Below are 115,343 nucleotides of genomic sequence, written 5' to 3'. Positions count from 1 at the left end.
GCCGGCGACGGCACCGCCGCACTGGGTGGCGGCCTGGGTGGCGCGCTGGGTAATGTGGTCGGCCAGAAAATGGGCGGCAGCACAGGTGCCGCGATCGGCGCCGGCGTTGCGGGCGCTGCCGGCAGCGCCATGGCGGCAGGCAAGGGCAGCCGCACCAAGGCGGCCATCGGCGGCGGCATCGGCGCCGCTGGCGGTTCAGTGATCGGCAACAGCCTCGGCGGCAAGAACGGCGCGACCATCGGCGCCGGCCTCGGCGGTGCCGCCGGTGGCGCAGTGGGCAGCAACCTGTCCAAGCACAAGCGTCACTGATCGCGACTGCAGATCAAAAGGCCCGGCTCGATGCCGGGCTTTTTTGTGCCTGAACGTTTTGCCCGAACATGCCTCCAACGTAATACGGCCCGTCATTCGATCACTATCGGGCGAACCGTCCCGTTTCGGGAACTGTGAGGTGTGTATGCGCTTGACATTATCCGCACTGGTTTTGGGGTTGTTGGTGGCTCAGGGCGCCATGGCGGCGGGCGACGGCTCGGCAGCGGTGGGGGGCGGTCTGGGCGGTGTGCTGGGCAACGTGGTCGGCGGCCAGCTCGGCGGCAGCACCGGAGCGGCGGTAGGTGCCGGCGTGGGTGGCGCAGCCGGTAGCGCTGTCGGTGCACGCAAAGGCAATCGTACCGAAGCGGCCATCGGCGGCGGCTTGGGCTCGGCCGGCGGTTCGGTCATCGGCAACAGCCTCGGAGGCTCGACCGGATCCGCCATCGGCGCCGGCCTGGGCGGCGCAGCAGGTGGCGCCGTGGGCAGCAGCCTGGGTGACGACGGCGGCAAATCCCACTCAGGCGGTGGCCATAAGCACAAACACAAAAACCGGCACCGGTGACCCTGTGCCGCGTCAGCGAAAACCCGGCGAGATGCCGGGTTTTTTGCTTCTGCAGGGCCGCGGGAGGAACATGGGGTTGCAGAGGCCTTCGAATTTCATGCGTGACTGAACAGGGTGAGGTGTGCCGTGGATACCGACCGAGATGACCGTGAAGGGCAGGAGCCTGAGGAACTACCGCTCATCAATGACCCGGGGAATGAGGATCCGGGGTCATTGATGGATGATGTGTTGGTGCCGCTTTGGGAGGAGGATGATGCGGTGGATGTTGACTATGACGAATATGAAGATGATCAGTGAAAGTGATTTTTATGAAAGTTCGGAGAGGTTGTTTTTAGCGGTTTGAGTGTTTGCATTGAAAATCGTTAGAGTGTTGTTGCTTTGAGACTCGCTAATACTGTTTTTATGTGGCTTTCGAGGTGCAGTGTGCATGTCTCCGACATCGGGACTCATCCTGTCACTGAGTCGCCGATGTTGAAGTGGCGAAGCTAACCCTCCGGTAACAGCGGATGCTTTGGCGTTGGGTTTGCTTGCGAAGAAGCCTGCTCAAGCGAAAAGCCTTCAGGTGGGCCAGAAGCTCGCATCTATTCGTTCTACGGAAACCTTGATGCATAGTCCGTTTAGATCAGGATGTTCGTAATGAATATCCTGATCCGAGAAATCGACAAAAGATCGGAAAACTGCCCCGTCAAGTCGTCCGCTGAGCTCACAAGAAAAGCCGCTCCCTTTCATTTCAATTTTTTTCTTCTCGCAATCTGCTGCCGACACGCCCCCCTCATCAGGTAGTACCATTTCTAACTCGACATCATAGGTTTGGCCCACTTCTAGAGCGATTGGGCAGGAACCCGCAAAACACCTAACCGTATATCCTTCAACAAAAATCAGAACTGCCTCTTCTACGACAGGATCGATTTCGATAATCACCGCTCTGTATTTTTCACTCATAAATAGGTCTCACCGTTTTATCTCCTGCGTCGCCATTGATTATGCGCCAAAATTCCTTGCCGCTTTTTGTGTGCAGTGTGGTGATCTCGTTGTTTCGGTTGCTGCCGACGAACGCAAACTTTGTCTCTCCCCTGCGGTTGTTTCCCATCAGTTGAAAATAACCTGATCGGACTTCTCCCTTGTATAAGTACTCAACAACAGTACCTTGGTCGACAACGTCGCGAGCTATTAGCAAGTATTCCTCTTTGCTCGTGGCCTTAAATTCAGCTCCATGTTTTTCATAATGTTCAGTGAGCTTTCCTTCACTGCCAAAATATCGAGGAGCTGATTTTGGAAGCTTAGGCACCCCCTCATCAACAACCGAATCACCCACCCCATCCGGCACCGCACAACCCGGCCCATTTGGCGTCGGGCAGTTGGAGCTCAACCCCAATGGATCAACCCACCCCGTCGGATTCGGCACGTACCGGTATTGGTTCAATCCGCCCGCCAGCTTCACCGGGTCCGGCGTCAGGTAGCGGCCTGTCTCCGGGTCGTAGTAGCGGTGGCGGTTGTAGTGCAGTCCGCTTTCCGCGTCGAAGTACTGCCCTTGGAAGCGCAGCGGTTGGTCGAGGCGTTCGTCGGGGCTATGGCTCAGGCGGGTGGTTTTGCCGTAGGCGTCGTATTTCGCCGACCAGACGATTTCGCCGCTGTAGTCGGTGAGTTCCTGCGGGGTGCCGAGGTGGTCGAGTTGGTAGTAGAACGGGCAGGCCCTTTTCGGGCCGGGGCCGTCGAGCAGTGCCAGCGGGCGGAAGCTGCCGGGTTCGTAGACGTAGCTGCGGTGGTGCGCCGGGCCGCTTTCGGCGACGAGGGTGTCGCCCTGCCAGAAGAACTCGGTGGTCTGGCCGTCGACGGTCTTGGCGATGCGCCGGCCGAAGGCGTCGTAGCGGTAGCTGGCGGTTTGGCCGTCGGGACGGGTGAGGCCGATCAGGCGGTGTTGGCTGTCGTAGCGGTACAGCGTGACGAGCGGCAGTCCCTGGCCGTGACGCTCGCGGATCAGGTTGCCGAACGCATCGTAGTCGTAGAGCCGGTCGCCGTCGCTGAGCAGGCGGTTGCCCTTGATGCTCGCGGGGCCGGGCCGGTTCTGCATCAGCAGGTTGCCGGCCGGATCGTGGGCGTAGCGCTCCGGCGCCTCGTCCCGGGAGTGGCGCACGCGGATCAGCCGGTCGAGGGCGTCGTACTGGTAGCTGCGTTGGCCGTGGCGCGTGTCGGCGATGTGGTCGAGGTTGCCGTTGGCGCTGTAGGCGTAGTCGCGCCGGTACAGCGGATGGTGCTGTTGGCCGATGGCATGGGCCTTCAGCCGGCCCTGTTCGTCGTAGGTGTATTCGCTCAGGAGCAAGCCTTGCTGGCGCTGTTGTTCGCGGCCTGAGCGATAGACATGGCGGGTCAGGGGAGCCCCGTTGAGGTCAATCCCCTCCAGCGCGCCGCCTTTGGCATGGCGGTAATCGAGCTTGCTGTTGTCCGGCAGGCGCATGCGCGTGAGCCGGCCGCAGGCGTCGTAGGCGTAGCGCAGCGTGCCCCAGCCCTGGTGCTCGACGGTCAGGCGATCCTGGGTGTCGTATTCGAACGCCAGCGGATGATCCTGGCTGTCGTCCACCCCGACCAGCCGGCCGAGCAGGTCGTAGCGGTAGCTGATCTCCACCCCGTCGGGCAGCGTCTTGCGCAGAAGGCGCCCGGCCGTATCCCGCCGGTAGAGGGTGACGAGCGTTGAGCCGTCGTCGCCGAACTCGGTCTTCTCCAGCAGATGACCGTTGCGGTCGTAGGCGTAGCCGGTGCGTCGGCCGTCGAAGCCGGTCTCCTGGCGGATCAGCCCGGTGGGCGTGTAGTCCAGCGAATACGTTTCGCCGGACTCGTTCTCGATCTCCGTCAGCAGCAGTTGCGCATGGTCGTACCGGTACTGCACCCGCGTGCCGTCGGGGTTGATCCGGCGGCTGACCCGGTGCAGGTCGTCGTCATACTCGTAGCGGGTAATGCGACCCAGTTCGTCGCGTTCGGCGGTGACCTGGCCGTAGGCGCTGTAGCTGTAGTCGCGGCTTGCGCCGCCGGGGTGCGTGACCTGCACCAACCTGCCCACCGGATCCCATTGCCGGCGGGTGACGGCGCCATGCTCGTTCCGGGCGCTGACCTGCCGCCCCAGGGCATCGTAGGCGTACTGCCGCACGCCGCCGTCGGGCAGGGCCTCCTCCAGCAATTGGCCGAGGTCGTTCCAGGTGAAGGTGTGGCGGCCATTGTCCGGATAGCGAACCGACAGCAGGCGGCCTTGCGGGTCGTAATGGCAGTGGGTGACCTGGCCGTCAGGATCGACTGCCTCGGTAACGTCGCCCTGGGCGTTGCGCCGGTAAGTCCAGACCGCCTCGCCCCGGCGTCGCCTGTGCAGGAAACCGTCGCGGTACTCGTAGGAGGTCGGGGCATCCTGGGGCGGAATCAGCGCCACCAACCGTCCGGCGTCGTCGTAGCGATACTCGGTGACGGCACCCAGCGCATCCTGCTCGGCGGTCAGGCGGCCGGCCCCGTCGTAGGTCATGAGTCGTTCGCCGCCGTCCGCCGCGACCTGGCGCACCAGCCGCGCGCGTTCGTCGTGGACGTAGGCTTCCTCGCGGCCATCGGCGTAGCGCACCGTCACCTGGCCTGCGTCGTCCCAGACGTAGCGGGTGTCCATTTGCGCGAACGAGGCCCAGTGGCGCACGCAGCGCGCCGCCTTGCCGACGCGCTCCCAGGCCCAATAGAAGCTGGCGCCGCCGGCCAACTGACGCTGGAGGATGACGTGGGCGTCGTCGTAGTCGTAGCGTTCGCTTTCGCCGGCGGCGTTGGTGGCTTCGGTGAGGCGGTGGCGGGCGTCGTAGCGGTAGCTGGCGAGGGTCTGTCCGGTGTGCCAGGCGTCGTCGCGGAACACCTGGTATTCGAGGGCCGTCACGTGCCGGCGCTCGTAGCGCAGCAGCAGGGAGCGTCCGGCGCCGTTGTCGAGGCGCCGGATCCGACCTGACGTGTCGCGCTGCACGCTCAGCCGGTTGCCGTAGGCATCGCTGATGGCGGTCAGGCACCCGTCCCGGAAGTGGTGGAACCGCACCGTTTCGCCCGCTGGCGCGACGATCAGTTCCTCCGGGTCTTCGCCGAGGTAGATCGCCGCCCGCGACAGGCTGTTGTGGATCGCCGGGCGCTCGCGGTCCGGCAGGGGAAAGCGGGTGCGTCGGTTTTCGTCGTCGATCCAGACGACCCCGTCGCCGTCGGGCTCCAGCCGGTGGGCCAGCGAATGACTCCAGCCGAACCCGAGGCCCAGGTCGATCTCGGCGGCGCTGTTGCGGTAGAGCCGGGTGAACGCAAACGGCAGCAGGCCGTCGAGGGTACCGTCGGTGAGGGTAAGCAGTTCTTCGCCGGTGACCATCGACACCGGGCAGCCGTTGGTGCAGGTGCGGGCGGCGCAGTCGGCGCTGTCGCCGTTGGGGTTCTTTGCCTGGTCCGGGGCGTCGTGGTGGGGTTCGTGCCGCTCCAGCAGCGTCATGTCCCGGGATTTGCCACGGGCCACCGCGGCCGGATTGGGCACCCTCAAGACCAGCGGGCCGGCCGTGCGGATTTCCAGTGGAACGGCAGGCGTCGGCTTCAGCGGCGCCGGTCGCGCGTTGACCATCAAAGGTTTCAGTGCGTTCGCGTGCCGGGCCAGACCGGGAGCCGCCGCCTGTTCGGACAGCCGCAAGGCCGCAGCCGCCAGCCATTGCCGGGCCCGGGGCGACTTGACCTTGTCCAGCACCTTGTCGCTCAACCGCAAGGGCAGGCCCACGCCGCCGGAGATGCTCGTCAGCAGGAAACCGACCAGCAGTTCGGCCCGAACCTCCGCCACCACTTCGGCCAGGCACTGCGGCGGCAGCATCTTCAGCCAACTGGTGAAGGCGGCGAGATGGATGAACAGCAAAGGCTCATCGCCGAGCACCAGCAAACCGTTGGCAATGGCCTCGGAGGAAGCCTTCAGCAAAGCCTCCAGTTCGACCTCGGTCAGATACTGCAGCAGTTTTTCGCTGTTGGCCTGCAGGTCGGCGAGCAGGCCGAACACCTGCTTGATGTCGTCCCAGACGCTTTGCAGCGCGCGCTCGAAGCCACGCCAGTCCGCCCGTTGCAGTTGGCCGTAGCGTTCACGGAAGCCGGCGTCGGAAAACTCCGTCCACAAGGGCTGGAACCCCGTCCATTCCTCACGCAGCCAGGCTTCCAGGCCGTTGACGACGTCCTGATAGGAGGCATGCAGCGCCTTGACATGGTCGGAGGAAACATCGGGAAAGAAGGTGATGCGATAACGCTGGCCCCGTTCGCAGTCGTCGACTTCCAGAATGCCGCTCGGACCGATGGTGCGGTGCAGCGGCTCGCCGTATGTCAGGACTCCGCCCTTGTCGGCCAGCACCGGTTCCAGCATGACCGGCGTGTCGCCGATCGGCACGAAGCGTGCGGCTTCGAACAGATGGACCAGGGTCAGCGGCCCGGTGGCCGGGCACATGACCACCGAGGAGCTGACGGGTTGGGTGGGGCTGACCGGCGCGCTGAGGCGCACGTCGTTGCCGACCTTGAACACCTGCCCGACATCCAGCGCGGTGCCGTCCCAGAACTGCTCGGCCCAGCTGTCGTAGTCGTTGAGGCACAGGCGGAACTCGGCGATCAGCGATTCGAAGTCGGGACGGTCGGGGTTCAGGGCGGCGACCACCAGCAGGCCGATGCTGTTGTTCAAGGCCAGGAGGCGGTCGGATGGAAGCATGGGCAGTCACTCGCGCAGATCAATGGATAGGCGCGGAACTTTGCTGGGGATCGAAAAGTAAATAAGCCGGGAAAGGAGGCAATGCTTGTAGGGCAATTCCTTAAATGTTCCGGGTGCCCGCAGACCGGCGGCGAGATTGCCCGTTGCCCAATCCGCGCGGCTCTCGTTATGCTGCTGAACCCTTTAATCAGATCCGAGCAGCGGCCCGTTCGAGCCGCCTGGGATGTCTTTGATAACGGATCCTGTGATGAATGCACCGATGAAGGCGTTCGGCCCGGTCAAGGCCGTGATTTTCGATATGGACGGTTTGCTGCTGGACACCGAGGGCATCTACACCGAGGTCACGTCCATCATCGCCGGGCGGTACGGGCGGACCTTCGACTGGAGCGTCAAGCAGAACATCATCGGCCGCGGGGCGGAGGATCTGGCGCGGTATGTGGTCGAGGCGCTGGACCTGCCGATCACCGCCGAGGAGTTCCTGGTCATCCGCGAGCCGCTGATGCGCGAGCGTTTCCCGACCGCCCAGGCCATGCCCGGCGCCGAGGAGCTGATCCGCCACCTCAAGGCGCACGATGTGCCGATCGCGGTGGGCACCAGTTCCTCGCGCCAGTCGTTCGGCCAGAAAACCACCCTGCACCGTGACTGGTTCGCGCTGTTCGATTTCATCGTCACCGCCGACGACCCGGAAGTCGGTGCGGCCAAACCTGCGCCGGACATTTTCCTCACCGCCGCCCGACGTCTGGGCGTGGCGCCCGAGGATTGCCTGGTGTTCGAGGACTCGCCGTTCGGCGTGACGGCGGCGAAGGCGGCCGGCATGACGGCCATCGCGATTCCCGACGCGGCCATGGCCGATGAGAAGTACGCCCATGCCGACGGGATTCTCCGTTCGTTGAAAGCGTTCACTCCGGGCGCCTGCGGTTTGCCGGCGCTGGACTGGGCCTGACCGGCCCGTAAAGCCCGGGCACGAAAAAACGCCGCCCCTCCTGGCCAGGAGGGGCGGCGTTTTTCGTTCTGGGCAGAAGAGGGCGGATCAGGCGCCGAAACCGCCGTCGATGGTCAGGCTGGCCCCGGTGATGTAACCGGCTTCGGGGCCTGCGAGGTAGGCGACGAAACTGGCGATCTCATCGGCGGTGCCGTAACGGCCGACGGCCATCAGCGGGATCAGGCTGTCTGCGAAGTCGCCGTGGGCCGGGTTCATGTCGGTGTCGACCGGGCCCGGCTGCACGTTGTTGACGGTGATGCCGCGGGGGCCAAGATCCCGTGCCAGGCCTTTGGTCAGGCCCACCAGCGCGGATTTGCTCATGGCGTACACACCGCCGCCGGCGAAGGGCATGCGGTCGGCGTTGGTGCTGCCGATGTTGATGACGCGGGCGCCTTCGCCCATGTGCCGGGCCGCTTCCTGGGTGGCGATGAACACGCTGCGCACGTTGATGGCCAGGGTCTGGTCGAAGTCTTCCAGTTTGAAGTCTTCCAGCGGGGCGACCGCGAGGACGCCGGCGTTGTTGACCAGGATGTCGAGGCGGCCAAAGGTTTCGACGGTGGCGCTCACCGCGTGGCGGATGGCATCGGCGTCGGCGCTGTCGGCCTTGATCGCCAGGGCTTTGCCGCCGGTGGCGGTGATGCTGTTCTGCAGTTCCTCGGCCTTGGCGGCGGAGCTGACGTAGGTGAAGGCCACGGCGGCGCCTTCGGCGGCCAGGCGTTTGACGATGGCGGCGCCGATGCCACGGGATCCGCCTTGAATCAGAGCGACTTTGCCGCTGAGGGTTTGAGTGGTCATGTTCGATCTCCGGAAAATTCAAGGCGGGATGCCTTGTTGTTGGAGCCGAGTATCGGCTTCGGGCCTAGAGCAGGGTAGACCATGGTTGCTATAGTCTGTGTAAACCAAAAGTTTATAGTGATGCCCATGGAAACCTTCAGCAGTATCGAATGCTTTGTCCGCAGCGCCGAGGTCGGCAGCTTCGCCGAGGCTGCCCGGCGCCTGAGCCTGACGCCGGCGGCGGTCGGCAAGAGTGTGGCGAAACTGGAAGCGCGCCTGGGGGTACGGCTGTTCCAGCGCAGCACCCGCAGCCTGACGCTGACCGAGGCGGGGCAGCTGTTCCTGAGTGAAGTCAGCGCCAGCCTCACCACCATCCAGAACGCCGTCGCCAACCTGGCCAGCGCCGGCGGGCAGCCGGCCGGCACGCTGAAGGTCAGCATGGGCACGGTGTTCGGGCGGCTGTACATCGTGCCGTTGCTGGGGGAATTCCTGCGGCGGTTTCCGGCGATCAGTCCGGACTGGCATTTCGATAACCGCCAGGTCGATCTGATCGGACAGGGGGTCGATGCGGCGATCGGCGGCGGCTTCGAGCTGCCGCAAGGTGTGGTCGCCCGCCGGTTGACCCCGGCGCACCGGGTGCTGGTGGCGGCGGAGGACTATCTGGACAGGCGCGCCATGATCCAAGGGCCGGAGGATCTGACGGACCACGACGGGATCCTGATCCGCTCGCCGCAGACCGGCCGGGTGCGCTCCTGGCAACTGACCCACCGCAACCGTCAGCACAGCCCGTTGACCCTCAAGGCACGCATGACCATGAGCGATTCCGAAGCGGCCTGCGCCACGGCGGTGCAGGGGTTGGGAATCGCCTTGGTGAGCATGCCGTTCGCCGTGCCTTACCTTGAGGCCGGCACGTTGCGGCGGGTACTGCCGGACTGGTACGTCGACGACGGCAACATCTCCATCTATTACGCCGAGCACAGGCTGCTGCCGGGCAAGACCCGGGCGTTCGTCGATTTCATCATCGAGCAGTTCGCCGGGCAGGGGCTGGCGCAGCGGTTCAGTGCGGTCTGAGTCTGGTTCGGAGGCGAGGCGCGGCCGATCGCCAGCAGGCTGGCTCCAACAGTGGTTGCCGACGGCCCGCAAGATTTCTGCCCATCACAAAACCTGTAGGAGCTTGCCTGCAAGCGATGAGGCCGGCACATCCAGCATCACCAGTGCCTGACCCACCGCCATCGCCAGCTGCTGGTTCCCACAGGGTGAGAGGCGATTCGAATGCGGGAGCCCGCCTGCCGGCGATGAACGATGACGCGGCCTAGCGGCCGAACCGCCCGCCCCAGCCGATGATGGTCTTCGGCCGCGGCGTCGCATAGGTGCGCACCTTGGACGTCGACAGCCCCAGCCGCACCAGCGATTCGGCGACTGTCACCGCGGCGGTCACGCCGTCCACCACCGGCACGCCGGTGCGCTGGCGGATCTGTTCGTCGAGCCCGGCCATGCCGCCGCAGCCCAGGCAGATGACTTCGGCCTTGTCCTGGGTCACCGCCAGCTCGGCCTGGCGGACAATGGCCTCCACTGCGCGCTGCGGCTCGTGCTCCAGCTCCAGCACCGCCAGGCCGCTGGCCCGCACCGAGGCGCAACGGTCCCACAGGCCCGACAGCTTGAGCCGGTCTTCGATCAGCGGCACGGTGCGGTCCAGGGTGGTGACCACCGAATAGGCGTGGCCCAGGTACATCGCGGTGCTGGCGGCGGCGTCGGTGATGTCCACCACCGGCACGTTGAGCAGCTCCTGCAGGCCTTCGCGGCCGTGCTCGCCGTAGCCGGCCTGGATCACGGCGTCGAACGGTTGGTCGTAGGCCATCACCCGGTCCATCACGGCGAGGGCGGCCAGGTAGCTTTCGAAATTGCCTTCGACCGAGTCGGCGCCGAAGTACGGGGTCAGGCCGACGATTTCGGTGCCGGGGGCCGCGACCGCCTGGGCGGAACGGGCGATGGCCTGGGTGATGGATTCGGTGGTGTTGACGTTGACCACGAGAATGCGCATGGAAAGTCCTTATTGCTGTGGGTGCTGCGGCCCGTCGGCGGGCCGCCGGAAGGTTCAGTGGCTGACGTTGTCGACGGCGATGGCCTCGCCGCTGACGTCGGCGTAGTGCGGCTGGCGCTGGGCGATGATCAGGTAGAGCAGTGCGGCGATGCCGGCGCCGGTCAGCCAGGAGAACGGCGAAACGCTGTGGAAGCCCGGCACCAGCGCCAGGACGATGGCGATCAGCGCCGCAGGAATGAACGCCGCCACGGCGCGCAGATTGACCCCGCGGCTGTAGTAATAGGCGCCGGCAGGGTGTTCGCTGTAGAGCTGCGGCACGTGGATCCGGCCTTTGCGGATCAGCCAGTAGTCGACCATGATCACCCCGTATAGCGGACCGAGCAGGGCGCCCAGGCCCGACAGGAAATACACGATCACCAACGGGCTGTTGTAGAGGTTCCACGGCAGGATCAGCACGGCGAGGGTGGCGCTGATCAGGCCGGCGCGGCGGAAGGTCAGGTATTTCGGTGCCAGGTTGCTGAGCACGAAGGCCGGGGCGACGAAGTTGGCCATGATGTTCACCGCCACGGTGACGATCAGGAACGCCAGGCAGCCGAGCACCAGAAAGAAGGTGTTCGGGATCGAGGCGATGATTTCGGTCGGGCTTTCGATGATCTTCCCGTTGATCTGGAACTGCGCGCCGCACAGCAGCACGGTGATGCCGGCGAACACCAGGATGTTCACCGGCAGCCCCCAGAAATTGCCGACCTTGATGGTCTTGCGGCACGGCGAGGAACGGGCGAAGTCACAGAAGTTGAGGATCAGCGTGCCGTAGATCGCCAGCCACAGCGCGCCGCCGGCGAAGATGTTGCGCCACATCTCGGCGCCGGTCAGCGGTTCGCGGATCGACCAGGCGATGGTCGCGTCGGCCTGGGTGTACATCCACGCGGCGAGGCAGGCGACGGTCAGCAGGATGACCGGGCCGGCGAAGGCTTCGTAGCGCCGCACCATTTCCATGCCGTAGGCCAGGATCGTCAGTTGCACCAGCCAGATCGCCACGAAACACACCCAGCCCAGGCTCGACAGGCCGAGGATCGAGTTGTGGTCGTAGTCGGCGAAGCCCGGATGGATCGCCGTGAGCAGCACGCGGAACACCACCGAGGCGAGGTAGGTCTGGATGCCGAACCAGGCGATGGCGATCACCGCCCGGATCAGGGCCGGAATCTGCGCTCCGTGGATGCCGAAGCTGATCCGGCTGATGACCGGGAACGGCACGCCGGTCTTCTGCCCCATATAGCCGGACAGGTTCATGAAGAAGTACACCAGCGTCGCGCCGATGCCCAGCGACAGCAGGATCTGCCAGCCGCCCAGGCCCATGGCGTACAGGCCGATGGCGAACGAGTAGTTGGCGATGTTGTGCACATCGTTGGTCCACAGGGCGAAGATGCTGTAGCGGCCCCAGCGCCGGCCTTCGGCCTTGGTCGGCGCGAGGTCGCGGTTGTGCAGGCGCGGGCTCAGTTGCAGCGGTTCAGCGGCATCGTCGCCGGTCACGGTTCGGTCGGGGGAAGCGGCGGGCAGATTCAGCGCGATGTTGTTGGAGAGACTTGTACGCATTCCGGCAGGCTCCTGATGTCCGGGCCGCGATGACTGTGCATGAGCGTTGGGGCTCGACAAATCTTCGTCGCGGCCAGTGAGGCATCACTGGTGATGGGGCGTCTGCAGCCTGTACGGGATAGGGCGCTTCAGGCGTGCGGATCGAAAGTGTGTGTATGTCTTGAATAGTTTTGTATACAAAACATGCATGCACTTAAGCCAGATGCGTGCCAGTCGGCGATCTATGGAAAGCGTCGCTCATTTCGAAAAGTTATCGATCTGCGATAAGTGACTGAAATGGAGACGATATAAATTGACCGGTTGAACAGGTATTTATTTTTCGCAGGGGATTTCGAGGGGGAATGAAAGAAGGGCGGGGGAGCGGCGGGTGTAACTTTTCAGGGCGCAGAAACGAAAAGTGCACACATAAATGGCACGGATGGTGACATTCCTGTGTACACATTTTTGAGACGGGTGAAATCTGTGTAGGAGCTTGCCTGCAAGCGATGAGGCCGGCACTGCCGACATCGATGTTGCGTGACGTAGCGTTATCGCCAGCCTGCTGGCGAAGGGCGTTACGCCTTGCTGATGATGTTCCCCGCGTGCAGCCCGCATTCCTTCTGGGTCGCTTCCTCCCACCACCAGCGGCCTTCGCGCTCGTGCTGGTTCGGCAGCACGGGGCGGGTGCAGGGCTCGCAGCCGATGCTGATGAAGCCGCGCTCGTGCAGGCTGTTGTAAGGCAGTTCCAGCATGCGGATGTAGCCCCAGATCTCTTCGCTGGTCATCTGCGCCAGCGGGTTGAACTTGTACAGGGTGCGCTCCGGTGTGGAGAACGCCGAGTCGATCTCCATGACCGCCACCGCGCTGCGGGTGCCGGGGCTCTGGTCGCGGCGCTGGCCGGTGGCCCAGGCCTTGACGTCGGACAGCTTGCGCCGCAGCGGCTCGATCTTGCGGATGCCGCAGCATTCGCCATGGCCGTCCTTGTAGAAGCTGAACAGGCCCTTTTCCTTCACGAACGGTTCCAGTTTCGTGTGGTCCGGCGAGACGATGTCGATGTCGATCTTGTAGAAGTCGCGCACCTGATCGATGAAGCGGTAGGTTTCCGGGTGCAGGCGGCCGGTGTCGAGGCTGAACACCTTGACGTTCTTGTTCAGCTTCCAGGCCATGTCCACCAGCACCACGTCCTCGGCGCCGCTGAAGGATATCCACAGGTCGTCGCCGAACTCGGCGAAGGCGAGCTTCAGGATGTCCTGCGGGGATTTGCTGGCATAGGTCGTGGCGAGTTCCACGATGTCGAACGTTGCACTCATCAGGGCGGCTTCCTACAGGTCGGTGGCGCTGGGCGCTCTATGTGGCGCCGATGGTAACAAAAAGCGCGGCCCGCCGGGGCGCCCTCTGCGTTGCGCGGCCGGGGGCGAGCGGCTAGAGTTCGGGCTCGCTCGGCCCGATAAACATTAAAAAACGGAGTGTCGTTGTGGAAATTGCCTGTCTTGATCTTGAAGGGGTGCTGGTGCCGGAAATCTGGATCGCCTTCGCCGAAAAAACCGGAATCGAATCGCTCAAGGCCACCACCCGGGACATTCCCGACTACGACGTGCTGATGAGACAGCGCCTGCGGATCCTCGACGAGCACGGCCTCAAGCTTTCGGACATCCAGGAAGTGATCGCCACCCTCAAGCCGCTGGACGGCGCGGCGGAATTCGTCGACTGGCTGCGCGAGCGCTTCCAGGTGGTGATCCTGTCGGACACCTTCTATGAGTTTTCCCAGCCGCTGATGCGTCAGTTGGGCTTCCCGACCTTGCTCTGCCACCGTCTGGTCACCGATGACAGCGGGCGGGTGACCGGCTACCAACTGCGTCAGAAAGATCCCAAGCGTCAGTCGGTCCTGTCCTTCAAGAGTTTGTATTACCGGGTGATCGCCGCCGGCGATTCCTACAACGACACCAGCATGCTGGGCGAGGCGGACGCCGGGATCCTGTTCCACGCGCCGGACAACGTGATCCGTGAGTTCCCGCAGTTCCCGGCGGTGCACAGCTTTGCCGAACTGAAGCAGGAGTTCCTCAAGGCGTCGAACCGGGACTTGAGCCTGTAAGGCTTGTTGTGGCGAGGGCCCCAGGGCCCTCGCCACACCGCTCAGAGGTTCTGCAAGGTCTCGAGCAGGACCTTCACCTTGGTGATCGATTCCTGGTATTCCGCCTGCCAGTCCGAGTCGGCGACGATCCCGCCCCCGCCCCAGCAGCACACCTGCCCGTCCTTGACCAACAGGCTGCGGATGGCGATGGAGCTGTCCATCTCGCCGCGCACGTCCAGATACAGCAACGAGCCGCAGTACAGGCCGCGCCGGGTCGGCTCCAGTTCGTCGATGATCTGCATCGAGCGGATCTTCGGCGCGCCGGTGATCGAACCGCCGGGGAAGCTGCCGGCGATCAGGTCCAGCGCGTCGCGGCCGTCCGCCAGTTCGCCGGTCACGCTGCTGACCAGGTGATGCACGTTCGGATAGCTTTCCAGGCTGAACAGCTCCGGCACCCGCACCGACCCGGTGCGGCAGGTGCGGCCCAGGTCGTTGCGCAGCAGGTCAACGATCATCAGGTTTTCCGCGCGGTCCTTGGGGCTGTCCAGCAGTTCGGCGGCGTTGGCGGCATCTTCGGCCGCCGTTGCGCCGCGGGGGCGGGTGCCCTTGATCGGCCGGGTCTCCACCTGGCGCCGGCTGACCTTGACGAAACGCTCCGGCGACAGGCTCAGCACCGCGCCGCCGTCGGGCAGGCGCTGGAAGCCGGAAAACGGCGTCGGGCAGGCTGCGCGCAACGCCTTGTACGCCAGCCATGGATCGCCTTCGCACGGGGCGCGGAAGCGCTGGGCGAAGTTGACCTGATAGCAGTCGCCGGCCTGAATGTACTGTTGGATGCGCTCGAAGGCCTGACGGTAGTCATCGGCCGAGAGGTCGGCCGCCATCGGCGACTTCAGGCCAAAAGGCGCGTCTGCCGCGTTCGCGGGCCGGCTGAACAGCTCGATCAGGCGCTGCCTTTCGTTGTCGTTCACTGACGGATGGAACACCAGCTGACTGGTGGCCGCCAGGTGATCGCTGATCAGGGCCCAGTCGTACAGGCCGAAGCGTGCGTCGGGCAATTGCAGGTCATCCATGGCCTGGCTCGGCAGGTTCTCCAGGTGCCGGCCGAAGTCGTAGCTCAGGTAGCCGATCAGGCCGCCGGCGAACGGCAGTTCGCTGCCGTCGGGCAGTGCGGCGTCGCCCAGGCGCGCCAGTTGGCTGCGCAGGCGTTGCAGGAAGCGCTCGCCGCTTTCGTCCGGCAACACCGCCAGTTGCTCCAGCGGCCAGGCGCTGAGCAGGTCGAAGCGGCCGCGGTCGGCGCTCGGGCGGCCGCTGTCGAGCAGCACGGCGCCGGGGGCGTGGCGGACAGCCGCGAAGTAGTCGGCGGGATCGGCGCGGTAGGGCAGCAGGTGTACGGAACAGGTCGGCATGGGCGGGGCAAATCGGCCATCGAGGCGGGGTGGGGATTGTAGTCCCCTCAGGGGTTCGCTCCTAGAGGGGATGTCGGGGATTGGCAGATCGGGGGCCGTTCTGCAGGGCGCGCCAATGCACATGAGCCCTGTGGGAGCGAGCCTGCTCGAAGGTCGCGACGCGGCGCCGGATCAGCCCTCGACCGTCGGGATGTGCCCGAACATTTCCTGGGTGAACGCCACGCGCTCCGCCGCCGTCTCGGTGATGCCCCGGGCCTTGAGCTGCTCCAGGTGCGCCTCGACCGCATGGGTGCGCGACGTCAGCCCGCAGTCGTTGGCGATCTGGATGTTCAGCCCCGGCCGGGCGTTGAGTTCGAGGATCAGCGGGCCCTTGTCCTGGTCCAGCACCATGTCCACGCCGATGTAGCCCAGGCCGCACAGTTCGTAGCAGCCGGCGGCCAGCTTCATGAAGCCGTCCCAGTAGGGCAGCTGTACGCCGTCCACCGCGTTGGTGGTGTCCGGGTGCTTGCTGATGAAGTTGTTCAGCCAGGTGCCGCGCAGGGTCAGGCCGGTGGCCAGGTCGACGCCGACGCCGATGGCGCCCTGGTGCAGGTTGGCCTTGCCGTTGGACTGGCGGGTCGGCAGGCGCAGCATGGCCATCACCGGGTAGCCCATCAGCACGATGATGCGGATGTCCGGCACGCCTTCGTAGCTGATGCTGCGGAAGATCTGGTCCGGGGTCACCCGGTACTCGATCAGCGCCCGGTCGCGGTGCCCGCCCAGGGAATACAGGCCGGTGAGGATGCTGGAGATGTGGTGCTCGATCTCCTCGTGGCTGATGATCTTGCCCGACACCGTGCGGTAGCGGCCCTCGAAGCGGTCGGCGACCACGATGATGCCGTCGCCGCCGGCACCCTGGGCCGGCTTGATCACGAAATCGTTGCGCCCGCCGATGATCTCGCCGAGCTTGTCGATTTCCTTCTCGGTGGAGATCACGCCATACAGTTCCGGCACATGGATGCCGGCCTGGAGCGCGCGCTCCTTGGTGATGATCTTGTCGTCGACGATCGGGTACAGGCTGCGCTTGTTGTACTTGAGCACGTAGTCCGCGTTGCGCCGGTTGATGCCCATGATGCCGCGGGCTTCCAGGGCCTTCCAGGTCTTCCAGAAACCGAACATCAGGCGTCAGCCTTCTTCAGGAAAGCCTTGAAGCGCACCAGTTCGGTCAGGCGGTAGCCGCGGTAGCGACCCATGGCCAGCATGAAGCCCACCAGGATCAGCAGCACCGCCGGGAAGGTGAACACGAAGTACACCAGCTCCGGCACGGTCATGATCAGGTGCGCCAGGGACGCGGCGAACAGCGTGCCGATGGCCACTTTCATCGCATGGCTGGCGCCGCGCTCTTCCCAGGTGATCGACAGGCGTTCGATGGTCATGGTCAGGATCACCATCGGGAACAGCGCCACCGACAGCCCGCGCTCAAGCCCCAGCTTGTGGCTGAACAGGCTGATGGCGGCGATCAGCACGACCACGAAGGTCAGCACCACCGACAGGCGCGGCAGCATCTGCAGCTTCAGGTGTTCCAGGTACGAGCGCAGCGAAAGGCCCAGCGCCGTGATCACGGTGAACAGCAAGATGCCGAAGCCCAGTTGCGTCTCGCGAAAGGCCAGGGCGATCAGCACCGGGGTGAACGTGCCCAGGGTCTGCAGGCCGATCAGGTTGCGCAGGATGAGGATCACCAGCACGCCGATCGGGATCATCACCATGATCATGAAGGTCTGCTGGGTCTGCAGCGGCAGGCCGTACAGCGAGTATTCGAGGAAGTTGGCGTCGGTGTTCTCGTCGGTCAGCTTGGCCAGGCGGATGGCGTTCATTTCGCTGTTGTTCAGGCTGAAGGTCACGTTGGCCTTCTTGCCGCCGTCGACGGTGATCAGGTTCTCGTCGCCGATCCACCACAGCAGACGGTCGGTCGGCAGGCCCTGTTCGCCGGTTTCCGGGTTGAAGTACAGCCAGTCGGTGCCGTTGAAGCTGCGCAGCCACAGTTCAGGCATCTGCGGCTGGTCGGCCACCAGGCGGATGGTGTGCACCTTTTCCACCGGCACGTGGGCGATGGACAGCAGCAGCTCGACGATCTTGGCCTTGTGCGCGGTGGACGGATCGCCCGCCAGCAGCAGTTTCACGTTGTCGTCGTTGACGTTATTGACCCGCTTGATCGCCTCGCCGATGAAGGTCTCGACGTCGGCCGAGTGCTGGCGGATCGGCGCGAGCAGGGCTTCGGCGGCGATCTTTTCGGGGCCTTCGATGGCCATGCTGTCGCGGAAGGTCGGGCCTTTGACCTTGGATTTCTCGGCGGTGTAGCGCTTGGTCAGCACCAGGCGGTAGTAGAGGGTCTGGTTGCCCTTGGCCCGACGCGCCGACCAGGTGACCTTGCGGTTGCCGTCGATGCGGTTGACCGCCACCCCGTAGTTGTTGGAGATGAAGCTCTCGTTGAGGCTGACGTAGTCGCGGCTCAGGGGCGGCACGAACATCTGGATCTTGACCGGGTCCTTGGTGCTGGCGACGAACTCGACCTTGGCGTCGATGTTCCACAGGTCGTCGGTGGCGTCTTCGGTGACCGGGATGCCGAGCACGAAAATCTGATAGGCCGTGACCGAGACGCCCAGCAGCACGAGGACGGCGATCAGGATTTTCAGGTGGAAGGTAAGAGAACGCATTGAAATTACTCGGCGGTATGAGCGGCGATGGCGCAGGCAGGCTTGCCGGCAGCGTATTTAAGACTGGGGTCGACCAGCGCATCGAAGCGCTTGAGCGCTTCGGAGCCGATCAGAAGCGGGTATTGGAACGCACTGCGGTCGGTCAGGTTCACTTCGATGCTGCGCATCGCCGCGCCCATGCAGATGTCGAGCTCGATCACCGGGCGGGCGGTGTACTGCTTGCCCTCTTCGGGGTCGTAGTCGCCGGCGCGGCGCTTGATCTTGCTGACCCGGGCCAGCGGCCGCTCGATCGGGTGCGAATGCGCCTTGTCGATGGCCAGGTAGAAGCGCACCCACGACTCACCGTTGCGCTTGAAGCGCTTGATGTCGCGGGCGCTCAGCGAGGCGGTCTTGGCGCCGGTGTCGAGCTTGGCCGCGACTTCCAGGTTGATGCCGTCCAGCGCCGCGTACTCGTTGAGGCCGTACACGGTCTTCTCCCCGGCGGCGGCAAGGGCGGGCAAGCAGAACAGCGCGAAGAATGTGGGGAAGGGCTTGAGTCTCATAAATCCTGGCGAGCAGCGTTCCGTTCTCGGTTCAGGGCCACGGCATCAGGAGGTCCTGTCTGCCCGTGTGCCTTCGTGTGCCTATCAGCTTTTTATGACAAGCCGTGCAAATGACCCGCAAATGCGGGCGGCATTCTAGCACGACGCATTTATGGCGCCAGCGCCGGGGGCGGTCTATAACCCATGGGGTTGGAATCGCGGGTTATTAGACGATTGTCGACAATGTCTATTTATCCTTTGACTGATGCGGGCTAATTGGCTAGTTTTTGCCGCATTGGAATTCAAGGTGTCGACAATATGCTGGATCAACTCGATCCTCCGGTCGCCAGCGGCGACGATTCGGAAACGCTCTCGGAAAACGTCTTCCGGCGCATCCAGGCCGCCATCGTCAAGGGGGAGATCGCCCCGGGCAGCAAGATCTCCGAACCTGAGCTGGCGCGCACCTACGGCATCAGCCGCGGCCCGCTGCGCGAGGCCATTCATCGCCTGGAAGGCCAGCGTCTGCTGGTGCGGGTGCCGCACGTCGGGGCGCGGGTGGTGTCGCTGAGCCACGCCGAACTGCTGGAGCTCTACGAGATCCGCGAATCCCTCGAAGGCATGGCGTGCCGCCTGGCGGCCGAACGCATGAGCAGCGAAGAAATCGACGAGCTGCGCCAGGTGCTGGAGACCCACGAGCGCGACGCGGCGTTCCAGGCCGGGCTCGGCTACTACCAGCAGGAAGGCGATTTCGACTTCCATTACCGGATCATCCAGGGCAGCGGCAACCGCACCCTGACCCAGATGCTCTGCGGCGAGCTCTACCAATTGGTGCGCATGTACCGCATCCAGTTCTCCACCACGCCCAACCGTCCGCGCCAGGCCTTTGCCGAACACCACCGGATCCTCGACGCCATCGCCGACCGTGACGGCGAACTGGCCGAACTTCTGATGCGCCGCCACATCGGCGCCTCCAAACGCAACATCGCCCGTCACTACCAGGACGGCGCCAACCCGACAGCCACTGAACGAGGTGAGTCATGAGTTCCAACCAGAACACTCCAGGCCAGCGTTTTCGCGACGCGGTCGCCAGCGAGCATCCGCTGCAAGTGGTCGGCGCGATCAACGCCAACCATGCGCTGCTGGCCAAGCGCGCCGGCTTCAAGGCGATCTACCTGTCCGGCGGCGGGGTGGCCGCCGGCTCCCTCGGCGTGCCGGACCTGGGCATCACCGGCCTGGATGACGTGCTGACCGACGTGCGCCGCATCACCGACGTCTGCGACCTGCCGCTGCTGGTGGACGTGGACACCGGCTTCGGCGCCTCGGCGTTCAACGTCGCGCGCACCGTCAAGTCGATGATCAAGTTCGGCGCCGCCGCCATCCACATCGAAGACCAGGTCGGCGCCAAGCGCTGCGGCCACCGTCCGAACAAAGAGATCGTCACCCAGCAGGAGATGGTCGACCGCATCAAGGCCGCCGTCGATGCCCGCACCGACGACAGCTTCGTGATCATGGCCCGCACCGACGCCTTGGCCGTCGAAGGCCTGGAGTCCGCCCTGGACCGCGCTGCGGCGTGCATCGAGGCCGGCGCCGACATGATCTTCCCGGAAGCCATCACCGAACTTGAGATGTACAAACTGTTCGCCAGCCGCGTGAAGGCGCCGATCCTGGCCAACATCACCGAATTCGGCTCGACGCCGCTCTACACCACCGAGCAACTGGCCGGCGCCGACGTGTCGTTGGTGCTGTACCCGCTGTCGGCGTTCCGCGCCATGAACAAGGCGGCCGAAAACGTCTACACGGCGATCCGCCGCGACGGCACCCAGCAGAACGTCATCGACACCATGCAGACGCGCATGGAGCTCTATGACCGCATCGACTACCACACCTTCGAGCAGAAGCTCGATGCGCTGTTCGCGCAGAAGAAAGGCTGAACCAGATCCTGTGGGACGGGCAGGCCCGCTCCCGCAAGTTTCCCAAACAAATTCAAGAAGATTGGAGACAGCAATGGCCGAAGCAAAAGTACTCAGCGGCGCCGGGCTCCGGGGCCAGGTCGCCGGGCAGACCGCCCTGTCCACCGTGGGCCAGGCCGGTGCCGGCCTGACCTACCGCGGCTACGACGTGCGCGAACTGGCGGCGGATGCGCAATTCGAAGAGGTGGCGTACCTGCTGCTCTACGGAGAACTGCCGACCCAGGCCCAGCTCGCCGCCTACCAAGGCAAGCTGAGCAAGCTGCGCGACCTGCCGCAGGCGCTCAAGGAAGTGTTGGAGCGCATTCCCGCCGACGCCCACCCGATGGACGTGATGCGCACCGGTTGCTCGTTCCTGGGCAACATCGAGCCGGAGAAGGACTTTTCCGAGCAGCGCGACAAGACCGACCGCCTGCTGGCCGCGTTCCCGGCGATCATGTGCTACTGGTACCGCTTCAGCCACGACGGCAAACGCATCGACTGCGTCAGCGACGAGCCGTCCATCGGCGGCCACTTCCTGCACCTGCTGCACGGCAAGAAGCCGAGCGAGCTGCACGTCAAGGTGATGAACGTCTCGCTGATCCTCTACGCCGAGCACGAGTTCAACGCCTCGACCTTCACCGCCCGCGTGTGCGCCTCGACCCTGTCGGATCTGTATTCCTGCGTGACGGCGGCCATCGGCTCGCTGCGCGGCCCGCTGCACGGCGGCGCCAACGAAGCGGCGATGGAAATGATCGAGCGTTTCTCGTCGCCGGAAGAGGCAATCAAAGGCACCCTCGGCATGCTTGAGCGCAAGGACAAGATCATGGGCTTCGGCCACGCGATCTATAAGGACAGCGACCCGCGCAACGAGGTGATCAAGGGCTGGTCGAAGAAGCTCGCCGACGAAGTGGGCGACAAGGTGCTGTTCCCGGTCTCCGAGGCCATCGACAAGACCATGTGGGAGCAGAAGAAGCTGTTCCCCAACGCCGACTTCTACCATGCCTCGGCGTACCACTTCATGGGCATCCCGACCAAGCTGTTCACCCCGATCTTCGTCTGCTCGCGCCTGACCGGCTGGGCGGCGCACGTGTTCGAGCAGCGCGCCAACAACCGCATCATCCGTCCGAGCGCCGAGTACACCGGCGTCGAACAGCGCAAGTTCGTGCCAATCGAACGTCGCTGAATGGTGGAGGTCAGGCACCGATACCGACGTTCACCGAAGTCCTTGTGGGAGCTGGCTTGCCAGCGATGACGGAGTCATATCCAGCATCGATGGCGGCTGACCCGCCGCAATCGCTGGCAAGCCAGCTCCCACAGGGTTCGTGTGAATTTCGAGGTTGATGCCAGGCCTCGCCCTTTGAAACTACCGTGCCCCGAGTCCTGACCGATGAACACACAATTTCGTAAACCGCTCCCCGGCACCGCCCTGGACTACTTCGATGTCCGCGCCGCGGTCGAGGCGATCCAGCCCGGCAGCTACGACACCCTGCCGTACACCTCCCGGGTGCTGGCGGAAAACCTGGTGCGCCGCTGCGACCCGGCCACGCTCACCGATTCGCTCAAGCAACTGATCGAGCGTAAGCGCGACCTCGACTTCCCGTGGTTCCCGGCCCGGGTGGTGTGCCACGACATCCTCGGCCAGACCGCGCTGGTGGACCTGGCCGGCCTGCGCGACGCGATCGCCCGGCAGGGCGGAGACCCGGCGCAGGTCAACCCGGTGGTGCCGACCCAACTGATCGTCGACCACTCGCTGGCGGTGGAGGCGGGCGGGTTCGATGCGCAGGCGTTCGAGAAGAACCGCGCCATCGAGGACCGTCGCAACGAGGACCGTTTCCATTTCATCAACTGGACCAAGAAAGCGTTCAAGAACGTCGACGTGATCCCGCCGGGCAACGGCATCATGCACCAGATCAACCTGGAGAAAATGTCCCCGGTGATTCAGGTGCGCCCCGATGAAAACGGAAAACGCGTGGCGTTCCCCGACACCTGCGTGGGCACCGACAGCCACACCCCGCACGTCGATGCGCTGGGCGTGATCGCCATCGGCGTCGGCGGCCTTGAGGCCGAAAGCGTGATGCTCGGCCGCGCCTCGTGGATGCGCCTGCCGGAAAGCGTCGGCGTCGAACTGACCGGCAAGCTGCAGCCGGGCATCACCGCCACCGACATGGTGCTGGCGCTGACCGAATACCTGCGCAAGCAGAAGGTCGTCGGCGCGTGGCTGGAGTTCTTCGGCGAGGGCGCCTCGGCCCTGACCCTGGGCGACCGCGCGACCATCTCCAACATGGCCCCGGAATACGGCGCCACGGCGGCGATGTTCTACATCGACCGGCAGACCATCGACTACCTCAAGCTCACCGGCCGCGACGACGAGCAGGTGCAGTTGGTCGAGAACTACGCCCGCACCACCGGCCTGTGGGCCGACAGCCTGACAGGCGCGCAGTACGAGCGCAGCCTGAGCTTCGACCTGTCCTCGGTGGTGCGCAACATGGCCGGCCCGAGCAACCCCCACGCCCGCGTGGCGGTGGCGGATCTGGCCGCCAAGGGCATCTCCGGACAGTGGGACGACGTGCCGGGGCAAATGCCCGACGGCGCGGTGATCATCGCCGCCATCACCAGTTGCACCAACACCAGCAACCCGCGCAACGTGATCGCCGCCGGCCTGCTGGCGCGCAACGCCAACAAGCTGGGGCTGACCCGCAAGCCGTGGGTCAAGTCGTCGCTGGCGCCGGGCTCCAAGACCGTGGCGCTGTACCTGGACGAAGCGGGGCTGGGCCAGGAGCTGGAGCAGCTCGGCTTCGGCGTCGTGGCGTTCGCCTGCACCACCTGCAACGGCATGTCCGGCGCGCTGGATCCGGTGATCCAGCAGGAAATCATCGACCGTGACCTGTACGCCACCGCCGTGCTCTCGGGCAACCGCAACTTCGACGGGCGGATCCACCCGTACGCCAAGCAGGCGTTCCTTGCTTCGCCGCCGCTGGTGGTCGCCTACGCCATCGCCGGCACCATCCGTTTCGACATCGAGAAAGACGTGCTGGGCGTGGCCGACGGCAAGGAAATCCGCCTGAAGGACATCTGGCCGAGCGACGAAGAGATCGAAGCGGTGGTCAAGGCGGCGGTGAAGCCTGAGCAGTTCCGCCAGGTCTACATCCCGATGTTCGCGATCCACGAAGACACCGGCCCCAAGGTCGCGCCGCTGTACGACTGGCGCGAGATGAGCACCTACATCCGCCGTCCGCCGTACTGGGAAGGCGCGCTGGCCGGGGCCCGTCCGCTCAAGGGCATGCGCCCGCTGGCGGTGCTGCCGGACAACATCACCACCGACCACCTGTCGCCGTCCAACGCGATCATGCTCGACAGCGCCGCCGGCGAATACCTGGCGAAAATGGGCCTGCCGGAGGAGGACTTCAACTCCTACGCGACCCACCGCGGCGACCACCTCACCGCCCAGCGCGCGACCTTCGCCAACCCGAAACTGTTCAACGAAATGGTGCAGGAGAACGGCAAGGTCAAGCAGGGCTCGCTGGCCCGGGTGGAGCCGGAAGGCAAGGTGATGCGCATGTGGGAAGCCATCGAGACCTACATGGACCGCAAGCAGCCGCTGATCATCATCGCCGGCGCCGACTACGGCCAGGGTTCGTCCCGTGACTGGGCGGCCAAGGGCGTGCGGCTGGCCGGGGTCGAGGCCATCGTCGCCGAAGGCTTCGAGCGCATCCACCGCACCAACCTCGTGGGCATGGGCGTGCTGCCGCTGGAGTTCAAGCCGGGCACCGACCGCAAGACCCTGGGCATCGACGGCAGCGAGACCTACGACGTGATCGGCGACCGCACGCCGCGCGCCGACCTGACGCTGGTGATCCACCGCAAGAACGGCGAACGCGTCGAGGTGCCGGTGACCTGCCGCCTCGACACCGCCGAAGAAGTGTCGATCTACGAGGCCGGCGGCGTGCTGCAGCGCTTTGCCCAGGACTTCCTCGAAGAGTCGGCGGCCGCCGTCTAATCCACGCTGTGCCGGCGCGGGCCTCAAGGTCCGCGCCGGCGATTAAGGAGCACCATGGCTCACGCACCACAGATCAAGATCCCCGCCACCTACATGCGCGGCGGCACCAGCAAGGGCGTGTTCTTCAGCCTGCAGGACCTGCCCGAAGCGGCGCAGGTGCCGGGCCCGGCCCGCGATGCGTTGCTGCTGCGGGTGATCGGCAGCCCCGACCCTTACGAGAAACAGATCGACGGCATGGGCGGCGCCACGTCCAGCACCAGCAAGACCGTGATCCTGTCCAAGAGCATCAAGGCCGACCACGACGTCGACTACCTGTTCGGCCAGGTCGCCATCGACAAGCCGTTCGTGGACTGGAGCGGCAACTGCGGCAACCTCTCGGCGGCGGTCGGTTCGTTCGCCGTCAGCAACGGCCTGGTCGACCCCGACCGCATTCCCCGCAACGGCGTGGCGGTGGTGCGGGTGTGGCAGGCCAACATCGGCAAGACCATCATCGCCCACGTGCCGATCACCAACGGCGAAGTCCAGGAGACCGGTGACTTCGAGCTCGACGGCGTGACCTTTCCGGCGGCCGAAGTGCAGCTGGAATTCATGGATCCGGCGGCGGAAGAAGAGGGCGGCGGCGGTTCGATGTTCCCCACCGGCAACCTGGTCGACGACCTGGAAGTGCCCGGCGTCGGCACCTTCAAGGCGACGATGATCAACGCCGGCATTCCGACGATCTTCGTCAACGCCGAGGACATCGGCTACAAGGGCACCGAGCTGCAAGGCGCGATCAACGGCGACCCGAAGGCGCTGGCGATGTTCGAGACCATCCGCGCCCACGGCGCGCTGCGCATGGGCCTGATTTCCCGTCTGGAAGAGGCGGCCCAGCGCCAGCACACGCCGAAGGTGGCGTTCGTCGCGCGGCCTGCGGATTACCTGGCCTCCAGCGGCAAGGCAGTGGCGGCCGAGGGCGTCGATCTGCTGGTGCGCGCCCTGTCCATGGGCAAGCTGCACCACGCGATGATGGGCACGGCGGCGGTGGCCATCGGCACGGCGGCGGCGATCTCCGGGACGCTGGTGAACCTGGCGGCCGGCGGCACCGAGCGCAATTCCGTGCGCTTCGGCCATCCGTCCGGGACGCTGCGGGTCGGCGCCGAGGCGAGCCTGGAGAACGGCGAGTGGGTCGTGAAGAAAGCCATCATGAGCCGCAGCGCGCGGGTGCTGATGGAAGGTTTCGTCCGGGTGCCCGGCGACGCTTTCTGACCTGACCGGAACACGGTGTGGGAGCCTGTCGGGCGGTGCTTTCGCTGGCGTCATCGCCAGCAGGCTGGCTCCCACCTTGTTTTGCGGCGACCGCGCAGGTTGCTCCACCCGAGATCCCTGTGGGAGCCAGCCTGCTGGCGATAGCGTCAGCCCAGACGCCACAGCAGAATCGATACAGCCGCATTTCCACAATAAGAAAGCGTTAGCCCTGAACCGAGGTCCCCTCAACGAACCACTTCACGGAGTGAATCGACCATGAGCGCCAACGTCGACCAGAACAACCGCCCCGACTACGACCGTGTCCTGCAGGACATCGCCGACTACGTCCTCACCTTCAAGACCGAATCCGCCGAGGCCCTCGACACCGCCCGCCACTGCCTGATGGACACCCTGGGCTGCGGCCTGCTGGCCTTGCGCTTTCCGGAGTGCACCAAGCATCTGGGCCCGCTCGTGGAGGGCACCGTCGTGCCGTTCGGTGCGCGGGTGCCGGGCACGCCTTACCGGCTCGATCCGGTGAAGGCCGCGTGGGACATCGGCTGCGCCGTGCGCTGGCTGGACTACAACGACACCTGGTTGGCCGCCGAGTGGGGGCATCCGTCCGACAACCTCGGCGCGATTTTGGCGGTGGCCGATCACCTGTCGCAGCAGCGCGTGGCCCGGGGCGAGACGCCGCTGGACATGCGTGCGGTGCTCGAAGCGATGATCATGGCCCATGAGATCCAGGGCGTGATCGCCCTGGAAAACTCGTTCAACCGCGTAGGGCTCGATCACGTCATCCTGGTGAAAGTCGCCTCCACCGCCGTCAGCGCCAAACTGATGGGCGCCAACCGCGAGCAATTGCTGTCGGCGCTGTCCCATGCCTTCGCCGACGGCCAGGCGCTGCGCACGTACCGCCATGCGCCGAACGCCGGCTCGCGCAAGTCTTGGGCGGCGGGGGACGCGTCGAGCCGGGGCGTCAGGCTGGCCGACATCGCGATGCGCGGCGAGATGGGCATCCCCGGCGTGCTGAGCGCCCGGCAGTGGGGCTTCTACGACGTGTCGTTCAGCCACACCAACAGCGATCTGGCGCTCAAGCCTGAAGACCGGCGCTCCTTCAGCCTCTCACGGCCGTTCGGCAGTTATGTGATGGAGAACGTGCTGTTCAAGGTCAGCTTCCCCGCCGAGTTCCATGCGCAGACCGCCTGCGAAGCCGCCGTGGCCCTGCATCCGCAGGTGCGCGACCGTCTGCGCGAGATCGACCGGATCGTCATCACCACCCACGAATCGGCGATCCGCATCATTTCCAAAGTCGGCCCTTTGGCCAATGCCGCCGACCGCGACCATTGCCTGCAATACATGACCGCCGTGCCGCTGGCGTTCGGCGACCTGGTGGCCGAGCACTACGAGGACGGCTTCCACGCGGCGCATCCGATCATCGATGAGCTGCGGGACAAGATGATCATCGTCGAGGATCCGCGCTTCACCCGCGAGTACCTGGAGGCGGACAAGCGTTCCATCGCCAATGCGGTGCAAGTGTTCTTCAAGGACGGCACCCACACCGACAATGTGCGGGTGGAGTACCCGATCGGCCACCGCCGGCGCCGGGCCGAGGGGATTCCCCTGCTGGAGGACAAGTTCAGGGCCAACCTGGCGACGCGTTTTGGCGGGCAGCGGTGCGGGGAGATCGTGGCGTTGTGCAGGGATCAGGCGCGGCTGGAGGGGACGGCGGTGAACCGGTTTGTCGATCTGTTCGTCATCTGAGCGACTGCGTCATCGTTCAATCGCGAGCAGGCTCGCTCCCACAATGTCGTGCGTGGCACAGAAACTGTGGGAGCGAGCCTGCTCGCGATGGCGCCGGTGCGGGCGCCGCAGTACTACTTGAAGCGCCGCTCGACGCCTTTCTCCACCAGGATCTTGGCCGAGATCTCTTCCACCGAGAAATGCGTGGAGTTGATGTGCGGGATGTTCTCGCGGCGGAACAGGTTCTCCACTTCGCGCACTTCGAACTCGCACTGGGCGTAGCTCGAATAGCGGCTGTTGGGCTTGCGTTCGTTGCGGATCGCGGTGAGGCGGTCCGGGTCGATGGTCAGGCCGAACAGCTTGTGCTGGTGGGCGCGCAGGGCGGCCGGCAACTGCAGGCGCTCCATGTCGTCTTCGGTCAGCGGATAGTTGGCGGCGCGGATGCCGAACTGCATGGCCATGTACAGACACGTCGGCGTCTTGCCGCAGCGCGACACGCCCACTAGGATCAGGTCCGCCTTGTCGTAATAATGCGTGCGGGCGCCGTCGTCGTTGTCCAGGGCGAAGTTCACCGCCTCGATGCGCTCCATGTAGTTGGAGTTGTGGCCGATGGAGTGGGACTTGCCGACGGTGTAGGAGGAATGCTCGGTCAGTTCCTGTTCGAGCGGCGCCAGGAAGGTCGAGAAGATGTCGATCATGAAACCATTGGACGTGGCCAGGATCTCACGGATGTCCTGGTTGACGATGGTGTCGAAGATGATCGGCCGCAGGCCGTCCGCTTCGGCGGCCTTGTTGATTTGCTGTACCATGGCCCGCGCCTTTTCGACGGTGTCGATGTAGGGCCGCGTGAGTTTGCTGAAGGTAATGTTCTCGAACTGCGCCAGAAGGCTTTGACCCAGGGTTTCGGCGGTGATGCCGGTGCCATCGGAGATGAAGAAAGCGGATCGTTTCATGTGCACCCTGGACCTTAAGTGAGTGTCCTGCGTCATTCGCCACACAGGACGCTTGATTCTTGGATATGATAGGCGCGGTTTGCCGGCCGCCATCGGCCCGCATTCTCACTTATTTTCCAGGTCCAGGCCATACAGCCGGCCGACGCTCCCCCGAGCCGCCGGTTTCTGAGCTTTTCCAACACAGTTAGTGGAGAGATCACCTTGGTAGAGTACGTAGTTTCCCTCGATAAGCTCGGCAAACACGATGTTGAGCATGTGGGGGGCAAGAACGCATCCCTGGGCGAGATGATCAGCAACCTGGCAGGCGCCGGCGTTTCCGTTCCCGGCGGCTTCGCCACCACCGCTCAGGCCTATCGCGATTTCCTGGAACTGAGCGGTCTGAACGACCGGATCCACGAAGCCCTCGACGCGCTCGACGTCGACGACGTCAATGCGCTGGCCAAGACCGGCGCCCAGATCCGCCAATGGATCATGGAAGCCGAATTCCCCGAAAAGCTGAACGCCGAAATCCGCACCGCGTTCGCCGCGTTGTCGGCCGGCAACCCTGACGTGGCCGTGGCCGTGCGTTCCTCCGCCACCGCCGAAGACCTGCCGGACGCTTCCTTCGCCGGCCAGCAGGAAACCTTCCTGAACATCCGTGGCGTGGACAACGTGATCCGCGCCGCCAAAGAGGTGTTCGCTTCGCTGTTCAACGACCGTGCGATCTCCTACCGCGTGCACCAGGGCTTCGACCACAAACTGGTCGCCCTGTCGGCCGGCGTGCAGCGCATGGTGCGTTCGGAGACCGGCACCGCCGGCGTGATGTTCACCCTCGACACCGAATCCGGTTTCCGTGACGTGGTGTTCATCACCGGCGCCTACGGCCTGGGCGAAACCGTCGTGCAGGGCGCGGTGAACCCGGACGAGTTCTACGTCCACAAGGGCACGCTCTCGGCCGGCCGTCCGGCGATCCTGCGCCGCAACCTGGGCAGCAAGGCGATCAAGATGATCTACGGCGACGAGGCCAAGGCCGGTCGTTCGGTCAAGACCGTCGATGTCGACAAGGCCGACCGCGCGCGTTTCTGCCTGACCGACGCCGAAGTCAGCGAACTGGCCAAGCAGGCGATGATCATCGAGAAGCACTACGGCTGCCCGATGGACATCGAGTGGGCCAAGGACGGTGACGACGGCAAGCTGTACATCGTGCAGGCCCGTCCGGAAACCGTGAAGAGCCGCACCCAGGCCAACGTCATGGAACGTTACCTGCTCAAGGAAACCGGCACCGTGCTGGTGGAAGGCCGCGCCATCGGCCAGCGCATCGGCGCCGGCAAGGTGCGGATCATCAAGGACGTGTCCGAGATGGACAAGGTTCAGGTCGGCGACGTGCTGGTCTCCGACATGACCGACCCGGACTGGGAACCGGTCATGAAGCGCGCCAGCGCCATCGTCACCAACCGTGGCGGCCGTACCTGCCACGCGGCGATCATCGCCCGTGAGCTGGGCATTCCGGCGGTGGTGGGCTGCGGCAACGCCACCCAGCTGCTCAAGGACGGCCAGGGCGTGACCGTGTCCTGCGCCGAAGGCGACACCGGCTACATCTTCGAAGGCGAGCTGGGCTTCGACGTCAAGAAGAACTCCGTGGACGCCATGCCGGAGCTGCCGTTCAAGATCATGATGAACGTCGGCAACCCGGACCGCGCCTTCGACTTCGCGCAGCTGCCGAACGCCGGCGTGGGCCTGGCCCGCCTGGAGTTCATCATCAACCGCATGATCGGCGTGCACCCCAAGGCGCTGCTGAACTACGACGGCCTGCCGCAGGACATCAAGGAAAGCGTCGACAAGCGCATCGCCGGCTACAGCGACCCGGTCGGCTTCTACGTCGAGAAACTGGTCGAGGGCATCAGCACCCTGGCCGCGGCGTTCTACCCGAAGAAGGTCATCGTGCGTCTGTCGGACTTCAAGTCCAACGAATACGCCAACCTGATCGGCGGCAAGCTGTACGAGCCGGAAGAAGAGAACCCGATGCTGGGCTTCCGCGGCGCCTCGCGCTACATCAGCGAATCGTTCCGCGACTGCTTCGAGCTCGAGTGCCGTGCGCTCAAGCGTGTGCGCAACGAGATGGGCCTGACCAACGTCGAGATCATGGTGCCGTTCGTGCGCACCCTGGGCGAAGCCTCTCAAGTCGTCGAGCTGTTGGCCGAAAACGGTCTGGCCCGCGGCGACAACGGCCTGCGCGTGATCATGATGTGCGAGCTGCCGTCCAACGCCATCCTGGCCGAAGAGTTCCTCGAATTCTTCGACGGCTTCTCGATCGGTTCCAACGACCTGACCCAGCTCACCCTGGGCCTGGACCGGGACTCGGGCATCATCGCCCACCTGTTCGACGAGCGTAACCCGGCGGTCAAGAAACTGCTGGCCAACGCCATTGCCGCATGCAACAAGGCCGGCAAGTACATCGGCATCTGCGGTCAGGGCCCGTCGGACCACCCGGACCTGGCCAAGTGGCTGATGGAGCAGGGCATCGAAAGCGTGTCGCTGAACCCGGACACCGTGCTGGAAACCTGGTTCTTCCTCGCCGAAGGCCAGGCTTGATAACGATGTGAACGGACCGCTCCCTCCGGGGGGCGGTCTTTCAGTGATTGAAACAGGGCGAGCGCCTTCGGATGCCGCCCTTTTTTGTGCAAGAGCATTATGCAAAGCAGCAGCAACCTGTTTCCCGTCGCCCTGATCAGCGCCGAGCGGCGCGGCGATCTGAGCGAAGACATCTACCGGCTGAAACCGGGCAACAGCCCGGACTCGACCGTCGAACTGGCCGTCACCCGCCTGGGCATGGCCGACGAACCGGCCGCGCGCGGCGTGCCGGTGATCCTGCTGCACGGCAGCTTTTCCAACCGGCGGTTCTGGTTCTCTCCCAAGGGGCTGGGGCTGGGCGCCTACCTGACGCGCCTGGGCTTCGACGTGTGGATACCGGAGATGCGCGGCCATGGCCTGTCCCGGCGCAACGAGGACTACCGCCGCAACCGCGTCGCCGACTACGCCCGCTACGACCTGCCGGCCATCGCCGCGTTCGTGCGTGAGCAGAGCGGGCAGGTCCCGCACTGGATCGGCCATTCCCTGGGCGGCATCACCTTGGCGGCGGCGCTGGGCGGCGAGTACCTCGGCGAACCGGCGGTGGCGTCGGCGGCGTTCTTCGGCACCCAGGTCAGCCGCACCTACTGGCCGCTGAAGATTCCGCCGGTGGAGTGGAGCGGGCGTTTCATCCTCAAGCGCTTTGCCCAGCTGTCCGGCTCGCGGCTCAAGCGCGGCCCGGAGGACGAGCCGATCGGCCTGGCCCTGGAAAGCATGCGCTGGTACGGCCTGTTCGGGCGTTTCGGCGACAAGGACAAGGACTGGTGGGCCGGCCTTGCCGACGTGAAGGTGCCGGTGTTGGCGGTGAGCGCGGCGGGGGACCATCAAGATCCGGCGTGGGCCTGCCGCAAGCTGTACGAGCAGATCGGTTCCGAAACCAAGCAATTCATCAATCTGGGGCGCGAGCAGGGCTTCAGCGAGAATTTCGGCCATGTCGAGATGCTGGTGAGCAAAGCCGCGCAGGCCGACGTGTGGCCGTTGGTGGCGCGTTGGCTGGCGGATCAGCAGACGCCGTTGCTGGGCGAGAAACCGGATCTGGCTGCGGCGGTATGAGCGCAAGGCTCTGACAAGGGCATTTCGTTCAGGGCCGCTTGCGGCTAAGATATGACGCATTGCGTGGTTCTGGTCACAAATGGTGACTGTTTAGCTATTACGTTTCAGCGTTTGTTCAGGTTCGGTCGGCGACCATGGCGCAAGCCAAGGTAAACGGCGGCCACCGGAACTCGTTTCAACAGCATGCGGCATCCCTGATCGTTTTCCTCTTTACAGGAGTTTTTCGATGATCCATTACCTCACCCCTGACCTGTGCGACGCCTACCCGGAGCTGGTGCAGGTGCTGGAGCCGATGTTCAGCAATTTCGGCGGCCGCGATTCGTTCGGCGGCGAAATCGTGACCATCAAGTGCTTCGAAGACAACTCGCTGGTCAAGGAGCAGGTCGAGCTCAAGGGCAACGGCAAGGTGCTGGTGGTCGATGGCGGCGGTTCCCTGCGCCGCGCGCTGCTGGGCGACATGCTGGCCGAGAAGGCGTCGAAGAACGGTTGGGAAGGGCTGGTGATCTACGGCTGCATCCGTGACGTCGACGTCATCGCCCAGACCGACCTGGGTGTCCAGGCGCTCGCCAGCCACCCGATGAAGACCGACAAGCGCGGCATCGGCGACCTCAACGTCGCGGTGACCTTCGCCGGCGTCACGTTCCATCCGGGCCAGTACATCTATGCGGACAACAACGGCGTGATCATCTCGCCGAGCCCGCTGAAGATGCCGGAATAAGTCGCCGTACGCACAGGGGTGAGGATGTTCGAGGAAGACAACGCGCAGTGGGGGCTGGTGCATGCCCTGGTGCTGGACGGCAAGGGCGGTGCGCGTTCGATAGCCCGGACGGACCTGGACGACCTGCAGCTGCAGGCCCATGAAAGCCTGTGGCTGCACTGGGACCGCAGCCATCCGCAGACCCAGACCTGGCTGCGCAAGTCCAGCGGACTCAACGAATTCGCCTGCGACCTGCTGCTGGAAGAGAACACCCGGCCCCGCCTGCTGCCGCTGGCGGATTCCGAATTGCTGCTGTTCCTGCGCGGGGTCAACCTCAACCCGGGGGCCGAACCCGAGGACATGGTGTCGGTGCGTATCTTCGCGTCGGCCCAGCGGGTGATCTCCCTGCGCCTGCGTCCGTTGCGCGCCACCGATGAACTGCTGGCGCAGTTGGCGGAAGGCAAGGGGCCGAAAACGTCTTCCGAGCTCATCCTCTACCTGGCGCAGTACCTCACCAACAAGGTGCAGGATCTGGTCACCTGCCTCTCGGAAATGGTCGATGACGAGGAAGAAAAGCTGGATGCCGACGAACGGTATACCCCCGAGCATGGCGCCAATCTGCACATCCGTCGACGCGCGGCGGGACTGAAGCGTTTTCTGGCCCCGCAGCGGGATATTTTCGGACAGTTGTCCCGGATAAGGCTGCCATGGTTCGTCGATGACGACGGCGATTACTGGAACGAACTGAACAACAGCCTGACCCGCTACCTCGAAGAGCTCGAATTGACCCGAGAGCGCGTGGGGCTTGTGCTGGAGGCCGAAGACCGGCGCCTGAGCGTGCGGATGAACCGCACCATGTACCGCTTCGGCATCATCACCGGGATCTTCCTGCCGATGAGTTTCCTCACCGGCCTGTTGGGGATCAACGTCGGCGGGATTCCGTTCTCCACCAGCCCCTACGGCTTCCTGATCGCCTGCCTGACCGTGGTCGCCGTGGCGCTCGGGCAGTGGTGGCTGTTCCGCCGTTTGCGCTGGGTGTGAACATGGCGCATGTGACCCGACCAAATTTGCCCGCGTCTTTCACAGACATCACGAGAGGTGCGTATGCACGATCCGTTTGAACAGTCTTTGCGCGACATGCTCAACGCCTCGCCGTCCAGCCGTGACGACGACGCCTGCCTTGGCCGCGTGCTCAAAACCGCCAACCGCCAGGTCGGCGCCGGCGACCTGTTCAGCCTGCTGGGCCGCTGGCTGCCCGCGCTGATGATCGCCCTGAACAACGGCTCGGCCCATGTCGCGCCGGTCTCCCGTCTTCGTAAACCCACCGCCCGCACCGCTGATAAGGCTGATTGAATATGGAACTTGACCTCTGGACCCAGAGCCTCGTCACTGCAATGACTGCGTTGTGGACAAAAGTCGCCAACTTCATCCCGAACCTGTTCGGCGCGCTCGTCGTGTTGCTGCTCGGTTTCGTAGTGGCCAAGCTGCTGGACACCTTGCTGTCCAAATTGCTGGCCAAACTGGGCCTGGATCGCCTGATGGCCGGCACCGGCCTGACCAAGCTGATGTCCCGCGCGGGGCTGCAAGTGCCGATCTCTACCCTGATCGGCAAGATCGTGTATTGGTTCGTCCTGCTGATTTTCCTGGTTTCTGCGGCAGAATCCCTTGGCCTTGAGCGGGTTTCGGCTACGCTGGACATGCTGGCGCTGTATGTGCCGAAGGTGTTCGGTGCAGCGCTGGTGCTGCTCGTCGGCGTCCTCTTGGCCCAACTGGCCAACGGATTGGTGCGCGGGGCGGCGGAAGGCGTCGGTCTGGACTACGCTTCAGGACTTGGACGCATCGCACAGGGGCTGGTGATCATCATCAGCATCTCGGTCGCGATCAGCCAGCTTGAGGTCAAGACCGACCTGCTGAACCATGTGATCGTCATCGTATTGATTACCGTTGGTCTGGCGGTTGCGCTGGCCATGGGCCTGGGAAGCCGGGAAATCGCCGGTCAGATCCTGGCGGGCATCTATGTGCGTGAGTTGTATCAGGTAGGGCAACAAGTGCGTGTTGGCGAGGTCGAAGGGCAGATCGAGGAGATCGGCACGGTTAAAACCACATTGCTGACCGATGAGGGTGAGCTAGTCTCTCTCTCCAATCGGATCCTTTTGGAGCAGCATGTGAGTAGCCGCTAACCCGGCAAACCCTGCTAATGTATGCCGCCGCAAAATGCCAGCCGTCGCTGGCGGCGGTGGACATTGACCTGACTGTCGGCCCGACCTGTTTTGAATAAAGCCCAAACGCTATCCACGCGCTACGACCCCCGCGAGCTCTCTGACGAGGAGTTGGTCGCGCGCTCGCACACCGAGCTGTTTCACGTGACGCGCGCGTATGAAGAACTGATGCGGCGTTACCAGCGGACATTATTTAACGTTTGTGCGCGGTATCTCGGGAACGATCGCGACGCAGACGATGTCTGTCAGGAAGTGATGCTCAAGGTGCTGTACGGCCTGAAGAATTTCGAGGGCAAGTCGAAGTTCAAGACATGGCTATACAGCATCACCTACAACGAATGCATCACGCAGTATCGCAAGGAACGGCGAAAGCGTCGCTTGATGGACGCACTGAGTCTTGACCCCCTCGAAGAAGCGTCGGAAGAGAAGGCGCCGAAACCCGAGGAGAAGGGTGGACTGGATCGCTGGCTGGTGTATGTGAACCCGATCGACCGTGAAATCCTGGTGCTACGATTTGTCGCAGAGCTGGAGTTTCAGGAGATCGCAGACATCATGCACATGGGCCTGAGCGCGACCAAAATGCGGTACAAGCGCGCTCTTGATAAATTGCGTGAGAAATTTGCAGGCATTGCTGAAACTTAGTTCGGCGCAAATATCTCTTACGTGTAGGCAAGTTCTGATAGACTTGCCGCCGAGTTGTCCCCCGGTTTGCGGGACTGCTTCACAATCACCAGATGGGGATTTAACGGATGAAACTGAAAAACACCTTGGGCTTGGCCATTGGTTCTTTGATTGCCGCCACTTCGTTCGGCGCTCTGGCACAAGGCCAAGGCGCAGTTGAAATCGAAGGCTTCGCAAAGAAAGAGCAATTCGACAGCGCTCGTGACTACAAGAACAACGGCAACCTGTTCGGCGGTTCCGTTGGTTACTTCCTGACCGACGACGTTGAGCTGCGTCTGGCCTACGACGAAGTGCACAACGTGCGTTCCGACGACGGTCGTAACATCAAGGGCGCAAACACCGCCCTGGACGCTCTGTACCACTTCAACAACCCGGGCGACATGCTGCGTCCGTACGTATCGGCTGGCTTCTCCGACCAGAGCATCGGTCAGAACGGCACCGGCGGTCGTGACCGCTCCACCTTCGCCAACGTTGGCGGCGGCGCCAAGCTGTACTTCACTGACAACTTCTACGCCCGTGCCGGCGTTGAAGCTCAGTACAACATCGACAAAGGCGACACCGAGTGGGCTCCAAGCATCGGTATCGGCGTGAACTTCGGTGGCGGCTCCAAGCCAGCAGCCGCTCCGGTTCCAGCTCCTGCTGAAGTCTGCTCCGACAGCGACAACGACGGCGTTTGCGACAACGTCGACAAGTGCCCGGACACCCCAGCCAACGTAACCGTTGACGCTGATGGCTGCCCAGCAGTTGCTGAAGTCGTACGTGTTGAGCTGGACGTGAAGTTCGACTTCGACAAGTCGGTTGTTAAGCCAAACAGCTACGGCGACATCAAGAACCTGGCTGACTTCATGAAGCAGTACCCTTCGACCACCACCACCGTTGAAGGTCACACTGACTCCGTAGGTCCAGACGCTTACAACCAAAAACTGTCCGAGCGTCGTGCAAACGCCGTTAAGCAAGTTCTGGTTAACCAGTACGGCGTTGGCGCTAACCGCGTTCAGTCCGTTGGCTACGGCGAATCCCGCCCAGTGGCTGACAACAAAACCGAAGCTGGCCGCGCCGTTAACCGTCGCGTAGAAGCTCAGGTTGAAGCCCAAGCTAAGTAATTAGCTCGCCGCTTTGAGAAAAGCCCGGCTCAGGCCGGGCTTTTCTTTGCCTGCGATTTGCTGAGGCGGGGCGCCTCAGGCTGACTGATGCGCCGCCGCTGCCGGCGAACCGCGCTCCCACACGAGTTGGGCCGAATGGCCGGCCACCGCGCCAATCACCAGGATCGCAGGGCTTTTCAGCCCGAACGCCCGGGCCGCTTCCTCCATGGCCGCCAGATCGCTGCAGCATTCCCGCTGCTGCGCCAAGGAGGCGTTCTCGATCATGGCCACCGGTGTATCCGCCGCCATGCCGCCTGCCAGCAGCTGTTCCCGAATCTCGCCGAGTTTGGCCACCCCCATGTAGATCACCAGGGTCGTCCCGCCCTGCGCCAGAGCCTGCCAGTTCAGTCGGCTGTCGTCCTGGGTGTGCGCCGTGACCAACGTCACGCCCCGCGCCACGCCGCGCAGCGTCAGCGGTATGTCGCAGCGCGTCGCCCCGGCCAGCCCGGCGGTGATGCCATTGACCAGTTCCACCTCGACGCCGCGCTCACGCAGCCACTGCGCCTCCTCGCCGCCGCGCCCGAATATGCACGGATCGCCGCCCTTGAGCCGCACCGTGCATTTGCCTTGGCGGGCGTAGCGCAGCATCAGCCGGTGGATGAAGGCCTGGGGCGTGGAACGGCAACCGCCGCGCTTGCCCACGGCGATGACCCGCGCGGCGGGGCAATGCTCCAGCACCGCCGGATTGACCAGGTCGTCGATCAGCACAACGGCCGCTTCACGCAGGGCGCGGACGGCCTTGAGGGTCAGCAGTTCCGGGTCGCCGGGGCCGGCACCCACCAGCCAGACTTTTGCGTTCATGGTGTTTTCCTCATCAGATGACCGCGACCGGCTGGCTGCGGGAAGCCAGCAGGCGCTTGATTTCAGGGACGCAGGAGCCGCATTGCGTGCCGCAGCCCAGCTCTTTTTTCAACCCCGGCAGATCCAGCCCTTGATCGATGCCGGCGCAGACCGCGCTGTGGCTGACGTTCTTGCAGTTGCACAGGGTCTTGTCTTGCGTGGCGTGCGCCGGGGCGCTGCCCGGCGGCGCGCTCATCGGCGCCAGCAGCCAACGGCGCAGCTGTTCGTCCGTGCGGCCCTCCAACCACAGCCCCTTTAGCCAATGCTGAGCGAGCGTCTCGCCGGCCAGGCGGATCGCGGTGATCCGGCCGTGTTCGATGCGCACCCGTTTGCCGATGGCGCGGCGCGGGTCGTCATAGGCCAGCACGGGGCCCTCGATCAGGGCCAGGCACACGTCGATTTCACGCAGCAAGCGTGGATCCGGTGCGCCGGAACTGGCGGCACGGATCAGCAATGCCGGACGTTCGCGTCCGATCAAGCTGAAACTTGCGTAGGAAAATGCCTCACAAAGGGAGCGCAGCGCATCGAAATGTCGCTGTACATCGCCTTCGATGAGTGCGAACAGTTGCCACGGCAGTTCCACCGGTTCCAGGCGTACGCCGCTGTGCTTGAGTTCCGGCTGCTTGGACAGGGGATCGAAGGCGGGCAGGGTCAGGCTGTTAACGCCGCCCTTGAGGAAACGGTCGCCCCAGTGCATCGGCAGAAAGGCCTGGCCGGGCCGCACGCTGTCGTCGCTCTCGACGGCGACGATCACCGCACCCCGGCGGCTTTTCAGGTTGACCAGGCTCCCCGGTTGCAGGCGGTGCCGACGCAGTTCGTCCGGGTGCAGGCTCAGAACGGCCTCGCCGACATGGCCGAACAGCTGCGCAGCGGTGCCGGTGCGGCTCATGCCGTGCCATTGGTCACGCAGGCGCCCGGTGATCAGGGTCAGGGGGAAGCGTGCGTCGCGCTGTTCCTTGGCGGCGCGGTACGGATCGGCCACGAACTGCGCCCGGCCGCTGGCGGTAGGAAAAATGCCGTCTTCGTACAGCCGGGGTGTGCCCTGGCGGGCGTCGGCGGGGAAGGGCCATTGCTGCGGGCCGATCCGGTCGATCAGCGCGTGGCTGATGCCGGACAGATCCAGGTCGCGGCCACGGGTCAGTTGTTTGTATTCGTCGAACAACTGGGCCGGCTGCTCGAAGGCAAACAGGCTCGGTTGCCGAGGGCGCAGACGTTTCTCCAGGCGTTGTGCGAAATCCACGGTGATCGCCCAGTCCGGGCGCGCTTCGCCGGGTGCGGAAATGGCTTTGCGCACGTGGGAAATCCGCCGCTCGGAGTTGGTCACCGAGCCTTCCTTCTCACCCCAACTGGCCGCCGGCAGCAGCAAGTCGGCAAAGGCGGCGGTTTCCGTGGTGCGAAAGGCTTCCTGCAACACCACGAACGGACACGCCTCCAGCGCCGTCCGGACAGCTTTCTGGTCGGGCATCGACTGTGCGGGGTTGGTGCAGGCGATCCACAGCGCCTTGATCTTGCCGCTGCGCACCTGCTCGAACAGTTCGACGGCGCTCAGGCCGGGGGCGTCCGGCAGGCGCTCCACCCCCCAGTATTCGGCGACCTGGGCGCGGTGTTGCGCATTGGCCGCGTCCCGGTGGCCGGGCAGCAGGTTGGACAGGCTGCCGGTTTCCCGCCCGCCCATGGCATTCGGCTGACCGGTCAGGGAGAAAGGGCCTGCACCGGGACGGCCGATCTGCCCGGTGGCCAGGTGCAGGTTGATCAATGCGCTGTTCTTGGCGCTGCCGGCGGTGGATTGGTTCAGACCCATGCACCACAGCGACAGGAAGCTGGGCGACGTGCCGATCCATTGAGCACATTGCTGCAATTGCTCGACGCTGATGCCGCACAGTTGCGACACCATCGCCGGGGTGTAGTCGCGCACCAGGCTTTTCAGTTCGGCGAGGCCGTCGGTGTGGGCCTGGATGAAGTCCCGGTCGATCCAGTCTTCCCACACCAGCAGGTGCAAAATCCCATGGAACAAGGCGACGTCGGTGCCCGGCAGGATCGCCAGATGCAGGTCCGCCAGGTCGCAGGTGTCGGTGCGCCGGGGGTCGATGACGATGACTTTCATCTGCGGGCGGCGGGATTTGGCGTCTTCCAGGCGACGAAACAGCACCGGGTGGGCGTAGGCCATGTTGCTGCCGACGATCATCACGCAATCGCTCAGCTCCAGATCCTCATAGCTGCACGGCGGCGCGTCGGCGCCGAGGCTGCGCTTGTAGCCCACCACCGCCGACGACATGCACAGCCGCGAGTTGCTGTCGATGTTGTTGGTGCCGACCAGCGCTCGCGCCAGTTTGTTGAAGGCGTAGTAGTCCTCGGTGAGCAATTGCCCGGAGATGTAGAACGCCACGCTGTCGGGGCCGTGTTCGGCGACGGTGTCGGCGAACACGTTGGCGGCGTGTTCCAGCGCGGTGTCCCAGTCGCAGCGGCTGCGCGCCAGGCCTTTGCCCAGGCGCAGTTCCGGGTGCAGCGCCCGTGCCGCGAGGTCGCCGGTCAGGTGCAGGGTCGAGCCCTTGCTGCACAGCTTGCCGAAGTTGGCCGGATGCGCCGGATCGCCGCTGACGCCGAGGATCCGCTCGCCGTCATGCTCGATCAGCACGCCGCAGCCGACCCCGCAGTAGCAGCAGGTCGAGGCGGTCGTCTGGCGGTCCATCAGACGGCGTCCCGCAGGGCCAGCAGCACCCGACCGTTCTCGACCCGGGCCGGATGGTGGTGGGCGCAACCGACGTCCGGGGCCAGGGCCTCGCCGGACTCAAGGTCGATCTGCCAGTTGTGCAGCGGGCAGGCCACGCGCTTGCCGTAGATCAACCCTTGGGACAGCGGCCCGCCCTTGTGCGGGCAGCGGTCGTCGAGGGCGAACACGTCATCGTCGCTGGTGCGGAAGATCGCGATGTCGCCTTTGGGCCCGGCGATGATCCGCGAACCGAGGGCGTTGATCTCTTCCAGGGCACAGATATCGAGCCAGTTCATGCCGGCACCTCCAGGTTTTTCACGGGGATCACGTCGAATTCTTTCTTCAGCTGCGGCTGCGCCAGGCGTTCCTTCCACGGATCCTGTTCGAACGACAGGGAGAACTGCAGGCGCTCGTTCAACGCCCTGCGGCGTTCCGGATCCTCCAGCACGGCCTTCTTGATGTGCTCCATGCCGACCCGTTGCAGGTAATGCACGGTGCGTTCGAGGTAGAAGGCCTCTTCCCGGTACAGCTGCAGGAACGCGCCGTTGTATTCGCGCACTTCCTCGGCGGTCTTGAGCTTGACGAAGAACTCGGCGACTTCGGTCTTGATCCCGCCGTTGCCGCCGATGTACATCTCCCAGCCGGAATCGACGCCGATGATGCCGACGTCCTTGATCCCCGCTTCCGAACAGTTGCGCGGGCAGCCGGAGACCGCCAGCTTCACCTTGTGCGGCGACCACATGTTGAACAGGTCGTGTTCGAGGTCGATGCCCAGTTGCGTCGAGTTCTGGGTGCCGAAGCGGCAGAACTCGCTGCCGACGCAGGTCTTCACGGTGCGGATGGACTTGCCGTAGGCGTGGCCGGACGGCATGTCGAGGTCTTTCCACACCCCCGGCAGATCCTGTTTCCTGATCCCCAGCAGGTCGATGCGCTGGCCGCCGGTGACCTTGACCATCGGCACGTTGTACTTGTCGGCCACGTCGGCGATCCGGCGCAGTTCCGACGGGTTGGTCACGCCGCCCCACATCCGCGGCACCACCGAGTAGGTGCCGTCCTTCTGGATGTTGGCGTGGGCCCGCTCGTTGATCAGGCGCGACTGCGGATCGTCCTTGGCTTCGCCGGGCCAGGTGGAGATCAGGTAATAGTTGAGGGCCGGGCGGCAGGTGGCGCAGCCGTTGGGGGTGCGCCAGTTGAGGTAGCTCATGGTGCCGGCGATGGTCAGCAGGTGCTCCTGGCGGATGGCCTGGCGGATCTGGCCGTGGTTGAGGTCGCTGCAGCCGCAGATGGCCTTTTCGCTTTTCGGCTTGACGTCCGCCGCGCCGCCGACGGTGTTGATCAGGATCTGCTCCACTAGGCCGGCGCAGGAGCCACAGGAACTGGCGGCCTTGGTGTGCTTCTTCACCTCATCGACGCTGAACAGCCCGTGCTCCTGGATCGCCTTGACGATGGTGCCTTTGCACACGCCGTTGCAGCCGCAGACTTCGGCGTTGTCGGCCATGCTCATGGCTTTGTCCTGGCCTTGGTGTCCTACGTCGCCGAGGGCGTTTTCGCCGAACATCAGGTGGTCGCGGATCTCGCCGATGGCATGGTTCTCACGAATCTGCCGGAAATACCAACCGCCATCTGCCGTATCGCCGTACAGACAGGCCCCGACCAGCACGTCATCCTTGATCACCAGTTTCTTGTACACCCCGCCGATCGGGTCGGAGAGGGTGATGGTCTCGGTGCCTTCGCCGCCCATGAAGTCGCCGGCGGAAAACAGGTCGATGCCGGTGACCTTCAGTTTGGTGGACGTGACCGAACCCTGATAGCGGGCAAAACCCAGTTGCGCCAGGTGGTTGGCGCACACCTTGGCCTGTTCGAACAGCGGCGCGACCAGGCCGTAGGCGATGCCTCGGTGGCTGGCGCACTCGCCGATGGCATAGATGCGCGGGTCGTAGGTCTGCAGGGTGTCGTTGACCAGGATGCCGCGGTTGCACGGGATGCCGGCCTTTTCCGCCAGTTCGGTGTTGGGGCGGATGCCGGCGGCCATCACCACCAGGTCGGCGGGGATGATGTCGCCGTTCTTGAACTGCACGGAGCCGACCCGGCCGTTGCCGGCGTCGTGCAGGGCCTGGGTCTGCTCGCATAGGCGAAAGTGCAGGCCGCGAGCCTCCAGGGCGGTCTGCAGGAGCTGGCCGCTGGTCTTGTCCAGTTGCCGTTCCAGCAGCCACTCGCCCAGGTGCACCACGGTGACGTGCATGCCGCGCAGCATCAGGCCGTTGGCGGCCTCCAGCCCCAGCAGGCCGCCGCCGATGACCACGGCGTGCTTGTGGGTCTTGGCAGTGTCGATCATCGCCTGGGTGTCGGCGATGTCGCGGTAGCCGATCACGCCCTGCAAGGTGTTGCCGGGGATCGGCAGGATGAACGGCGTGGAGCCGGTGGCGATCAGCAGGCGGTCGTATTCGGCTTCGGTGCCGTCTTCGGCGATCACCCGGCGCTTGACCCGGTCGATTTCCACCACCTTGCGGTTGAGGAGCAGTTGGATGCCGTTTTCCAGGTACCAGTCCAGGTCGTTCAGCACGATCTCTTCGAAGGTCTGCTCGCCGGCCAGCACCGGCGACAACAGGATGCGGTTGTAGTTGGTGTGCGGTTCGGCGCCGAAGACCGTGATGTCGTAGAGCTCGTCGCTCAGCTTGAGCAGTTCCTCCAGGGTGCGGACCCCGGCCATGCCATTGCCGATCATCACCAGTTTGAGTTTTTTCATCAGGTTCTCCGGGAGCGTGGGGCTTGCCTCTTGTGGGCAGTCGGGCCGTGCTCGGCAAATGTGGCGCAAACAAAAAAGGCGTCCCGTCAGTGGCCTGACGAGGACGCCTTTGTCCTGATCCCGTTCGCTCGGGAAGCGCGGCCTTCGTCGTTGAAGGCTGCGCTTTATGTGTGTTGCAAACGGTAATGCAGCGGTTGTGCCAACTGGCTGCATCCGGCGGTTTTCAAGGGGTGGGCCGTGATCGGGGTGGCGGGAGGCCCGTGGTTTCGCACTGAATCGAAGCGGGTTGCCCGCAAATGGGGCGCACGTCCGCGAAAGAAGCGCCCCGGTGTCAGCCATGGAACAACAGGAACAGCAGCGCCAGGTTGCCCAGCAACCCCACCAGCGCCAACGTCCGCCAGACCTTCAGCGGTTCCCGCTCCAGCAAAGGCCGGGGCCGGACGCTCAGGCTGCGGCGTTCGCCGTGCTCCAGCACCAGCAACCATTCTTCGGCGGTCTCGTAGCGTTGCGCGGGATCGGCCTCCACCCCGCGCGCAAGGCACTGCGCCAGCCATTCCGGCACGTCCGGCCGGTAGCGGGCGGCGCTGACCGGCACCCCGAAGCGCGGGCGCTGGAACGCTTCGACCTCGCCGAAGGGGTAATGCCCGGTGAGCAGAAAGTACAGGGTCACGCCCACCGCATAGAGATCTTGCGACGGTGCGGGCGCTTCTCCGCGAAAGGCCTCGGGGGCGATGTAGCTGGGCGTGCCCGGCAGCGTGTCGGTGCTTTCCCGCGACAGCCCCGGGCAGTGGGCAAGGCCGAAATCCAGCAGACGCAGCTCGCCGTCGTCACCCAGCAGCAGGTTCTCCGGCTTGATGTCGCGGTGCAGGATCTGCCGGCGGTGCAGCAGGCCCACCGCGCGCAGCAGGCGTTCGGCCAACTCGCGCCATTGCGCCAGCGGCAACGGGCCGTGCTGTTCGAACAGCCGGGCTAGGGTCGTCCCGGCGTATTCGCGCATCACGTAGTACAGATGCTGACGCTGGGTTGCCGCATGGACTTCGGGAAAGTGCCGCCCGGCGACCCGTTTCAGGAACCATTCCTCGGACAGCAGGGCTTGGCCTGCGTGGGAATCGTCCGTCAAGTGTGTCGGCAGGGTCTTGAGCAGCCAGGCCTGACCCTGCGGGTCGAGCACGCGGTACAGCATCGATTGCTGGCTGTGGCCGATGAGGCCTTGCACCTGCCAGCCTTCGAAGGCCTGTCCGGGTTTCAGCGGCGGCGGCAGCGGCCACTGCTGCAGATGGATCAGCGCATCGCCGATATTCGCTTCGCCCAGTGCGTCCACCCGCACCAGCAAGGCGCTGGCGTTGTCCTGGCTGCCGGCCAGGTGGGCGGCGGCGACCAGCGTGCGGGCGGCCACGGCCAGGTCCGGCTGGTCGCGCAATGTCGCCGCAATCGCCGTGTCGCCTAGCGTGGACCACACGCCGTCGCTGAGCAGCACGAAGCACTCGCCGGCACGCAGTTCGCCGTCGAGAAAATCCAGCACCAGATGCTGATCCAGGCCCAGGGCGCGCTTGAGCACGTGCTGCATGCCCGGTTGCTCCCAGACGTGATCCTCGGTGACCCGTTGCAAGGTGTCGGCGTGCCAGCGGTACACCCGGCAATCGCCGACGTGGGCGAGGGTGAAACGCTGGCCGCGCATGACCAGCGCGCTGACGGTGGTGAGCAGCGGCTGACCGCCGCCGTTGGCCTGCAGCCAGCGGTTCTGCGCCAGCAGCAGGCGGTCCAGGGCCTGGGCCGCGCTCCAGGTCTCCGGGGTGGCGTAGTAGTCCAGCGCCAACGCCTGCAAGGTCGAACGGGCGGCCAGGCCGCCGTCGGCGCACTGGCTGACGCCGTCGGCGATGGCGAACAGAAAGCCTTTGCTCGCCGCCAGCGCCGGGGCCGGGGTGACCAGGCGCAAGGCGTCCTGGTTCTCCGGGCGCGGGCCGGTGGCGGTGGCTTCGGCGAAACTCAGTTGCAGCGCCATGGTCGGCTCAGACCCGCGCGGCGGTCACGGCGGCCGAACCCCATGTGGTTCTCCAGCGGCGCTTGACGCCGTGCAGGCCGAACCAGGCCAGTACGCCCAGGCTCGCGAACAGCCACAGCGCCAGTTGATAACTGCCGGTGCTCTGCTTGATGGCGCCCATGCCCGCCGCCAGGGCGAAGCCGCCGATGCCGCCGGCCATGCCGATCAGCCCGGTCATCACACCGATCTCCCGGCGAAAGCGCTGCGGCACCAGTTGGAACACCGCGCCGTTGCCCGCGCCCAGGCCCAGCATGGTGCAGACGAACAGCGCCAGCGCCGCGTAGGAGTTCGGCAGGTTGAAGCCGACCAACGCGATGCAGATCGCTGCCACGGTGTACATCGCCAGCAAGGTGCGGATGCCGCCGAAGCGGTCGGCCAGCGCACCGCCCAAGGGCCGCATCAGGCTGCCGCCGAACACGCAGGCGGCGGTGTAGTAGCCGGCGGTCACCGGGTTCAGGCCGTATTGATCGTTGAAGTAGCCGGGCAGGGCGCTGGCCAGGCCGATGAAGCCGCCGAAGGTGACGCTGTAGAAAAACATGAACCACCAGCTGTCGCGATCGCCCAGCGCCTTGAAGTAGTCGGCCATGGCCTTGGCCTTCGGGCGTTCCGGCGCGTTCTTCGCCAGCCAGGCGAACACCGCGAGCGTCAGCAGCAGCGGGATCAGGGCGAAGCCGAACACGTTGTTCCAGCCGAACGAGGCGGCCAGCACCGGGGCGATCAGCGCGGCGAACACCGTGCCGGAGTTGCCGGCCCCGGCGATGCCCATCGCCTTGCCCTGGTGCTGCGGCGGATACCACTGCGAGGCCAGCGGCAGGGCCACGGCGAAGGAGGCGCCGGCCATGCCGAGGAACAGGCCCAGCAGCAACGCCTGTTCGTAGCTGTGGATGCCCAGTTTCCAGGCACCGAACAATGCGCCGATCACGATCACCTGGCCGATCAGCCCGGCGGTCTTGGGCGACAACCGGTCGGCGAGCATGCCCATCAGAAAGCGCAGCACCGCGCCGGCCAGGATCGGCGTCGCCACCATGAGGCCGCGCTGCTGAGTGGTCAGGTGCAGGTCGGCGGCGATCTGCACCGCCAGCGGGCCGAGCAGGTACCAGACCATGAAGCTCAGGTCGAAATAGAGGAAGGCCGCGAACAGGGTCGGGGCATGGCCGGATTTCCAGAAGCTTGAATTCATCGCGCACCTCAGCTGTGAATGGCTCGGGAGCCGTCGTCCCGAGAAGGGGTCATGCCAGCCGGTGGCGCGCCGCCACGGCCGCACCACCGGCCCCGGTCAGTGGGGCCAAAACGCAAAGACGCCGCTATCCGGATCGCCGCAGGGGCGAGGCAGATGAGCGACGTCTTTGTCGTAGGGTGGGGCAACCGCCGTTGGTTACCTGTGAGGAGTGCTTAGCCAGATTTGTGCCAACCGCAGGCAACCCGTAGCGGCTTGCAGGGTGGTTTCAGCCCAGCAGCTCGCTCATGGCAATGATCTGCTCCGCCACCTGGATCAGTTTCTGCTGGCGGCTCATGGCCTGGCGGCGCATCAGGGTGTAGGCGTCTTCCTCGTTGCAGTCCTTCATTTTCATCAGCAGTCCTTTGGCCAGTTCGATGCGCTTGCGCTCGGCCAACTGTTGGTCGCGGGCCAGCAATTGGGCGCGCAGGGCCTGGTCGCTTTCGAAGCGGGCCATGGCCACATCGAGAATCGGCTGCAGGCGCTGTGCGTGAATGCCTTCGACGATGTAGGCACTGACCCCGGACTTGATTGCCTGGCGCATCACGCCGGGGTCGTGCTCGTCGGTGAACATCACGATCGGCCGGGGCCGGTCGCGGGTGACCAGCACCACTTGCTCCATCACATCGCGGCCCGGTGACTCGGTATCGATCAGGATCACGTCGGGGCGCACCGTTTCGACGCGTGCGGGCAGGTCGATGGTCAGGCCGGATTCGTCGATGACGTCGAAGCCGGCTTCGGTCAGCGCGGCCTTCAGGCGTCCGACTTTTTTTGCGGTGTCGTTGATCAGCAGAATGCGCAGCATGTTCGCGGTCTCCTGTCAGCGGCGGGCCAGCGACGGCGCGCTGTCGCAGAGGGCGTGCAGCCGGAAGCTGCGGGCATAGCCGGCCGGGTCGCTGCCGTCCCAGACCTTGCCGTCGATCAGTTGGCTGCTGCGCATGTCGGCGAAGCCTGCCGGTACGCCCACGGCAGCGGCGGCGTCGCGGTACAGCGCCAGTTGCTGCACCTGGCGGGCGACGCCGAGGTAGTCCGGGTCGTCGCGCAGCAGACCCCAGCGACGGAACTGGGTCATGAACCACATGCCGTCGGAGAGGTACGGCAGGTTGACGGCGCCTTCGCGGTGGAAACTCAATGCATGCGGATCCTGCCAGCGGTGGCCGAGGCCGTCGGCGTAGTCGCCGAGGAAGCGCGGCTCGATGCACGAGGCCGGCGCGTCCAGGTAGGGCGGCGCGCTCAGGAGTTGCGCGGTGCTGCGCCGGTTTTCCGTACTGGCCTCGATGAAGCGGCTGGCTTCCAACACGGCCATCACCAGGGCCCGGGCGGTGTTGGGGTATTGCTCGACGAACGCTTGGGTGCAGCCCAGCACTTTCTCGGGGTGATCGGGCCACAGGGCCTGGGTGGTCGCCATCGTGAAGCCGAGGTCCTGCTGCACGGCTGCGGCGGCCCAAGGCTCGCCGGCACAGAAGCCGTCGATGCGCCCGGCCTGCAGGTGGGCGACCATCTGCGGCGGCGGCACCACCACGCTGTCGACGTCCCGCAACGGGTGAATGCCCTGGCTCGCCAGCCAGTAATAGAGCCACAGGGCGTGGGTGCCGGTGGGGAAGGTCTGGGCGAAGGTCAGTTTTGCCCGGGATTGGTGCACATGGGCCGCCAGCGCTTCAGGAGCGGTCACCCCCAGGCGTTGCAGACCGTGGGACAGGTTCAGGCTCTGGCCGTTCTGGTTCAGGCCCATCAGTACCGCCATGTCGGTGGGCGCCACGCCGCCGATGCCCAGGTGCACGGCATAGATCAGGCCGTACAGGCTATGGGCGGCGTCCAGTTCGCCGCTGACCAGCCTGTCGCGCAGGTTGGCCCAGGAGCTCTGGCGCTTGAGGTTCAGGGTCAGGCCATAGGGCTGGGCGAAGCCCTGGGTGGCGGCGACCACCACCGAGGCGCAGTCGCTCAGGGCCATGAAGCCGAGGTCGATCGCGTTCTTTTCCGGAGCGTCGCTGCCGTTGACCCAGGCCAAGGGCCCGGCGGAGGGTTCATTCATCGCAAGCACCTGCCAAAGCGGCTTCAAAAAAAACGTCGTCCCCCGGCCTTGTCCGTGCAATGCCGGGTGACGACGCCCTTGTCTTTGCCCGCCGGCCGACGTTGGCTCGTGGGCGGATGGAATGGTGGGTGCAAGGCATATGCCAGCGCGGGCCGATTTGCGCGTGCGCCTCGCGCGCCAGGCGGATGCCCGGCTATAATCGCCGCCTCTTTTCGCCGCCCGAGTCATCGCCGACCATGTACACCCTGGCCCGTCAGCTGTTGTTCAAACTCTCCCCGGAAACCTCCCACGATCTGTCGCTGGACCTGATCGGCGCGGGCGGGCGTTTGGGCCTCAACGGCTTGCTGTGCAAGGCCCCGGCGCAGGTGCCGGTGAATGTCATGGGCCTGGACTTCCCCAACCCGGTGGGCCTGGCGGCCGGCCTGGACAAGAACGGCGCGGCCATCGACGGTTTCTCGCAGCTGGGCTTCGGCTTCGTCGAGATCGGCACCGTCACCCCGCGCGCGCAGCCGGGCAACCCCAAGCCCCGGCTGTTCCGCCTGCCGGAGGCCGAGGCGATCATCAACCGCATGGGCTTCAACAACCTCGGCGTGGACAACCTGCTGGCGCGGGTCGCGGCGGCCAAGTACAAGGGCGTGCTGGGGATCAACATCGGCAAGAACTTCGACACCCCGGTCGAGCGCGCGGTGGACGACTACCTGATCTGCCTGGACAAGGTCTACGCCCACGCCAGTTACGTCACGGTCAACGTCAGTTCGCCGAACACCCCGGGCCTGCGCAGCCTGCAGTTCGGCGATTCGCTCAAGCAATTGCTGGCGGATCTGGCGACGCGCCGCGCCGAACTGGCCCTGCAGCACGGCAAGCATGTGCCGCTGGCGATCAAGATCGCGCCGGACATGAGCGATGAGGAAACCGCCCAGGTGGCGCAGGCGCTGATCGAGACCGGGATGGACGCGGTGATCGCCACCAACACCACCCTGAGCCGCGCGGGCGTCGAAGGCATGGAGCACGGCGACGAGGCGGGCGGCCTCTCCGGCGCCCCGGTTCGCGACAAGAGCACCCACACCGTCAAGGTGCTGGCTGCCGAGCTGGGCGGCCGTCTGCCGATCATCGCGGCCGGCGGCATCACCGAAGGCAAGCACGCGGCGGAGAAGATTACTGCGGGCGCGAGCCTGGTGCAGATCTATTCCGGCTTCATCTACAAGGGCCCGGCGCTGATCCGCGAGTCCGTGGACGCGATCGCCGCCCTGCGCTGAAGCCTAGGACGCCATCGCCGGCGGGCTGGCTCCCACAGGGATTTTTGGCGACCGCCGGATTCTGTAGGAGCCAGCCTGCTGGCGATGGCATCGGCGGGAGCGCTGCCGGGATACGGTCAGGCATAAAAAAGGGCTCCTCGAAGGAGCCCCTGGGCCGTAGCCCGCCGTCCGGGAAGGACGTGCGTGGTTAAATCGTTGCGAATTCAGATTGTCGTGTCGGAATAAGTGCCCTGTGTCAGCCGACGGCGTGAAGTTCGTTGAGTCTGTGGATTCCCGCAGTGCCGGTCATACCGTCCCAGTTGTCGCCGCGTCCTTCCCGCCAGCCGTTGATCCAGGCTTGGCGTACCGACGGTAGAGTAAATGGGCAAAGCTCACGGGATTTGCCACCAACGCCATATTGATATCCGCGCAAAAATGCTCTTTCCAACGGATCACGCTTAAGTCTTCTCATAGGGTGTTTCCCTCACTTGTTGACTGTTTGTGTCGCGTCGACCCCCATCGGGGTCAGGCAGAAAAACTCTGCCGTTGGCGGCTCGCTGCCGGCGTGGCGAGCCAAGGTGTTGACGCCGTTGCGACGTCAACCTGGAGTCAGTTCTAACCAATGAGTCACATCGAGGGAATGACCGTTTTGTCATAAGGACGTAACGAAAAGCGTGCTATGGCGATAAGTAACAGCGTATTTTTCCAATGTTTATTGGCTAAACCCCGGTATGATCGGCGCTGCGTCGGATGATGGGGTTAATCCATTAGTGAGAATGACCCACGCTTGCAGTCAGGTACTATTCGACGAAGGGTTGCTTTGAGTCATTTTGTTGCATCAACTTTTTTATCTGTCCCGGCATCTAAGCTCTTTTGACCCGAGCAGCGGGGGATGGAACGGCACACCTTCGTGCCACGCGGGCGCTCTTGCAGAAAAGCGCCTGATTGAAAACCGGGTCGGCGATGCGTTGCCGGCCCACACAGCCAAAGGCTCTGGAAATACCATGTCCGATCGTTTCGAACTCTTCCTCACCTGCCCAAAAGGCCTTGAAGGCCTGCTCATCGAGGAAGCCGTCGGGCTTGGCCTTGAAGAGGCCCGCGAACACACCTCCGCGGTGCGTGGCATGGCCACCATGGAAACCGCCTACCGCCTGTGCCTCTGGTCGCGCCTGGCCAACCGCGTGCTGCTGGTGCTCAAACGCTTTTCGATGAAGAACGCCGACGACCTGTACGACGGCGTGCACGACATCGACTGGCAGGATCACATGCTCAGCGACGGCACCCTGGCCGTCGAGTTCAGCGGCCACGGCTCGGGCATCGACAACACCCATTTCGGCGCCCTGAAAGTCAAGGACGCCATCGTCGACAAGCTGCGCACGCCGCAGGGCGACCGTCCTTCCATCGACAAGCTGAACCCGGACCTGCGCATCCACCTGCGCCTGGACCGCGGCGAAGCGATCCTGTCCCTCGACCTTTCCGGCCACAGCCTGCACCAGCGCGGCTACCGTCTGCAGCAGGGCGCGGCGCCGCTCAAGGAAAACCTGGCGGCCGCGGTGCTGATCCGCGCCGGCTGGCCGCGCATCGCCGCCGAGGGCGGCGCGCTGGCCGACCCGATGTGCGGCGTCGGCACGTTCCTGGTCGAAGCGGGGATGATCGCCGCCGACATGGCGCCCAACCTGCGCCGCGAGCACTGGGGCTTCACCCACTGGCTGGGCCATGTGCCGGCGCTGTGGCGCAAGCTCCATGACGAAGCCCAGGAACGCGCCGCCGCCGGCCTGGCCAAGCCGCCGCTGTGGATCCGCGGCTACGAGGCCGATCCGCGGCTGATCCAGCCGGGCCGCAACAACGTCGAGCGCGCCGGCCTGAGCGAGTGGATCAAGATCTACCAGGGCGAAGTGGCGACCTTCGAGCCGCGCCCGGATCAGAACCAGAAAGGCCTGGTGATCTGCAACCCGCCGTACGGTGAGCGTCTGGGCGACGAAGCCAGCCTGCTGTACCTCTACCAGAATCTCGGCGAACGCCTGCGCCAAGCCTGCCTGAACTGGGAGGCGGCGGTGTTCACCGGCGCGCCGGACCTGGGCAAGCGCATGGGCATCCGCAGCCACAAGCAATATTCCTTCTGGAACGGTGCGCTGCCGTGCAAGCTGCTGCTGATCAAGGTGCGCCCTGACCAGTTCGTCACCGGCGAGCGCCGCACCCCGGAGCAGCGCCAGGCCGAGCGCGAGCAGGCGGCCTACGACCAACTGCCGGACGCGCCGCAGGAACGCCAGTTCAACAAGAACGGCAACCCGATCAAGCCGGCGCCGGCCCCGGCGGTCGAGCAGCCGCGCCTGAGCGAAGGCGGGCAGATGTTCGCCAACCGCCTGCAGAAGAACCTCAAGGCGCTGGGCAAGTGGGTCAAGCGCGAGGGCATCGATTGCTACCGGGTCTACGATGCGGACATGCCGGAATACGCCATGGCCATCGACCTGTACCAGGACTGGGTGCACGTCCAGGAATACGCCGCGCCGAAATCGGTCGATCCGGAAAAGGCCTCGGTGCGCATGTTCGACGCCCTGGCGGCGATTCCCCAGGCGCTGAACATCGACAAGAGCCGCGTGGTGGTCAAGCGCCGCGAGCGTCAGAGCGGCACCAAGCAGTACGAACGCCAGAGCGCCCAGGGCAAGTTCAATGAAGTGACCGAGGGCGGCGTGAAGCTGCTGGTCAACCTCACCGACTACCTCGACACCGGGCTGTTCCTCGACCACCGTCCGATCCGCATGCGCATCCAGAAGGAGGCCGCCGGCAAGCGGTTCCTCAACCTGTTCTGCTACACCGCGACCGCCAGCGTGCACGCGGCCAAGGGCGGGGCGCGCAGCACCACCAGCGTCGACCTGTCCAAGACCTATCTCGACTGGGCGCGGCGCAACCTGTCGCTCAACGGGTTCTCCGACAAGAACCGCCTGGAACAGGGCGACGTGATGGCGTGGCTGGAGAACAGCCGTGACGAATACGACCTGATCTTCATCGATCCGCCGACCTTCTCCAACTCCAAGCGCATGGAAGGGGTGTTCGACGTGCAGCGCGACCAGGTGCAACTGATCGACCTGGCCATGGCCCGCCTGGCGCCGGGGGGCGTGCTGTACTTCTCCAACAACTTCCGCAAGTTCCAGCTGGAGGACAACCTGGCCGAGCGGTATGCGGTCGAGGAGATCACCGCCAGCACCATCGATCCGGATTTCGCCCGTAACGGCAAAATCCACCGCGCCTGGAAAATCACGGCCCGTTGACGCCCGGCCTGATTGGATCCACAGAGCCTTGATTTTTAAAGGCTCCTGGATCCGATCAGTGCTAGCCAAATTAGTGGCTAATAGCTATAACTCAACTCACGGCCAATGAGGGTTTCCAAGGAAACACTGGCGTAGTGAGTGGCCTCTATGTCGTTGCACCCCGTGCGCCCAAAGATCCTGGGTTTCATCAGCGAAGAAGTCTCGGCCTGGCTGGTCGCGCTGCTGGTTCTGCTCGCCGGTGCGATTCTCACGGGGTTGCTGGCCTGGGCCACCGTCAATCAGTTCCACAACCAGTTGCGCCAGCGCTTTCAGTTGCTGGCCAGCGAACGCTACAGCCGCATCGAAGAACGCTTTCAGGACCAGGAGCAGCGTCTGGACGGCCTGCGCCGGTTCTTCACCAATTCCGATTCCGTGTCCCGCGCCGAATTCGACGGCTATGCCAAGCCGCTTCTGCTGCGCACCCAAGCCTATTCCTACGCGCCCCGGGTGAGCCGTGCGCAACGTCCGGCGCTGGAGCAAGCGGTGCGCGACGAGGGCCTGCCGACGTTCACGTTCCGTGAGCTTAACGCCGACGGTCAATTGCAGGTGGCCGGGGATCGCGACGTCTATGTGCCGGTGCTCTACACGCAGACCCAAAGCCGCCTGCCCACGCCGCTGGGCTACGACCTGCTGGCCCAGCCGCTGCGCCGCACCACCCTGGAGCGCGCCGACCGCAGCGGGCGCATGGCGGTGTCGCAGCCGCTGCACCTGGTGGGCATCGAGCCGGCCTATGCCCGGGGCGTGCTGCTGCTGGCGCCGGTCATCCGCGCGGGGGCGGCGGATCGCCAGCCGCAGGGGTACGTGATGGCGGTGATCAGCATGCGCCAGTTGCTGGCGGACGGCTTGCCGGCCGAAGACCATGACTTCCTGACGGTGCGCATCCTCGACCTGTCCACCGACGACCAACATGAGGTGCTGTACGAATCCTCCAACAAACCGGGGGACAGCGATCTGTCGTCCACCCAGTTGCTGCGCTTGGCCGACCACGACTACCAGGTGGACATCCAGCCCAGCGCCGCCTTCATGCAGGCCAACCATTCCTCGGTGAGCAGCCAGATCGTCCTGGGGATTTTGCTCAGCGTGCTGTTGAGCGCCTTGCTGTACGTGCTGGTCAGCCAGCGTCAGCGCGCCCTGCGCATGGTTGAGCAGCGGACTCAGGAACTGCACGCCAGCGAGCGGGAACTGCGCGGCACCCACGGCCAGTTGCGCGGCGTGCTCAACGCGGCGACCCAGGTGGCGATCATCGCCACCGACCTGCGCGGGGTAATCAACACCTTCAACCCCGGCGCCGAACAGATGCTCGGCTACCGCAGCAGCGAAGTCATCGGCCACATGACCCTGGAGAACCTGCACTTTCCCCGGGAACTGAGCGCACGGGCCGCGGAGTTGAGCGCCCGCTACGGCAAGACCATCCCGGCCTGCCAGGCGATGCTGGTGGAGGGCGGCGAGGTCGGCGGCCACGAGGCCCGGGAGTGGACGCTGGTGCGCAAGGACGGCAGCCACATCCCGGTGAACATGCTGGCCACGCCGGTGCTCGACGAGCAGGGGCTGTGGGTCGGGCATCTGGCGATCTGCATCGACATCACCGAACGCAAGCGCGTGCACGAAGCCCTGGCGGCGCGGGACGTGCTGCTCAAGAAGCTCAGCGCCCACGTTCCCGGCGGCATCTATCAGTTCAAGATGGAGTTCGACGGCCGCTTCAGCGTGATCTACGCCAGCGACGGGATCCGCGAGATCTACGAACTGGAGCCGGACGTGCTGCTGCTCAACGCCGAGGCGATCTTCACCCGCATCCACCCCCAGGACACCACGCGCGTGCGCTCATCGATCCGCGCCTCGGCCGACAACCTCAGCCCGTGGCGCGAGGAATACCGCGTGCAATTGCCCGAGCGCGGCCTGCGCTGGGTGCGCGGCGAAGCGACCCCGGAAGAGCTGCCGGGCGGCGGGGTGCTGTGGCACGGCTACATTTCCGACATTTCCGACCTCAAGCGGGTAGAAGAGGAACTGCGCGCCCTGTCGGTGACCGACGCCCTGACCGGCATCCACAACCGGCGCTACTTCCAGGAGCGGCTGACCACTGAGATGGCCCGGGTCGAGCGGGGCGGCGGGGAGCTGTCGGTGATCATGCTCGACATCGACCATTTCAAGCGGATCAACGACCAGTACGGGCATGCGGTGGGCGACAGGGTCCTGCAGGCCGTGTGCGAGCGCATCGGCCATCGCCTGCGGCGCACCGACGTGTTCTGCCGTCTGGGCGGCGAGGAGTTCATGGTGCTGTGCCCGGACATCGACGGCGACCACGCCTACATGCTGGCGGTGGAGCTGTGGCAGGGCCTGCGCAGTGCGCCGGTGGACGTGGTCGGCACGGTGACCGCCAGTTTCGGCATCGCCAGCTGGCGTCCGGGAGAGGGCGCCGACGCCTTGCTGCTGCGGGCAGACTCCGGGGTGTATGCGGCGAAGCAGGGCGGCCGCGACCGGGTGGAGCGGCAGACGAACTGAGCACCGATCCCTGGTAGGCGCGAGCCTGCTCGCGATGGCGTCACCCGTCCACCGCTGGCACACGGCTGTGCGGCGACCACGGGTTCTGGCGTCGCCGATGTCCCGGTGGGAGCCAGCCCGCTGGCGATGGCGTCAGCCAAGGCGCCGCCCGGCAGGCGCCCCCACAGAGAAAACGCTTAAAGAACCGACGCGGTCTGCGGCGCCTTCGGCTGGCGGTACAGGTCCAGCAGCACCTGGTCGAGCACCGACGAGGCGCCGAACGGGGCTTTGTCGTTGAGGATCGCCACCACCGCCCAGGTGTTGCCGTTGTTGTCGCGGCTGAAGCCGGCGATCGCCCGCACGGTGTTCAGGGTGCCGGTCTTGATGTGGGCCTCGCCGCGCATCGCGGTGTTCTTCAGGCGCTTGCGCATGGTGCCGTCGGTGCCGACGATCGGCATCGAGCTGATGTACTCGGCGGCATACGGGCTGTGCCACGCGGCCTGCAGCATGCTGGCCATCTCGCGGGCGCTGACGCGCTCGGCGCGGGACAGGCCGGAGCCGTTCTCCATCACCAGGTGAGGCGCGGTGATGCCTTTCTTCGCCAGCCACTGGCGCACCACGCGCTGGGCCGCCTTGGCGTCGTCGCCGTCAGCCTCGTTGCGAAAGCGCTGGCCCAGGCTCAGGAACAGCTGCTGGGCCATGGTGTTGTTGCTGTACTTGTTGATGTCGCGGATGACTTCCGCCAGGTCCGGCGAGAAGGCACGGGCCAGCACCTTGGCGTTGCCCGGCGTCGCGCCCTGGCGGTCCTTGCCCTGGATGCTGCCGCCCAGTTCCTTCCAGATCGCCCGCACGGCGCCGGCGGTGTAGGTGGCGTGGTCGAGCAGCGACAGGTAGGTCTGCGAGCTGCAGCCTTCGCCCAACTGGCCGCCGACGGTCACGGTCACGCTGCCGTCGGCCTGAGGCACCGGGTTGTAGCGCACGCCGCCGGTGCATTGCTTGGAATTGAGCGCCTTGACCTGGTTGTCGATGCGGATGCTGGCGATCGGCGGCTCCACGGACACCAGCACCCGGCCGTCGTCATTGCGGGCCACGAAGCGCAGGGCCTTGAGGTTGACCAGCAGGGCGTCCGGCTTGACCAGGAACGGTTTGTTCTCGTCGTTGCCGTCGTCGTTGAATTCCGGTAACTGCGGCTGGACGAAGAAGTTGCGGTCCAGCACCAGGTCGCCGGTGATCTGGGTCACGCCGTTGGCGCGCAGGTCGCGCATCAGCAGCCAGAGCTTCTCCATGTTCAGCTTCGGATCGCCGCCGCCCTTGAGGTAGAGGTTGCCGTTGAGGATGCCGCCGCTCAGGTCGCCGTCGGTGTAGAACTCGGTTTTCCACTGGTGGTTGGGGCCGAGCATTTCCAGGGCCGCGTAGGTGGTCACCAGTTTCATGGTCGAGGCCGGGTTGACCGAAACGTCGGCGTTGTACACGGTCGGGGTGCCGGGGCCTTCCAGCGGCACCATCACCAGCGACAGCGCGCTGGGCGGCAGCTTGCTGGCCTTGAGGGCCTTTTCGACGTTGGGGGTCAGGGACGTGTTGATGGCGGCGGCGGAAACGGGCAGGGCCAGGGGCAGGAGAAGGCTGGCCAACAGCAGGGGACGCAACGATTTGATCATGTGAAATAAAACCCTACAGCCGAGGGGAAAAAAGAAGGAGGCATGGATGAAAAGGCCCCCGATGGTCATGAAAGTGTCGGCATTATGCCCCAAGGTGTAACAGCTTGTGCCTTTCGCAGGCGGGCCATTTCATGATTTTTTTTACAGGTGGCCGGGTGCTCGCGCCAGAGAGTCGGGCAATCGGCGCCTTAAACTGCTAAAGTGCCGCCCGTATTTACTCAAGAGGATTGTTCCAATGGCGACTAACCGTTCCCGGCGTCTGCGCAAAAAACTGTGCGTCGATGAATTTCAAGAGCTGGGATGCGAGCTGAACCTGGAGTTCAAAGAAGACCTGTCCGAAGAGGCCATTGATGCGTTCCTCGACGCTTTCCTCAAGGAAGGCATGGAAGCCAACGGTCTGGGCTACGTCGGCGGCGACGACTACGGTCTGATCTGCTCGATCAAGCGCGGTTCGGTCAGCGAAGAGCAGCGCGCCAAGGTTGAAGCCTGGCTGAAGGCCCGCTCGGAACTGACCAGCGTCGAAGTCAGCCCGCTGCTGGACGTGTGGTACCCGGAAAAGCCGATCAATCAGGCTTGATTCCATGAAAGACGGCGACCTGAGGGTCGCCGTTTTTTTATGCCCGGATTTTCGCGCTCACGCCTTGCGGCCGTTGAGGATCAGCAGGGTCAGCACACCGGCGACGATGCCCCAGAAGGCCGAACCGATGGAAAACAGCGTCAGCCCCGATGCCGTGACCATGAAGGTGATCAGCGCCGCTTCCCGTTCCTTGACCTCGCTCATGGCGATGCTCAGGCCGTTGATGATCGAGCCGAACAGCGCCAGCGCGGCGATCGACAGCACCAGTTCCTTGGGCAGCGCGGCGAACAGCGCCGCCAGCGTGGCGCCGAACACCCCGGCGATGCCGTAGAACACCCCGCACCACACCGCGGCGGTGTAGCGCTTGTTGCGGTCTTCATGGGCGTGGGGGCCGGTGCAGATCGCTGCGCTGATGGCCGCCAGGTTGATGCCGTGGGAGCCGAACGGCGCCAGCAGCAGCGACGCCACCCCGGTGGCGGTGATCAGCGGCGAGGCCGGCACGTTGTAGCCGTCGGCGCGCAGCACGGCGACGCCGGGCATGTTCTGCGAGGTCATGGCCACCACGAACAGCGGGATGCCGATGCTGATGGTGGCGGCGAGGGAGAAGTGCGGGGTGGTCCAGACCGGCGTCGCCACTTCCAGGCGGAAACCGCTGAAATCGAGCAGGCCCAGGACTCCCGACAGCGCGGTGCCCACCAGCAGCGCGGCCAGCACCGCATAGCGCGGCGACAGGCGCTTGACCGCCAGATAGGTGAAGAACATCCCCAGCACCAGCCCGGTGCGGTGCTGCGCGGCGACGAAGATTTCGCTGCCGATCTTGAACAGGATCCCCGCCAGCAGCGCCGCCGCCAGCGATGCCGGGATCTTTTTCACCAGCCGCTCGAAGCTGCCGGTCAGGCCGCAGACCGTCACCAGCGCGGCGCAGGTGATGTAGGCGCCGATGGCCTCGCCGTAGCTGACGCCGCCCAGGCTTGTGATCAGCAGCGCCGCGCCCGGCGTGGACCAGGCGATGGTGATCGGTGTGCGGTAGCGCAGGGACAGGCCGATGGAGCACACCGCCATGCCGATGGAAATCGCCCAGATCCACGAGGAGATCTGCCCGCTGGTCAGGCCCGCCGCTTGCCCGGCCTGGAACATCAGCACCAGCGAACTGGTGTAGCCGGTCATCATCGCGATGAACCCGGCGACGATGGCCGAAGGGGAGGTGTCGGCCAGCGGGCGCAGCCGGGCGTGGGTGGCGTCGTTCATGACGGCGGTGTTCCTTGTACTGATGAAGAGGCCCCGCCATCGCCCGCAGGCTGGCGCCCACAGGGGACGGGGACAGGGGCGGGCGGCGGATTCTGCGAACAAGCCTAAACTCAAACGTAACGAAGCGTTGCGATACAGCCGAAGCCGCAAACAGCCGTACAGTCGTGTTGCCACCTTCCATTGTGTACAATCGCGCTGTTTTTTACGCGATACTTGCCAGCGACCCACTGCGCCGTATTACAGTTTCCGCTAATCCGCCGCCGTTCTCCCGACCCGAGTGCCCATGAACGATCAGTTGCAACCCCTCAAGAAACAACCGCGAGCAGGCAAAGCCGGCCGCAGCGGAACCCAGGACGACATCGTCTATGCGCATATCTTCGAGGCCATCCTCGAACAGCGCCTGGCGCCCGGCACCAAATTGAGCGAAGAAGCGCTGGGGGAAATCTTCGGGGTCAGCCGCACCATCATCCGCCGCGCGCTGTCGCGCCTGGCCCATGAAGGCGTGGTGCTGTTGCGGCCGAACCGTGGCGCGGTGGTGGCCAGCCCGAGCGTCGAAGAGGCGCGGCAAGTGTTCCTGGCCCGTCGCCTGGTGGAGCGGGCGATCACCGAGCTCGCCGTGCAGCACGCGACCGCCGAGCAGATCGCCGAACTGCGCCAGATGGTCAACGACGAACGCGACAGCTTCTCCCGCGGCGACCGCGGCGCCGGCATCCGGCTGTCGGGCGAGTTCCACCTGAAACTGGCCGAAGCGGCGAAGAACGCGCCGTTGATCAGCTTCCAGCGCAGCCTGGTCTCGCAGACTTCGCTGATCATCGCCCAGTACGAAAGCGGCAACCGTTCCCACTGTTCCTACGACGAACACACCCAACTGATCGACGCCATCGAAAAGCGCGACGGCGAGCTGGCGGTGAACCTGATGATGCACCACATGGATCACATCGACAGCAAGCTCAACCTCGATGAGGAAAGCGCGTCGGACGACCTGCACGCGGTGTTCTCGCACCTGTTGCAGACCAAGAAGCCGGGGCGTCCTGCGGCCAAGCTCTGAGCCGCAGGCATCCTCAGCCCCCTGCGGTGCCCTGACTGACGCCATCGCCAGCAGGCTGGCTCCCACGGTGTCATGCAGTGGCGACAGATTCTGCAAACACCCCAACTCCTGTGGGTTCCAGCCTGTTGGCGATGGCTGCATGCACAATCCTGTGGGAGCTGGCTTGCCAGCGATGAGGCCCTGACCGGCAACAAAAATCCCCCGGACCGAAAAGGCCCGGGGGATTTTTTATGCCTCAACGACTCAGCGCTGATGCACCAGCGCACCGGCGGCGTAGGTCTGCGCCACAGTGCGGTCATCCCCCAGCGTCATCAGCACGAACAGCGTCTCGGCGATGTTGTTCGCCTGCTTCAGGCGATAGCCCAGCAGCGGCGTGGCGTTGTAGTCCAGCACCAGGAAATCGGCGTCGGTGCCCGGCTGCAGGTTGCCGATCTTGTCTTCCAGGCGCAGCGCCCGGGCACCGCCGAGGGTGGCCAGGTACAGCGACTTGAACGGGCTCAGGCGGGCGCCTTGCAGCTGCATCACCTTGTAGGCTTCGTTCAGGGTCTGCAGCAGCGAGAAACTGGTGCCGCCGCCCACGTCCGTGCCCAGGCCGACGTTGAGCTTGTGCTTCTCGGCCATCGGCAGGTTGAACAGGCCGCTGCCGAGGAAGAAGTTCGAGGTCGGGCAGAACGAAATCGCCGAGCCGGTCTCCGCCAGCCGCGCGCATTCCTCGTCGCACAGGTGCACGCCGTGGGCGAACACCGAGCGCTCGCCGAGCAGCCGGTAGTGGTCGTAGACGTCCAGGTAGCCCTTGCGCTCCGGGAACAGTGCCTTGACCCACTCGATTTCCTTGAGGTTTTCGCTGATGTGGGTCTGCATGTACAGATCCGGGTATTCGGTGAGCAACTGGCCGGCGAGGGTGAGCTGTTCCGGGGTGCTGGTGGGGGCGAAGCGCGGGGTGACCGCGTAGTGCAGGCGGCCCTTGCCGTGCCAGCGCTCGATCAGCGCCTTGCTGTCCAGGTAGCTGGATTCGGCGGTGTCGGTCAGGTAGTCCGGCGCGTTGCGATCCATCATCACCTTGCCGGCGATCATGCGCAGGTCCAGCTTCTCGGCGGCCTCGAAGAATGAGTTCACCGACTGCGGGTGCACGCTGCCGAACACCAGCGCGGTGGTGGTGCCGTTACGCAGCAGTTCCTTGATGAAGATGTCGGCCACCTCGTCGGCGTGGGCCTTGTCGCCGAACTGGCTTTCGCATGGGAAGGTGTAGGTGTTCAGCCAGTCCAGCAGTTGCTCGCCGTAGGCGCCGACCATGCCGGTCTGCGGCAGGTGGATGTGGGTGTCGATGAAGCCCGGGGTGATCAGCGCGTCCTGGTAGTGGGTGATCTCGATGTCCGCCGCCAGGGTCGGCAGCAGTTCGCTGGCGTGGCCCAGGGCGCTGATCTTGCCGTCGTCGACCACCAGCAGGCCGTCCTCGAAGTATTCGTAGGAGGCTTCGATGCCGACCTCGGCGGGGTCGGCGATGCTGTGCAGGATGGCGGCGCGGTAGGCTTTGCGGGTCAAAGGCATGACGGTTCTCAATTTGAGGCTTTAAGGTGGGCGGCCTGGCTGCGGCGGGAAACCGGCAGCAGCTTGGCGATCGGTTCGGCGCCGGCGGTGTGCTGGCCGAAGTTGGCGTTGTAGGTGGCGATGATCTCGCCGGCGATGGAGATGGCGATTTCCGCAGGCAGCTTGCCTTTGACTTCGCCGATGCCCATCGGGCAGCGCATGCGTTGCACGACGCCGGCGTCGAAGCCGCGGTCACGCAGGCGGTGTTCGAACTTGGCGCGCTTGGTCTTGGAGCCGATCAGGCCGAAGTAGGCGAAGTCGTTGCGCTTGAGGATCGCGGCGGTGAGCTCCAGGTCCAGCTGATGGTTGTGGGTCATGACGATGCAGTAGCTGCCGGCGGGCAGGTCGTCGATTTCATCCACAGGCTCTTCGGCGACGATCTTGCGCACGCCGTGGGGGATCTGTCCGGGGAATTCCTCTTCCCGCGAATCGATCCAGCGCACCCGGCACGGCAGGCCGGCGAGCAGCGGCACCAGCGCCCGGCCGACATGGCCGGCGCCGAACACGGCGACCTGCGCCTGCACCTGGCCCATCGGCTCGAACAGCAGCACGGTGGCGCCGCCGCAGCACTGGCCGAGGCTGGCGCCGAGGCAGAAGCGCTCCAGGTGGGTGTCCTGCCGGCCGCTGGCGAGCATGTCGCGGGCGATCTGCATGGCCTTGTATTCCAGGTGCCCGCCGCCGATGGTGTCGAACGCCTGACGGGCGCTGACGACCATTTTCGAGCCGGCGTTGCGCGGCGTCGAGCCGAGCTCTTCGATGATGGTCACCAGCACGCAGGGCTCGCCCTGGTTCTGCAGGTCGGCGAGGGCGTCGATCCAGTTGTACATGTTCACCTCGACATCGTCGTTGTCTGTTCGGGCCTTATCGCTGGCAAGCCAGCTCCCACAGTGTTTGGTGGTGCTCACAGAATCCGAAATCTATTCGGACCTGTCGGAGCTGGCTCCACAGTGTTTGGTGGTGCTCACAGAATCCGGAATCTATCCGGACCTGTCGGAGCTGGCTCCACAGTGTTTGGTGGTGCTCACAGAGTCCGGAATCTATCCGGACCTGTCGGAGCTGGCTCCACAGTGTTTGGTGGTGCTCACAGAATCCGAAATCTATTCGGACCTGTCGGAGCTGGCTCCACAGTGTTTGGTGGTGCTCACAGAGTCCGGAATCTATCCGGACCTGTCGGAGCTGGCTCCCACAGTGTTTTGTGGTGTCCACAGAAACCGGATTCCACCCGGATCCTGTGGGAGCTGGCTTGCCAGCGATCGGCGCGCCTCGGTCTCAGAGCGGAGCCAGCTCGGTTTCGGCCTCGACCGCTTTCGCGACCTTCAGCCGGCGCATCTGCTCGCAGCCCCACAGCACCCGCTCCGGCGTCGCCGGGGCGTCGATCTTGGGCTGGTGCCTGTAGTCGCCGAGGCTCGCCACGGCATCCTTGATCGCGCACCAGGCCGCGATGCCGAGCATGAACGGCGGCTCGCCCACGGCCTTGGAATGGAACACGGTGTCTTCCGGGTTCTTGCGGTTCTCCACCAGCTTCACCCGCAGGTCCACTGGCATGTCCGCCACGGCCGGGATCTTGTAGCTGGCCGGGCCGTTGGTCATCAGCTTGCCCTTGTTGTTCCACACCAGCTCTTCGGTGGTCAGCCAACCCATGCCCTGGACGAAGCCGCCCTCGACCTGGCCGATGTCGATGGCCGGGTTCAGCGAGGCGCCGACGTCGTGGAGGATGTCGGTGCGCAGCATCTTGTACTCGCCGGTCAGGGTGTCGACGATCACCTCGCAGCACGCCGCGCCGAAGGCGAAGTAGTAGAACGGCCGGCCGCGGGCCTGGCTGCGGTCGTAGTAGATCTTCGGGGTCTTGTAGAACCCGGTGCTCGACAGCGACACCTGATTGAAATACGCCTGCTGGATCAGCGCCTCGAAGGTCAGGATGTGATCGCGGATGCGCACATGGCCGTTGTGGAACACCACGTCCTCTTCGCTGACCTTGTACTGGCGGGCGGCGAATTCGATCAGGCGTTTCTTGATGGTCTCGGCGGCGTTCTGCGCAGCCTTGCCGTTGAGGTCGGCGCCGCTGGAGGCGGCGGTCGGCGAGGTGTTCGGCACTTTGTCGGTGTTGGTCGCGGTGATCTGCACCCGGTCGATCTCGACCTGGAACACTTCGGCCACCACCTGGGCGACCTTGGTGTTCAGGCCCTGGCCCATTTCCGTGCCGCCGTGGTTCAGGTGGATGCTGCCGTCGGTGTAGACGTGCACCAAGGCCCCGGCCTGGTTGAGGAAGCTGGCGGTGAAGGAAATGCCGAACTTCACCGGGGTCAGCGCCAGGCCTTTCTTCAGGATCGGGCTGTTGGCGTTGTAGCGGCGGATCGCTTCGCGGCGCTCGGCGTACTGGCTGCTCTCTTCCAGCTCGGCGGTCATTTCCTCGAGCATGTTGTGCTCGACCGTCTGGTAGTAGTGGGTGACGTTGCGCTCGGTCTTGCCGTAGTAGTTGGCTTTGCGCACCGCCAGCGGATCGAGGTTCAGGTGGCGGGCGATGGCGTCCATCACCTCTTCGATGGCGACCATCCCCTGCGGGCCGCCGAAGCCGCGGTAGGCGGTGTTCGAGGCGGTGTTGGTCTTGCAGCGGTGACCGTTGATGGTCGCGTCGCCCAGGTAGTACGAGTTGTCGGAGTGGAACATCGCCCGGTCGACGATGGACGCCGACAGGTCCGGTGAGCAGCCGCAGTTGCCGGCCAGTTCCATGGCGATGCCGTGCAGGCGCCCGGTGCTGTCGAAGCCGACGTCGTACTCGACGTAGAAGGGGTGGCGCTTGCCGGTCATCAGCATGTCCTCGACCCGCGGCAGGCGCATCTTGGTCGGCTGGCCGGTGAGGTGCGCGACCACCGCGCACAGGCACGCGGGGCTGGCGGCCTGGGTTTCCTTGCCGCCGAAGCCGCCGCCCATGCGGCGCATGTCAACCACCACCTTGTTCATCGACACGTCCAGCACTTCGGCCACCAGCTTCTGCACTTCGGTGGGGTTCTGCGTGGAGCAGTAGACGATCATGCCGCCGTCTTCGGTGGGCATCACCGAGGAAATCTGCGTCTCCAGGTAGAAATGCTCCTGGCCGCCGATGTGCAAGGTGCCCTGGATGCGGTGTTCGGCGGTGGCCAGCGCGTTGGCCGAGTCGCCGCGTTGGTGGGTGTGGCTGTCCAGGACGAAATGGCGTTTGCGCAGGGCTTCGACCACGTCCAGCACCGGCTCCAGGTCTTCGTATTCGACGATCGCGGCCATGGCGGCCTTGCGAGCGGTCTCAAGGTCCCTGGCGGCCACGGCCAGCACCGGCTGACCGACGAACTGCACGTCATCGATGGCCAGCAGCGGGTCGCCCGGCAGCAGCGGGCCGATGTCCTTCAGGCCCGGCACGTCCTCGTGGGTGATGGCGATGCGCACGCCTTCGAAGGCGTAGCAGGGGCTGGTGTCGATGCGCAGGATCTTCGCGTGGGCGCGGTCCGACAGCCGCGCGTAGACGTGCAGCTGGTTGGGGAATTCCAGGCGGTCGTCGATGTACTGCGCTTCACCGGACACATGCTTGGCGGCGCTGTCGTGCTTGACGCTGCGGCCGACACCGGTGGTCAGGTCCTGGGCGAACAGTTGCGCCAGCTCGGCCTGGGACTTCTCTGCGGCGTGATGGTTAGACATAAGCGGTCACCCGGGTCTCGATGTGCGGTGTTTGCAGTTCGATGAAGTACTTGCGCAGCAGGTTCTGCGCGCTGAGCAGGCGGTATTCCTTGCTGGCGCGGAAGTCCGAGAGCGGCGTGAAGTCATCGGCCAGGGCGGCGCAGGCGCGTTCGACCACGGCGTTGCCGAACGGCTGGCCCAAAAGGACGGCTTCGCAGTGGGCGGCGCGTTTGGGGATCGCGGCCATGCCGCCGAAGGCGACGCGGGCGTCGGCGATCACGCCGTTGTCGATGCGCAGGTTGAACGCGGCGCAGACGGCGGAGATGTCATCGTCCAGGCGCTTGGACACCTTGTACGCACGGAAAAGCTGCTCGGCGCTGGCGCGGGGCACGATGATCTTCTCGATGAATTCGCTTTCCTGGCGGGCGGTCACCCGGTAATCGATGAAGTAATCCTCCAGGGCCAGGGTGCGCCGGGTGTCGCCCTTGCACAGCACGATCTGCGCGCCGAGGGCGATCAGCAGGGGCGGGGAGTCGCCGATCGGCGAGGCGTTGCCGATGTTGCCACCCAGGGTGCCCTGGTTGCGGATCTGCAGGGAGGCGAAGCGGTGCAGCAGTTCGCCGAAGTCCGGGTATTCGGCGTTCAGGGCGTCGTAGCAGTCGGAGAGGGCGGCGGCCGCGCCGATCTCCAGGCGGTCGTCGAAGCGCTCGATGCGCTTCATTTCGGCGACATTGCCCACGTAGATCATCACCGGCAGCGGCCGGTGGAACTGGGTGACCTCCAGCGCCAGGTCAGTGCCGCCGGCCAGCAGGCGGGCCTGTGGATAAGCGTCGTAGAGGTCGGCCAGGTCGGCGACGGTCAGCGGCACCAGGCAACGCTTGTCGCCGCTGTTGAGTTCGCCGATGTCGGTGGGGGCGATGGCCTTGAGGCGGGCGATGGTCTCGGCTTCGCGGGCGTCGAACTGGTCCGCCTGCTTGCCGCAGCACGACTGCTCGGCGGCGGCCAGGATCGGCCGGTAGCCGGTGCAGCGGCAGAGGTTGCCGGCCAGCGCTTCGTGGGCCTTGTGGGTGTCCGGCGCGTCGCTGTTCTTTTGCAGGGCGAACAGCGACATCACGAAACCGGGGGTGCAGAAGCCGCACTGCGAACCGTGGCACTCGACCATGGCCTTCTGCACGCTGTGCAGTTCGCCTTTGTGCTTGAGGTCTTCGACGCTGATCAACTGCTTGCCGTGCAGGGACGAAACGAACGTCAGGCACGAGTTGAGGCTGCGGTAGCGGATGCGTTCGCGGCCATCGTCATCCGTCTGCAGTTCGCCGACCACCACGGTGCACGCGCCGCAGTCGCCGCTGGCGCAGCCTTCTTTGGTGCCGGTCTTGCCCACGTGTTCGCGCAGGTAGTTGAGCACCGTCAGGTTCGGGTCCAGGGCGTGCTCGCTTCGGAGTTCCTGGTTGAGTAAAAACTGGATCACGGATGGCCTCGCAGACTCATTATTGTTGTTGACCGATGGGAACCGAATTTAGCAGGTCTGACTTTTCGGTCAATGGTTTTCTGACTTAAAGGTCAGGAAAACTGCTTTTGTCGATCGGCAACGTGTCTCTTCAGTATTGACCCTTGCCGGGATACCCGCTTTTTTGCGGGATTCGTGCCAAAAACCGCCGAGTGGGCACTCCGCCACACCCCCTCAATTGCGCTACACTGCGCCGCTTGTGCAGATCGAAGAGTTTGAAGGACAACCATGACGTTCAAGGCGCCGGACAGCCTCGCCGAGCAAATCGCTCACCACCTCGCCGAACGGATCATCCGCGGCGAAATGAAGCCGGGAGAGCGCATCCAGGAACAGAAGGTCACGCAGGCGCTCAACGTCAGCCGCGGTTCGGTCCGCGAAGCCTTGCTGATCCTCGAACGCCGCCACCTGATCGCGATCCTGCCGCGCCGCGGCGCCCACGTGACCGAGCTGACCGCGCACAAGGTGCGCAGCCTGTGCACGCTGATGAGCGAGCTGTACATCCTGCTCGGCAACTCGGTGGCCAACGGCTGGCAGGTGCAGGCCGACATGGCGCCGTTCGTGCAGATCCAGCAGCGCCTGGCCGCCAGCTACGCGCGCCAGGACATCCGCTCCTTCGTCGACGACAGCTTCAGCGTGATGCGCGCCGCCTACCCGTTCGCCGACAACCCGTACCTGCAGGAAACCGTCGAGAACCTGCAGCCGGCCATGAGCCGCGCCTACTTCCTGGCGCTGGAGCAGCGCAAGGCCGAGATGAGCGAGTTCCTCGAACTGTTCGAACGCCTGCTGGCCGCGGTGCTCGCCCGTGACCTGCCGCAGATCCGCATCGTGCTGACGGCGTACGCCCAGCGCAGCTGCGATCTGGTGGTGTCTGCCCTGACGGCGGCCTGACCTTGCGGCTCAAGTGCATCAAACTGGCGGGGTTCAAGTCCTTCGTCGACCCGACCACGGTCAACTTCCCCAGCAACATGGCGGCGGTGGTCGGGCCGAACGGCTGCGGCAAGTCGAACATCATCGACGCCGTGCGCTGGGTCATGGGCGAGAGCTCGGCCAAGAACCTGCGCGGCGAGTCGATGACCGACGTCATCTTCAACGGTTCGACCAGCCGCAAGCCGGTGAGCCAGGCCAGCATCGAACTGGTGTTCGATAACGCCGACGGCACGCTGGTCGGCGAGTACGCGGCCTACGCCGAGATCTCGATCCGCCGCAAAGTCACCCGCGACAGCCAGAACAGCTATTACCTCAACGGCGCCAAGTGCCGCCGCAAGGACATCACCGACATTTTCCTCGGCACCGGCCTCGGCCCGCGCAGCTACTCGATCATCGAGCAGGGGATGATCTCCAAGCTGATCGAGGCCAAGCCGGAAGACCTGCGCAACTTCATCGAAGAGGCGGCGGGGATCTCCAAGTACAAGGAGCGCCGGCGCGAGACGGAAAACCGCATCCGCCGCACCCACGAGAACCTCGCCCGCCTGACCGACCTGCGCGAAGAGCTCGAGCGCCAGCTCGAACGCCTGCACCGCCAGGCCCAGTCCGCCGAGAAGTATCAGGAATACAAGGCCGAAGAGCGTCAGCTCAAGGCGCAACTGTCGGCCCTGCGCTGGCAGGACCTGAACGATCAGGTCGGCCAGCGCGAATCGGTGATCGGCAGCCAGGAAGTCAGCTTCGAGGCGCTGGTCGCCGAGCAGCGCAACGCCGATGCGGCCATCGAACGCCTGCGCGACGGTCACCATGACTTGTCCGAGCGCTTCAATCTGGTGCAGGGGCGCTTCTATTCGGTCGGCGGCGACATCGCCCGGGTCGAGCAGAGCATCCAGCACGGCCAGCAGCGCCTGCGCCAGTTGCAGGACGACCTGAAAGAGGCCGAGCGCGCAAGGCTTGAAACCGAATCGCACCTGGGCCACGACCGCACGCTGCTGCTGACCCTGGCCGAAGAGCTGGACATGCTCACCCCCGAGCAGGAAGTCACCAGCGCCGCCGCCGAGGAATCCGCCGCGGCCCTGGAAGAAGCCGAGCTGACCATGCACGGCTGGCAGGAGCAGTGGGACACCTTCAACCTGGCGTCCGCCGAGCCCCGGCGTCAGGCCGAGGTGCAGCAGGCGCGGATCCAGCAGCTCGAAACCAGCCTGGAGCGCCTGGCCGACCGTCAGAAGCGTCTTGGCGAGGAGCGGGCGCTGCTGTCGGCCGATCCGGAAGACGCGGCGATCATGGAATTGAGCGAGCAGCTCGCCGAATCCGAAGCGACCCTCGAGGATCTGCAGACCAGCGAAGAGGCGCAGGTCGAGAAGCTCGAACAGCTGCGCCAGGACCTGCAACAGGCGTTGACCGCCCAGCAGCAGGCCCAGGGCGACCTGCAACGGCTCAACGGCCGTCTGGCGTCGCTGGAGGCCTTGCAGCAGGCGGCGCTCGATCCGGGCACCGGCACCGCCGAGTGGCTGCGCGAGCACCACCTGGCCGAGCGTCCGCGTCTGGTCGAAGGGCTGAAGGTGGAAGCCGGTTGGGAGCTGGCGGTGGAAACCGTGCTTGGCGCCGACCTGCAAGCGGTGCTGGTGGATGATTTCGCCGGTTTGGACCTGTCCGGGTTCGAGCAGGGCGACCTGCGGCTGCTCACCCTGGCCGGCGACGGCGCGCGGATGCCGGGCAGCCTGCTGGACAAGGTCGAGGCGCAGGCCGATCTGTCGCCGTGGCTGGGCCAGGTCAAGCCGGTGGACAGCCTGGAGCAGGCCCTGGCCCTGCGCGCTCAGTTGGGCGCCGGGCAAAGCGCGATCAGCCGCGACGGCTACTGGGTCGGTCGGCATTTCCTGCGGGTGCGCCGTGCCAGCGAGGCCGAAAGTGGCGTGTTGGCGCGGGGGCAGGAAATCGACAACCTGCAGCTCGAACGCGAAGAGCGCGAAGCCACGGTCGAGGCCATGGAAACCCGCCTGCAGAACCTGCGTGCGCAACAGCGCCAGCAGGAGAACGGCCGCGAGCATCTGCGCCGGCTGCTGCAGGACGAGGCCCGTCAGCAAGGCGAGCTCAAGGCTCAGCTATCCGCCGGCAAGGCCAAGATCGAACAATTGACCCTGCGCCGCACCCGCCTGGACGAAGAGCTGATCGAGCTCGACGAGCAGCGGGCGCTGGAGCACGAACACATCGGCGAATCGCGGATGCAGCTGCAGGACGCCCTCGATGCCATGGCCCTGGACACCGAGCAGCGCGAACTGCTGCTGGCCCAGCGCGACAGCCTGCGCGAGCGGCTCGACCGGGTGCGCCAGGAGGCCCGCCAGCACAAGGATCACGCCCATCAACTGGCGGTGCGCCTGGGGTCGTTGCGCGCCCAGCATGATTCCACCCGGCAGGCGCTGGAGCGCCTGGAGATGCAGGCCGAGCGCCTCACGGAAAAGCGTGAGCAGCTGAACCTGAACCTGGAGGAGGGCGAGGCGCCGCTGGAGGAGCTGCGCCTCAAGCTGGAAGAGTTGCTCGAAAAGCGCATGAGCGTCGACGAAGAGCTCAAGACCGCCCAGATCGCCCTGGAAGACGCCGACCGCGAACTGCGCGACGCGGAAAAGCGCCGCACCCAGGCCGAGCAGCAATCGCACCTGATCCGCGGCCAGCTCGAACAGCAGCGCATGGAATGGCAAGCCCTGACCGTGCGCCGCACGGCCCTGCAGGACCAACTGCTGGCCGACGGCTACGACCTGCACGGCGTGCTCAATACCCTGAGCGCCGAAGCCAACGAGAAGGACGCCGAAGAGGAACTGGAACGCATCGCCGCGCGCATTCAGCGCCTGGGTGCGATCAACCTCGCGGCGATCGACGAATATCAGCAACAATCCGAGCGTAAACGTTATCTGGATGCCCAGGACGCCGATCTGGTGGAAGCGCTGGAGACCCTGGAAAACGTCATCCGCAAGATCGACAAGGAGACCCGCAACCGCTTCAAGGATACCTTTGATCAGATCAACGGCGGTTTGCAGGCCCTTTTCCCGAAAGTTTTCGGTGGCGGCAGCGCGTATTTGGAACTGACGGGCGAAGATCTACTCGATACAGGGGTGACGATCATGGCGCGGCCGCCAGGAAAGAAGAACAGCACCATCCATTTGCTCTCCGGCGGCGAAAAGGCCCTGACCGCGTTGGCACTGGTCTTTGCGATCTTCAAGTTGAATCCGGCGCCGTTCTGCATGCTCGATGAAGTTGACGCGCCACTGGATGACGCTAACGTTGGACGCTACGCACGATTGGTCAAAGAGATGTCGCAGACGGTGCAGTTCATCTATATCACCCACAACAAGATCGCCATGGAAATGGCCGATCAGCTGATGGGGGTGACGATGCACGAGCCCGGTTGCTCGCGGTTGGTGGCGGTGGATGTCGAGGAGGCGATGGCGATGGTGGATGCCTGAGCCGGTGGGTTGTCGGAAAGGTGTTTTCGGTCTGTAGGACTTCATAACCGGTTCCGACTTGCTGGCCAATCGACATAAACGCGCAAGCCAATGTGACAGACGGTGTAAAGTTGCCTTTGGTCGTGCTAGTTTAATGTCAATTTTTCGTATACGTGGGCAAAACGCCTGTCAGAACATAGAGTTGGCGCCACGTTTTAAAGCGGTTTGCACAATGTAAACCCCTTATTTTTCAGCATTTTTCATAGAGGCACGGGATTACATGGAAATCGGTCTGCGCGAGTGGCTGATCGTCATCGGCATCATTGTGATAGCCGGTATTCTTTTCGATGGCTGGCGCCGCATGCGCGGCGGCAAGGGAAAACTGAAATTCCGTCTTGACCGCAATCTGTCCAACCTGCCGGACGAGGACAGCAATGCCGAGTTGCTGGGCCCGGCCCGCGTGCTGGAAACCCACAAGGAACCGCAGCTGGACGAGCATGATTTGCCGTCGGTGAGCATGCCCGCCCGTGAGCCGCGCGAGCCGCGTGAGTCCGGCTCCAAGCGCAGCAAGCGCGGCAGCAACAGCCCGGCCCAGGGCGACCTCGACCTGGACGTGGACGCCGGCCCGAGCTTCAGCAGCCGTGACGACGACTTCATCGCCGACACCAAGCCGTCGCCGGCGGTGGGCGACAAGGATCAGCCGCAGGCCGAGGAAGTGCTGGTGATCAGCGTGATCTGCCGCGACCCGGCCGGCTTCAAGGGCCCTGCGCTGTTGCAGAACATCCTGGAAAGCGGCCTGCGCTTCGGCGAGATGGACATCTTCCACCGCCACGAAAGCATGGCCGGCAACGGCGAAGTGCTGTTCTCCATGGCCAACGCGGTCAAGCCGGGCATCTTCGATCTGGACGACATCGACCATTTCAGCACCCCGGCCGTGAGCTTCTTCCTCGGCCTGCCGGGCCCGCGTCATCCGAAACAGGCCTTCGACGTGATGGTGGCCGCCGCCCGCAAGCTGTCCCAGGAACTGAACGGCGAGCTCAAAGACGACCAGCGCAGCGTCCTGACCGCGCAGACCATCGAGCACTACCGTCAGCGCATCGTCGAGTTCGAACGTCGCGCCCTGACCCAGAAACGTTGATCCAAAAGGTTGCCCTGCGATGCACCGGGCAATCGGCAAAACAGATTGAGCAGCTTCGGCTGCTCTTTTGCTTTATGAGAGAACACCCATGACTGCCGTCGAAACCCGCATTCTAGAGCTGCGCGCCGAGCTCGATCAGCACAACTACCGTTACCACGTCCTCGACGAGCCGAGCATTCCGGACGCCGAGTACGACCGGCTGTTCCACGAGCTCAAGGCCCTGGAAGCGGCCCACCCGGAACTGGTCACCCGCGACTCGCCGACCCAGCGCGTCGGCAGCGTGGCGCTGACGGCATTCACCCAGGTGCGCCATGAAGTGCCGATGCTCAGCCTCGGCAACGCCTTCGAAGAGACCGACATGCGCGAGTTCGACCGACGGGTGACCGAAGGCCTGGACCTGCCGGCCGGCGACCTGTTCGGCGGCGGTGCGGCGGTGGAGTACAGCTGCGAGCCGAAGCTCGACGGCCTGGCCGTCAGCCTGCTGTACCAGGACGGCCTGCTGGTGCGCGGCGCCACCCGTGGCGACGGCACCACCGGCGAAGACATCAGCGTCAACGTGCGCACCGTGCGCAACATCCCGCTGAAGCTGCACGGCAGCGGCTGGCCGGCGACCCTGGAAGTGCGCGGCGAAGTGTTCATGTCCAAGGCCGGTTTCGAGCGCCTCAACGAGTCTCAGCTGGAGAGCGGCGGCAAGACCTTCGCCAACCCGCGCAACGCCGCCGCCGGCAGCCTGCGTCAGCTCGACTCGAAGATCACCGCCAACCGCCCGCTGGAATTCTGCTGCTACGGCATCGGCCAGGTGTCCCACGACATCGCCGACACCCACATCGGCAATCTCAAGCAGCTCCAGGCCTGGGGCATGCCGATCAGCCACGAGCTGAAACTGGCCAAGGGCATCGACCAGTGCCTGGACTACTACCGCGACATCGGCGAGCGGCGCAACGGGCTGGCCTACGAGATCGACGGCGTGGTGTTCAAGGTCAACAGCATCGCCGACCAGCGCGAGCTGGGTTTCCGCGCACGGGAGCCGCGCTGGGCCATCGCACACAAGTTTCCGGCCATGGAAGAGCTCACCGAACTGCTCGACGTGGAATTCCAGGTCGGCCGCACCGGCGCCGTCACGCCGGTGGCGCGCCTCAAACCGGTCAAGGTCGCCGGCGTCACCGTGGCCAACGCCACGCTGCACAACATGGACGAAGTGGCGCGCCTGGGCCTGATGATCGGCGACACCGTGATCATCCGCCGCGCCGGCGACGTGATCCCGCAGGTGGTGCAGGTCGTCGCCGAGCGCCGGCCCCACGATGCGCGTCCGGTGCAGATCCCCGAGAACTGTCCGGTCTGCGGCTCCCATGTCGAGCGCACGCAACTGGTCAAGCGCAGCAAGGGCCGCGAAACCGTCAGCGAGGGCGCGGTGTACCGCTGCGTCGGCCGTCTGGCCTGCGGGGCGCAGCTCAAGCAGGCGATCATCCACTTCGTGTCCCGTCGGGCCATGGACATCGAAGGGCTGGGCGACAAGAGCGTCGAGCAGTTGGTGGATGAAGGGCTGGTGAATTCGCCGGCCGATCTTTACGCGCTCAAGTTCGACGACATCGTCGATCTGGAAGGCTTCGCCGAGGTGTCGAGCAACAAGCTGCTGGCCGCCATCGACGACAGCAAGAAGCCGGGGCTGGCGCGCTTCATCTATGCGCTCGGCATCCCTGACGTCGGCGAGGAGACGGCCAAGGTGCTGGCGCGTTCGCTGGGTTCCCTTGAGCGCGTGCAGCAGGCCTTGCCGCAGGTGCTGACCTACCTGCCGGACATCGGCCTGGAGGTGGCGCACGAAATCCACAGCTTCTTCGAAGACGACCACAACCGTCAGGTGATCGGCGAACTGCTGGGCCATGGCCTGCAGATTCAGGATCAAGGCGAGCTGGGGGCGGAATTCGCCGCCAGCACCACGCTGGGCGGTTTGCTCGACAAACTGCACATTCCGTCGGTCGGCCCGGGCGGAGCGCAGAAGCTGGCGGACAAGTTCGGTTCGCTCGAAGGGGTGATGAACGCCGACTGGCTGGACATGCGTCAGGCATTGCCGGAAAAGCAGGCCAATTCGGTTCGCGAGTTCTTCGCGTTGCCGGAGCACCGCCGGTTGGCCGAGTCCGCCGAGCGGCAATTGCGCGATTTCGGCATGCACTGGCAGAGCGAAAAGAAAGTCGTCGAAGGCCTGCCGCTGGCCGGTCAGACCTGGGTGCTGACCGGCACGCTGGAGCTGATGAGCCGCGACATCGCCAAGGAAAAGCTCGAAAGCCTCGGCGCCAAGGTGGCCGGTTCCGTGTCGGCCAAGACCCACTGCGTGGTCGCCGGCCCCGGCGCAGGCTCGAAGCTGGCCAAGGCCAATGAGCTGGGGCTCAAGGTGCTGGACGAAGAGGCGTTCGTGGCGTTCCTGAAGGGGCACGGTATCGCTGTTTGATCGAATGCCCTGCGGGAACGGTCAAGGCGCCGCAATGATCTAGTCTTGGCTAACCCCAGGGAGAGATCGCCATGTATCGCTTTTTCGAGCAGCTCGGTTCCCGCCTCATCGCGCCGTTCGCGGGCGAACCTTCGCGCAGCAGCAAAGTCTGGCCGTGCCGTTGCGGCCAGTCGCTGTTCTTCCGCAACAGCCAATGTCTGGCCTGCAATGCGGTGCTCGGCTACCAGCCGGGCCGGGCGCTGCTGACCTCGCTGCAGCCGGGGCCGGAGCAGGGCACCTGGACGCTGGATGCGGCCCCGGACGCCGGCCTGTTCCGCCGCTGCGCCAACCTCGACACGCCCGCCGCCTGCAACTGGCTGCTGCCGGCCATCGGCGATGATGTCCTTTGCGCTGCCTGCCGGCTCAACCGCACCGTTCCGGACTTGTCCGATGCGCAGAACCCCGAGCGCTGGCGCAAGGTGGAGATCGCCAAACGACGGCTGGTGGCGCAACTGATCAGCCTCGGCCTGCCGGTGATCCCCAAGACCGTGGATGAGGACACCGGCCTGGCCTTCGACTTCATCGGCATCGACCGCGAGGGCAACGCGCCCGTCACCGGCCATGCCAACGGCCTGATCACCCTCGACATCAAAGAAGCCGACGACGCCCACCGCGAGCAGGTGCGGGCGGCGATGCACGAACCCTACCGCACGCTGCTCGGGCACTTCCGTCATGAGGTCGGGCACTATTACTGGGATCGGCTGATCGCCGACGGGCCCTGGCTGGGGGCGTTCCGCAACCTGTTCGGCGACGAGCGGGCCAGCTACGCCGAAGCATTGGAGCGGCACTATCGGGAAGGCGCCCCGGCGGACTGGCAGCAGAGCCACGTCAGCGCCTACGCCACCATGCACCCTTGGGAAGACTGGGCGGAAACCTGGGCGCACTACCTGCACATGATGGACGCCGTCGACACCGCGCTGGGCTTCGGCATGAGTGCGCGGGAGGTGGAGCTGGACTATCCGCCGTTCCCGGCCAGCGTGCTGTATGACCCGGAGCATCCCGAGGGGCCGGCGTTCCTTTCGTTCGTCAACGCCTGGATCGAGCTGGCGGGGATGCTCAACGAACTGTCGCGCAGCATGGGCCAACCGGATTTCTATCCCTTCGCGCTGCCGGCGGCGGTCATCGCCAAGCTGCATTTCATCCACCTGGTGACCCAGCAGGCGGGCGGCAGGGCGGACGAAGTGCTTCAGGCGCAATAGCAAGTGCTTGAACCTCTTCATGTTTTTATTCTGCAACCAGCGGTTGTAACTTCGCCTCAGATAGGTACAATGGCGCGGCTCGCCGACAGGTGAGCGTCGTTATGGTGACCCTATCGGTCCCCCCGCAACGATTACCCGTGAACCTGGTCAGAGCCGGAAGGCAGCAGCCACAGCGGGAACATTGTGTGCCGGGGTGTGGCTGGTAGGGTTGCCACCTTAACGAACACCGAACGCGTCAACACCGAACTGCATGGGTTTCGCCCACTGCGGTTTTTTTGTGTCTGCGATTTGCCTGTTTGGCCTCGATCCTTTGCGCAGGCGGGCCTGCCCGCGGTGGCGCCATCGTGGCGTTAATATTTCCAATCAGGTTCCCGTGCCTGCGTCGAGGACGGGGGTGGCATACTCCAGCACCTGTCATCGAGAAAGTGGAGCGGACGAAATGGATGACTTGATCCGAGAAAGGATCCGCGACTGGCAGTTCAGGCGCCTGGAGATCAAGGAGCGGATGCAGTCGCACCCCGAGGAGACGCTGGAGCTGGCGCAGGTGCTGGACCTGATGGATGAAGAGCATGCCGCGATCCTCAGCGGCGCGGCCGGCCATGAAGCGGACGCCGGCGTCGCAGCCGACGAGGCGCCGCAGCCGGCTGCCGGTGCGTTCAGCCTGCAACTGCATGTGGCTGCGCACAGCGGCGAGGACTTGAGCCGCCTGCTCGACCTGGCCGTCCACGAGCTGCAGAAGCGCATCCAGGCCAACGAGGCACCGGGAGGCTGCCCCGGCAACATGTCGGGCACCCTCGGCGACTATCGTTTCGAGCTTCACCTAAACGACGGGGTCGCCGATGAATGACCCTGTGACCCGTTTTCTGCCGGCGACGAGGGCGTATGCACCCGGAACACGTTGATCTGTCCAGCCCCGTGTACTTGCCGGTCACCGATGACACCTGCACAGGGCTGCTGCAGGCGGACGGCGCCACCCTGCTCGGCACCCTGACGGATCCGGAGCTGGCGGCGGTGCTGGTCATCCAGAACCTGGCGCAAGCGGCGCAGCAGGCGCTGACCGCCAGTGCGGCGGAAGCGGTGCTGACCAGGCTGATCGCCTGGTCCGTCGAGGCGCGGCCCGGTGGCGGGGCGGGCTTGCTGGCGGAGGCGCAACGGCTGTTCGACCCGCGCAAGCTGTACTTCGGCCTGAACGTCATCAAAGGCTTGGGACTGCGCCTCCTGCCGGCCGACGAGGTGGCGGCGAAGCGTTACCTGCTGCCCGACGGCCAATGGGATACCGGATTCAAGATCCGCCATTTCACCGCCAACAATCCGTTCAGCCAGCAGATGGTGACGCCCCGGCACCGCGAGCGCTGGCTGAGCCCTGCGCAAGACAAGCTGATTCGAACCTTCCGCGCCAACCTGGACGAAGACCTGCACGTGCAGGGCTACGCCGGCATCGGCAAAAGCCACGTGCTGGGCGCCCTGATGGAGTGCCTGCGGCCGGGCGCCACGCTGGTGCTGGCGCGCACCGCCGAAAAGCTGGCGACCCTGCGCGAGCGGGCTGGCCAGGGGCGGATGGGCAGCGCGTGCGCCACCTTCGAGGGGTTTGCGCGCAACCTGTTGCACGAGCCGGTTTCCCGATCGGCGGGTAAGCGCTCGGCAGGGTCGGGCCGGCAAGCGCTGTGCGAAGCGTTGAACATCCTCGGTTTTCAGGCCCGTGACGTTCAGGCGACTCTGGATCTTTGCCTCAAGGTGGTTGAAACCTACTGCGGCTCACGGGATCGCAGCCTGTCGAGCAGGCATTTCCCCGTGTTCAGGACGCCGTTGACCGGTCTGGAGGCCAACGTGCTGCTCGAGTATTCGAGTCGGCTGTGGGGCTATCTGCAGGCCGATCCGGCGTGGGCCGGCCAGACCGGCTTCGAGGCGCTGCTGCTGATCAAGCGGGCGAGCCTCGCAGGCTGCCGGGTGCCCGACCGTTACACGCATGTGCTGATCGACGAAAGCCAGGACGTTCCAGCCTCCCTGCTGCAGATGCTGGAGCGGGGCCGGCAGGTGCTGATCACTTTGGGGGATGAGTACCAGCACGCCAGCCGCGACATCGTCAAAAGAAAGCGTGAAGTGCGCCGCAGTGACATCAACTGCTCCGTGCGTTCTGGCCGCAGCGTCGAGCGCCTGGTCAACCCGTTGATCTTGCTGCACTCGCAAAAGAGCAAGGTGCCCTTTGAAGGCGCCCGCGACGCCGATGTCGGCATCGAGCATTACCCGCAAGGCTTTGTGCCGCCTGAAGGCTGCGTAGTGTTGACGGCCTCCCGCTGGGACACCATGAAGTGGGCCCTGGAGCTGCTCGACGCCAACTGCCCGTTCAGCTTTGCGGACGCGGCGGCGCAGGCGGGCTTCATGACGTCGGCCATCGAGCTGTTCAGGTCGGAGCGCTACGGCGGCGGATTGCGCGAAGGCGCGCTGCATCCGGCGTTCAGCGATCTGCCCGACTGGCGGCAGGTGCGTGAGGCCAACCGGTTCGACGGGTCGTTCCTGTGGGTCGAGGCCAGACTGGAAAAGGGCCTGACGGTAGCCGACCTGAACCGCATTCACCTGATGGCCGGCATCCCGGGCAAGCGCTGCCTGCTGATGCGGGCGGAGGAGGCGGGTGGCATGGAGTTCGACCGGGTTCTGCTGACGCCCGAGCTGCTCACCACCGAGCCATTCAGGGACGCCGACGAATTCGACCACCGGATCTGCGCCGTGTACATCGCCGTGTCCCGCGCCAGGCAGCAGCTTTACCTGCCGTTCGATGCCGTCGAATGGGTCGAGTACCACAAGGACCGGCCGTTCCGGGAGCGGCAGGGTTACTGACCGGGACCGCCACAAGGCCCCTGTGGGAGCCTGTTGGCGATGGCGATGGCGATGGCGGTGGGTCAGGCGCCGGCGATGTCGGCCGTGATGGCCCAATCGCTGGCAAGCCAGCTCCCACAGGTTTTTGTGGCGTACCTAGATCCTGCAAACACCCGGGATACCTGTGGGAGCCAGCCTGCTGGCGATGGCGGCGGGGCAGGCACTGGTGATGCCGGATGTGCCGGCCTCATCGCTTGCAGGCAAGCTCCTACAGGTTTGCGGTGGCCGCTGATCTGGCTTTCATAGGGTCATTTGGAGCTTTCGGGCGTGCCGGTGTAGAGCCGGATGATGTCATCGATCTCCCCCGACATTTTCATCCTCAGCAGCGTGCGCAGGATCCGCTGCGCCGGCACCTGCGGATCGTTCCTCACGTAGCAGCCGACATGCTGCTCCTGCAGCACCGCCACCCCTTGCAGTTGCTGCCCCGGCAGCAGGCGTTGGTTGAACCAGTCCAGGGTCCATTGATTGCTCACGGCGTAGCGGTAGCGCCCGGCGATGAGCTTCTCCAGCACCTGTTCCTGGTTGCGTGCGTCTTCGCGTTGCAGGCGGCCGCTGTCGAACAGCGGTTGCAGGGTGGGGTAGGCGTAACCCAGCACCGTGCCGACGGGTTGGTGCGCAAGGTCAGCGGGGTCGATGCCGGTGGGCGGGCCCTGAAGGCTGATCAGCAGGTCGCGCTGGAACAGCAGCGGCACGCTCCAGAGGTAGTCGCCGGACTGGTTGGGCAGCCAGGACTGCGCGGCATAGCAGCGCACGTCGACCTCGCCGTGCTCCATGGCGTTCTGCACCCGGGTGCGGGGTAGCACATGAAATTGCGCCGGCACGCCGACCTGGGTCGCGAGGCTGAGCATCATGTCGTACAGGATGCCCTGGGTCGGGCGGCCGCGTTCGAACTGCACCATCGGCATCGCCCAGCTGTCGGCGACGACGAAGCGCAGCGGCGCGTCCGACGCCGCCACATTCAGGCTGATCCCCAGCATTGTCCCCAAGGCCCACCGCATAAACGCTCCGGCAATTCCCGATCCCGAACCGATAAACGCCTCTGAGCATGCAGCTTAGCCAGATTAGGCGAGGACACCGGATGCAATTTTGCCCTTGCTCCGCTAGCATTAGCCGCTTCTGCTTCCTTTGCCGCGACGGTTTTCGATGAGTTATCAGGTTCTTGCACGTAAATGGCGTCCGCGCTCGTTCCGCGAAATGGTCGGCCAGACCCATGTGCTCAAGGCTCTGATCAATGCCTTGGACAGCCAGCGGCTGCACCACGCCTACCTGTTCACCGGCACCCGCGGGGTCGGCAAGACCACCATTGCGCGGATCATCGCCAAATGCCTGAACTGTGAGACAGGCATCACTTCCAGCCCCTGCGGCGAGTGTTCGGTGTGCCGCGAGATCGACGAAGGCCGTTTCGTCGACCTGATCGAGATCGACGCCGCGAGCCGCACCAAGGTCGAAGACACCCGCGAGCTGCTCGACAACGTGCAGTACGCCCCGAGCCGCGGACGCTTCAAGGTCTACCTGATCGACGAAGTGCACATGCTCTCCAGCCACTCGTTCAACGCGTTGCTCAAGACGCTCGAAGAGCCGCCGCCCTACGTCAAGTTCATCTTGGCGACCACCGATCCGCAGAAACTTCCGGCAACGATTCTGTCGCGCTGCCTGCAGTTCTCCCTGAAGAACATGACCCCGGAGCGGGTGGTCGAGCACCTGACCCACGTGCTCGGCGCCGAAAACGTGCCGTTCGAGGACGACGCCCTGTGGCTGCTGGGCCGCGCGGCGGACGGCTCGATGCGCGACGCCATGAGCCTGACCGACCAGGCCATCGCGTTCGGTGAAGGCAAGGTGCTGGCCGCCGATGTGCGGGCGATGCTCGGCACCCTGGATCACGGCCAGGTCTACGACGTGCTGCATGCGTTGATCGAAGGCGATGCCAAGGCCTTGCTCGAAGCCGTGCGCCATCTGGCCGAGCAAGGGCCTGACTGGAACGGCGTGCTCTCGGAGATGCTCAACGTGCTGCACCGCGTGGCCATCGCCCAGGCGCTGCCGGACGGCGTCGACAACGGCCACGGCGACCGTGACCGCGTGCTGGCGCTGGCACAGGCGTTGCCTGCCGAAGACGTGCAGTTCTATTACCAGATGGGCCTGATCGGCCGCCGCGACCTGCCGCTGGCGCCGGATCCGCGCGGCGGCTTCGAGATGGTGCTGTTGCGGATGCTGGCCTTCCGGCCTGCCGACGCGACGGACGCCCCGAGGCAAACGCTAAAGCCGGTGGGGATCAGCCAGGCCACAGTTGATTCCGCGAACGCAGTGGCTGCCGCGCCGAAGGCTGCTTCGGTGGCGGCGGTTGCTCCCGATCCTGAGCCGGCCCCCGCGCCGGCGGCCGTTGCGCCGGTGCCCGCACCTGCGCCTGCCCCGGAACCGGCCCCGGAGCCTGTCCAGGCCGCTCCAGCAGCGGAGCCCGAGCCGGAACCCGTCGCCGAGCCCGAGCCGGTCGTCGACCTGCCGTGGAACGATCCGGTGGACGCGGTTCCGGTGCAGCAGCCGGCCGTCGAGCCGGTGCTGGATACCGTCGCCGAGCAGCCGGACCTGCCGCCGGTGCTGTCGCCGACCCCGGACAGCGTGGTGCCGGACGCGCCGGAGTGGGCTTCGGCGGCGATTCCCGAGCCGTCCATGGCCGATGTCGATGTCGCGACCCCCGGCATGGACGCCGACGACGAACCGCCGCTGGACGAGGACTACATCGAGCCGGACATGGATTCGGCCTACAGTTACCTGGATGACCTGGCTAGCGAACACGCCGCCGAACCTGCGCCGGAGCCCGAGCCTGAACCCGCTGCGGCGCCGGCCACCGGCCTGGCCCTGCAATGGCTGGAGCTGTTCCCGAAACTGCCGGTCTCCGGCATGACCGGCAGCATCGCCGCCAACTGCACGCTGATCGCGGTCGACGGCGACCATTGGCTGCTGCACCTGGACCCGGCCCACAGCGCGCTGTTCAACGCCACCCAGCAACGCCGGCTCAACGATGCGCTGAACCAGTACCACGGGCGCACGCTGAGCCTGTCCATCGAGCTGATCAAGCCTGAGCAGGAAACGCCGGCCCAGGCCGCGTCCCGCCGACGCGCCGACCGTCAGCGCGAGGCGGAGGAGTCGATCCACGGCGATCCGTTCATCCAGCAGATGGTGCAGCAGTTCGGCGCGGTCGTGCGGCACGATACTATTGAACCTGTCGATGCCCTGGTCGCCCAGGGCTAACCAATGAAGGCGCCGGGCCGCGAACGCCGGGCGCCGTTTTGATCCAAGTACTTTTTGAGGTGATTCCCATGATGAAAGGTGGCATGGCCGGCCTGATGAAGCAGGCGCAGCAGATGCAGGAAAAAATGGCCAAGATGCAGGAAGAGCTGGCCAACGCCGAAGTCACCGGCAAGGCGGGCGGCGACATGGTGAGCGTGGTCATGACCGGCCGTCACGACCTCAAGCGCGTCAGCATCGACCCGAGCCTGCTGCCGGGCCTGGACGATGACGACCGCGAAGTGATCGAAGACCTGGTGGCCGCCGCCGTCAACGACGCCGTGCGCAAGATCGAAGCCAACAGCCAGGAGAAAATGGGCAGCATGACCGCCGGCATGCAACTGCCGCCGGGCATGAAACTGCCGTTCTGATCGGCTTCGCGCATCGCACGCAACACGAAAATGCCAGGCGTTTGCCTGGCATTTTTGCAGGTGCCGCCTTCAAGAGGCGTCCCGGGCCCGTAGGGCCGGACAATTGACGCTGTCCGGAGGCGCGGGTATAAACCGCGTCTCGTTGTTTTGTCGGACTTTTCCCCATGAGCTTCAGCCCTTTGATTCGCCAACTGATCGACGCCCTGCGAACCTTGCCGGGAGTGGGTCAGAAAACTGCCCAGCGCATGGCGTTGCAGTTGCTCGAACGCGACCGCAGCGGCGGTACGCGTCTGGCCCAGGCGCTGAGCCAGGCCATGGAGGGGGTCGGGCATTGCCGCCAGTGCCGCACGCTGACCGAAGACGACCTGTGCCCGCAATGCGCCGATCCGCGCCGCGACGACACGCTGCTGTGCGTGGTGGAAGGGCCGATGGATGTCTACGCGGTCGAGCAGACCGGGTTCCGCGGGCGCTACTTCGTGCTCAAGGGGCACCTGTCGCCGCTGGACGGCCTGGGTCCTGAGGCCATCGGCATTCCCCAGCTGATGGCGCGCATCGAAGAGGCGGGCACCTTCACCGAAGTCATTCTCGCCACCAACCCGACGGTGGAAGGCGAGGCCACGGCGCACTACATCGCCCAACTGCTGCACAACAAAGGCCTGGTCGCCTCGCGCATCGCCCATGGCGTACCGCTGGGCGGCGAGCTGGAGCTGGTGGACGGCGGGACGCTGGCCCACTCGTTCGCCGGGCGCAAGCCGATTTCCCTCTGAAGGTCGGCTGCCGGTTTCGGCCCCATCGCCAGCAGGCTGGCTCCCACACTATTTCAATGTGGGAGCCAGCCTGCTGGCGATAGAATCCCCTCGATCCCCCTGATACCCACACAATCCTGTTGAAAACCAAGCAAGCGCTCGGTTAACGTCGGCGAACCTTTCCGTGGAGTTCGCCGATGCCCGCCTTCCAGGAATACTTCGACCCCAGCCACCAGATGATCCGCGACAGCGTCAGACGTTTCGTCGAGCGCGAGATCCTGCCTGACATCGATGCGTGGGAAGAAGCCGAAAGCTTCCCCCGTGAGCTGTATCTGAAGGCCGGCGCCGCCGGCATCCTCGGCATCGGCTATCCAGAGGCGCTGGGCGGCAGCCACGAAGGCGACCTGTTCGCCAAGGTCGCCGCCAGCGAAGAATTGATGCGCTGCGGCTCCGGCGGCCTGGTGGCGGGCCTCGGCTCGCTGGACATCGGTTTGCCGCCGATCCTCAAGTGGGCCAGGCCCCACGTGCGTGACCGCGTGGTGCCGGCGGTGCTGCGCGGCGAGAAAATCTGTGCCTTGGCCGTCACCGAGCCCGGCGGCGGATCCGACGTCGCCAACCTGCAGACCCGTGCCGTGCGCGACGGGGACGTCTACCGGGTCAGCGGCAGCAAGACCTTCATCACCAGCGGCGTGCGCGCGGACGTCTACACCGTCGCGGTGCGCACCGGCGCGCCCGGGTTCGGCGGCATCAGCCTGCTGATGATCGAGAAGGGCACGCCGGGGTTCACCGTGGGCCGGCAACTGAAGAAGATGGGCTGGTGGGCGTCGGATACGGCCGAGTTGTTCTTCGACGATTGCCCCGTGCCGGCGGGCAACCTGATCGGGGCCGAAAACATGGGCTTCGCCTGCATCATGGGCAACTTCCAGAGCGAGCGCCTGGCCCTGGCGCTGATGGCCAACATGACCTCGCAGATGGCCCTGGAGGACAGCCTGGCCTGGGCCCGGGAGCGTGAGGCGTTCGGCAAGCCCATCGGCAAGTTCCAGGTGATCCGGCACAAGCTGGCCGAAATGGCCACGGCGCTGGAGGTGTCGCGGGAGTTCACTTACCGGCAGGCGGCGAAGATGGCGGCGGGGCAGAGCGTGATCAAGGAGATCTCCATGGCCAAGAACTTCGCCACGGACACCTCGGAGCGCATCACCACCGAAGCCGTGCAGATCCTCGGCGGCCTGGGCTACATGCGCGAGAGCCGGGTGGAGCGGCTGTACCGGGACAACCGGATCCTGTCCATCGGCGGCGGGACGCGGGAAGTGATGAACGAGATCATCGGCAAGCAGATGGGGCTTTGAGGCTGCGGTGCTGCAACAAGGGGGGAACACGATCCCCCCCTGTGGGAGCCAGCCTGCTGGCGCTGACGGCCGAAAAGGCGCCGCTTACTTGTCGGTCAGGGCGAACCGGGTCAGGCAGAACGTAGGAATCCCCATGTCCTGCAGACGCTGGGAACCGCCCAGTTCCGGCAGGTCGATGATCGCGGCCGCCTCGTGCACCCGGGCGCCCATGCGGCGGATCAGGTTGGCGGCTGCGATCAGGGTGCCGCCGGTGGCGATCAGGTCATCGAACATCACCACCGAATCGCCTTCGCACAGGCTGTCGGCATGCACTTCCAGGAAGGCTTCGCCGTACTCGGTCGCGTAACCCTCGGCCAGCACGTCGGCCGGCAGCTTGCCCTGTTTGCGGAACAGCACCAGCGGCTTGTTCAGCTGGTAGGCCAGCACCGAACCGATCAGGAACCCGCGCGCGTCCATTGCCCCGATGTGGGTGAAGTCGGCTTCCACGTAGCGGTGGGCGAAACTGTCCATCACCTGGCGCAGGGCGGTCGGGGACTGGAACAGCGGGGTGATGTCGCGAAAGATCACGCCCGGTTTCGGAAAGTCGATCACAGGGCGGATCAGGGATTTGATGTCGAAGGAATCGAAGGGCATCGTCGAGGTGTCCTGGCAGGGCTGCAAACGGCGCAGTATACCCGCGGCTGAAACGGTTCGCTCGGCCGCGGGTCGAGATCAGCCTTCGATGGAGCCGCCGGCCAGCGCGCACAGCTGGATCGGGTCGAGGATGTGGATTTCCTTGCCTTCGGCGGCGATCAGCTCGTTCTGCTGGAAGCGGGTGAAGACCCGGGACACGGTTTCCACCGCCAGGCCCAGGTAGTTGCCGATCTCGTTGCGCGACATGCTCAGGCGGAACTGGTTGGCCGAGAAGCCGCGGGCGCGGAAGCGGGCGGACAGGTTGACCAGGAACGTGGCGATGCGCTCGTCGGCGGTCTTCTTCGACAGCAGCAGCATCATCTGCTGGTCGTCGCGGATCTCGCGGCTCATCACCCGCATCAGTTGGCGGCGCAGCTGCGGCAGTTGCAGGGCCAGTTCGTCGAGGCGCTCGAACGGGATCTCGCAGACCGACGTGGTCTCCAGGGCCTGGGCGGACACCGGGTGCTTCTCGGTGTCCATGCCGGACAGGCCGACCAGTTCGCTGGGCAGATGGAAGCCGGTCAGTTGCTCCTCGCCGGTGTCGCTCAGGCTGAAGGTCTTGAGGGCGCCGGAGCGTACTGCAAAGACGGAATCGAACACGTCGCCCTGGCGGAACAGGAACTCGCCCTTTTTCAGCGGACGGCCGCGTTTGACGATTTCGTCCAGCGCATCCATGTCTTCCAGATTCAGAGAAAGTGGCAGGCAGAGAGGGGCCAGGCTGCAGTCCTTGCAATGGGCCTGGTTGTGAGCGCGCAGTTTAACTGGCTCGGACATTTCTTTGATCCTTGTGGGAAAACACACATAAGGCGTAAGGGTAACTCAGCACAGGACATTCAGGCCAGTCTGTGGCGAGACGGCCCCAGGGATGTAAAGCCCACGGGGCTGTGGCCGATAACCTGCTATCAGAAGGCATGCAAGGAACCGTTCCGATGGCCGCCATTGGCACGTTGAACCCCGGCAGCAGCGGTGTTGTGCCGTTGCCGGAAGGTGTTAGAGACTCCGCCGGCGCCGAGCCGGAAACCGTATCGGCGCTGTCGGCAACCCCGACCTTGGTCGAGAGCGTCAAAGTGTCGCTGTCCGGCGAGGCCTTGGAGAAGTCCGCCGGTTTCGGCGGCGACAACCATGACATCGAAGGCAGCGACTTGCCGGAGAACGTCCAGCAGTTGCTCAAGATGATCCGCAAGTTTCGGCAGCAGATCACCGAGAAGAACGCGCGCATCAACGCCGTGATGGCCGACAAGACCCTCTCCAACGAAGAGCGGACGGCCAAGATCGCCGCACTCAAGAGCGCCATCTCCGCCCTCAACACTGGCCTGATCACGGCCAACCTGTCCCTCGCCAAGGTTGTGGATCAATCGGGCCTGACCTCGGAGCAGAACATGAAGACCGCCTCGCTGCTGACGAAGGACTAGATCACCCGGGAAAAGCGCTGGCGGTTCTGCTGCTCAAGGTAGGCGTCGAACACCATGCACACCGAGCGCACCAGCAAGCGTCCTGCAGGCAGTACGTTGATCCGTTCGCTGTCCAACTCGATCAGGCCGTCCCGGGCCATGTCCTGCAGTTGCGGCCAGAGCGCGCCGAAGTAGCCTTGGAAGTCGATGTTGAAGGCGCGTTCGATGTCGGCGAAGTCCAGGCTGAAATTGCAGATCAACTGCTGGATCACCGCCCGGCGCAGGCGGTCGTCGGCGTTGCAGACCAGGCCGCGGCTGGTGGCCAGCTGGGCCCCGGCCAGGGTGTTCTGGTACTGGTTCAGGTCGCTGCTGTTCTGGCAGTACAGATCGCCCACCTGGCTGATCGCCGACACGCCAAGGCCGATCAGGTCGCAATGGCCGTGGGTGGTGTAGCCCTGAAAGTTGCGTTGCAGGGTCGACTCTTCCTGGGCCACCGCCAGTTCGTCGTCGGGCAGGGCGAAATGGTCCATGCCGATGTAGCGGTAACCGGCGGCGGTCAGTTGCTCGATGCTGCGTTGCAGCATCTCCAGCTTCTGCGCCGGGCTCGGCAGCTCGTTGCCGTTGATCCGCCGCTGCGGCATGAAGCGTTCCGGCAGGTGCGCGTAGTTGAACACCGAGAGCCGGTCCGGTTGCAGGTGGATGACTTCCTCGACGGTGCGGGCGAAGTTGTCCGGGGTCTGCTTCGGCAGGCCGTAGATCAGGTCGATGTTGATCGAGCGAAATTGCAGGGTGCGTGCCGCATCGATCACCGCACGGGTTTCCTCCAGGCTCTGCAGGCGGTTGACCGCCCGCTGCACGGCGGGGTCGAGGTCCTGCAACCCGATGCTGACCCGGTTGAAGCCCAGTTCGCGCAGAAGGCCCATGGTCGACCAGTCGGCTTCGCGGGGATCGATCTCGATGCCGTAGTCGCCGGAATCGTCGTCCAGCAGGTTGAAGTGCTTGCGCAGGTGCGCCATCAGTTGGCGCAGCTCGTCATGGCTGAGGAAGGTCGGGGTGCCGCCGCCGAAGTGCAGCTGCTCGACCTTCTGCGCAGGATCCAGGTGGCAGGCGATCAGCTGGATTTCCTGCTCCAGGCGTTGCAGGTAGGGCAGCGCGCGGCCGCGGTCCTTGGTGATGACTTTGTTGCAGGCGCAGTAGTAGCAGATGTTCGCGCAGAACGGCACGTGCACATACAGCGACAACGGGCGCAGGGCCTTGCGGCTGTCGCGCAGGGCGTGGAACAGGTCGAAGGTGCCGACCTGGCTGTTGAATTGGACGGCCGTCGGGTACGAGGTGTAGCGCGGCCCCGCCAGGTCGTAGCGGCGGATCAAATCGGTGTCCCAACGAATGGCGTCGAGCATGCGGGCATTCCCCCGGATAGGCTGGCAGTGTCGGCGAGTCTAGGGGAGACGGCGAGGGGGCATCTTGATTTGCATCAAAGCCGGTCGGCGGGCCGGCCTGGAACCTGTGGCGAGGGGGCAGGCTCCCTTGCCACTCAGTGGCCCATCAGCCAATGCTGATGCGGTCCGGGCAGGGTCCACAGGCCGAACAGCAGCACCAGCACACCGCCCGCCACACGTACGCTGCGCTGGCGCAGCAGCGCCGTGACCCGCTCGGCGGCCAGCCCGGTGGCCAGCAGCACGGGCCAGGTGCCGAGCCCGAAGGCGAGCATCAGCAGCGCGCTGTCCAGCGCATTGCCTTGGCTGGCCGACCACAGCAGGGTGCTGTAGACCAGCCCGCAGGGCAGCCAGCCCCACAGCGCCCCGAGCAGCAGGGCGCGGGGCAGGCTCGACACCGGCAGCAACCGGTTGGCCACAGGCTGGATATGGCGCCACAGCCCGCGGCCGAGGCTTTCGATGCGGGTCAGGCCGCTCCACCACCCGGCCAGGTACAGCCCCATGGCGATCAGCAGCAGCCCGGCCAGCACCCGCATGAACAGCGCGGCGGGGCTGTTGGCCACGGCCCAGCCCGCGAGGCCGATCAGCAGGCCGGCGGCGGCGTAGCTCAGGATGCGCCCCAGGTTGTAGGCCAGCAGCAGGCGAAAGCGCCGGCTGCGTTGTTCCTTGGGGATCGCCAGGGTCAAGGCGCCCATCAGGCCGCCGCACATCCCCAGGCAATGCCCGCCGCCCAGCAGGCCGAGGATCAGCGCAGACACCAGCAGCGGCGCAAGCTCAAGCATGGGGCGGCGCCTTGTCGTCCGGCGGGGTCGCCTTGGCTTCGTCCACCGCGGCGGTGTGGTTCGGGTCCTGGTCGTCGAACAGGATGCTGTGGGCCGGGCCGTCGAGGTCGTCGTACTGGCCGCTGTCCACCGCCCAGAAGAAGATGTACACGGCGATGGCCACGATCAGCAGCGCGGCCGGGATCATTACGTAAAGAGCTGGCATCTGTACTCCATGCCCGCGCGGCTCAGGCCGGCAGCGGGCGGGTTTCTGACGTGGCGTGGACGGCCGGCGCGCCCGGCAGGCGGGTCAGGCGCAGGGCGTTGAGCACCACGGTCAGCGAACTGATCGACATGCCGACCGCCGCCCACACCGGGGTGATCCAGCCGAGGGCGGCGAACGGCAACATGAGGCCATTGTACAGCGCGGCCCACAGCAGGTTCTCGATGATCACCCGGCGTGTGCGGCGGGCCAGGGTGAAGGCCTGCACCAAGGCGTCCAGACGGTTGGAGAGCAGCACCGCGTCGGCGCTGGTCTTGGCCAAGTCCGTGGCCGAGCCCATGGCCACGCTGATGTCGGCGGCGGCCAGCACCGGCACGTCGTTGACCCCGTCGCCGAGCATCAGCACCTTGCGGCCTTCCTTGTGCAACTGCTGCAGCACCTGCAGCTTGTCGTCCGGGCGCAGGCCGCCGCGGGCCTCGTCGATGCCCAACTCGGCGGCTACGCCGGCGACCATCGGCGAACTGTCGCCGGACAGCAGCAGCGTGCGCCAGCCCCGCGCCTTGCACGCGGCCAGCAAGGCCGGCGCATCGGCGCGCAGGCGGTCGTCGAGGACAAACCAGGCCAGCGGGCCTTGGGTGTCGCCCAGCAGCAGCCATTGGCCGGGCTCGTCCGGCATTGGCGGCACGCCGGCGCCGCTCAGGCCGCAGACGAAACCGGCCTGGCCGATCCGCAGCCGCTGTTCGCCGACTCGGCCTTCAAGGCCCAGCCCCGGCAGGCTGTGGACTTCCTCGGCGGCCAGCGGGGCGCGGCCGAAGGCCCGGGCGATCGGGTGTTCCGAGCGGTTCTCCAGGGCAGCGGCGAGGCTCAGGCAACGGTCGCCGTCCAGCGCGCCGAGAGGGCGCACCGCGCGCAGCATCAGACGTCCCTCGGTGAGGGTGCCGGTCTTGTCGAAGATCACCGTGTCGATCTGGTTGAGGCCTTCGAGCACATGGCCGCGGGTCAGCAGCAGGCCGAGCTTGTGCAGGGTGCCGGTGGCGGCGGTGAGCGCGGTCGGCGTGGCCAGGGACAGCGCGCAGGGGCAGGTCGCGACGAGCATCGCCAGCACGATCCAGAAGGCCCGCGACGCGTCCAGTTCCCACCATAGCAAGCCGATGGCGGCTGCGGCGATCAACGACAGCAGCAGGAACCATTGGGCGGCGCGGTCGGCGATTTCCGCCAGCCGGGGCTTTTCGGCCTGGGCGCGGTCGAGCAGGCGGACGATGGCCGACAGCCGGGTGTCCTGGCCCAGGGCCTGCACCTGCACGGTCAGCGCGCCTTCGACATTGAGGGTGCCGGCGGTGACCGCGTCGCCCACGCTGCGCGCCTGCGGCAGGTATTCGCCGGTCAGCAGCGACTCGTCGACGCTGGAGCGGCCGTCCAGGATCCTGCCGTCCGCCGGCAGGACTGCGCCGGGCGGCACCAGCACATGGTCGCCCAGGCACAGTTCGCTGAGCAGGATGCGCTCGCTCTGCCCGGCGGCGTCGAGCCGCAGGCACGAGGCCGGCAGCAGGTTCACCAGTTGCGCGGTGGCGGCGGCGGTGCGTTCCCGGGCGCGGCGCTCCAGGTAGCGTCCGGCGAGCAGGAACAGGGCGAACATGCCCACCGCATCGAAATACAGTTCGCCGACCCCGGTGATCGAGGTCCAGATCCCGGCGACGTAGGCCGCGCCGATGGCCAGCGACACCGAGACGTCCATGGTCAGGTGGCGGGTGCGCAGGTCGCGCATGGCGCCCTTGAAGAACGGCGCGCAGCTGTAGAACACGATGGGCGTGGTGAGGAACAGCGCGACCCAGCGCAGGATGGTGTGCAGTTCGGGGCTGAGGTCGATGTTGAACTCCGGCCAGGTGGCCATCGTCGCCATCATCGCCTGGAACCACAGCAGGCCGGCGACGCCGAGCTGACGCAGGGCCCGGCGGTTTTCGCCGGCCAACTGCTCGCTGGCGCGATCGGGCTGGTACGGGTGCGCGGCGTAACCGATCTGGCGCAGTTCGGCGAGGATCCGGCTCAGCGGCAGTTGCGCATCGGCCCAGCGAACATGCAGGCGATGGTTGGACAGGTTCAGGCGTGCCTCGGCCACGGCCGGCAGCGTGCGCAGGTGTTTCTCGATCAGCCAGCCGCAGGCGGCGCAACTGATGCCTTCCATCAGCAGCGTGGTTTCGGCCAGCTCGCCTTCGTGGCGCACGAACGGTTGCTGCACGTCGGCGCGGTCGTACAGCGCCAGTTCGTCCACCAGTTGCACCGGCAGCGCTTCGGGGTTGGCCGAGGCTTCGCTGCGGTGCCGGTAGTAGCTGTCCAGGCCGCCGGCGACGATGGCTTCGGCCACGGCCTGGCAGCCGGGGCAGCAGAACTCGCGGGGCTCCCCGAGCACGACGGCGGTGAAGCGGCTGCCGGGCGGGACGGGCAGGGCGCAGTGGTAGCAGGGGAGTGGGGTGGTCATCAGGTGGAGTCTTTCATGTCCGGGAGGGCCTCATTGCGAGCAGGCCCGCTCCCACAGGTTCTGTGAACGCCGCAGATCCGGTGTGGGAGCGGGGCTGCCCGCGAATGCACTTCGCGCAGCCTTTTACTTGTCCAGGTCTTCCGCGCCTTGCAGCGGCTCGTCGCCCAGCAGCAGGTCCTTGTCGTGGCTGACCAGCTCTTCTTCGAACATGCGCCAGACGTGGTCGTCCTGGCTGCCGAGCAGCTCGACGAACCGGCGTCCTTCGATCTTGTCCGCCAGCTGGCCGATGTAGCGGCCGTTCTCGGCCTCGCTGCGGGTCAGGACGATCTTGCGGTCCTTTTCCGGCTGGGTCGGCGAGATCAGGTTCAGCTCCAGGGTCTTGGGTTGGCTGTTGCCGCTCAGGCGCAGGTCGACCTCGCCGGTGACGCCGTCCAAGTGCACGCTGGCGCGCAGGTTCAGGGTCTGGGCCAGCAGCTCGCGGTCCAGCGAACGGTTGATGCCTTTGCCGGCCTCGTAGTAGTTGTCGTTGACCAGGTTGTCCGGGTGATTCACCGCAATGGTCACCATGGACAGGGTCAGGGTCACCGAGCAGGCCAGGATCCCGATGATGATCCAGGGCCAGAGGTGCTTGTACCATGGGTTTGCGGCAGTGGCTGCGGGCATGTTCACTTCTCTCAACGGTTTTGTGGGCCGATGAATCGGCTCTTGGCTTCAACGTGGACGCTGTCGTCATCGGCGTCCTTGAGGATGAATTTCACCTCGTTGGTGCTCGACGGCAGTTGCTCCGGTGCGCTCGACAGCTCGACCGGCATGCTGAAGATTTCGCCGGCAGGCACCTTGATCTCGCGCTTGCCCTGCAGGCGCAGATCCGGTAAGCCGGCCGCCTCCAGCACGTAGGTGTGGTCGCGCTGGTCCTTGTTCATGATCTTCAGGCTGTAGACGTTCTCGATCCGGCCTTCGGCGTTCTCGCGGTACAGCACGCGGTCCTTGCTGACGTCGAACCCGACCAGCGAGCGCATCAAGAACGCGGTCACCAGCAGGCTGATCATGGCCAGCAGCACCACGGCGTAGCCGATCAGGCGCGGACGCAGCTTGTGGGTCTTCTGTCCGGACAGGTTGTGCTCGGTGGTGTAGCTGATCAGGCCGCGCGGATAGTCCATCTTGTCCATGATGCTGTCGCAGGCGTCGATGCACGCGGCGCAGCCGATGCATTCGATCTGCAGGCCGTCGCGGATGTCGATGCCGGTCGGGCAGACCTGGACGCACATGGTGCAGTCGATGCAGTCGCCCAGGCCCTGGGCCTTGTAGTCCGTGCCTTTTTTGCGCGGGCCGCGGGTTTCGCCCCGGCGCGGGTCGTAGGAGACGATCAGGGTGTCCTTGTCGAACATCACGCTCTGGAAGCGGGCGTACGGGCACATGTAGATGCACACCTGCTCGCGCAGCCAGCCGGCGTTGCCGTAGGTGGCGAGGGTGAAGAACCCCACCCAGAAGTACGACCAGCCGTCGGCCTGGCCGGTGAAGAACTCGAACACCAGTTCGCGGATCGGCGAGAAGTAGCCGACGAAGGTCATGCCGGTGACGAAGCCGATCAGCAGCCACAGCGCATGCTTGGCGAACTTGCGCAGGAACTTGTTGGCGCTCATGGGCGCCTTGTCCAGCTTGATGCGCTGGTTGCGGTCGCCTTCGGTGACTTTCTCGCACCACATGAAGATCCACGTCCACACGCTTTGCGGGCAGGTGTAGCCGCACCAGACGCGGCCGGCGTACACGGTGATGAAGAACAGGCCGAACGCGGCGATGATCAGCATGCCCGACAGCAGGATGAAGTCCTGGGGCCAGAAGGTTGCGCCGAAGATGAAGAACTTGCGCTCCGGCAGGTTCCACCACACGGCCTGATGGCCGCCCCAGTCGAGCCAGACCGTGCCGAAGTACAGCAGGAACAGCACGGTGCCGCCCATCATCCGCAGGTTGCGGAACAGGCCGGTGAAGGCGCGGGTGTAGATCTTTTCTCGTGAGGCGTAAAGGTCGACGCTGGTGCTTGCGTTCTTGTTGGGGGGCGTGACGTCGTGTACCGGTATCTGGTTGCTCATCATTGCATCCCACGGCAGTGGAAAAATGCCTCGGTCGATGCGTGCCGACCGGGGTCAGAAAGGGGTGTTGCAGTGGCGCAATGATACGCCTGTCGCTCTGGCTCAAGGGTGCGACCTTTGGTCGCGTTGGGGAAAAATCTTGAATGGTGTAGCGAATGCAGCAAAGCATGATGCAGGTCAATTGACTATAGACGATTACGTCTGTCGACCTGGCGGTTGCCGGTGGAGCGCAGCACAGGTGCCGCGCTCCGTTGATCCCTGGAGTGATCAAGGAAGGTGACCGCCTCCCAGGCTGTCGAGCCCGCTATTGCGGGGTTTCTTGCGGGGAGGCTTTCGGGGTTCGTCGCTGTGTGCCCGGAAGGAAAGGGCGCCGAACTCCACCTTCGCCTCGATCAGGGGCGCAGGCCCTGGGTTCGGGATGTCGGTGTCTGCCGTTGAGGGTGTCTTGCGTCGGGTCATCGAGTTGCTTCCTTGCAGCTTGATTGGTGGGTGTCGAATGTGGGTGCCGGCCCGCCATACGGGGACGGAAACTATCGTCTTAGCCGGTTCGGGCCCAATCAATTTGGGTTGCGAAATGTAAGGGGATTGCAGGCTGGCGAGCGCGCCACCCAGCGGTGACGGCCGCCTGGAACGAAAAAGCCCCGCCAGGGATCTGGCGGGGCTTTTTGTTGCAGCATGCGTCGGGATTACTCGGCCTGAGTTTCCGGCGCCTTTTCACCGTGGGAGAGGCTGTAGACGTAGGCGGCCAGCAGGTGCACCTTGTCGTTGCCTTGCAGCTGTTCCTGGGCAGGCATCTGGCCCTGGCGGCCGTAGCGGATGGTCTGCTGCAGCTGGGCGAAGCTCGAACCGTAGATGAACGCCGCCGGGTGGGTCAGGTTGGGCGCGCCCATGGCAGGGGTGCCTTTGCCTTCCGGACCGTGGCAGGCCACGCAGTTGGCGGCGAACAGCTTCTGGCCGTTGGCCGGGTCGGCCTTGGTGCCTTCAGGCAGCTTGCGCCCGTCGAGGTTGGTCAGCACGAACGCGGCCACGTCGGCCACGCCTTGCTCGCCGATCACGTCGGCCCAGGCCGGCATCACCGCGTGGCGACCGCCCATGATGGTGGTCTTGATGGTTTCCGGCTCGCCGCCCCAGCGCCAGTCGGCGTCGGTCAGGTTCGGGAAGCCGTAGGCGCCCTTGGCGTCGGAGCCGTGGCAGACCGAGCAGTTGGAGGCGAACAGGCGGCCGCCCATCTTCAGGGCCTGGGGATCCTTGGCCACTTCTTCGATCGGCATGGCGGCGAACTTGGCGAAGATCGGACCGAACTTGGCGTCCGAACGGGCCATTTCCTTCTCCCATTCGTGCACGCCGGTCCAGCCGGTCTGGCCGTTGGCGAACGCGGTCTGCTTCTCGGTGTCGAGGTAGTTGTAGCCCGGCAGCAGGCCTTTCCAGTTGCCCAGGCCCGGGTACAGCACCAGGTAGCCCAAGGCGAAGACGATGGTGCCCACGAACAGCATGAACCACCATTTGGGCAGGGGGTTGTCGTACTCTTCGATCCCGTCGAAAGAGTGGCCGACGGTCTCGTCGGTCTGCTCGGCGCGCTGGCCCTTGCGGGTCGACAGCAACAGCCAGGTCAGGGAAAAGATCGTACCGAGACTGAGGACTGTGACGTACAGACTCCAGAATGTAGTCATTCTTTGTTACTCCTAGAAGCTTGCTCGACGTGCTTGATGGCTTCGGGATCATCCGCAAAAGGCAGCAAGGTCGCGTCTTCGAACTCTGACTTGCGCTTGGGGCTGAACACCCACAGCGCCAGACCGATGAAAGCCACCATTACGACAACGGTGCCCAGGCCGCGAATCATCCCGATATCCATGAAGAATCACCGTTTGCTTTTGATGATGGTGCCCAGGCCTTGCAGATAGGCCACCAGCGCGTCCATTTCGGTCTTGCCTTTTACGGCATCCTTCGCACCGGCGATGTCTTCGTCGGTGTAAGGGACGCCGAGCGAGCGCAGGACCTCCATTTTCTTGGCAGTGTCTTTGCCGTCGAGCTTGTTTTCCACGAGGAACGGGTAAGCCGGCATCTTCGACTCGGGGACGACGTTGCGCGGGTTGTACAGGTGCGCACGCTGCCAGTCGTCGGAGTAGCGGCCGCCGACGCGGGCCAGGTCCGGGCCGGTGCGCTTGGAGCCCCACAGGAACGGGTGGTCCCAGACGCTTTCGCCGGCGACGGAGTAGTGGCCGTAACGTTCGGTTTCGGCGCGGAACGGACGGATCATCTGCGAGTGGCAGCCGACGCATCCGTTGGCGATGTAGACGTCGCGGCCTTCCAGTTCAAGAGCGGTGCGCGGCTTCATGCCTTCGACCGGCTTGTTGGTGACATCCTGGAAAAACAGCGGGACGATCTGGGTCAGGCCGCCGACGCTGACGGCGATGACCATGAAGAAGGCCAGCAGGCCAATGTTCTTCTCAACGGCTTCATGCTTCATCAGTGAGCTCCAACGACAGCGATCTTGGCGGCGGCTTCGGCTTCAGCCGGGTTCGAGGCGCGCACGGTGCGCCATACGTTGTACGCCATCAGCAGCATGCCGCTGGCGAAGAACGCACCGCCCAGGGCGCGGACGATGAAGCCCGGATGGCTGGCCTGCAGCGCTTCGACGAACGAGTAGGTGAGGGTGCCGTCGTCGTTGATCGCACGCCACATCAGGCCTTGGGTGATGCCGTTGACCCACATCGAGGCGATGTACAGCACGGTGCCGATGGTGGCGAGCCAGAAGTGCGCGTTGATCAGGCCGGTGCTGTGCATCTGCGCGCGGCCGAACAGTTTCGGGATCATGTGGTAGATCGCGCCGATGGAGATCATCGCCACCCAGCCGAGGGCGCCGGCGTGCACGTGGCCGATGGTCCAGTCGGTGTAGTGGGAGAGCGAGTTGACGGTCTTGATGGCCATCATCGGGCCTTCGAAGGTCGACATGCCGTAGAACGCCAGGGAGACCACGAGGAAGCGCAGGATCGGGTCGGTGCGCAGCTTATGCCAGGCGCCCGACAGGGTCATCATGCCGTTGATCATGCCGCCCCAGCTCGGGGCCAGCAGGATGATCGACATCGCCATGCCCAGCGATTGTGCCCAATCCGGCAGCGCGGTGTAGTGCAGGTGGTGGGGACCTGCCCAGATATACAGGGTGATCAGGGCCCAGAAGTGCACGATGGACAGGCGATAGGAGTAGATCGGACGCTCGGCCTGCTTCGGCACGAAGTAGTACATCATCCCCAGGAAGCCGGTGGTCAGGAAGAAGCCCACGGCGTTGTGGCCGTACCACCACTGGATCATCGCGTCGGTCGCGCCGGAGTAGGCGGAGTAGGACTTGAACAGGCTGACCGGCAGCGACATGTGGTTGACGATGTGCAGCATCGCGGTCACGACGATGAATGCGCCGTAGAACCAGTTGCCCACGTAGATGTGCTTGGTCTTGCGCTTGGTGATGGTGCCGAAGAACACCAGACCGTAGGTGACCCAGACAATGGCCAGCAGAATGGCCAGCGGCCACTCCAGTTCAGCGTATTCCTTGGTGGTGGTGAAACCCATCGGCAAGGTAATGATCGCGCCGACGATCACCGCTTGCCAGCCCCAGAAGGTGAAGGCCGCGAGGCTGTCGGAAATCAGTCGCGTCTGGCAGGTTCGCTGCACGACATAGTAGGAAGTGGCAAACAGTGCACACCCGCCGAAGGCAAAAATCACCAGGTTTGTGTGCAACGGGCGAAGGCGTCCAAAGCTCGTCCACGGCAGACCGAAGTTCAGTTCCGGCCAGACCAGTTGCGAGGCGATGAAGACACCGAGCCCCATGCCAAGGATCCCCCAGACCACCGTCATGATGGCGAACTGGCGGACTACCTTATAGTTATAAGCAGTCGGACTGATTGCTGTGCTCATTCTAAGGTTCCACGGTTTGGGTGTTTTATTAGGATTGAAATCGGCCGCAAGTATGGAGAAAGCAGGGGGTCAATGCAACGCGCCATGACCTGGGTCAATGCTTTCCAACGCTGATTCTGCGGCCTTTCCATGTTCCGCGTAGGGACAAAATCACCCTCGGGAAAAATGTCCCGGCGGAGCGGAAAAGTGATCGGTCCAGAGCACCTGTAACGGGGTGTGTTCAAAAGCCCGGTTCGGGCGACGGACGGCATTCGGCACGACAGCCGGTATTCACCGGCGCTTGCGGCCATCCCGTCAGCCGATTCGTCGAACACATCCGTTAGGGTCGACCTGGAACCGGCACGGACCGGTCCGCATCGAGCAAGCGTAGTCGTGAATCCGGGGATTCGAAAGGCAGGCGCCAGACAGGGTGCGACAATGGGTCGCAAAGGGGAAGGGAACTGCCGCATCCGGACGGAGGCGGCAGTGGAGGGGCAGGGACTACTCTTTTTTGCCTTCGGCTTGCAGGTTATCTGTATTCAGTTTGTGTGACAGGCTGTACACATAAGCGGCCACTAACTGCACTTTATCGTTGCCGAGCAGTTCGCTCTGTGCCGGCATGTGGCCCTGGCGGCCATGGCGGATGGTCTGCTCCAGTTGGGTCAGGCCGGTGCCGTAGATGAAGCCGGCCGGGTGCGTCAGGTTCGGCGCGCCCATGGCTTCGGTGCCCTGGCCGTTGGCCCCGTGGCAGGCGACACAGGTGGTGCTGAACGCTTGCTGCCCGGCCTGCAGGTCGGCCTTGCTGTCCGCCGGCAGCGGCAGGCCGGCCAGGCTATGGCGCACGTACGCAGCGACGTTCTTCACGCCGGCCTCGCCCAGCACTTCGCCCCAGGCCGGCATCGCCGCCATCCGCCCGCCCATGATGGTGGCCTTGATGGTGTCGGCGCTGCCGCCCCAGCGCCAGTCGCTGTCGGTCAGGTTGGGGAAGCCGAAAGCGCCCTTGGCGTCGGAGCCGTGGCACACCGAGCAGTTGGAGGCGAACAGGCGGCCGCCCATCTTCAGCGCCTGGGGATCCTTCGCCACTTCTTCCACCGGCATCGCCGCGAACTTGGCGAAGATCGGCCCGAACTTGGCGTCGGCCTTGGCCATTTCCTTTTCCCACTCATGCTCGCCGGTCCAGCCGTTCTCGTAGCCGGGCAGGATGCCTTTCCAGTTGCCCAGGCCCGGATACAGGATCAGGTAGCCCACGGAAAACACCAGGGTGCCGGCGAACAGCATGAACCACCACTGCGGCAGCGGGTTGTCGTACTCCTCGATGCCGTCGAAGCTGTGGCCCATGGTCTGGTCGACGCTGCCTTTGGTCTCGCCCCGGCGGGTGCCGACCAGCAGCCAGGTCAGGCCGATCAGGCTGCCGATGGTCAGTACGCAGATCCACGTACTCCAGAAGGTGGTCATGGCCGGGTACTCCTTGTTGGTGCAGATTCTTGGGGGGTGTCGGGTTGCGGCTCGTCGGCGAACGGCAGCAGGCGCGCTTCGGCGAATTCCGGCTGGCGCTTGCCGTTGAACACCCACAGGGTCAGGCCGACGAAGGCCACGAACACGACAACGGTGCCCAGGCCGCGGATCAGCCCTGTGCTCATTTCAATGACCATGGCTCACCTCTTGCTCTTGATCGCAGTGCCGAGCACTTGCAGGTAGGAGACGAGGGCGTCCATTTCGGTTTTGCCCTTGAGGCTGGCCACCGCGCCGCCGATGTCGTCGTCGGTGTACGGCACGCCGAGGGTGCGCATGGCCTTGAGCTTGGTTTCGGTGTGGCTGCTGTCGACCGCTTGGGTCACCAGCCACGGGTAGGCCGGCATCTTCGACTCCGGCACCACGTTGCGCGGGTTGTACAGGTGCGCGCGGTGCCAGTCGTCGGAGTAGCGGCCGCCGACGCGGGCCAGGTCCGGGCCGGTGCGCTTGGAGCCCCACAGGAACGGGTGATCCCACACGCTTTCGCCGGCCACCGAGTAGTGGCCGTAGCGTTCGGTCTCGGCGCGGAACGGACGGACCATCTGCGAGTGGCAGCCCACGCACCCTTCGCGGATGTAGATGTCGCGGCCTTCCAGCTGCAGCGCGGTGTAGGGCTTCATGCCTTCGACCGGCTTGTTGGTCACGTCCTGGAAGAACAGCGGGACGATCTGGGTCAGGCCGCCGATGCTCACGGCGAACACCATCAGCAGCATCAGGAGGCCGACGTTCTTTTCAATCGTTTCGTGTTTCATGGCGGACTCCTCAGGCCATCTGCGCGGCGGCAACGACGTCTGCAGGCTGCGAGGCCCGCACGGTGCGCCAGGTGTTGTAAGCCATCAGCAGCATGCCGCTGAGGAAGATCGCGCCGCCGACCAGCCGCACGACGAAGCCTGGGTGGCTGGCCACCAGGGTCTCGACGAAGGAGTAGGTCAGGGTGCCGTCCTCGTTCACCGCACGCCACATCAGGCCCTGGGCGATGCCGTTGACCCACATCGAGGCGATGTACAGCACGGTGCCGATGGTGGCGAGCCAGAAGTGCGCGTTGATCAGGCCGATGCTGTGCATCTGCTCCTTGCCGAAGACTTTCGGGATCATGTGGTACAGCGCGCCGATGGAGATCATCGCCACCCAGCCGAGGGCGCCGGCGTGCACGTGGCCGATGGTCCAGTCGGTGTAGTGGGAGAGGGCGTTGACGGTCTTGATGGCCATCATCGGGCCTTCGAAGGTCGACATGCCGTAGAACGCCAGGGAGACCACGAGGAAGCGCAGGATCGGGTCGCTGCGCAGCTTATGCCAGGCGCCCGAGAGGGTCATCATGCCGTTGATCATGCCGCCCCAGCTCGGGGCCAGCAGCACCAGCGACATCACCATGCCCAGCGACTGCGCCCAGTCCGGCAGCGCGGTGTAGTGCAGGTGGTGGGGGCCTGCCCAGATGTACAGGGTGATCAGCGCCCAGAAGTGCACGATCGACAGGCGATACGAGTACACCGGACGTTCGGCCTGTTTCGGCACGAAGTAGTACATCATCCCCAGGAAGCCCGCGGTGAGGAAGAAGCCCACGGCGTTGTGGCCGTACCACCATTGCACCATGGCGTCGGTGGCGCCGGCGTACACCGAATAGGACTTGGTCAGGCTCACCGGCAACTCAAGGTTGTTGACGATGTGCAGGATCGCCACGGTGATGATGAAGCCGCCGAAGAACCAGTTGCCCACATAGATGTGCTTGGTGTTGCGCTTCATCACCGTGCCGAAGAACACGATGGCGTAGGCGACCCAGACGATGGTGATCAGGATGTCGATCGGCCATTCCAGCTCGGCGTATTCCTTGGAGCTGGTGTAGCCCAGCGGCAGGCTGATGGCCGCCAGCAGGATCACCAGTTGCCAGCCCCAGAAGCAGAACGCGGCGATCTTCGGCGCGAACAGTTGGGTCTGGCAGGTGCGCTGGACCGAGTAGAACGAACTGGCGAACAAGGCACAGCCGCCGAACGCGAAGATCACCGCGTTGGTGTGCAGCGGGCGCAGGCGGCCGAAGCTGGTCCACGGCAGGTTGAAGTTGAGTTCGGGCCAGACCAATTGGGCCGCGAGAAAAACCCCGAGGCCCATGCCGACGATGCCCCACACCACCGTCATAATGGCGAATTGGCGGACCACCTTGTAGTTGTAGGCGGTACTGATAGAAGTGTTCATGGTTCCCCATCCACGGTTCAGCCGAAGAGCGCGCGCGTGCAGAAAAGCCGCGCGCCCTTCGCCTGGAGTTATAGGCAGACTAAAAGCGAGGCAAGCATGGACAAACAGCACAAGGCCAGTATTGACGGGGATCAATGGGCGCAGTGCGTGCGGGATCATGGATGGCTGTGGGACGCGGCTGCGGGCGAGGCTCACGCGACGTTGATCCTCGCCCATGGCGCCGGCGCGCCGATGGACAGCGACTGGATGAACGACATGGCCCGGCGCCTTGCCGCGCAAGGCGTCAACGTGCTGCGTTTCGAGTTTCCCTACATGGCCCAGCGCCGCGTCGACGGCGGCAAACGACCGCCGAACCCGGCGGCAAAACTGCTGGAATGCTGGCGCGGGGTGTACGCCGACGTGCGACGACATGTCGCCGGCCCGCTGGCCATCGGCGGCAAGTCCATGGGCGGGCGCATGGCGAGTTTGCTGGCCGATGAGCTGGGCGCGGATGCGCTGGTGTGCCTGGGGTATCCGTTCTATGCGGCGGGCAAGCCTGAGAAACCGCGGGTCGAGCATCTGGCGGCTTTGAAGGCGCGGACGTTGATTGTTCAGGGGGAGCGGGATGCGCTTGGCAATCGCGAGACAGTCGAGGGGTATGCGTTATCGCCGAGTGTCGAGGTGTGTTGGCTGGCGGCGGGGGATCATGACCTGAAGCCGCTGAAGGCGTCGGGGTTCAGCCATGAGCAGCACTTGGCGACGGCGGCGGGGAAGGTGGCTGCGTTTCTTCGGTGAGCGTGAGGGCCTCCCACACGGGATCTGCGTCGTGCGCCTATCCCTGTGGGAGCCCGCCTGCTGGCGATGGCGTCAGCCCAGGCGCCGCCGTGTCGGATCAAGACGTTCCTGACAGCGGCAAAGCGAAGTGGCCCTCACGATGCCTCAGCTTTCTTCCTTGTTAGTAAATTGCGTCAGGGTGAATTCCCCCTCCGGAAAAAGGCGATAGCCATGGCTTTTGAACAGTGCCTTGAAATTGCCTTTGACGACTTTTGTGACAAGGTTATATTCGCTGATCTCCAGGGTTGCCGAATCGGCATCCTCAGCATGGAAACCTTCGAACCCGGGCGGGGCGGGGATGGAGTGGACGTGTGTGCATGTGAGGCCATTTTCCAGGTTGTAGGTGCCGACGAGCGATTCGTCCCCCTCATAGGGCAGGGTGAAGCTGAAGCTGAAATAGTCCTCGGCTTCAGACGTCCCCGTTCCGCCGCTGATTGACCAGTAGTACTTGCCATCTCCGGGAAACAGGAACCTATAGAATTCGCTGAATTCAGCAGTCTTTTCGATATCACCGTAAGTCCACTTAAAAGAGCTGTCATGCTTGGCCTTGGGCTTTTTTGCGATCAGCAGGGTTTGCGCAGTCATTTGGGCACCTTCCTTCTCAGGTTTGGATGATGTTCGACCGACTGCTCTAACGGTCACGCACTTAATATCCACTGATAGGGCGGGCGTCTACTGTCAAACCTGACAGGTGTTTTGCCTGTGAAGGCGGCAGCCAGGCGACGTCAGAAGAGAGGCGTGTCTGGCGTTTTCATGCGCGTAAACATGATTTCGTGAGCGCGTTTAAAGTACACGAGGCGTTACGTCATAAGGGCCACAGTGCCTTGCGTCGTTGCCTACGCCTACGCCAGAATCCGCCGGCTTACGCGGCTTGGAGAGGGCTCTATCGTGTCCCTGTCACTGAGAACAGTGATCGGGTTTGGTAGCCCGTCTGTAATAGCTGTGTGGCAACACCGTAAGCAGTCCCCTTTTGTGTGGGCTCGTTTTCATGGTGGTCATGCGTGGGGCTCATTCGTGAGCGCCGGGTTCCTATTGCAGCCGGTCTACCAACCCGCGTATGGCCGCCACCCATCGTTTGGTAGCGTGGGTGAAGGCTCCTTGAAATCTGCGATAGGAGTTACATCCATGTTCAAAGCCACACCCAACCCGCCAGAAACCGATCCAACCTCCCACGACCCCAAGCTTGAGTCTCAAAAGACAAAAGAAGCCGTCGACCGCGCACTCGACTATTACCTGGGCCCTGAAATCCCGGAATACTTCCCCCCGAAGGCCCGTCCCATCTACTTTGTCGATCCCACGCTGGATGACGAAACGCTGCTGGTCGAAGCCTGCGAATCGCTGTCGTCGGCCAACGCCATGGCCGGCAATATCGCCAACTCGGCGAGAGGCCCGGAGCGTAAACCGCTGCTGGCGCTGCAACAGCTGATCATGCTCAACGAACTGTTGGTCAATCGACTGCTGGATAAGCTGAAGTTGCCACAATAATTTCGCTGGCTGTTTTGGCCTCATCGCGAGCAGGCTCGCTCCTACAGTGGATTTGTGTACGACGCATTTCCCTTGTAGGAGCGAGCCTGCTCGCGATGGCGATTCACCCGTCAGCCTTGATTCCAGATTGGCAATAAAAAAACCGGAAGCGTTCGCTGTCCGGGTTTTCTTGTTGCCAGTCCAATCAGCGGTTGAACCGCTCCACCAACGAGTACTGCGTGTTCGCCGTCTTCGTCAGCTCTTCACTCAGCAGCGCCGAGTTGTGCGCCTGTTCCGAGGTCTGGTCCGCCAGTTCCGAGATGTTGCTGATGTTGCGGCTGATTTCTTCAGCCACGGCACTTTGCTCTTCGGTCGCGGCGGCGATCTGGGTCGTCATGTCGGTGATGTTGGCCACCGCTTCGCTGATGCCCACCAGGGCCTGGTCCGCTTCCAGCACCCTTGCCACGCCTTCTTCGGCCTGGCGGTGCCCGGCTTCCATGGTCTGTACGGCGCTGGTGGCGGTCTGTTGCAGCTTGGCGATCAGGGCGTGGATCTGCCCGGTGGATTCGCTGGTGCGCTGCGCCAGTTGACGGACCTCGTCGGCCACCACGGCGAAGCCGCGGCCCATCTCGCCGGCGCGGGCCGCTTCGATGGCTGCGTTGAGCGCCAGCAGGTTGGTCTGGTCGGCGATACCTTTGATCACGTCTACCACGCCGCCGATCTCGTCGCTGTCCCGGGCCAGTTGGGTCACGGTCAGGCCGGTTTCGCCCACCACCACCGACAGGCGCTGGATGGCTTCGCGGGTTTCGCCGGCGATGTCGCGGCCGCGGCCGGTCAGGCGATTGGCTTCCTGGGTGGCGTCGGCGGTACGCTGCACGTGGCTGGCCACTTCCTGGGTGGTGGCCGCCATCTGGTTGACGGCGGTGGCGACCTGTTCGGTCTCCACGCGCTGGCGTTCCAGGCCGCTGGAGCTGTTGTGCGCCAGGGCGTCGGACTGCTTGGCCTGATCGGTCAAGTGCTCGGCGGTGTCCTGCAGGCGGGTCAGGCAGGTCTTCAGGCGCGCTTCCTGGCTGAGGATCGACATCTCCAGGCGCGCCTGGGCGCCGCGGCTGTCGGTGTACATCTGCGCGATCAGCGGGTCGGAGGTGGTCTGCTCGGCCAGGCGCAGCAGGCGCTTGAGGCCGCGCTGCTGCCATTGCAGGCCCATCAGGCCCAGCGGCACCGAGAGGCCGGCGGCGAGGGCGAAGCCCCACTGGGAGTTGAGCGTGGCGCCGATCATGAAGCTCAGCTGGCTGACCAGGATGAACGGCAGCCAGTCCTGGAGCACCGGCAGCCATTTGTCCGCTTTGGGAATCGCCGACTTGCCCTGGTTGATGCGTTGGTAGAGCGCTTCGGCACGGCGGATCTGCTCGGCGGTGGGTTTGACCCGCACCGATTCGTAGCCGACCACCTGACTGCCTTCGAACACCGGTGTCACATAGGCGTTGACCCAATAGTGGTCACCGGTCTTGCAGCGGTTCTTGACAATGCCCATCCATGGCAAGCCTTGTTTCAGTGTGCCCCACATGTGCGAAAACACCGCGGCCGGGACGTCGGGGTGACGGACCAGGTTGTGCGGCGCACGGATCAGTTCCTCGCGCGAGAACCCGCTGATTTCGACGAAAGCGTCGTTGCAGTAGGTGATCACGCCCTTGGCGTCGGTTGTGGAGATCAACCGTTGCTGAGCCGGGAAAGTCCGTTCGCGCTGTGTAATGGGCTGGTTATTACGCATGGTTTTTCAATCCGCAAGGCTTTGAAAGGTTGTCGGCGGGCTTGGCCGTTTATTGAAGTTTTTTTTCATTAATCAGTACGGCGTCGCAAAACGGGGCTTGCCTCACCCGGCGAGCATCGGGTAGGTGAACAGTCCGAAATGCAGCAGGTTCAGCGCAAAATGCGTGGAGATCGCCGCGCCCAGGCCGCCGAAACGGTAGGCCAGACCATAGCCGACCCCCGCCAGGCTCGCCAGCAGCACCCACGTCCAGCCGGCGCCGATGTGCACCAGGCCGAACAGCAGCGACGCCAGCAGCAGCGCGAGGTTGTCGCCGTAGGGCAGGGACTTGAAGCGCTGGCTCAGGCCGCCCTGTATATAGCCGCGAAACAGCGCTTCCTCCACCAGCGTCACCAGCAGCAGGTTGTTCAGCACCCACAGCCAGGCCTGGTCCGGCCACTTCGGCGCCCAGGCGATGATGCCGAGCGCCAGCGCGCCGCCCAGAGCCAGCACCACGGTCAGCACCAAGGCCAGCGCGACGGCGTACACCTGCAGGCGCAGCGGCCTGCGCGCGACGATCCACGGGCAGGCCAGCAGCAGCCAGAAGCCGATCAGGGGTTTGTCCAGGTTCAGGTACATCGAGAACGGCACGGCGTCGTCGGTGAAGCGTTGCGGCTCGATGGCCCGACCGTTGTGAAAGCCCGGCAGCCAGTGCAGGGCCAACGCCAGCGCCAGCACGACAAACAGCCCGTGGCCGAGGTAACGGGCCACCGGCAGGTGCTGCTGGCGGACGGCGAAACCGGCGGCCAGCAACAGGCCCACGGAAATGAGCGCCAGCCAACCGAGGGCGCCGACGCTCAGCGCCCATCCGTAACCGAGGCCGAGAAGGCCGAGATAGAGCCATGGCAAGGCAGGCATGGGAAGTCCTTGTGCGCAGAATGTGGGGGTGCTTTCTACACGGCAAGGCACGGGGGGACAAGTGAAGATGCGCAGAGTCCCGGTATGCAGGTTGTACCTCTGGGACAGGGATTGCCCGCGTGGGTGGCATGTCAGCATCCATGTTGGAGGCTGACAGACCGTCATCGCGGGCAAGCCCGCTCCCACAGGGTTTTGCGGTGCCTCCTCACTTTGCATTCAATCGAGAACTCTGTGGGAGCTGGCTTGCCAGCGATGGCGGCAGCCCAGGCGCCGCAGGACAGAAGCAAGACAGTTGCTCCCACAGGGTTTGGCGGTGACCGCAGATTTTTCAGTCAACCAGGATAACTGTGGGAGCCAGCCTGCTGGCGATGGCGTCCGCCAAGGCGCCGCAGGGCTGGGGCAGATAATGAATCCTGGTGGTTCAGCGCAAGCCAAGCTTCGCCGCAGCGCGTTCGGTGATTTCCCGCCGCTTGCTCAGTGACGGCGCGGCGAGCCGCACGGCTTCTTCGACGATGTGGCCGGGCGCACGCTCCGGGCTGCCCGAATCGAACGGCGGCGCCGGCGCGTATTCCAGCTGCAGCTGCACCCGCTGCGCCGTGTCGGCGCCCACCAGCTCAGCCGCCAGCACCAGCGCAAAATCGATCCCGGCCGTGATGCCGCCACCGGTGAACAGGTTGCCGTCGCGCACCACGCGATCCTTTACCGGGATCGCCCCCAGCGTTTCCAGCAGGTCGTGATAGGCCCAATGGGTGGTCGCCCGTTTGCCCTTGAGCAGGCCGGCCGCCCCGAGCACCAGGGAGCCGGTGCACACCGAGGTCACGTACCGGGCCTGAGCGGCCTGCCGCTTGAGGAAGCTCAAGGTCTGATCGTCCTCCATCAACGGCCCGACGCCTGCGCCGCCGGGCACACACAGCACATCGAGCGCCGGGCAGTCGTCGAAGGTCACGGTCGGCTTGAGCACCAGGCCGGTGCTGGCGGTGACCGGAATCAGATCCTTCCACACCAGGTGCACCTGTACGCCCGGCAGCGAGGCCAGCACATCGTAGGGGCCGGTCAGGTCCAGTTGCTGCACCTGGGGAAACAACAGAAAGCCGATCTGCACGGTCATGGCGTTTTACTCCAGTAGTGGGGGTGGACGGCTTCACTGTAGGCGCGTAGCGTTTGGCGCATACGCCAATCAACCCACGAATCTCGCCAAATGCCCAAATCCATCCATGTCCTCGCGTTCGCCGACGTCCAGGTGCTCGATGTCACAGGTCCCTTGCAGGTGTTCGCCTCGGCCAACGACATCTTCCGTCGGCGCGGCCAGCCGCTGCCCTATGCGCCGTCGGTGGTCGCCAGTGGCGGCGGGGCGGTGAATTCGTCGGCCGGTCTGGCGCTGCTGGCCGAGCCGTTGCCGCAGGCGCCCAGCGACACGTTGATCATCGCCGGCGGCTGGGGCATCTACGCGGCCGCCGACCATGCGCCGCTGGTGGACTGGGTGCGCGTGCACGCCGCCACGTGCCGGCGCGTGGCGTCGGTGTGCACCGGCGCCTTCCTGCTGGCCGCCAGCGGCTGGCTGGACGGACGCCGGGTGGTCACCCATTGGACGCGCTGCGAGCAACTGGCCCGCCAGCACCCCAAGCTTCGGGTCGAAGCCAATCCGATCTTCATCAACGACGGCCCGGTCTGGACCTCGGCGGGCGTCACCGCCGGCATCGACCTGGCGCTGGCCATGGTGGAGGAGGATCTGGGCCGCGACATCGCCCTGGAGGTCGCCCGCCATCTGGTGGTGTTCCTCAAGCGGCCCGGCGGGCAGTCGCAGTTCAGCGTGATGCTGTCGCTGCAGAACCAGTCGCTGCACCGGCAAGGCAACCGGTTCGACAACCTGCATGTGTGGATCACCGAAAACCTCACCCGTGACCTGGGCATCGCCGCCCTGGCCGAGCAGGCCGGCATGAGCGAGCGCAGCTTCGTGCGCCACTACCGCGCCGACACCGGCCAGACCCCGGCCCGGGCCATCGAGCAAATCCGCGTCGAAACCGCCCGGCGGCTGCTGAGCGACACTGGACTTGCGGTCAAGCGGATCGCCGCCAACTGCGGCTTCGGCAGCGAAGAGACCCTGCGCCGCAGTTTCCTGAGGGCCATGGGGGTGACGCCGCAGGCGTACCGGGAGCGGTTTTCGGTGGGGTTGGCGCAGGCTTGATGACAGCAGGCGTCCCGCTCACACTGCCGTGCTCATGCTGGAGGGAGTGGCGGTCATGACATTGGGTGTTTCTTATTCCATCCATCAGCAACCTGTCGTGCTGGGGGATCTGTTGTTGTCGGGTGACGAACGGGAGCACGACGTGTTCGTCCCGTCGGTGGGCAACGTCGAGGAAGTGTTCTGCAAGGGGTCGGGCTATTCGATCACGGGCATGACCCAGAAAGTCATCGTGATCAGCAAGGACATGGCGATCACTTGGGCGGGCAACGAAGTGGCGGCCAGGCTGGCCATCGCAGAACTCAGGGCGCTGGCCGCCAAGGGGCTTGATCCGGATCGGGTTCAAGCATTGCTCGATGGATTGCCCGCGGTACTGATGACGCTGGACCTGGAATTGACGGGTTGGTACGTTTACGAGAACTGCGGTTATCCCATCGAGTTCAGGTCGAGCGAAGGCCACTCCTGCGACTGTGATCACCTACGTCTGGTCGGCAACGGCGCGCCGCTGTTCCAGGCGCTGCTGGACGGCCATCAATGGGTCACGGGCGCGAACCGTGGCATGGACGCCGAAGGGGGAAAGTGCCTGAGCACCACCTGCGCGTTTGCCGGCATGCTGCTGGAGTTGGAACTGAAGAAAAGCCCCACCTCATTGTTGAATTTCTTCGGTGGAGGTTATGAAGTGGCGCTGTTCGACGAGGGTAGCTTTCGCAAGCTGGATGATGTGACCCACGTCTACTGGAATGTTCAGGTGTCCGAAAAGGGTGTCGGAATCACCCAGCCCTTTCATATCCGCAAGCAGTTCTACCGCGACGCAAACCTGATGATCATGCCTGTGCGGTTCGTGCGGGACGGGGAGAAGACGGGCATCGTCCATCAGGAACTGTATGTGGTTCAGGAACCGGGAGGCACGCTCAAGCGTGAGGACGTGAGCGTCGACGATCTGCCTTCGCTCAACTCGCGGCACACCTGCCATTACTTCATTCAAGGCGAGGCTGCGCAGGTCTTCACGCGGGTGCAGTACCGCGAACGTCCGGAAGACAATGACTTGACGATCAAGGAGACCGCAACGGGCCTGCAATTGAAGATCCGCAAGCGCTTCTTCAACGAGATCGGCGCAATCCTACAAAGCGACCCCCGCTGGCATCCCCAAACCTGAACCTCAGGCGCGCAACAGATCCCGCAACGCCCTGAGCGTCTCCTGCGGCGCCTCTTCGGGAATGTTGTGCCCCACGCCCGCCAGCACCCGGCGCTCGTAGGGGCCGGTGAAGCGGTCGGCGTCTTCGTCTTCCTCCGGCGCGGGGCCGACGCCGTCGTCGGCGCCGCACAGTGAAACGGTCGGCACGCTGATCGCCGGCTGTTGCTCCAGGGCCTTTTCCATCCACTCCAGCGCGGGGTCACCCGGTGCGTACATGAAGCGGTGACGGTAGGAGTGGATCACCACTTCGACGAAGTCCGGATTGTCGAAGGCCGGGGCGGTCAGGGGATAGCGCTCGGCATTGCGGGCCCAGGTGGGCGACCACAGGCGCCAGAGCAGTTCGCACAGCGCCCGCCGGTTCTGCGTCAGGCCTTCGACGCCGCGGGGTGTGTGGAAGTAGTACTGATACCAGTACAGGTGCTCGGTGGCCGGATCCAGCGGCCGGACGGAGGCCGGAATGTTCTGCAGGTTGTAGCCGTCGCCGGTGACCAGCCCGCGCACCCGCTCGGGAAACAGCGCCGCGACGATGCACGCGGCCCGGCCGCCCCAGTCGTAGCCGCACAGCGTCGCCCGGTCGATACCCAGCGCATCCATCAGATCCAGCAGGTCCTGGGCCAGCGCCGCCTGTTGGCCGGAGCGCAACGTGTCCGCACGGTTGAACCGGGTCGGGCCGTAGCCGCGCAGGTACGGCACGATCACCCGGCAGCCCTCGGCGGCGAGGGCCGGGGCGACCTCGTCGTAGGCGCGGGGGGAGTAGGGGAAGCCGTGGAGGAGAATCACCGCAGGGCCGTCGCTCGGGCCGTGCTGCTCATAGGCGATGGTCAGGGTGGGCGTTGTGCTGAACAGGATCGCGTCACGGCTCATGCGGCACTCCTCGTTGTCAGGCCTCTTCCGCCACCTGATTGAAATACTTGCTCCGGTCCGGCGTGAACGTCACCACCATGCGGGTGCGTGAGCAGGTCAGCGCCCGTTCCTCACCCAGGTCGATGTCCAGAGGCTCGCCGCGCAGGCCCTGCCATTCGGCCAGGTATTTGAGGGAGCCGTACTTTTCGTTCTTCTTCAGGCTGCGGCTGACCCCGCCTTTCCAGCCCAGCACCGGCAGTTCGTCGGCCAGGCAGCGCTTGGCCAGATCGGGAAAGCGCACGGCGCGCTGGCGGCCGATCTCCCAGCATTTGATCAGGCCTTTGTCGTGGGCTTCCCACAACTGGCTGCGGGTCAGGCCCGTGCGAAGGGGAACGTCGATCTGACGGTGGATGCGCTGGCTCATTCTGGTTCCTTGAAATCGGGTTTTATTGGACAGCTCCGCTGTGCCCGTTGCGGTGGATGGTAGGGGCGGGCGACACGGCTGGCAACAAGGTATTTCAGGGTGTAAGTGCAAGTTACGGGGGGAGGCATTGCGCGACTTTTGTTGAACATTTGTAGGCCTTCACTTGTGCGCTTATGGCGAGGGCGCTGGCTCCCGCTCGACCGCGAAATAGCCGCAGATCAGGGCCCTGCGCTGTTCCAGTAAAAATCCGGTGGCACAAAGAGGGGGCCGCTTCGCCCACCTGCCGGAGCCAGAGTCTTCGCCGCAGAGGGGGTGAAATGTTTAATTGTTGTAGGAATTCATTCCGCTAACCGGGATTGATGCGGGAGATGTCTGACAGTCTCTGGCGAAAAACGATGACGCCTTACGGTTGCCAACAGTTCTTCGCCCCGCTCAGTTTGCGGTCGAGGAAGCACGCCGCGCTGATCAGCGCCAGGTGCGTCAGGGCCTGGGGCGTGTTGCCCAGGTGGCGGCCGCGGCTGTCGAACTCTTCGGCGTACAGGCCCAGCGGATTGGCGTAGCGCAGCAGCTGTTCGAATTCCAGGTGGGCCTTGTCCACTTGGCCTGCGCGGGCCAGGCATTCGACGTACCAGAACGAGCAGGCGGCGAACGCACCTTCGGTGCCGGGCAGGCCGTCGATGCCGGTGTCGTCATTGCGGTAGCGGTAGACCATGCCGTCGCGCACCAGGTGCCGTTCGATGGCGTCCAGGGTCGAGAGCCAGCGCGGATCCTTGGCGCTGACGAAGCGCACCAGGGGCATCAGCAGCATCGAGCCGTCCAGGGCGGTGCCGCCCAGGTACTGCACGAAATGGCCGCGCTCTTCGTTCCAGAAGTTGTCCCAGATGTCGCTGTGGATCGCCTGGCGCGTTTGGTCCCAGCGGGCGAACGGCGCCGGCAGCGAACGCTTCGAAGCCAGGCGGATGGCCCGGTCCAGCGCCACCCAGCCCATCAGCCGCGAGTGCAGGAAGTGATGCTGCTCACCGCGCATTTCCCAGATGCCCACGTCTTCGTTCTGCCAGGTCTCACAGACCTGATCGACCACTTCCTGCACGTGCTTCCAGCCCTCGTGGGAAATGGCGTCGCCGTACTTGTTGACCAGGTACACGGCATCCATCAGTTCACCGAAGATGTCCAGCTGGATCTGTTCATAGGCCTGGTTGCCGATGCGCACCGGCCGAGCCCCGCCGTGGCCGGACAAATGGGTGAGTTCGGTCTCCGGCAGTTCCTGGCGCCCGTCGACGCCATACAGGATGTTGAGTTTCATCGGCTGGCCCCGGCAGTCGCTGACCCGGCCACGCAGCCAGCGCATGTAGTCGTTGGCCTCGTCGACGAAGCCCAGGCGCATGAAGGCGTACACGGTGAAGGAGGCGTCGCGGATCCAGGTGTAGCGGTAGTCCCAGTTGCGTGTGCCGGCGGGCGTTTCCGGCAGGCCGAACGTGGCGGCGGCGAGGATCGCGCCGTGCTCGCGGGAGGTCAGCAGTTTCATCGCCAGGGCCGAGCGGTTGACCATTTCCCGCCAGCGTCCGCGGTAGGTGGATTGGCGGAGCCAGTCGCGCCAGAACTTCAGCGTGCGCTCCAGGTAGAGGTCGCCGTGGTCTTCGCCCAGGCGCGGGTCGTCGCCGGCGCCGAGCATGAAGGCGGCGCGCTGATCCTGCTTGAGGGTGAATTCGGCGACGGCGGCCTGCGCCTCGATGCGCATCGGCTGATCCGAGGTCAGGCGCAGGGTCGGCTGGCCGGCGGCGCTGAAGGTCACGTCCTGTTTGTCCACTTGGGCGCGGGTGGCGGCGCGGCCATAGTCGTGGCGCACCGCGCAGCGCAACCGGAACGTCGCCTGGCCGCTGACCACCCGCACCCGGCGCATCAGCAGCGGCAAGGTGTCGCTGCGGTCGCCGACCGGCAGCAGGTCAGTGATCTCGACCACGGCGCGCTCACTGAGCCAGCGCGTCTGCAGGACGTTGGTGTCCGGCAGGTAGATCTGTTCCCGGCGTGCCTCGGGCAGGTCCGGCGCCAGCTGGAAGATCCCCGCGTCGGGGGTGTCCAGCAGCGAGCAGAAGATCGACGGGCTGTCGAACTCGGGCCAGCAGAAGAAATCCACGCTGCCCTGGTCGTTGACCAGCGCGGCGCTGCGCATGTCGCCGATGATGCCGTGGGCATCGATGGCGCTCTGGCGTTCCGGTTGATGCTCGGCCATGGCGTGGGGGCTCCGGGGCAGGGGATGTATTCAGCTGACCGGAGCGTGGCGGTCAGAGTTCATCCCCGAACATGAAAACCCAGACCGCTCCAGAGCCGTTCGCGGCCGCTGTGGCGGTGCCGGTCGAGGCTGCCCGCCCCCCAGCGTTTGACCGCTCTCAGGTGGCGGGCCGGCAGCGGGCCGTTTCGGCCCAGCGTGCGACGGTGTCGACGCCGAACGTCTCGAAGATGCGTCGCAGCCAAACGGTGAAACGCTGCGGATCCGCTTGCAGTTGCTGCGTCAGCGTCTCCAGCGTCAGCCATTGCCAGTCCTGGGCCTCTTCGGGATTGGCCTGCGGGTCGGCCGTGCCGAGCCCGATCAGGATGTGGTCGTATTCATGTTCGATGAGCTGGTCGGTCACCTGTTCGCGATAGAGCATCGCGGTGACTTCTTGCAGTTCGCAGTCGAGCCCCATCTCCTCCCGGAGGCGCCGTCGGGCGGCCGCCGAGGTGCGTTCGCCCGGCCGGGGATGGCCGCAGCAGGTGTTGGTCCACAGGCCGGCGGAATGGTATTTGCCGGCCGCGCGCCGCTGCAGCAGCAAGCGCCCGTGCAGGTCGAAAATGAAGATGGAAAAGGCGCGGTGGCGCAGGCCTTGGCGGTGCACCTGCATCTTGGGCGCGCTGCCCGTGGGGCGGTCTTGGGGGGAGACCAGGATCAGCATCTCTTCCATGGCTTTGGCTCGCATGAAGGCCTTCGCGGCTGGGCGTGACGGCTGACCCGACTGGCGGGTGAACAACAGGCGCGGGTGATCGGTACCGTTGAAAAATAGCCCGACGCCACCGGTTTCGCCAAACGGCCCGACGGACGCGGGCTTCACACTCCACCAACAATTCGGCGCTTTTGCGCCCACGGGCCTTTGTGGCAAGTTGCATGCCCCTGACGAGACCGCACCCGATGGCCAACCCTTACCGCGAACTGTTCAACGCCCCCGGCGCCCGCAATTTTGTGATCGCCGGGATGATCGCGCGCATGCCGATCTCCATGACCGGCATCGGCGTGATCACCATGCTGTCCCAGCTCAAGGGCGGCTACAGCCTGGCCGGTGGGGTGGCGGCGACGTTCGCGCTCGCCACGGCGTTTTGTGCGCCGCAGGTGTCGCGGCTGGTGGACCGGTTCGGCCAGGGCCGGGTGCTGCCGGTGTCGGCGCTGATCGGCGGCGGGGCGCTGCTGATGTTGCTGCTGTGCACCCGCTTGCAGATGCCGTACTGGAGCTGTTCGTCTGCGCCGCGTTGGCCGGCTGCATGCCGAGCATGTCGGCGATGGTGCGGGCGCGCTGGACGGAGATCTACCGCGGCCAGCCGCAGTTGCAGACCGCCTATGCGCTGGAGTCGGTGCTCGACGAGGTCTGCTTCATCGTCGGCCCGCCGCTGTCGGTGGGCCTGTGCGTGGCGGTGTTCCCCGAGGCCGGGCCGCTGGCGGCGCTGCTGATGCTGGCGGTGGGCGTCACGGCGTTCGTGGCCCAGCGCGGCACCGAGCCGCCGGTGCATCCTCATGAAGAACACCATCAGGGCTCGATCATCCGTTCCCCGGATATCCGCCTGCTGTTGCTGCTGATGGTCGCGATGGGCGTCATCGTCGGCGTGGTGGATGTGGTCAGCGTGGCCTTCGCCCAGCAGCAGGGCCAGCCGGCGGCGGCGAGCATCGTGCTGTCGGTGTACGCCATCGGCTCGTGCCTGGCCGGCATCGCGTTCGGGGCGATGCGCTCGCGGCTGCCGCTGCCGCAACTGTTCATGTACGGCGGGATAGCGACGGCAGTGACCACGCTGCCGTTGTTGCTGGCGGGCAACATCGTCGGGCTGTCGGTGGCGGTGTTCATCGCCGGGCTGTTCTTCTCGCCGACCCTGATCGTCGCCATGGCGCTGGTCGAGCGCATCGTGCCGCCGGCCAAGCTCACCGAAGGGCTGACCTGGCTGGTCACGGGCCTGAGCATCGGCGTGGCGGTGGGCGCGGCCGGTTCCGGCGCGCTGGTGGATGCCTTCGGCGCCCGCAGCGGGTTCTGGCTGGCGATCGCGGCGGGGGCGGTGGTGCTGGGTTCTGCGATCCAGAGCTACCGACACCTCAAGTAACGCCCGATCTTCTGTGGAAGTCGCTGTCCGGCGGTGCCCATACTGACGTCATCGCTGGCAAGCCAGCTCCCACAGGTTAGCCTGCACGACACAGATCCGATGTGGGAGATTCTATGGTTGAGGCAAAGCCCTCAGCCTGCTTTCGGTTCATATTCGCTTTGTCCTTTGAGCAGGGCGAATACGATCCGGGCCAGTTTGC

General features: G+C 65.0%; 92 protein-coding genes, 1 other RNA gene and 1 pseudogene (1 of these 94 running past the window's edge). 43 read left to right on the top strand and 51 right to left on the bottom strand.

From position 1 onward, the window contains the following. The 3 genes from CAG29_RS11725 to CAG29_RS28485 all read left to right on the top strand — a co-directional run. A protein-coding gene (locus tag CAG29_RS11725) for a glycine zipper domain-containing protein (protein ID WP_085577627.1) crosses the window boundary here: on the top strand, window positions 1–309 show its 3' portion. Its footprint begins 57 nt before the window's first position; 309 of the gene's 366 nt are visible here — the last part of the coding sequence; its start codon lies beyond the left edge, outside the window; its stop codon occupies window positions 307–309. Between the two features lie 145 nt (window positions 310–454). Beyond that, the gene (locus CAG29_RS11720) at window positions 455–871 is read left to right on the top strand and encodes a glycine zipper domain-containing protein (RefSeq protein ID WP_085577626.1); all 417 of its coding nucleotides are present in this window, start codon (window positions 455–457) and stop codon (window positions 869–871) included. Between the two features lie 126 nt (window positions 872–997). Further along, on the top strand, window positions 998–1,168 hold the full coding sequence (locus CAG29_RS28485) for a hypothetical protein (protein ID WP_170929970.1): 171 nt from the start codon (window positions 998–1,000) through the stop codon (window positions 1,166–1,168). A 261-nt stretch (window positions 1,169–1,429) separates the two neighbouring features. Here CAG29_RS28485 and CAG29_RS11715 read toward each other — a convergent pair whose 3' ends face one another. Next, entirely contained in the window at window positions 1,430–1,813 is a 384-nt protein-coding gene (locus CAG29_RS11715; RefSeq protein ID WP_085638249.1) for a hypothetical protein, read from the bottom strand. Continuing rightward, window positions 1,806–6,587, bottom strand: a complete 4,782-nt coding sequence (locus CAG29_RS11710; RefSeq protein WP_085694488.1) for an RHS repeat-associated core domain-containing protein — start codon at window positions 6,585–6,587, stop codon at window positions 1,806–1,808. The genes CAG29_RS11715 and CAG29_RS11710 overlap by 8 nt, the downstream gene beginning before the upstream one ends. A 247-nt stretch (window positions 6,588–6,834) precedes the next feature. Here CAG29_RS11710 and CAG29_RS11705 point away from each other — a divergent pair, with 247 nt between their 5' ends. Beyond that, on the top strand, window positions 6,835–7,530 hold the full coding sequence (locus tag CAG29_RS11705) for an HAD-IA family hydrolase (RefSeq protein WP_085577623.1): 696 nt from the start codon (window positions 6,835–6,837) through the stop codon (window positions 7,528–7,530). Between the two features lie 87 nt (window positions 7,531–7,617). Here the strand turns inward: CAG29_RS11705 and CAG29_RS11700 are convergent, their stop codons facing one another. Next, window positions 7,618–8,364, bottom strand: a complete 747-nt coding sequence (locus CAG29_RS11700; protein ID WP_085577622.1) for a 3-oxoacyl-ACP reductase family protein — start codon at window positions 8,362–8,364, stop codon at window positions 7,618–7,620. A 126-nt stretch (window positions 8,365–8,490) separates the two neighbouring features. Here CAG29_RS11700 and CAG29_RS11695 point away from each other — a divergent pair, with 126 nt between their 5' ends. Next, window positions 8,491–9,414 carry a LysR family transcriptional regulator gene (locus CAG29_RS11695; RefSeq protein WP_085694486.1) on the top strand — a complete coding sequence of 308 codons (924 nt, stop codon included), beginning with the start codon at window positions 8,491–8,493 and terminating at the stop codon, window positions 9,412–9,414. 241 nt (window positions 9,415–9,655) lie between these two features. Here the strand turns inward: CAG29_RS11695 and CAG29_RS11690 are convergent, their stop codons facing one another. From CAG29_RS11690 to CAG29_RS11680, 3 genes are all read right to left on the bottom strand, one after another. Beyond that, window positions 9,656–10,384 (bottom strand): aspartate/glutamate racemase family protein, encoded by a 729-nt coding sequence (locus CAG29_RS11690; protein ID WP_085577620.1) that lies wholly within the window; start codon window positions 10,382–10,384, stop codon window positions 9,656–9,658. A gap of 54 nt (window positions 10,385–10,438) precedes the next feature. Continuing rightward, window positions 10,439–11,977, bottom strand: a complete 1,539-nt coding sequence (locus CAG29_RS11685) for an NCS1 family nucleobase:cation symporter-1 (protein ID WP_085694484.1) — start codon at window positions 11,975–11,977, stop codon at window positions 10,439–10,441. 554 nt (window positions 11,978–12,531) lie between these two features. Next, window positions 12,532–13,266, bottom strand: a complete 735-nt coding sequence (locus CAG29_RS11680) for a phosphoadenylyl-sulfate reductase (RefSeq protein ID WP_085577618.1) — start codon at window positions 13,264–13,266, stop codon at window positions 12,532–12,534. A 164-nt stretch (window positions 13,267–13,430) separates the two neighbouring features. On the opposite strand from CAG29_RS11680, the gene thrH reads away from it, so the two are divergent. Then, the gene (gene thrH, locus CAG29_RS11675) at window positions 13,431–14,048 is read left to right on the top strand and encodes a bifunctional phosphoserine phosphatase/homoserine phosphotransferase ThrH (protein ID WP_085577617.1); all 618 of its coding nucleotides are present in this window, start codon (window positions 13,431–13,433) and stop codon (window positions 14,046–14,048) included. A gap of 41 nt (window positions 14,049–14,089) precedes the next feature. Here the strand turns inward: thrH and pabB are convergent, their stop codons facing one another. The 4 genes from pabB to CAG29_RS11655 form a co-directional block, all read right to left on the bottom strand. Further along, window positions 14,090–15,433, bottom strand: a complete 1,344-nt coding sequence (gene pabB / locus CAG29_RS11670; protein WP_085577616.1) for an aminodeoxychorismate synthase component I — start codon at window positions 15,431–15,433, stop codon at window positions 14,090–14,092. A gap of 171 nt (window positions 15,434–15,604) precedes the next feature. Then, window positions 15,605–16,591 carry an alpha-L-glutamate ligase-like protein gene (locus CAG29_RS11665; RefSeq protein ID WP_085577615.1) on the bottom strand — a complete coding sequence of 329 codons (987 nt, stop codon included), beginning with the start codon at window positions 16,589–16,591 and terminating at the stop codon, window positions 15,605–15,607. Then, window positions 16,591–18,126 carry an inactive transglutaminase family protein gene (locus CAG29_RS11660; protein ID WP_085577614.1) on the bottom strand — a complete coding sequence of 512 codons (1,536 nt, stop codon included), beginning with the start codon at window positions 18,124–18,126 and terminating at the stop codon, window positions 16,591–16,593. Before CAG29_RS11660 ends, CAG29_RS11665 begins: the two co-directional genes overlap by 1 nt. 5 nt (window positions 18,127–18,131) lie before the next feature. Then, entirely contained in the window at window positions 18,132–18,668 is a 537-nt protein-coding gene (locus tag CAG29_RS11655) for an ATP-dependent zinc protease (protein ID WP_085577613.1), read from the bottom strand. A 297-nt stretch (window positions 18,669–18,965) separates the two neighbouring features. On the opposite strand from CAG29_RS11655, the gene CAG29_RS11650 reads away from it, so the two are divergent. The 6 genes from CAG29_RS11650 to prpD all read left to right on the top strand — a co-directional run bounded on the left by CAG29_RS11650 (window position 18,966) and on the right by prpD (window position 27,578). Next, entirely contained in the window at window positions 18,966–19,688 is a 723-nt protein-coding gene (locus tag CAG29_RS11650; RefSeq protein ID WP_085631342.1) for a GntR family transcriptional regulator, read from the top strand. Further along, complete coding sequence (gene prpB / locus CAG29_RS11645) at window positions 19,685–20,578, top strand: methylisocitrate lyase (RefSeq protein WP_085577611.1); 894 nt, start codon at window positions 19,685–19,687, stop codon at window positions 20,576–20,578. Before CAG29_RS11650 ends, prpB begins: the two co-directional genes overlap by 4 nt. A gap of 73 nt (window positions 20,579–20,651) precedes the next feature. After that, complete coding sequence (prpC, locus tag CAG29_RS11640) at window positions 20,652–21,779, top strand: 2-methylcitrate synthase (RefSeq protein WP_085656304.1); 1,128 nt, start codon at window positions 20,652–20,654, stop codon at window positions 21,777–21,779. A gap of 204 nt (window positions 21,780–21,983) precedes the next feature. Further along, window positions 21,984–24,593, top strand: a complete 2,610-nt coding sequence (gene acnD, locus CAG29_RS11635; protein WP_085694482.1) for a Fe/S-dependent 2-methylisocitrate dehydratase AcnD — start codon at window positions 21,984–21,986, stop codon at window positions 24,591–24,593. Window positions 24,594–24,647: 54 nt separating this feature from the next. Then, a complete protein-coding gene (prpF, locus tag CAG29_RS11630; protein WP_085577608.1) occupies window positions 24,648–25,838 on the top strand; it encodes a 2-methylaconitate cis-trans isomerase PrpF in 1,191 nt (396 codons plus the stop codon). Window positions 25,839–26,093: 255 nt separating this feature from the next. Next, window positions 26,094–27,578 (top strand): 2-methylcitrate dehydratase, encoded by a 1,485-nt coding sequence (gene prpD / locus CAG29_RS11625; RefSeq protein ID WP_085631347.1) that lies wholly within the window; start codon window positions 26,094–26,096, stop codon window positions 27,576–27,578. A 113-nt stretch (window positions 27,579–27,691) separates the two neighbouring features. On the opposite strand, the gene CAG29_RS11620 is transcribed toward prpD, so the two are convergent. Beyond that, entirely contained in the window at window positions 27,692–28,510 is an 819-nt protein-coding gene (locus CAG29_RS11620; RefSeq protein ID WP_085577606.1) for a pyruvate, water dikinase regulatory protein, read from the bottom strand. Between the two features lie 201 nt (window positions 28,511–28,711). On the opposite strand from CAG29_RS11620, the gene ppsA reads away from it, so the two are divergent. From ppsA to CAG29_RS11580, 8 genes are all read left to right on the top strand, one after another. After that, complete coding sequence (ppsA, locus tag CAG29_RS11615; protein ID WP_085577605.1) at window positions 28,712–31,081, top strand: phosphoenolpyruvate synthase; 2,370 nt, start codon at window positions 28,712–28,714, stop codon at window positions 31,079–31,081. 99 nt (window positions 31,082–31,180) lie between these two features. Beyond that, window positions 31,181–32,170, top strand: coding sequence for an alpha/beta fold hydrolase (locus CAG29_RS11610; RefSeq protein ID WP_085631349.1), 990 nt, complete (start codon window positions 31,181–31,183; stop codon window positions 32,168–32,170). A 229-nt stretch (window positions 32,171–32,399) separates the two neighbouring features. Next, window positions 32,400–32,888 (top strand): ribonuclease E activity regulator RraA, encoded by a 489-nt coding sequence (gene rraA / locus CAG29_RS11605; RefSeq protein WP_170929976.1) that lies wholly within the window; start codon window positions 32,400–32,402, stop codon window positions 32,886–32,888. Window positions 32,889–32,912: 24 nt separating this feature from the next. Next, window positions 32,913–33,908, top strand: a complete 996-nt coding sequence (locus CAG29_RS11600) for a zinc transporter ZntB (protein ID WP_085577602.1) — start codon at window positions 32,913–32,915, stop codon at window positions 33,906–33,908. Between the two features lie 63 nt (window positions 33,909–33,971). After that, window positions 33,972–34,220, top strand: coding sequence for a hypothetical protein (locus CAG29_RS11595; RefSeq protein ID WP_007951986.1), 249 nt, complete (start codon window positions 33,972–33,974; stop codon window positions 34,218–34,220). A gap of 2 nt (window positions 34,221–34,222) precedes the next feature. After that, window positions 34,223–35,047, top strand: a complete 825-nt coding sequence (locus tag CAG29_RS11590; RefSeq protein ID WP_085577601.1) for a mechanosensitive ion channel domain-containing protein — start codon at window positions 34,223–34,225, stop codon at window positions 35,045–35,047. Between the two features lie 90 nt (window positions 35,048–35,137). Next, window positions 35,138–35,728, top strand: coding sequence for an RNA polymerase sigma factor SigX (gene sigX / locus CAG29_RS11585; protein ID WP_011333251.1), 591 nt, complete (start codon window positions 35,138–35,140; stop codon window positions 35,726–35,728). A gap of 107 nt (window positions 35,729–35,835) precedes the next feature. Next, window positions 35,836–36,870, top strand: coding sequence for an OmpA family protein (locus CAG29_RS11580; RefSeq protein ID WP_085577600.1), 1,035 nt, complete (start codon window positions 35,836–35,838; stop codon window positions 36,868–36,870). 75 nt (window positions 36,871–36,945) lie between these two features. Here CAG29_RS11580 and cobA read toward each other — a convergent pair whose 3' ends face one another. From cobA to CAG29_RS11540, 8 genes are all read right to left on the bottom strand, one after another. Continuing rightward, entirely contained in the window at window positions 36,946–37,710 is a 765-nt protein-coding gene (cobA, locus tag CAG29_RS11575) for a uroporphyrinogen-III C-methyltransferase (protein WP_085694480.1), read from the bottom strand. Window positions 37,711–37,723: 13 nt separating this feature from the next. Then, window positions 37,724–40,438 carry a nitrate reductase gene (locus CAG29_RS11570; RefSeq protein ID WP_085694478.1) on the bottom strand — a complete coding sequence of 905 codons (2,715 nt, stop codon included), beginning with the start codon at window positions 40,436–40,438 and terminating at the stop codon, window positions 37,724–37,726. Continuing rightward, a complete protein-coding gene (nirD, locus tag CAG29_RS11565) occupies window positions 40,438–40,755 on the bottom strand; it encodes a nitrite reductase small subunit NirD (RefSeq protein WP_085577597.1) in 318 nt (105 codons plus the stop codon). The genes CAG29_RS11570 and nirD overlap by 1 nt, the downstream gene beginning before the upstream one ends. After that, on the bottom strand, window positions 40,752–43,205 hold the full coding sequence (gene nirB, locus CAG29_RS11560) for a nitrite reductase large subunit NirB (RefSeq protein WP_085577596.1): 2,454 nt from the start codon (window positions 43,203–43,205) through the stop codon (window positions 40,752–40,754). Before nirB ends, nirD begins: the two co-directional genes overlap by 4 nt. A gap of 331 nt (window positions 43,206–43,536) precedes the next feature. Continuing rightward, complete coding sequence (locus tag CAG29_RS11555; RefSeq protein WP_085694476.1) at window positions 43,537–45,207, bottom strand: bifunctional protein-serine/threonine kinase/phosphatase; 1,671 nt, start codon at window positions 45,205–45,207, stop codon at window positions 43,537–43,539. 7 nt (window positions 45,208–45,214) lie between these two features. Next, complete coding sequence (locus CAG29_RS11550; protein WP_085694474.1) at window positions 45,215–46,426, bottom strand: NarK/NasA family nitrate transporter; 1,212 nt, start codon at window positions 46,424–46,426, stop codon at window positions 45,215–45,217. 265 nt (window positions 46,427–46,691) lie between these two features. Then, window positions 46,692–47,267, bottom strand: a complete 576-nt coding sequence (locus tag CAG29_RS11545) for an ANTAR domain-containing response regulator (protein ID WP_085577593.1) — start codon at window positions 47,265–47,267, stop codon at window positions 46,692–46,694. 15 nt (window positions 47,268–47,282) lie between these two features. Next, entirely contained in the window at window positions 47,283–48,494 is a 1,212-nt protein-coding gene (locus CAG29_RS11540) for a CmpA/NrtA family ABC transporter substrate-binding protein (protein ID WP_085694472.1), read from the bottom strand. Between the two features lie 236 nt (window positions 48,495–48,730). On the opposite strand from CAG29_RS11540, the gene CAG29_RS11535 reads away from it, so the two are divergent. Next, the gene (locus CAG29_RS11535) at window positions 48,731–49,750 is read left to right on the top strand and encodes a quinone-dependent dihydroorotate dehydrogenase (protein ID WP_085694470.1); all 1,020 of its coding nucleotides are present in this window, start codon (window positions 48,731–48,733) and stop codon (window positions 49,748–49,750) included. 235 nt (window positions 49,751–49,985) lie between these two features. On the opposite strand, the gene rmf is transcribed toward CAG29_RS11535, so the two are convergent. Next, window positions 49,986–50,201, bottom strand: coding sequence for a ribosome modulation factor (rmf, locus tag CAG29_RS11530; RefSeq protein WP_003223300.1), 216 nt, complete (start codon window positions 50,199–50,201; stop codon window positions 49,986–49,988). A 532-nt stretch (window positions 50,202–50,733) separates the two neighbouring features. On the opposite strand from rmf, the gene rlmKL reads away from it, so the two are divergent. Both rlmKL and CAG29_RS11520 read left to right on the top strand, forming a co-directional pair. Then, window positions 50,734–52,998 carry a bifunctional 23S rRNA (guanine(2069)-N(7))-methyltransferase RlmK/23S rRNA (guanine(2445)-N(2))-methyltransferase RlmL gene (gene rlmKL, locus CAG29_RS11525; protein WP_085577590.1) on the top strand — a complete coding sequence of 755 codons (2,265 nt, stop codon included), beginning with the start codon at window positions 50,734–50,736 and terminating at the stop codon, window positions 52,996–52,998. A gap of 147 nt (window positions 52,999–53,145) precedes the next feature. Then, window positions 53,146–55,536, top strand: coding sequence for a diguanylate cyclase (locus CAG29_RS11520; RefSeq protein ID WP_085577589.1), 2,391 nt, complete (start codon window positions 53,146–53,148; stop codon window positions 55,534–55,536). A 176-nt stretch (window positions 55,537–55,712) separates the two neighbouring features. Here the strand turns inward: CAG29_RS11520 and dacB are convergent, their stop codons facing one another. Then, entirely contained in the window at window positions 55,713–57,173 is a 1,461-nt protein-coding gene (dacB, locus tag CAG29_RS11515; RefSeq protein WP_085577588.1) for a D-alanyl-D-alanine carboxypeptidase/D-alanyl-D-alanine-endopeptidase, read from the bottom strand. 235 nt (window positions 57,174–57,408) lie between these two features. Between dacB and CAG29_RS11510 the strand changes: the two genes are divergently transcribed. Continuing rightward, window positions 57,409–57,750: a YggL family protein gene (locus CAG29_RS11510; RefSeq protein WP_085577587.1), complete on the top strand. Its 342-nt coding sequence runs from the start codon at window positions 57,409–57,411 to the stop codon at window positions 57,748–57,750. A gap of 57 nt (window positions 57,751–57,807) precedes the next feature. Here CAG29_RS11510 and CAG29_RS11505 read toward each other — a convergent pair whose 3' ends face one another. After that, window positions 57,808–58,998, bottom strand: a complete 1,191-nt coding sequence (locus CAG29_RS11505; RefSeq protein ID WP_085577586.1) for a benzoate/H(+) symporter BenE family transporter — start codon at window positions 58,996–58,998, stop codon at window positions 57,808–57,810. Between the two features lie 283 nt (window positions 58,999–59,281). Between CAG29_RS11505 and CAG29_RS11500 the strand changes: the two genes are divergently transcribed. Beyond that, on the top strand, window positions 59,282–60,046 hold the full coding sequence (locus CAG29_RS11500; RefSeq protein ID WP_085577585.1) for a GntR family transcriptional regulator: 765 nt from the start codon (window positions 59,282–59,284) through the stop codon (window positions 60,044–60,046). Between the two features lie 243 nt (window positions 60,047–60,289). Here the strand turns inward: CAG29_RS11500 and guaD are convergent, their stop codons facing one another. From guaD to xdhA, 4 genes are all read right to left on the bottom strand, one after another. Beyond that, window positions 60,290–61,594 carry a guanine deaminase gene (guaD, locus tag CAG29_RS11495; RefSeq protein WP_085577584.1) on the bottom strand — a complete coding sequence of 435 codons (1,305 nt, stop codon included), beginning with the start codon at window positions 61,592–61,594 and terminating at the stop codon, window positions 60,290–60,292. 8 nt (window positions 61,595–61,602) lie between these two features. Continuing rightward, the gene (gene xdhC, locus CAG29_RS11490; RefSeq protein ID WP_085694468.1) at window positions 61,603–62,460 is read right to left on the bottom strand and encodes a xanthine dehydrogenase accessory protein XdhC; all 858 of its coding nucleotides are present in this window, start codon (window positions 62,458–62,460) and stop codon (window positions 61,603–61,605) included. 442 nt (window positions 62,461–62,902) lie between these two features. Further along, window positions 62,903–65,302, bottom strand: coding sequence for a xanthine dehydrogenase molybdopterin binding subunit (gene xdhB / locus CAG29_RS11485; protein ID WP_085577582.1), 2,400 nt, complete (start codon window positions 65,300–65,302; stop codon window positions 62,903–62,905). Then, the gene (xdhA, locus tag CAG29_RS11480) at window positions 65,295–66,749 is read right to left on the bottom strand and encodes a xanthine dehydrogenase small subunit (protein WP_085656300.1); all 1,455 of its coding nucleotides are present in this window, start codon (window positions 66,747–66,749) and stop codon (window positions 65,295–65,297) included. Before xdhA ends, xdhB begins: the two co-directional genes overlap by 8 nt. A 267-nt stretch (window positions 66,750–67,016) precedes the next feature. Between xdhA and CAG29_RS11475 the strand changes: the two genes are divergently transcribed. From CAG29_RS11475 to CAG29_RS11440, 8 genes are all read left to right on the top strand, one after another. After that, on the top strand, window positions 67,017–67,676 hold the full coding sequence (locus CAG29_RS11475) for a GntR family transcriptional regulator (protein ID WP_085577580.1): 660 nt from the start codon (window positions 67,017–67,019) through the stop codon (window positions 67,674–67,676). A gap of 2 nt (window positions 67,677–67,678) precedes the next feature. Further along, on the top strand, window positions 67,679–71,167 hold the full coding sequence (gene smc, locus CAG29_RS11470; RefSeq protein WP_085694466.1) for a chromosome segregation protein SMC: 3,489 nt from the start codon (window positions 67,679–67,681) through the stop codon (window positions 71,165–71,167). 259 nt (window positions 71,168–71,426) lie between these two features. After that, the gene (gene zipA, locus CAG29_RS11465; protein ID WP_085577578.1) at window positions 71,427–72,284 is read left to right on the top strand and encodes a cell division protein ZipA; all 858 of its coding nucleotides are present in this window, start codon (window positions 71,427–71,429) and stop codon (window positions 72,282–72,284) included. 88 nt (window positions 72,285–72,372) lie between these two features. Further along, window positions 72,373–74,730 (top strand): NAD-dependent DNA ligase LigA, encoded by a 2,358-nt coding sequence (ligA, locus tag CAG29_RS11460; protein WP_085656298.1) that lies wholly within the window; start codon window positions 72,373–72,375, stop codon window positions 74,728–74,730. Window positions 74,731–74,801: 71 nt separating this feature from the next. Continuing rightward, window positions 74,802–75,968: a putative zinc-binding metallopeptidase gene (locus tag CAG29_RS11455; protein WP_085577576.1), complete on the top strand. Its 1,167-nt coding sequence runs from the start codon at window positions 74,802–74,804 to the stop codon at window positions 75,966–75,968. A 111-nt stretch (window positions 75,969–76,079) separates the two neighbouring features. Further along, window positions 76,080–76,176: signal recognition particle sRNA small type (gene ffs, locus CAG29_RS11450), an RNA gene on the top strand. A 231-nt stretch (window positions 76,177–76,407) separates the two neighbouring features. Next, the gene (locus CAG29_RS11445) at window positions 76,408–76,815 is read left to right on the top strand and encodes a hypothetical protein (protein WP_085577575.1); all 408 of its coding nucleotides are present in this window, start codon (window positions 76,408–76,410) and stop codon (window positions 76,813–76,815) included. 35 nt (window positions 76,816–76,850) lie between these two features. Next, complete coding sequence (locus CAG29_RS11440; protein WP_085694464.1) at window positions 76,851–78,803, top strand: hypothetical protein; 1,953 nt, start codon at window positions 76,851–76,853, stop codon at window positions 78,801–78,803. Window positions 78,804–79,090: 287 nt separating this feature from the next. On the opposite strand, the gene CAG29_RS11435 is transcribed toward CAG29_RS11440, so the two are convergent. Next, on the bottom strand, window positions 79,091–79,840 hold the full coding sequence (locus CAG29_RS11435; protein ID WP_085631371.1) for an ABC transporter substrate-binding protein: 750 nt from the start codon (window positions 79,838–79,840) through the stop codon (window positions 79,091–79,093). Window positions 79,841–79,985: 145 nt separating this feature from the next. Here CAG29_RS11435 and dnaX point away from each other — a divergent pair, with 145 nt between their 5' ends. The 4 genes from dnaX (at window position 79,986) to CAG29_RS11415 (ending at window position 84,587) form a co-directional block, all read left to right on the top strand. Continuing rightward, a complete protein-coding gene (gene dnaX / locus CAG29_RS11430; RefSeq protein WP_085694462.1) occupies window positions 79,986–82,088 on the top strand; it encodes a DNA polymerase III subunit gamma/tau in 2,103 nt (700 codons plus the stop codon). A gap of 68 nt (window positions 82,089–82,156) precedes the next feature. Continuing rightward, window positions 82,157–82,495 carry a YbaB/EbfC family nucleoid-associated protein gene (locus tag CAG29_RS11425; RefSeq protein WP_085577571.1) on the top strand — a complete coding sequence of 113 codons (339 nt, stop codon included), beginning with the start codon at window positions 82,157–82,159 and terminating at the stop codon, window positions 82,493–82,495. A gap of 164 nt (window positions 82,496–82,659) precedes the next feature. Further along, window positions 82,660–83,262 (top strand): recombination mediator RecR, encoded by a 603-nt coding sequence (gene recR / locus CAG29_RS11420; RefSeq protein ID WP_085577570.1) that lies wholly within the window; start codon window positions 82,660–82,662, stop codon window positions 83,260–83,262. A 176-nt stretch (window positions 83,263–83,438) separates the two neighbouring features. Continuing rightward, a complete protein-coding gene (locus tag CAG29_RS11415; protein WP_085631373.1) occupies window positions 83,439–84,587 on the top strand; it encodes an acyl-CoA dehydrogenase family protein in 1,149 nt (382 codons plus the stop codon). Window positions 84,588–84,671: 84 nt separating this feature from the next. Here the strand turns inward: CAG29_RS11415 and CAG29_RS11410 are convergent, their stop codons facing one another. Together CAG29_RS11410 and fnr are read right to left on the bottom strand one after the other, a co-directional pair. Beyond that, entirely contained in the window at window positions 84,672–85,220 is a 549-nt protein-coding gene (locus tag CAG29_RS11410) for an adenine phosphoribosyltransferase (protein WP_085577568.1), read from the bottom strand. A 78-nt stretch (window positions 85,221–85,298) separates the two neighbouring features. Then, the gene (gene fnr, locus CAG29_RS11405) at window positions 85,299–86,033 is read right to left on the bottom strand and encodes a fumarate/nitrate reduction transcriptional regulator Fnr (protein WP_085577567.1); all 735 of its coding nucleotides are present in this window, start codon (window positions 86,031–86,033) and stop codon (window positions 85,299–85,301) included. A 155-nt stretch (window positions 86,034–86,188) separates the two neighbouring features. On the opposite strand from fnr, the gene CAG29_RS11400 reads away from it, so the two are divergent. Next, window positions 86,189–86,671: a hypothetical protein gene (locus CAG29_RS11400; RefSeq protein WP_085577566.1), complete on the top strand. Its 483-nt coding sequence runs from the start codon at window positions 86,189–86,191 to the stop codon at window positions 86,669–86,671. Here the strand turns inward: CAG29_RS11400 and hemN are convergent. The 14 genes from hemN to ccoN (CAG29_RS11330) form a co-directional block, all read right to left on the bottom strand. Next, window positions 86,668–88,050 carry an oxygen-independent coproporphyrinogen III oxidase gene (hemN, locus tag CAG29_RS11395; RefSeq protein WP_085577565.1) on the bottom strand — a complete coding sequence of 461 codons (1,383 nt, stop codon included), beginning with the start codon at window positions 88,048–88,050 and terminating at the stop codon, window positions 86,668–86,670. The two genes, CAG29_RS11400 and hemN, sit on opposite strands and share 4 nt — an antisense overlap. A gap of 134 nt (window positions 88,051–88,184) precedes the next feature. After that, entirely contained in the window at window positions 88,185–88,868 is a 684-nt protein-coding gene (locus CAG29_RS11390; RefSeq protein WP_085631375.1) for a sulfite exporter TauE/SafE family protein, read from the bottom strand. Beyond that, complete coding sequence (gene ccoS / locus CAG29_RS11385; RefSeq protein ID WP_085631377.1) at window positions 88,861–89,073, bottom strand: cbb3-type cytochrome oxidase assembly protein CcoS; 213 nt, start codon at window positions 89,071–89,073, stop codon at window positions 88,861–88,863. The genes CAG29_RS11390 and ccoS overlap by 8 nt, the downstream gene beginning before the upstream one ends. A 22-nt stretch (window positions 89,074–89,095) precedes the next feature. Beyond that, window positions 89,096–91,546 carry a heavy metal translocating P-type ATPase gene (locus CAG29_RS11380; RefSeq protein ID WP_085577562.1) on the bottom strand — a complete coding sequence of 817 codons (2,451 nt, stop codon included), beginning with the start codon at window positions 91,544–91,546 and terminating at the stop codon, window positions 89,096–89,098. Window positions 91,547–91,669: 123 nt separating this feature from the next. Next, on the bottom strand, window positions 91,670–92,209 hold the full coding sequence (locus tag CAG29_RS11375; RefSeq protein WP_085577883.1) for a FixH family protein: 540 nt from the start codon (window positions 92,207–92,209) through the stop codon (window positions 91,670–91,672). Window positions 92,210–92,220: 11 nt separating this feature from the next. After that, window positions 92,221–93,636, bottom strand: coding sequence for a cytochrome c oxidase accessory protein CcoG (ccoG, locus tag CAG29_RS11370; protein ID WP_085577882.1), 1,416 nt, complete (start codon window positions 93,634–93,636; stop codon window positions 92,221–92,223). 686 nt (window positions 93,637–94,322) lie between these two features. Further along, a complete protein-coding gene (ccoP, locus tag CAG29_RS11365; RefSeq protein ID WP_085577561.1) occupies window positions 94,323–95,306 on the bottom strand; it encodes a cytochrome-c oxidase, cbb3-type subunit III in 984 nt (327 codons plus the stop codon). Then, window positions 95,303–95,488 (bottom strand): CcoQ/FixQ family Cbb3-type cytochrome c oxidase assembly chaperone, encoded by a 186-nt coding sequence (locus CAG29_RS11360; protein ID WP_003175465.1) that lies wholly within the window; start codon window positions 95,486–95,488, stop codon window positions 95,303–95,305. The genes ccoP (CAG29_RS11365) and CAG29_RS11360 overlap by 4 nt, the downstream gene beginning before the upstream one ends. Window positions 95,489–95,494: 6 nt before the next feature. Next, entirely contained in the window at window positions 95,495–96,103 is a 609-nt protein-coding gene (gene ccoO / locus CAG29_RS11355; RefSeq protein WP_085577560.1) for a cytochrome-c oxidase, cbb3-type subunit II, read from the bottom strand. Further along, a complete protein-coding gene (gene ccoN, locus CAG29_RS11350) occupies window positions 96,103–97,545 on the bottom strand; it encodes a cytochrome-c oxidase, cbb3-type subunit I (RefSeq protein ID WP_085577559.1) in 1,443 nt (480 codons plus the stop codon). Before ccoN (CAG29_RS11350) ends, ccoO (CAG29_RS11355) begins: the two co-directional genes overlap by 1 nt. Before the next feature lie 480 nt (window positions 97,546–98,025). Further along, window positions 98,026–98,979, bottom strand: coding sequence for a cytochrome-c oxidase, cbb3-type subunit III (gene ccoP / locus CAG29_RS11345; protein ID WP_085631379.1), 954 nt, complete (start codon window positions 98,977–98,979; stop codon window positions 98,026–98,028). Continuing rightward, window positions 98,976–99,176: a cbb3-type cytochrome c oxidase subunit 3 gene (locus CAG29_RS11340; protein ID WP_085577557.1), complete on the bottom strand. Its 201-nt coding sequence runs from the start codon at window positions 99,174–99,176 to the stop codon at window positions 98,976–98,978. Before CAG29_RS11340 ends, ccoP (CAG29_RS11345) begins: the two co-directional genes overlap by 4 nt. Before the next feature lie 3 nt (window positions 99,177–99,179). Next, the gene (ccoO, locus tag CAG29_RS11335) at window positions 99,180–99,788 is read right to left on the bottom strand and encodes a cytochrome-c oxidase, cbb3-type subunit II (protein ID WP_085577556.1); all 609 of its coding nucleotides are present in this window, start codon (window positions 99,786–99,788) and stop codon (window positions 99,180–99,182) included. A 10-nt stretch (window positions 99,789–99,798) separates the two neighbouring features. Beyond that, the gene (ccoN, locus tag CAG29_RS11330; protein WP_085577555.1) at window positions 99,799–101,223 is read right to left on the bottom strand and encodes a cytochrome-c oxidase, cbb3-type subunit I; all 1,425 of its coding nucleotides are present in this window, start codon (window positions 101,221–101,223) and stop codon (window positions 99,799–99,801) included. Between the two features lie 96 nt (window positions 101,224–101,319). On the opposite strand from ccoN (CAG29_RS11330), the gene CAG29_RS11325 reads away from it, so the two are divergent. Further along, window positions 101,320–101,997 carry an alpha/beta family hydrolase gene (locus CAG29_RS11325; protein ID WP_085694460.1) on the top strand — a complete coding sequence of 226 codons (678 nt, stop codon included), beginning with the start codon at window positions 101,320–101,322 and terminating at the stop codon, window positions 101,995–101,997. Window positions 101,998–102,141: 144 nt separating this feature from the next. Here the strand turns inward: CAG29_RS11325 and CAG29_RS11320 are convergent, their stop codons facing one another. After that, window positions 102,142–102,621 carry a hypothetical protein gene (locus CAG29_RS11320; RefSeq protein ID WP_085577553.1) on the bottom strand — a complete coding sequence of 160 codons (480 nt, stop codon included), beginning with the start codon at window positions 102,619–102,621 and terminating at the stop codon, window positions 102,142–102,144. A 540-nt stretch (window positions 102,622–103,161) separates the two neighbouring features. Here CAG29_RS11320 and CAG29_RS11315 point away from each other — a divergent pair. Beyond that, window positions 103,162–103,521, top strand: a complete 360-nt coding sequence (locus CAG29_RS11315; protein WP_085694458.1) for a DUF6124 family protein — start codon at window positions 103,162–103,164, stop codon at window positions 103,519–103,521. Between the two features lie 184 nt (window positions 103,522–103,705). On the opposite strand, the gene CAG29_RS11310 is transcribed toward CAG29_RS11315, so the two are convergent. From CAG29_RS11310 to inhA, 3 genes are all read right to left on the bottom strand, one after another. Continuing rightward, entirely contained in the window at window positions 103,706–105,271 is a 1,566-nt protein-coding gene (locus tag CAG29_RS11310) for a PAS domain-containing methyl-accepting chemotaxis protein (RefSeq protein WP_085577551.1), read from the bottom strand. Between the two features lie 102 nt (window positions 105,272–105,373). Next, window positions 105,374–106,165 (bottom strand): CPBP family intramembrane glutamic endopeptidase, encoded by a 792-nt coding sequence (locus CAG29_RS11305; protein ID WP_085694456.1) that lies wholly within the window; start codon window positions 106,163–106,165, stop codon window positions 105,374–105,376. A 421-nt stretch (window positions 106,166–106,586) separates the two neighbouring features. Then, window positions 106,587–107,273 carry an isonitrile hydratase gene (gene inhA, locus CAG29_RS11300; RefSeq protein ID WP_085638167.1) on the bottom strand — a complete coding sequence of 229 codons (687 nt, stop codon included), beginning with the start codon at window positions 107,271–107,273 and terminating at the stop codon, window positions 106,587–106,589. 90 nt (window positions 107,274–107,363) lie between these two features. On the opposite strand from inhA, the gene CAG29_RS11295 reads away from it, so the two are divergent. Continuing rightward, window positions 107,364–108,350 carry a GlxA family transcriptional regulator gene (locus CAG29_RS11295; protein WP_085631391.1) on the top strand — a complete coding sequence of 329 codons (987 nt, stop codon included), beginning with the start codon at window positions 107,364–107,366 and terminating at the stop codon, window positions 108,348–108,350. A 55-nt stretch (window positions 108,351–108,405) separates the two neighbouring features. Further along, a complete protein-coding gene (locus CAG29_RS11290) occupies window positions 108,406–109,503 on the top strand; it encodes a hypothetical protein (protein WP_139831486.1) in 1,098 nt (365 codons plus the stop codon). A gap of 3 nt (window positions 109,504–109,506) precedes the next feature. Here CAG29_RS11290 and CAG29_RS11285 read toward each other — a convergent pair whose 3' ends face one another. The 4 genes from CAG29_RS11285 to idi all read right to left on the bottom strand — a co-directional run bounded on the left by CAG29_RS11285 (window position 109,507) and on the right by idi (window position 113,895). Continuing rightward, window positions 109,507–110,406, bottom strand: coding sequence for an alpha/beta fold hydrolase (locus CAG29_RS11285; protein WP_085694453.1), 900 nt, complete (start codon window positions 110,404–110,406; stop codon window positions 109,507–109,509). 16 nt (window positions 110,407–110,422) lie between these two features. Further along, a complete protein-coding gene (locus tag CAG29_RS11280; RefSeq protein ID WP_085577545.1) occupies window positions 110,423–110,809 on the bottom strand; it encodes a hypothetical protein in 387 nt (128 codons plus the stop codon). Window positions 110,810–111,212: 403 nt separating this feature from the next. Then, window positions 111,213–113,039, bottom strand: a complete 1,827-nt coding sequence (locus tag CAG29_RS11275; RefSeq protein WP_085694451.1) for a glycoside hydrolase family 15 protein — start codon at window positions 113,037–113,039, stop codon at window positions 111,213–111,215. 157 nt (window positions 113,040–113,196) lie between these two features. Then, window positions 113,197–113,895 carry an isopentenyl-diphosphate Delta-isomerase gene (idi, locus tag CAG29_RS11270; RefSeq protein WP_256576783.1) on the bottom strand — a complete coding sequence of 233 codons (699 nt, stop codon included), beginning with the start codon at window positions 113,893–113,895 and terminating at the stop codon, window positions 113,197–113,199. 77 nt (window positions 113,896–113,972) lie between these two features. On the opposite strand from idi, the pseudogene CAG29_RS11265 reads away from it, so the two are divergent. After that, window positions 113,973–115,144 (top strand): annotated as a pseudogene (locus tag CAG29_RS11265) (MFS transporter). Window positions 115,145–115,343: the final 199 nt, after the last annotated feature.

The sequence above is a fragment of the Pseudomonas sp. B7(2017) genome (genome assembly GCF_002112745.1).
GTDB classification, from domain to species: domain Bacteria; phylum Pseudomonadota; class Gammaproteobacteria; order Pseudomonadales; family Pseudomonadaceae; genus Aquipseudomonas; species Aquipseudomonas ekonensis.
Note: the sequence above shows the minus strand (reverse complement) of the source record. Positions and strands in the feature narration are given on the sequence as shown.

Excerpts from the sequence above, each read along its gene's own strand:
- CAG29_RS11570 (WP_085694478.1), bottom strand. The coding sequence starts at position 40,438 with ATGGACCGCCAGACGACCGCCTCGACCTGCTGCTACTGCGGGGTCGGC.
- CAG29_RS11320 (WP_085577553.1), bottom strand. The coding sequence starts at position 102,621 with ATGACTGCGCAAACCCTGCTGATCGCAAAAAAGCCCAAGGCCAAGCAT.
- CAG29_RS11690 (WP_085577620.1), bottom strand. The coding sequence starts at position 10,384 with ATGCGCATTCTCGTGGTCAACGTCAACACCACCGAATCCATCACCCAG.
- CAG29_RS11280 (WP_085577545.1), bottom strand. The coding sequence starts at position 110,809 with ATGAGCCAGCGCATCCACCGTCAGATCGACGTTCCCCTTCGCACGGGC.
- CAG29_RS11455 (WP_085577576.1), top strand. The coding sequence starts at position 74,802 with ATGTATCGCTTTTTCGAGCAGCTCGGTTCCCGCCTCATCGCGCCGTTC.
- prpB (WP_085577611.1), top strand. The coding sequence starts at position 19,685 with ATGAGTTCCAACCAGAACACTCCAGGCCAGCGTTTTCGCGACGCGGTC.
- CAG29_RS11620 (WP_085577606.1), bottom strand. The coding sequence starts at position 28,510 with ATGAAACGATCCGCTTTCTTCATCTCCGATGGCACCGGCATCACCGCC.
- CAG29_RS11720 (WP_085577626.1), top strand. The coding sequence starts at position 455 with ATGCGCTTGACATTATCCGCACTGGTTTTGGGGTTGTTGGTGGCTCAG.
- CAG29_RS11285 (WP_085694453.1), bottom strand. The coding sequence starts at position 110,406 with ATGAGCCGTGACGCGATCCTGTTCAGCACAACGCCCACCCTGACCATC.
- CAG29_RS11520 (WP_085577589.1), top strand. The coding sequence starts at position 53,146 with ATGTCGTTGCACCCCGTGCGCCCAAAGATCCTGGGTTTCATCAGCGAA.
- CAG29_RS11315 (WP_085694458.1), top strand. The coding sequence starts at position 103,162 with ATGTTCAAAGCCACACCCAACCCGCCAGAAACCGATCCAACCTCCCAC.
- prpF (WP_085577608.1), top strand. The coding sequence starts at position 24,648 with ATGGCTCACGCACCACAGATCAAGATCCCCGCCACCTACATGCGCGGC.
- CAG29_RS11545 (WP_085577593.1), bottom strand. The coding sequence starts at position 47,267 with ATGCTGCGCATTCTGCTGATCAACGACACCGCAAAAAAAGTCGGACGC.
- CAG29_RS11305 (WP_085694456.1), bottom strand. The coding sequence starts at position 106,165 with ATGCCTGCCTTGCCATGGCTCTATCTCGGCCTTCTCGGCCTCGGTTAC.
- cobA (WP_085694480.1), bottom strand. The coding sequence starts at position 37,710 with ATGAACGCAAAAGTCTGGCTGGTGGGTGCCGGCCCCGGCGACCCGGAA.
- CAG29_RS11440 (WP_085694464.1), top strand. The coding sequence starts at position 76,851 with ATGCACCCGGAACACGTTGATCTGTCCAGCCCCGTGTACTTGCCGGTC.
- ccoN (WP_085577555.1), bottom strand. The coding sequence starts at position 101,223 with ATGAACACTTCTATCAGTACCGCCTACAACTACAAGGTGGTCCGCCAA.
- recR (WP_085577570.1), top strand. The coding sequence starts at position 82,660 with ATGAGCTTCAGCCCTTTGATTCGCCAACTGATCGACGCCCTGCGAACC.
- CAG29_RS11680 (WP_085577618.1), bottom strand. The coding sequence starts at position 13,266 with ATGAGTGCAACGTTCGACATCGTGGAACTCGCCACGACCTATGCCAGC.
- CAG29_RS11705 (WP_085577623.1), top strand. The coding sequence starts at position 6,835 with ATGAATGCACCGATGAAGGCGTTCGGCCCGGTCAAGGCCGTGATTTTC.
- CAG29_RS11540 (WP_085694472.1), bottom strand. The coding sequence starts at position 48,494 with ATGAATGAACCCTCCGCCGGGCCCTTGGCCTGGGTCAACGGCAGCGAC.
- rlmKL (WP_085577590.1), top strand. The coding sequence starts at position 50,734 with ATGTCCGATCGTTTCGAACTCTTCCTCACCTGCCCAAAAGGCCTTGAA.
- CAG29_RS11435 (WP_085631371.1), bottom strand. The coding sequence starts at position 79,840 with ATGCGGTGGGCCTTGGGGACAATGCTGGGGATCAGCCTGAATGTGGCG.
- CAG29_RS11415 (WP_085631373.1), top strand. The coding sequence starts at position 83,439 with ATGCCCGCCTTCCAGGAATACTTCGACCCCAGCCACCAGATGATCCGC.
- fnr (WP_085577567.1), bottom strand. The coding sequence starts at position 86,033 with ATGTCCGAGCCAGTTAAACTGCGCGCTCACAACCAGGCCCATTGCAAG.
- ccoS (WP_085631377.1), bottom strand. The coding sequence starts at position 89,073 with ATGCCAGCTCTTTACGTAATGATCCCGGCCGCGCTGCTGATCGTGGCC.
- zipA (WP_085577578.1), top strand. The coding sequence starts at position 71,427 with ATGGAAATCGGTCTGCGCGAGTGGCTGATCGTCATCGGCATCATTGTG.
- nirB (WP_085577596.1), bottom strand. The coding sequence starts at position 43,205 with ATGAAAAAACTCAAACTGGTGATGATCGGCAATGGCATGGCCGGGGTC.
- CAG29_RS11290 (WP_139831486.1), top strand. The coding sequence starts at position 108,406 with ATGACATTGGGTGTTTCTTATTCCATCCATCAGCAACCTGTCGTGCTG.
- pabB (WP_085577616.1), bottom strand. The coding sequence starts at position 15,433 with ATGCCGACCTGTTCCGTACACCTGCTGCCCTACCGCGCCGATCCCGCC.
- CAG29_RS11505 (WP_085577586.1), bottom strand. The coding sequence starts at position 58,998 with ATGAACGACGCCACCCACGCCCGGCTGCGCCCGCTGGCCGACACCTCC.
- CAG29_RS11475 (WP_085577580.1), top strand. The coding sequence starts at position 67,017 with ATGACGTTCAAGGCGCCGGACAGCCTCGCCGAGCAAATCGCTCACCAC.
- ccoP (WP_085631379.1), bottom strand. The coding sequence starts at position 98,979 with ATGACCACCTTCTGGAGTACGTGGATCTGCGTACTGACCATCGGCAGC.
- CAG29_RS11310 (WP_085577551.1), bottom strand. The coding sequence starts at position 105,271 with ATGCGTAATAACCAGCCCATTACACAGCGCGAACGGACTTTCCCGGCT.
- ccoG (WP_085577882.1), bottom strand. The coding sequence starts at position 93,636 with ATGAGCAACCAGATACCGGTACACGACGTCACGCCCCCCAACAAGAAC.
- CAG29_RS11410 (WP_085577568.1), bottom strand. The coding sequence starts at position 85,220 with ATGCCCTTCGATTCCTTCGACATCAAATCCCTGATCCGCCCTGTGATC.
- ccoP (WP_085577561.1), bottom strand. The coding sequence starts at position 95,306 with ATGACTACATTCTGGAGTCTGTACGTCACAGTCCTCAGTCTCGGTACG.
- CAG29_RS11655 (WP_085577613.1), bottom strand. The coding sequence starts at position 18,668 with ATGAGACTCAAGCCCTTCCCCACATTCTTCGCGCTGTTCTGCTTGCCC.
- CAG29_RS11590 (WP_085577601.1), top strand. The coding sequence starts at position 34,223 with ATGGAACTTGACCTCTGGACCCAGAGCCTCGTCACTGCAATGACTGCG.
- CAG29_RS11425 (WP_085577571.1), top strand. The coding sequence starts at position 82,157 with ATGATGAAAGGTGGCATGGCCGGCCTGATGAAGCAGGCGCAGCAGATG.
- hemN (WP_085577565.1), bottom strand. The coding sequence starts at position 88,050 with ATGCTCGACGCCATTCGTTGGGACACCGATTTGATCCGCCGCTACGAC.
- CAG29_RS11550 (WP_085694474.1), bottom strand. The coding sequence starts at position 46,426 with ATGAATTCAAGCTTCTGGAAATCCGGCCATGCCCCGACCCTGTTCGCG.
- acnD (WP_085694482.1), top strand. The coding sequence starts at position 21,984 with ATGAACACACAATTTCGTAAACCGCTCCCCGGCACCGCCCTGGACTAC.
- CAG29_RS11665 (WP_085577615.1), bottom strand. The coding sequence starts at position 16,591 with ATGTTCGGTTTCTGGAAGACCTGGAAGGCCCTGGAAGCCCGCGGCATC.
- xdhC (WP_085694468.1), bottom strand. The coding sequence starts at position 62,460 with ATGTACAACTGGATCGACGCCCTCGCCGACCTGCAGAACCAGGGCGAG.
- rmf (WP_003223300.1), bottom strand. The coding sequence starts at position 50,201 with ATGAGAAGACTTAAGCGTGATCCGTTGGAAAGAGCATTTTTGCGCGGA.
- CAG29_RS11325 (WP_085694460.1), top strand. The coding sequence starts at position 101,320 with ATGGACAAACAGCACAAGGCCAGTATTGACGGGGATCAATGGGCGCAG.
- CAG29_RS11535 (WP_085694470.1), top strand. The coding sequence starts at position 48,731 with ATGTACACCCTGGCCCGTCAGCTGTTGTTCAAACTCTCCCCGGAAACC.
- CAG29_RS11500 (WP_085577585.1), top strand. The coding sequence starts at position 59,282 with ATGAACGATCAGTTGCAACCCCTCAAGAAACAACCGCGAGCAGGCAAA.
- ccoN (WP_085577559.1), bottom strand. The coding sequence starts at position 97,545 with ATGAGCACAGCAATCAGTCCGACTGCTTATAACTATAAGGTAGTCCGC.
- CAG29_RS11445 (WP_085577575.1), top strand. The coding sequence starts at position 76,408 with ATGGATGACTTGATCCGAGAAAGGATCCGCGACTGGCAGTTCAGGCGC.
- CAG29_RS11610 (WP_085631349.1), top strand. The coding sequence starts at position 31,181 with ATGCAAAGCAGCAGCAACCTGTTTCCCGTCGCCCTGATCAGCGCCGAG.
- ccoO (WP_085577560.1), bottom strand. The coding sequence starts at position 96,103 with ATGAAGCATGAAGCCGTTGAGAAGAACATTGGCCTGCTGGCCTTCTTC.
- CAG29_RS11400 (WP_085577566.1), top strand. The coding sequence starts at position 86,189 with ATGGCCGCCATTGGCACGTTGAACCCCGGCAGCAGCGGTGTTGTGCCG.
- CAG29_RS11275 (WP_085694451.1), bottom strand. The coding sequence starts at position 113,039 with ATGGCCGAGCATCAACCGGAACGCCAGAGCGCCATCGATGCCCACGGC.
- prpD (WP_085631347.1), top strand. The coding sequence starts at position 26,094 with ATGAGCGCCAACGTCGACCAGAACAACCGCCCCGACTACGACCGTGTC.
- xdhB (WP_085577582.1), bottom strand. The coding sequence starts at position 65,302 with ATGTCTAACCATCACGCCGCAGAGAAGTCCCAGGCCGAGCTGGCGCAA.
- CAG29_RS11555 (WP_085694476.1), bottom strand. The coding sequence starts at position 45,207 with ATGGCGCTGCAACTGAGTTTCGCCGAAGCCACCGCCACCGGCCCGCGC.
- CAG29_RS11295 (WP_085631391.1), top strand. The coding sequence starts at position 107,364 with ATGCCCAAATCCATCCATGTCCTCGCGTTCGCCGACGTCCAGGTGCTC.
- CAG29_RS11390 (WP_085631375.1), bottom strand. The coding sequence starts at position 88,868 with ATGCTTGAGCTTGCGCCGCTGCTGGTGTCTGCGCTGATCCTCGGCCTG.
- CAG29_RS11375 (WP_085577883.1), bottom strand. The coding sequence starts at position 92,209 with ATGCCCGCAGCCACTGCCGCAAACCCATGGTACAAGCACCTCTGGCCC.
- CAG29_RS11650 (WP_085631342.1), top strand. The coding sequence starts at position 18,966 with ATGCTGGATCAACTCGATCCTCCGGTCGCCAGCGGCGACGATTCGGAA.
- CAG29_RS11380 (WP_085577562.1), bottom strand. The coding sequence starts at position 91,546 with ATGACCACCCCACTCCCCTGCTACCACTGCGCCCTGCCCGTCCCGCCC.
- ccoO (WP_085577556.1), bottom strand. The coding sequence starts at position 99,788 with ATGAAACACGAAACGATTGAAAAGAACGTCGGCCTCCTGATGCTGCTG.
- ligA (WP_085656298.1), top strand. The coding sequence starts at position 72,373 with ATGACTGCCGTCGAAACCCGCATTCTAGAGCTGCGCGCCGAGCTCGAT.
- CAG29_RS11600 (WP_085577602.1), top strand. The coding sequence starts at position 32,913 with ATGTTCGAGGAAGACAACGCGCAGTGGGGGCTGGTGCATGCCCTGGTG.
- CAG29_RS11695 (WP_085694486.1), top strand. The coding sequence starts at position 8,491 with ATGGAAACCTTCAGCAGTATCGAATGCTTTGTCCGCAGCGCCGAGGTC.
- CAG29_RS11360 (WP_003175465.1), bottom strand. The coding sequence starts at position 95,488 with ATGGATATCGGGATGATTCGCGGCCTGGGCACCGTTGTCGTAATGGTG.
- CAG29_RS11710 (WP_085694488.1), bottom strand. The coding sequence starts at position 6,587 with ATGCTTCCATCCGACCGCCTCCTGGCCTTGAACAACAGCATCGGCCTG.
- CAG29_RS11715 (WP_085638249.1), bottom strand. The coding sequence starts at position 1,813 with ATGAGTGAAAAATACAGAGCGGTGATTATCGAAATCGATCCTGTCGTA.
- CAG29_RS11700 (WP_085577622.1), bottom strand. The coding sequence starts at position 8,364 with ATGACCACTCAAACCCTCAGCGGCAAAGTCGCTCTGATTCAAGGCGGA.
- CAG29_RS11685 (WP_085694484.1), bottom strand. The coding sequence starts at position 11,977 with ATGCGTACAAGTCTCTCCAACAACATCGCGCTGAATCTGCCCGCCGCT.
- prpC (WP_085656304.1), top strand. The coding sequence starts at position 20,652 with ATGGCCGAAGCAAAAGTACTCAGCGGCGCCGGGCTCCGGGGCCAGGTC.
- inhA (WP_085638167.1), bottom strand. The coding sequence starts at position 107,273 with ATGACCGTGCAGATCGGCTTTCTGTTGTTTCCCCAGGTGCAGCAACTG.
- dacB (WP_085577588.1), bottom strand. The coding sequence starts at position 57,173 with ATGATCAAATCGTTGCGTCCCCTGCTGTTGGCCAGCCTTCTCCTGCCC.
- CAG29_RS11510 (WP_085577587.1), top strand. The coding sequence starts at position 57,409 with ATGGCGACTAACCGTTCCCGGCGTCTGCGCAAAAAACTGTGCGTCGAT.
- CAG29_RS11580 (WP_085577600.1), top strand. The coding sequence starts at position 35,836 with ATGAAACTGAAAAACACCTTGGGCTTGGCCATTGGTTCTTTGATTGCC.
- CAG29_RS11595 (WP_007951986.1), top strand. The coding sequence starts at position 33,972 with ATGCACGATCCGTTTGAACAGTCTTTGCGCGACATGCTCAACGCCTCG.
- guaD (WP_085577584.1), bottom strand. The coding sequence starts at position 61,594 with ATGCCTTTGACCCGCAAAGCCTACCGCGCCGCCATCCTGCACAGCATC.
- CAG29_RS11340 (WP_085577557.1), bottom strand. The coding sequence starts at position 99,176 with ATGGTCATTGAAATGAGCACAGGGCTGATCCGCGGCCTGGGCACCGTT.
- dnaX (WP_085694462.1), top strand. The coding sequence starts at position 79,986 with ATGAGTTATCAGGTTCTTGCACGTAAATGGCGTCCGCGCTCGTTCCGC.
- CAG29_RS11660 (WP_085577614.1), bottom strand. The coding sequence starts at position 18,126 with ATGCGTTCTCTTACCTTCCACCTGAAAATCCTGATCGCCGTCCTCGTG.
- nirD (WP_085577597.1), bottom strand. The coding sequence starts at position 40,755 with ATGAACTGGCTCGATATCTGTGCCCTGGAAGAGATCAACGCCCTCGGT.